This window comes from Acinetobacter venetianus RAG-1 = CIP 110063, from assembly GCF_000368585.1.
GTDB lineage: Bacteria > Pseudomonadota > Gammaproteobacteria > Pseudomonadales > Moraxellaceae > Acinetobacter > Acinetobacter venetianus.
Genome location: NZ_KB849560.1, coordinates 1 through 115343 on the forward strand (window position 1 = coordinate 1; position 115343 = coordinate 115343).

The following is a 115343-nucleotide window of genomic DNA, read 5'->3' on the forward strand; positions in this document are numbered from 1 at the left end:
GGTCTGTATTGTAACTAGTTTCTTCACTAAATCAAGTTATGTATTGAATTTATCTTGAATACAACAACTGTTTGGGTGTTGTATAGTCAAGCCTCACGAGCAATTAGTATTGGTCAGCTTCATACGTCACCGTACTTCCACACCCAACCTATCAACGTCCTAGTCTCGAACGGCTCTTTAGAGGAATAAATTCCTAGGGAAATCTTATCTTGAGGTAGGCTTCCCGCTTAGATGCTTTCAGCGGTTATCCCTTCCGAACATAGCTACCCGGCGATGCGACTGGCGTCACAACCGGTACACCAGAGGTTCGTCCACTCTGGTCCTCTCGTACTAGGAGCAGATCCTCTCAAATTTCCAGCGCCCACGGTAGATAGGGACCGAACTGTCTCACGACGTTCTAAACCCAGCTCGCGTACCTCTTTAAATGGCGAACAGCCATACCCTTGGGACCTGCTTCAGCCCCAGGATGAGATGAGCCGACATCGAGGTGCCAAACACCGCCGTCGATATGAACTCTTGGGCGGTATCAGCCTGTTATCCCCAGAGTACCTTTTATCCGTTGAGCGATGGCCCTTCCATACAGAACCACCGGATCACTAAGACCTACTTTCGTACCTGCTCGACTTGTGGGTCTCGCAGTTAAGCGCGCTTTTGCCTTTATACTCTACGCGTGATTTCCGACCACGCTGAGCGCACCTTCGTACTCCTCCGTTACTCTTTAGGAGGAGACCGCCCCAGTCAAACTACCCACCAGACATGGTCCTCGCCCCGGATTACGGGGCAGAGTTAGAACCTCAACATTACCAGGGTGGTATTTCAAGGACGGCTCCATTGGAACTAGCGTTCCAACTTCAAAGCCTCCCACCTATCCTACACAAGTAAGGTCAAAGTTCAATGTCAAGCTGCAGTAAAGGTTCACGGGGTCTTTCCGTCTAGCCGCGGGTACACTGCATCTTCACAGCGATTTCGATTTCACTGAGCCTCTGCTGGAGACAGCGCCGCCATCATTATGCCATTCGTGCAGGTCGGAACTTACCCGACAAGGAATTTCGCTACCTTAGGACCGTTATAGTTACGGCCGCCGTTTACTGGGGCTTCGATCAAGAGCTTCGCTTACGCTAACCCCATCAATTAACCTTCCAGCACCGGGCAGGCATCACACCCTATACGTCCACTTTCGTGTTTGCAGAGTGCTATGTTTTTAATAAACAGTTGCAGCGGCCTGGTTTCTGCGGCTGCCAACCGCTCAGGGAGCAAGTCCCATCACCGTCAGCAGCGTACCTTCTCCCGAAGTTACGGTACCATTTTGCCTAGTTCCTTCAGCAGAGTTCTCTCAAGCGCTTTGGTCTACTCGACCTGACCACCTGTGTCGGTTTCGGGTACGATTCCTGTGTAACTGAAGCTTAGAGACTTTTCCTGGAAGCATGGTATCAGCCACTTCACTGTACAAGTACAGCTTGCTATCGACTCTCAGCATAGAGCACCCCGGATTTGCCTAAGATGCATGCCTACTGTCTTCCACCTGGACAACCAACGCCAGGCTGACTTAACCTTCTCCGTCCTCTCATCGCATTACACAGAAGTATTGGAATATTAACCAATTTCCCATCGACTACGCCTCTCGGCCTCGCCTTAGGGGTCGACTCCCCCAGCCCCGATTAACGTTGGACTGGAACCCTTGGTCTTTCAGCGAACGGGTTTTTCACCCGTTTTGTCGTTACTCACGTCAGCATTCGCACTTCTGATACCTCCAGCATACTTCTCAATACACCTTCATCGGCTTACAGAACGCTCCCCTACCACGTATACTAAGTATACATCCGCAGCTTCGGCACATAGTTTTAGCCCCGTTACATCTTCCGCGCAGGCCGACTCGACTAGTGAGCTATTACGCTTTCTTTAAAGGGTGGCTGCTTCTAAGCCAACCTCCTAGCTGTCTATGCCTTCCCACATCGTTTCCCACTTAACTATGATTTTGGGGCCTTAGCTGGCGGTCTGGATTGTTTTCCTCTTGACTACGGACGTTAGCACCCGCAGTCTGTCTCCCGGATAGTACTCATTGGTATTCGGAGTTTGCATCGGTTTGGTAAGTCGGGATGACCCCCTAGCCGAAACAGTGCTCTACCCCCAATGGTATTCGTCCGAGGCGCTACCTAAATAGCTTTCGGGGAGAACCAGCTATCACCAGGCTTGATTAGCCTTTCACCCCTATCCACAAGTCATCCCCTGGCTTTTCAACGACAGTGGGTTCGGTCCTCCAGTTAGTGTTACCCAACCTTCAACCTGCTCATGGATAGATCGCCTGGTTTCGGGTCTACACCCAGCAACTAAACGCCCTATTAAGACTCGATTTCTCTACGGCTCCCCTATTCGGTTAACCTTGCTACTGAATGTAAGTCGCTGACCCATTATACAAAAGGTACGCAGTCACACCACGAAGGTGCTCCCACTGCTTGTATGCATGCGGTTTCAGGATCTATTTCACTCCCCTCACAGGGGTTCTTTTCGCCTTTCCCTCACGGTACTGGTTCACTATCGGTCAGTCAGGAGTATTTAGCCTTGGAGGATGGTCCCCCCATATTCAGACAAGGTTTCACGTGCCTCGCCCTACTCGTCATCATTGTGTGTGCCCTTTCGTGTACGGGAATATCACCCTCTACGTTCGCACTTCCCAGAGCGTTCCACTAGAACACACACAACTTAATGGGCTGCTCCCCGTTCGCTCGCCGCTACTAAGGGAATCTCAATTGATTTCTTTTCCTAAGGGTACTGAGATGTTTCACTTCCCCTCGTTCGCTTCAATAACCTATGTATTCAGTTATTGATACCCGCCTTATAGCGGGTGGGTTCCCCCATTCAGAAATCTCCGGATCAAAGGATATTTGCCGCCTCCCCGGAGCTTTTCGCAGGCTATCACGTCTTTCATCGCCTCTGACTGCCAAGGCATCCACCACATGCACTTAATTACTTGACTATACAACCCCAAACAGTCGTTAACACATACAAGTGAGTGTTACCGTTGCAAACTTAATTGCTACTATTCGTTGTCTGTGAACTTAATCACCATACAGCTTCAATCTAAATTCATATACCAAAACGCTTGATTCAGTGTTTTTGCTAGTTCTCAATTTCATTCTTTCGAATGAATTGAGTGAACAATTTATTTCAGACTCAATTCTACTAATCTGTTAATGATTAACTACCACCTCGTCGGTGCGTAGTAAACTGTGATAAATCACAGAAGTTAATAAGCTTTCAACTTACTAAGTTCTGTAATCTTTAGCCCGTACTCCGTAAAGTACGTGGTGGAGACTAGGAGAGTCGAACTCCTGACCTCCTGCGTGCAAAGCAGGCGCTCTACCAACTAAGCTAAGTCCCCAGCTTACAATCATAATGAACGACATATCTTCTCATCTAGCAGCTTGTGATTATTTATCACTTCGTCAGTAGTGGTGGGTCTGACAAGACTTGAACTTGTGACCCCACGCTTATCAAGCGTGTGCTCTAACCAACTGAGCTACAGACCCTCAGATACATCTTCGAAGAACAACTTGTTGTGGATTCTTACCAGTCACCAATCTTTCGTTAAGGAGGTGATCCAGCCGCAGGTTCCCCTACGGCTACCTTGTTACGACTTCACCCCAGTCATCGGCCACACCGTGGTAAGCGTCCTCCTTGCGGTTAGACTACCTACTTCTGGTGCAACAAACTCCCATGGTGTGACGGGCGGTGTGTACAAGGCCCGGGAACGTATTCACCGCGGCATTCTGATCCGCGATTACTAGCGATTCCGACTTCATGGAGTCGAGTTGCAGACTCCAATCCGGACTACGATCGGCTTTTTGAGATTAGCATCCTATCGCTAGGTAGCAACCCTTTGTACCGACCATTGTAGCACGTGTGTAGCCCTGGCCGTAAGGGCCATGATGACTTGACGTCGTCCCCGCCTTCCTCCAGTTTGTCACTGGCAGTATCCTTAAAGTTCCCATCCGAAATGCTGGCAAGTAAGGAAAAGGGTTGCGCTCGTTGCGGGACTTAACCCAACATCTCACGACACGATCTGACGACAGCCATGCAGCACCTGTATCTAGATTCCCGAAGGCACCAATCCATCTCTGGAAAGTTTCTAGTATGTCAAGGCCAGGTAAGGTTCTTCGCGTTGCATCGAATTAAACCACATGCTCCACCGCTTGTGCGGGCCCCCGTCAATTCATTTGAGTTTTAGTCTTGCGACCGTACTCCCCAGGCGGTCTACTTATCGCGTTAGCTGCGCCACTAAAGCCTCAAAGGCCCCAACGGCTAGTAGACATCGTTTACGGCATGGACTACCAGGGTATCTAATCCTGTTTGCTCCCCATGCTTTCGTACCTCAGCGTCAGTATTAGGCCAGATGGCTGCCTTCGCCATCGGTATTCCTCCAGATCTCTACGCATTTCACCGCTACACCTGGAATTCTACCATCCTCTCCCATACTCTAGCCATCCAGTATCGAATGCAATTCCCAAGTTAAGCTCGGGGATTTCACATTTGACTTAAATGGCCGCCTACGCACGCTTTACGCCCAGTAAATCCGATTAACGCTCGCACCCTCTGTATTACCGCGGCTGCTGGCACAGAGTTAGCCGGTGCTTATTCTGCGAGTAACGTCCACTATCCAGTAGTATTAATACTAGTAGCCTCCTCCTCGCTTAAAGTGCTTTACAACCATAAGGCCTTCTTCACACACGCGGCATGGCTGGATCAGGGTTCCCCCCATTGTCCAATATTCCCCACTGCTGCCTCCCGTAGGAGTCTGGGCCGTGTCTCAGTCCCAGTGTGGCGGATCATCCTCTCAGACCCGCTACAGATCGTCGCCTTGGTAGGCCTTTACCCCACCAACTAGCTAATCCGACTTAGGCTCATCTATTAGCGCAAGGCCCGAAGGTCCCCTGCTTTCTCCCGTAGGACGTATGCGGTATTAGCATTCCTTTCGGAATGTTGTCCCCCACTAATAGGCAGATTCCTAAGCATTACTCACCCGTCCGCCGCTAGGTCCAGTAGCAAGCTACCTTTCCCCGCTCGACTTGCATGTGTTAAGCCTGCCGCCAGCGTTCAATCTGAGCCATGATCAAACTCTTCAGTTAAAATCATTTTGCACCTTAGTTAAGACAAGGTGCTAATTCTGGCTCATCAATTACTGACAAAAAATTTGCTCAAATAAACTTCGAGAAATTTCTACCAATTATCAATGATAATATATATCGATTGATCAACTAGTAAAAATCCACACAAGTTGTTCTTCTATTCTCTTAATGATCTTCTCAATGGTTCGCCACCATCAAGCTAGGTCGGCTATATTACTCTAAATTTCTTCAAAGTCAACAGGTAATTTAGATATTTTATAAACTTATCAACCAACCCAAGAATCTAACCAATCTAGCCAAATCCTTGTTTATCAACAAGTTTTTATCTGCATCACCGCCGATGGATGTGCATTCTACAGTATTTGACTGCCGTTGCAAGCACTTTTGAAATTTAAATTATTTGGTTGTTTTATTTTTAAACTCAAGTAACTCTAATCCACTGATTTATATGGTTTAAAATTTATCAACCATCTTAAAAGCAGCATAAAATCATATAAGCAATTGTAATTATTCAATTTTATTTAAAATATGTTTTTATTATAAGCAATAAAACTGCTTTATCTTTATTTCTAGTTCTTATTTTAAACAAACCATTGGGCTAAAAAATATTTCAGGCATTCTCCACATGTTAAAAAGCTAATCTCCTAAATAAAAACAACGGTTTTGAGAAACCCAAAACCGTTGTTTTCAATATTTCAATTAGAGTCTTCTGTTAAGAAGCCGTGCCTCTTACAATATTTAAGAAGTAAAGATGACGTTCATACTGATCAATAATGTCTTGAATCAAATCTTCTTGTGTCCAATCCATCACATCATAGTTTTGTCCACCTTCTCTTAAGAAAACTTCTGCTTGATAATATTGAGCCTCATCCGCATCGCCTTGTCCTAACATAAAACTTGGTGGCACTGTTTCATGTGCATATACCGTATAGATAAAGTTAATCTCATGGTGATGGTCAACACGTAACTGCAAACCTTGTTCAGTATTTTGAATATCCACTTCAAGATGACGGCGCTTGAACTCCCGTTGGATACTTTCAAAAGCCTTTCTGACTTGAGTATCAATATAAACCTTCACTTCCTCTTCAGTGTGAGGATAGTGCATGATCAATCCTAAACGTTGTTGCCAACTTCTTGGATTATTGATCGCTCTAGGCGTAGTGCGGGCCTCATTCAACATTCTGGCTTTAGTTGCATCCAGATTTAAGGCTTTTAATAGTCCCCACCCCATCAACATCATAATTAAGGCAAAAGGCAGAGCACTAACCAACATAGACGCTTGTAAAGTTGCCAAACCACCGACTAATAATAAGCACACTGTCAATGCAGCAATTAAAACTACCCAAAATACACGTTGCCATGCAGGCGTATCTTCAGTGTTAGCAGTTAAATAATTAACAACCAAAGCACCAGAGTCAGCAGAAGTCACAAAGAATAAAAGCACTAGAATGGCAGCCACCATACTCATGAGACCTGAGAATGGTAAATGATTTAAAAACTCAAAAAGTGCTACTGACGAATCCTTCTGCACCATTTCCATTAAAGCAATATTATTTTCTTGCATAATGCTAAATAGTGCAGCATTTCCCCAGAATCCCATCCATACAATCGTGAAGCCTGTTGGAATCAAAATGACACCGAGAATGAATTCTCGAACTGTTCGACCACGAGAAACTCTAGCAATGAACATCCCAACAAATGGAGACCATGCAATCCACCACGACCAGTAGAATACTGTCCAACCACCAATCCAACCTGTTGAATCGTAGGCTTGCAAATTGAACGTCATCACAAAAAGATTAGATAAATATTGCCCTGTATTCTCTACTGTTGTGCGTAATAGATGAATCGTTGGACCTGCCAAGAAAACAAAAACGACTAAAAGTACAGCAAGAATTAGATTCAGTTCTGATAAACGTTTTACGCCCTTATCAAGACCTGCGAAAACAGAGAGTCCAGCCAAAATACTGACAAAAATAATCAATCCAATTTGAGTGGGAACACTTTGTTCAATACCGAATAAGTAATTTAATCCAGCATTGACTTGCAGAACACCGAAGCCGAGTGAGGTCGCAACACCAAATATGGTACCTACGGTCGCAAAGGTATCAATTGCATCACCCCATCGACCATAAATACGTTTACCAATAATTGGATATAACGCAGAACGCGTTTTCAAAGGTAAGTTATGACGATAGGCAAAATAAGCAAGTGATAAACCAACCAACGCATATACAGCCCAAGCATGTACGCCCCAGTGGAAGAGCGTAATACGTAAAGCTTCTTTGGCTGCGGCTACGGTTTCAGGGTCACTATTCGGTGGGGTTACATAATGCATGACAGGCTCTGCCACACCAAAGAACATCAGACCGACGCCCATACCCGCTGTAAATAACATCGCGAACCACGAACCATTCCCGTACTCAGGCTGACTATGATCAGGGCCTAACTTAATATTTCCGCTGGAAGAACAGGCGATGTAGACGAGAAGCACAAGGAAAATAGCAACACAGAGAATATAGAACCAACTAAAAGAATCCGTAATCCACTGTTTAGCTTGAGAGGTTAATGTTTCAAATAGATGAGGTGCGACAATTGCAAAGACCAAGAACATTGCAATAATCAGTACTGTACTAAAGAATACGTTCCTGTTGACATTCGACAACGAGGATATTGTTTTGGAAGGCATGATTCCCCCATGTTTTTGTAATGATAATCGACAGACTTTAACGTCAAATAAGGCATTCACAATGTGAATAAAAGCGAGTTCAGAACACGCAAAACTCGTTCAATAGTATAAAAAATGTGAAAAATAAAGCAGTTGTAATGCTGTAACAAAAGCTAATTTTTCTCTTTTGTCGACCTATTCAAAACATGCGGAATGTATTGCAAGGCAATTAATCTTGAAACAATAACTGCGAAATACATTACCCCACCAAACATTTGCAGCATGGTAATTCCGCGAGCCGCAGGACTAATTGGCATGACATCAGAAAGTCCTGTCGCTGACTGCAAACTAAAGCTGAGAAATAATAAATCTAACCATCGCTGTAGTTCTTGTGGCTGATTTGGATTTTGGAAACTATTAGGAATGACAATCTGACAAATACTATAAAGAAAGGCAAATGCCCATGCGATCAAAGTAAAGACCGCACCAGCAGCAAACAACTCATCCTTTGTCAGATAACGATCTGCAAACATATAACGAATCAACCCATAAGCCGCATAGAAATAAGCGAGTGCTTCAAAACTATGTGCTGTAATTTGAACAATTTGACTATCAAAACCAATAAAAATAAGAATCGAAAATACAAATGCCCCACTCACAAAAAACAGTCCCCAAAAAGTAAAAACTGGCGACTGGCGAATAACTTTTGCAATAATTAACAAGGCTAAAACACCCAGTGACCATGTCAACGCTTTATATTGATTATCGTCATACGTCACGGTGCTAAAAATGAGTAAGGCTAATTGGACCATGAGCAGCCAAGCAGATGGTAGCAAACGAAAAGCATTCCAAAATTGTCGTAAAGTTTGCATGTTATTGTCCTTTATTTATCACGGCGCATCACATCTGTTTCTGATCTACTCAATTATGTTGCATCTAAAAATGTCACAATCATCGTGGAAAGTTCTTGTTGTAATCGTTGCTCTTCGATCAAAAAAGTATTTTTACTGGCATAACGCATCATGGTAAATAAAGTACTATTAATGATCACAAAAGATTTATGTTTTAGTGTTTCAAAGTCCCATTGCGGATAATAACGACCAAATAAATACATGCCTATTTCTAAAAAATGTCTTTCTAAAACTTGGGCCGCCTCAGAATCACTATAAGCATGCCAATTCTTCAAGATTTCGATAAAGAAACCATGATCTGACTTTAACGATTCAAAGCCAAATGCAATACTCAATGTGATAATGTCTTGAATAGTTGCATGTTGTTGTAGCATGACCAACTGTTTAAGTGCCTGCCCCAAATCTTCACTTTTTCTTAGTAATAGTTCAGCAACAATTTGCTCTTTATTTTCGAAATATTGGTAAATAGAACCCACACTAACACCTGATTTTTCAGATATTTTTGGTGTAGTCAGTTGTAATACCCCATTTTCAGAAATACATTTTTGTGTTCCCTCTAAAATACTTTCTACAATCATTTTTGCACGCTGTTGTTGCGGTCTTTTTCTCATTTCCAACCTCAAAATAAATGCGAATTGAATGCGAATAATTATTCATATTAAGCTTTGATTAAATAACAAGCAAAGGTGTTATGCAATGCAAAGCATCAACAAACCGACACGTTTAGCTTCATTTGAAGAAATGATTCAATCCAATCTCAAAACCAAGATCTTGCGCTATATGATTGATCAAGATGTGCAGCCCAGCTATGACGAATATTTAGCATTGAATAATGCTTTACAAAGTGGTGATAAACCCATGGATCAAGTCATGCAATGGGTCATGCAGAATCCTCGAGAGCATCGTAAATATTTTGAAATAGCTCTTTATGAAGGTATTGATCAACTTCCACATGAGATCCCAGAACTTGCTCGGTTTTTCAGGATGATTGAAGCAAAACCACACTGGTATGAGCAAAGCAAAATCGATGAGGCCATTAAATTTACTTATCGCTTAGGCGCAAATAATGGTTTTATCCTTCGAGACTTATCACTCATGACGGGCTACATGTATCCAGGTTTTAATCAACCTTTGGTATTGACAGGCGCCTTAAAAAAGCAAGCTGGAACACGTCTCGCCGAAACAACCAAATGGTGGGTTGATATTACTGAACCAGATGGCTTCGAACGTTTTAGTAAAGGTTTTACCTCAACTATTTTTGTTCGCTTTATTCATTCTCTAGTCCGCCATCAGCTTAAAAAATCTGAGAAATGGGATGCTGAGACTTGGGGTTTGCCGATCAATCAATATGATCAAGCCATGACCAATATTGCATTTAGTGGAGTCGTGTTACTTGGCATTCGTGCACTAGGTATTTTTCCGACACAACAAGAAGTCGAAAGTTTCCTACACTTTTGGAAATATGCAGGTTGGCTGATGGGCGTTGAAGAAAAATGGCTCGTCGATAAAGAGTCTGAAGGCTGGAAGCTGATTTATTGGATGCAGTTTGCCCATCCTAAATCGGATGAAAGCAGTATTTCATTGGGTTCTAGCTTATCGAAAGAGCCTTTTGAACGTAAATATCGTTATTTAAGAGGCTTTCAGCAGCAATTGGCTTATCGACAGCATTTAGAAATTACCCAGTTTTTTATAGGTCGTAAGAAAATGAAAAACTTAGGCTTGGCACCACAATCAGCGTCATGGTTTGCCTATTATCTGATTTGTCGGAATTTAACTTTATATAGCGGTGCAAAATATCTTCCGAAATTAAATCATTTCCTTGAAGAGAAAGGTCGAAATTTACAGAAAATGGGATTGTCTTTGTATCGCAATCAAGGTCAAAAACTTGCCAGTATGCATCAATAAAACATAAAAAAGCCCTCAGTTCATGAGGGCTTTTTTGAATCGTTGAGCTTAGTGGTCAGATGCACCAGAAGCGCCGATACCTGTCATTGAACGCACGAACTGAGCGTCAAATGCTTTACGTTCTTTTTCTGCACGTGCTGATTTATCAGTTACAGAGAAGAACCAACAGCAGAAGAATGATAATGGCATTGCAAATAATGCTGGGCCATTGAATGGGTTAGGTGCAGATTCAGAAATCGCTAATGTATCTACCCAAACTGCTTTAGAAAGGATAATTAAGATCACTGCACCAAGTAAACCAACCACACCACCAATCACTGCACCGCGAGTCGTCAAACCTTTCCAGAACATTGATAACACAAGAACTGGGAAGTTTGCACAACAAGCCACTGAGAATGCTAAACCAACCATGAACGCAACGTTTTGCTTTTCAAACAGGATCCCGAGGATCATTGCAAAAATCGCCAAACCTAAAGTTGCAATTTTAGACATACGTAATTCAGATTCAGGTGTCGTTTTCCCTTTCTTGAATACGTTTGCATAAAGGTCATGTGAAATCGCAGAAGCGCCTGAAAGTGTTAAACCAGCAACAACGGCAAGGATCGTCGCGAAAGCAACTGCTGAAATGAAGCCCATGAACAGGTCGCCACCAACAGCATCACTTAAGTGAACCGCAGCCATGTTGTTACCACCAACTAACTCTAACTTACCTGTCATAGCCGCTTTCGCTACATCAAGGAATTGAGGGTTGTTTGCAACAAATAAGATCGCACCAAAACCGATAATGAACGTTAAAAGATAGAAGTAACCAATGAAACCTGTTGCTACAACAACGGATTTACGTGCTTCTTTTGCATCTTTAACAGTAAAGAAACGCATTAAGATATGTGGTAAACCTGCTGTACCGAACATCAATGCAAGACCAAGCGATAATGCATCAATTGGATTGGCTGCCAATTTACCCGGCCCCATGATATGAGCCGCCTCTTCCCAGCTTAAGCTATGCGCTTGACCATAAGCACCAATGGCTTGGTTGAACATATTGGTAAAGCTAAAGCCAACTGCTTTCATCACCATGAATGCCATGAAAGTTGCACCACTGAGTAATAGCACAGCTTTAATAATTTGCACCCAAGTTGTCGCTAACATACCACCGAACATCACGTAAGCCATCATGAGTAAACCCACGATTACGACAGCGATGTTATAGTTCAAACCAAACAATAGTTTGATTAGCTGACCTGCACCTACCATTTGAGCGATCAAATAGAATGCAACAACCACTAATGAACTTAATGCAGCAAGTGTACGAACAGGTTTTTCCTCTAAGCGGAAAGACACAACATCTGAAAGGTTGTATTTCCCTAGGTTACGTAAACGTTCTGCAACTAAGAATAGAACGATCGGCCAACCCACCATGAAACCAAGTGAATAGAGCAAGCCATCAAAGCCTGAGCTAAACACCAAAGCAGAAATACCGAGGAAGGATGCTGCTGACATATAGTCACCCGCAATCGCCAAACCATTTTGGAAACCACTGATACCACCACCAGCAGTATAGAAATCTTGAGTCGATTGCGTTTGTTTCGCTGCCCATTTAGTAATGAACAATGTGAAACCGACAAAGATCGTAAACATGATAATCGCATGCCAGTTGGTTGCTTGCTGTTCTGCTGCACCTAAATCTGGGCCAGCAAAAGCAAGACTGGAACTGAGTAGGCCTACGAGCGCGAGTAATGTCGCTTTAAATGATGTCCCTTTCATCTCAGTGCATCCCTTTTTCATGTGTGATCGCCTCAACTTCCTTGAGGGCATCTTCATTTAACTGATCGAGTTTATTGTTAGCGATATATGAATACACACCACACAACACGAAAGACAACACGATAATACCTAAACCAAGAGGCATACCCCATGTCGTCACACCACCGCTAAATGAGCTTGCTAAAAACTCTTTGTTATAGCCAACCAAAAGCATGAAGCCGACGTAGATAACCAACATAATTGCTGTTAATGTCCAACTTAATGTACGCTTCTTGCTAACCATCTCTTGAAACTTTGGATTATGTAGAATTCGATCTACCTGTGAATCATCCATAACCAACTCCTTATTTTTGTGTCCAACCATGGACCCCTTTTTCAAATGGGATTTTTCATTATCCAAATTAACAAGAATTAGCTTGACTCGTAACTTAGACTTTGGTCTCTAAATGCAAATCTCTACTCATCTCAGTACCTGTGTATCGGGTATGATAAAAAATGGAATTTGATCACGTGGGCAATATGAATAGCTGGCTTATTATTGGGGTTCTTGCCATATATATCGTGGTGCTATTCGGCTGTGCATTTTTTGGAGAAAAACATGCAAGTCGATTGAGTATGCGCGGTCGAATGCTGCTGTTCAGTTTAACTTTAGGCGTATATTGCTCATCATGGACTTTTTACGGCGCAACAGGCGCAGCAGTTCGTGAAGGCGTGATTTTTCTGCCAATTTATCTCGGCCCATTACTTTTTATTTGGTTTGGTTACGATATTTGGAAACGTCTCGGGCGTATTCGGCAATATCATGCAATTTCCTCAATTGCAGATTTTGTCGCTGCCCGTTACGGCAAAAGTGGTAGCCTCGCCGCACTGGTCACAATTTTGGCCGTCATCGCCATTATTCCTTATCTTGCTTTGCAGTTGCGTGCGATTGCGCTCAGTGCATCCGTCATTCTCGAACAAAATGCGCATGTGACGACAACCACAAATAGCGTATTACTGCTCACTGCTCTGCTCGCGATTTTGGCAATGATATTCGGAACACGTCATATTGCCCACACCGAACAACATGGCGGCTTAATGCTTGCTGTGGCATTTGAATCCTTTGTTAAGTTATTTGCTTTGCTCTGTGTTGCTGGTTTTTTCTTATTACAATCACCTGAAAATATTAAACAAGTCAGCACCGATGTCAGTCAGCATTTTCATGATTTACAGGAGCTTGGCGTACCTGAAACTTTCTGGATTCAAACGCTTTTAGCCGCATTAGCCATGATTTGTTTACCACGCCAGTTCCATGTAGCTGTGGTGGAATTAAGAGATGAAAAACATATTCGTGGTGCACGTCGCTGGTTTGCGGTTTATTTGATTTTAACCATTATTGCCATTATCCCAATCGCAAGTTGGGCACTGCATTCTTTACCTGAATCCCTTGGTACACCAGACATTGCAGTACTTGCTCTACCGCTGAGCTATGAACAAGAATGGTTAGCTTTATTGGCATTTTTAGGTGGTTTTTCAGCATCTACAGGAATGCTATTGGTGGCCTCGGTTGCCTTATCAATCATGCTCAGTAATGACTTGATCATGCCTGCACTTTGGCGCTTTAAAATCATTTCACGCCAAGATCAACATTTACCAAGAGTACTAAAGCTAACTCGACGCATCAGCATTGTCAGCGTGATGCTGTTAGGATTCTTATTTTTCCATTTCTTCAATGATATCAACCAACTTTCTGTATTTGGTTTATTGGCCTTTAGTGCTGTTGCACAATTTTCACCTGCGTTAATCGGTGGTTTATATTGGCGTGGGGCAAGTCGTCAGGGAGTTTATGCGGGTTTAATCATTGGCTTTTTGATGTGGAGCTATACACTCTTATTCCCAACTGTATTGCGCAGCCTACCTGATCATTACCAAGACTTTGCTCAGCATATTTTGTTATTTGGCCCATTTGATATTAATAGTCTACGCCCTGAAGCCATACTTGGCTTTGAGTCTTTTGCACCACTAACTCATGGAGTTTTATGGTCACTTGGATTAAATATCGCATCCTATATTTGGGTTTCTCGCCTTTATCGCCCAAGTGTGGCAGAGCAGATACAGGCTGAAAGCTTTTTCTATTATGAAAGCAAACCCCTTCCTTCTGCCAAAACCTCTACAGATTTGACCGATTTACACCACAACGCAGCGCGTCTCAAAGTAGGTGATCTATTGGCATTGGCGAAGCGAATCACAGGTGACCGACCAACCACCCAAGCATTCCAGCAATTTTGTGAACAAAATCATGTCGTACTCAATGAAAATCATGTGGCGAATGGGATGTGGTGGCGTTTTACCGAACAATATCTCGCGGGGATTATCGGTGCAGCTTCAGCACGTACCTTACTGACCACAGCCTTGATCAATAATGGACTTGCTTTAGGACAAGTCGCCAACATTCTAGACCAAGCATCTCAATGGCAGCGCTTTAATCAAAATTTATTGATGACCATGATTGACCACATGACCCAAGGGGTGAGTGTGGTCGATAAAAATATGTGTTTGGTCGCGTGGAATAATCAATACCTTAAACTTTTTGATTATCCAAAGGATTTGGTTTATGTCGGCTGTCCAATTGCTGATTTGATTCGCTATAACGCGGAACGTGGAGAATGTGGCCCCGGCCCTGTTGAAGAACATGTGCGTAAACGTATCCATTGGATGAAAGTAGGAAGTGCCCATGAATTCGAACGTATTCGTAAAGATGGCCTAGTGATTCAAATGCGCGGAAATCCCATTGAAGGCGGTGGCTTTGTCACTACATTTGCTGATATTACGGCTTTCCGTGAAAATGAAGCCATTCTCGAAGAAAGAGTGAGTGATCGTACACGCCAGTTAGCCGATGCATTGACTGAACAGCAGCTTGCCTTGGAACAAGCAGACAAAGCCAATCAATCAAAAAGTCGCTTTTTGGCCGCAGCCAGCCACGATCTACTTCAACCTATGCATGCTGCTCGCTTGTTTAGTACGGCATTGGAACAAAGTGTTGAAAGTCCCGAAGATCAACAAACTTTACAGCAATTAGATCGTGCCTTATATGGTGCAGAAAGCATGCTCTCTGCCCTGCTCGATATTGCACGCTTAGAAGGTGGTACGATTCAACCGAAGCGTCAGCCTTATTCACTACATGATCTACTCAGTGATCTGGAACTTCAATTCAAATCTATTGCAGCTCAACGCGATATACAACTTAAAGTCCATGACACTCAATTTTGGGTAGATACCGATCCTCAATGGATGCGACGGATTATCCAGAACTTTGTTAGCAATGCATTGCGTTATACCGCTCAGGGACGTGTCGTCGTTGGGGTGCTTCGCTCAGCACAACGTCCAAATCATATTCGAATCGGTGTCTGGGATACAGGGCCAGGAATCAATGAACAACAACGCGTCAAACTCTTCCAAGAATTTGAACGTTGTGGACATACATCACCTTGGGGCGAGCAAGGGCTTGGTTTGGGTCTTGCCATCGTGCAGCGTATGACCAGTCTGCTTGATTTTCCTGTGCATGTTTATTCTGAACTTGGCAAAGGCTCATGCTTCATGATTGAAGTGCCTCTCACAGCAGCACCTCAAATTGAAACTATTACGCCAACCATGACCGCACTGCAACATACAGCATATAAAGTGTTGTGTTTGGATAATGACGAAACGATTTTGGAAGGTATGCGGACGCTACTGAGTAAATGGGGCTACCAAATTTTCACGGCAACAGAGCCAGATGAAGCCCTCAAATTGATTCAAGAAAATGATATTCAAGTCTGGCTCATTGACCAGCACTTGAATAATGAACAACGTGGGCTCGATTTTATTGAACAATATCGAACTGCCAATATTCCTGTGGCTTTAATTACAGCTGATTCTGATCCTGAGTTGCCGCAACGTTTGAAGCAACAGAATATCGTTTTACTGAAAAAACCACTGAAACCCGCTGGCTTGCGTGCATGGTTGTCAGGCTTAAAAATCATGCCAATGTCTTAAGTAGCAAATTATTTTGTTAAATAGGCAAAACTGTTCAGAAAAAGGCACTTTATTTGATATAAAATTGACCAAAGTGCTCAAATGACCTTTGCCTATGGCAAAAATTATCACTTACATTAGTGAACGTTTGTACACTTACTTACAATTATACAAGATATTGTTTTTAAACTATTTATTATTATAAAAACGGCTATCTACAACTTTAGTCGTATTCTACTTGCATTCGGAATCCCTCATAAATTGATCAAACTGATAGAAACCTAGGCTTTTCCTTTTCGGGTTTCTAACAAGACCGTCATAAAGGACAATGATCATGAATAGCAATTCAGCCATTTCAGAACAGAATGCTCTACAATTTTATCGTCAATACAGTGCTAACGCATTATTACCTGAGTTAGACTGGCAAAAAGTTTTTGGACAAAGTGAACTTAATGATGTTCACCTTCGCGCACTCAACACACTGTATCAAGCAGCTGTTCCATTGGCGTTAAAAGTTTTCCACGAATTAAATTTTGATGTTTTTGCACCTGCGGCTTACCATCCTCAAGGACTGGGCTTATTTGATAAGTTAGCGCAGCAAGAAGAACAGTTTCTTCAAGTCTTAGAAAATGAATCAGCACATCTCGACCATGGAACACGTCATCAAATGTGGAGTATGTTGTTACGTGGCGGTGCTGTATTGGTCTTTAAAGCATGGCTAGGGCATGTCAAATCAGGTAACAGCGAATTAGATAAAACTCAATTTGATGAACTTTCTGATCTGTTATTTATTAAAACGCGTCCAGAACAATTGGCCCAACGTTTGAAAGTAAATTCTCAAGCTGCACTGACACATATATTCTTGATGCATGAAAATGATGTATTTCTCGATCATTTTAATAGTTTAGAAACCGCTGCAATGTTCGTAGATTTAGGTGTTTATGATGCTGCGTTCTTGAGCTTAAGAGATGACCGTGTTGCTGAATATCTCAAAGCAAAAGGTTATGTGACTCAAGAACAAATCGATGATTTGCAATGTGCTCTTAATCCCTTGTATTGCGATAGTTTGATGCCAAAACAAGATTGCTTGGCTTAAAAGCACAAATAAAACAAGGTGGAATCATCCACCTTGTTTTTTCATCACTTAGAACTTCATGCTCATACGCATCCAGTAATTACGTCCAATATTATTGAACTGCTCAGTAGCTGCGTAACCAAACATCGACGCACCTGCTTTATTTAAATGCTCGGTGTAAGCTTTGTCCAAAACGTTATCAATCCCTACCGAAACATCTACAGCATCAGTCAGTTTATAAGTTCCATTCACTGCCAATGTATTGAATGCTTTGCTTTCATTCATATCATAGCCAACGACATTACCTTCATTCAAACTCACACGACTTTGCTTAGCAACCGCACGCCATAATAGACCTAAACTATATTTTTCATCGACATAACGAAGATTGAGTCGCCCTTCCAAAGGTGCAATTTGTGGTAAAGCTCGATCATCGGATGTATTTTCACCCCAAGCATACATGGTTGAAACATCGGCTTGGAGACGATCCGTAAATTGATAGCCAACACCGGCTTCTGCGCCTGCAATTGTGGCATCAACATTACGAGCCAATGGCTGTCTCTTACTTGGCGTATATTCCATTAAGATGAAGTCTTTAATCAAACCAGCATAAGCTGATGCCCATGCATTCCAAGCACCATGTTCAGCTTGGAAGCCAAGGTCAAGTTGTGCCGTACGTTCAGTCTTGAGATTGTCTAAATTATCCAGCATACGATAAGTTGTCACACCCATCATATCTGTTGTGCCAACACCTCGATCTGTTGACGTGCTATACAATTCCCAAAAATCTGGTGTACGTTCCACATAGCCCAAACCTGCGTAAGTTTTTAATCCATGCTCAGGTAGATTCTTCTCAATACGGATAAAACCGCTTGGCAAAGTATCTTTACGGTCTTTACCATTTTCCAGATTATCAATCTTGACCTGATCAACACGTGCGCCAGCAACTAATTTTTGATCTGGATCAAAGGCATATGTCCATTCACTAAAAGCCCCATAAGATTGGAATTTTAAGTCTTCAGCATACGGCGAGTTCATGGATGGCATGGCATACATAATCATGTCACCACCATGTTTATTCTGCTGTGTATCCACACCAGAAACGACGCTAAATTTATCCCAATCAGTTGTTACTGCGAGACGTGTATTTAAAGTACGGCGATCAACGCGCATCGACATCTTATTCGGTACAGTCATCTCCATACCGTGCATCTTCATCGTCGTCATCGGCGGCGTGCGTAAACTATAATTATCCATCACATGATCGTTATAACTGTAGTCCACTTGGGCTTCAATTTTCTTAATCACCTCTGTGATATTTTTCTGTTCAGCGTGTAATCCTAAACTTTCACGCTTAAACTGCGAGCCATCCATAGTGCGTCCTGCATAAGCAGCTTCACCATCACCCTTGCCTGCACGTAGTTCCAACCACGAATCCTCAGTTGGTTTCCAACCCAAGGCAAGATCAGCATTCCAACGCTCCCAATTTGAGTGAATGCTTTGATCATCCCCATCTTTATAGTCATCTGCGACAGAACGATTCACATTTAAACGTGCATATTTAGTTTCATCGCCAATTGCAGCTTCTACATTATGATCTAATCGACCATACGTACCGATTAAAACACTGGCTTGCCCACGATAAGGCTGATCTTTACTCAGGTTTTCAGGCTGACGCTCAAATATTACCGTTGCAGCAGAGCCAGGCGTTGCATATTGCACCGTTTGTGGCCCTTTAATCACAGTAATTTTATCGAAACTTTCTGGCTGAATATAAGAAGTCGGCGCGTCCATACGATTCGGACATGCACCCAAATTTTCACTACCATCAACAAGCATCTTAATCCGTGAACCAAACATGCCACGGAAAGTCACATCACCATTGGTTCCACCATTCTTAATGGCATTAAAACCCATGATACTTTGTAAATAATCCGCCCCATCCGTTGCAGGAACGGGTTGAATCGGTTGTTTAGGATCAGCATGGATAATCAATCCATTTGCATCATTCGGCTGTACCGCTGTAACAACAATTGGCGCTAAAACAACAGGGGCTGGTTGTTCTGACTGTACATCGGTATTTGCCCATAAAACTGTTGTATTTGAGGCAGCAAGAATCGCAACCGTCAGTGGTTGTAATAAAAATTTAGGTTGAGCCATGATCGGTCTCTCTTAAAACATAAGTAAAACTAGGCTAGGGTTTTGAAAACCCTAATGAAATTGACGTTTTAATTTATGCAAAGAGTGGCGGCGCTCGCCCTTGGGGAAGTAAAAACAGGCGTTGCAGTAAGAAGAAAACGTGGCGAAACGCTTGCTGATACGCAACTAAACGAACTTGGATCCGAACCAGAACTTCTTTTACACCCAACTCAGGCGGCAATATCAGATTGGCATAGACCGTACAATACTGGCACTGATGGCTTGGATCATGATGATCATGCGCCGATGTAGATGCGGATGTTTGTTCAAGTTGATGTGAATGATGATGAGCATGGTGCTGTGATTGACTCTGCTCAGCTTGTACTTTGGGTAACAATAAAGCTTTGGTAATCGTTTCACAGACTGGTGCAATTTGATACTGCTTCGGAAGTAGCGGCTGCAAAAATACCGCAATCTGTAAACAGACCGCGGCAAATGCAAGCAACAAACCACAACGAAACAAAGAAAACATCTCAATTAAAGACAGTACAACTTAACGTTTAACTGTAACTTTCTCTTTTTCACGTTGGCGAACTACTTTTTCGACTTTTTCACGTGCACGTTGACGTTTTAACGGCGATAAATAATCAACAAAAAGTTTGCCATTTAAGTGATCCATTTCATGTTGGATACAAACAGCGAGAAGTTCGTCAGCTTCTAACTCAAATGCTTGACCTTCAAGGTTAATTGCCTCGATTTTTACGCGTGACGGACGCTCAACTTTGTCGTATATTTGAGGCACAGAGAGACAGCCTTCTTCATAAGGCTGCGTTTCTTGAGTCAGTGGAGTGACTTTGGGGTTGATGAACACCATCGGTTGATTTTTCTCTTCAGAAAGGTCCATGACAATAAGCTGAATATGATGATCAACCTGAGTTGCCGCTAAACCTATACCCGGTGCCTCGTACATGGTTTCTAACATATCTGCTGCAAGCTGACGAATATCATCAGTGACTTCTTCGACTGGCTTAGCAATGGTACGAAGACGGGAATCAGGAAAACTTAAAATAGGTAATAAGGCCATACTGTTCCTCATTTATGCCATTGATCAGAAAACCAACTGAAGGGAATGCTTGATCAAAAAATTGTGTGTAAAGTCGTTATTATAGCGCAACTACACACATAATTTTTAGGAATTATGATAATGAAAAAGGTTTTAAACGGCATACAATCATTTCATGCCTTGGGGTTAAAAAAACAACTGATTGCGGTTGCGATTTGTGCGGGATTAGGTATGAGCGTAAATCTGGCTCATGCAGCAAGTCCAAATGTCAGCCCTCCTTCTGTTAAAGCGGGTGCACCAAACGTTTATGTGGTGAAAAAAGGCGATACGCTTTGGGATATTTCTGGAAAATTCTTAAGCAAGCCATGGCGTTGGCCTGAAATCTGGGCAAGCAACAAACATGTGAAAAATCCTCACTGGATTTATCCAGGTGACAAACTGCTTCTTTGTAGCCTGAACGGTAAACCTTTAATTGGTAAAGATGAAGGCGATGGCTGTGATGGTATCATCCGTCGTTATTCTGGGAATACATCTAACTTACGCCCACAGGTACGTATTGAAGCGTTAAATAATAGTGTTCCTGTTATTCCACTGGCGCATATTCAACAATGGTTAGAACGGACATCGGTACTTCCTGCTGAGGCAATTGCAAATACGCCTTATATTCTGGGTACAGCAGATAACCGTGTCTTGGCTGGTAAAGGTCAAAGCGTCTATGTTCGTGGTCAAGGTCTCGAAAATGGTCAGCGTTATGGCGTATTCCGTGAAGGTCAACCTTATATCGTGTTAGACCAAAATGGTAAAAAGCAAAACTTAGGTGTTGAACTCACACAAGTGGCATCTGGCGTTGCAATTACCAGTGAAAATGACATTACTACAGTTGAACTCACAGATAGTTATAACGGCGAAGTTCGTCGTGGTGACCGCGTGATGCTTGAACAAGACGCGATGTTACCCACCTTATTCTACCCGACTGATGCAAACCAAGTCCGTGACGGCGGTAAAGTCATCCGTGTGATGGGATCAATCGGTACTGCCGCGAAAAATGGCGTTGTTACGGTAGACCGTGGTACAGCTGATGGTGTTGAAATCGGTCAAGTGTTCAGCACATACCAAGAGGGTGAAACGGTACGTGATCCAAAAACCAAAGAGAAAGTAAAATTACCGGGTCAATATGTGGGTAGTGTTATGATCTTTAAGAGTTTTGATCGTATTAGCTATGCCTACGTATTGGAAAGTGAACTCCCAATCAAAGTGGGTTCAGACATCAAACCACCTCGTCTTGATGACTAAGTTCTAAACGATGTTGAATCAACTATCACCCCATCACTACCAAACTGTGTTGGTGTGGTATTTGGTTCAACATTCTCTCTCAAGTTTCCAAAAAATTATTCAACATTTTGGAAGCTGTGAACAGGCAACACAATCACATCGTTTCCCAGAATGGAAACAGCTTGGTTTACATGCCAATCATTTAAAACGTTTGGACGAGTTTCTCAGCCCTGAGGGCCAACAGAAATTCGAACAGATTGTACAGCTGATTCTGAAACACACAGACTTCATTCTCACGCCAAAAGATATTGACTACCCGACCCAACTCCTACCCTATTCAGATCATCCACCGATTCTCTTCGGTCAGGGACAAGCACAAGCTTTATTACAACCGCAAATTGCGATGGTTGGGAGTCGGAAACCGAGTCCACATGGTCGTCAAGTTGCGTATGATTTTGCTTATTATTTAAGTGAAAAAGGTTTTTATATTAGCAGTGGTTTAGCTCATGGAATTGATGAAGCAGCACATCGTGGTGGCTTAAGCCATCATCGAACCATTGCCGTTGTGGGAACAGGCTTAGATACGGTTTATCCTTCTCAAAATAAGACGCTTGCACAACAGATTGTTCAATCAGGTGCTATCGTGACTGAGTTTCTTCCAACCACAATGCCTTTACAGCAACATTTTCCGCGAAGAAATCGGATTGTGAGTGGTCTGAGTCTCGGTGTTGTTGTGATTGAAGCCGCTCTACAAAGTGGGTCACTTATTACTGCGAATAAAGCGGCTGAACAAGGCAAGCTAGTGTTTGCGATACCTGGGCATATCTACAGTGAATTCCACCAAGGCTGCCATCAACTGATTCGTGAGGGTGCTATTCTCATCGATCATCCTGAACAAATTATTGAAGATTTGGCACTTCCAACCCAGTGGCAAACACAGCAACAACCAAGCAAAGAAAAAGAAATAGTCGAAGCGCCTGCACACATTCCAACGAATTTACTCCCTCTGTATCAGCAGCTTGATTGGGTAGGACAAGATCTCGATCAACTCGCACAAAGCTCCCCGACTTCTGCCGCAGAACTCACTGCCCAGTTAATGGAACTTGAGTTATTGGGATTATGTATGCAACAAGGTGGTCGCTATTTACGTTGTCGACCAATGCTTTAAACTAGTAAGTCCCTATCTTTTACTTATCCTCATCCTATGATCACATCCTCAACATCTGAAGCAGCACAACTTTTAAAACAGGGTCAGGTGCTCGCCTATCCAACTGAAGCAGTTTGGGGCTTGGGTTGTGATCCATTCAACGAACAAGCGTTTCAAAATATTCTCGAACTGAAGCATCGCCCAATAGAGAAAGGCGTTATTCTATTAGCGGGTCATTTAAATCAAGTAGAGCACTTACTACATCGTCTAAGCGCTGAAATCCGTCAGCAAGTCATTGCAAGTTGGTCAAATCGTCAACCAACCGAGCGTGCAACCACATGGTTATTACCAGCGGATGAACAGATTCCAACATGGATTAAAGGACAACATCCTTTAGTGGCTGTACGTGTAACGACTCATCCTTTATGCGTTGAACTATGCAATCATTTTGGTGGTTTTATTGTCTCGACGAGTGCCAATCCTGCGGGTCTTAATCCAGCCCAAAGTCTGCACGAAACAGAAAATTATTTTGGTAATTCGCTCAATTATTTAGAGGGTGAATTAGGGCTTAGCCAACAACCAAGCCGCATCCTCAATGCACTTACTGGTGAAGTCATTCGGGCATAATCAGTGAATTTCACAAAAAAAAAGCTCAGTTATATAGGGATAACTGAGCATAAAAAGGATGTGTAAATCACATCCAGAGGGTTCATCAATTTGGTTAGCAACGTCTTCATTCTAAAAACGAATCAGCTCGCTATGGAAAGTATTATGGATCAATCGTTCAACTTATACAAATATATTATTTATCTAACAAAAAATGTGAAAAGCGCACCATTTTTGTCAGTTTTAAAATTTCAATAAAATTATATTTATATTTTTATTCAGCTTTTTTTTGATCGTAAATTTCGACATTATTGAAAATATATTTGTAAATCATATAGAAAGAATGAACGCCTAATAAATAATTTAGTGCGTTTGTTGCTATTTTAAACAAATACACCTCATCATTTCATATTTAAGAAGCCGTTTCAACTAACTGTGAAGGTACTTTCATGGTTTTCTTCTGTGCCATTATGATGCCGACTAGGATCATCATCCCACCAATCGTATGGTAGATTGTCCAATGCTCAGATAACCAAAGACTGGCAATAATTGCGGTAAATACTGGCATAAGATTCATAAAAATACTGGTACGGTTAGGGCCAATTGCTTGAACAGCCACCATCCACAATAAAGGCGCAATCAATGATGGAAAAACACCTGCATATAGCACGCTTGCAGCATTGTCAGCATTAATCCCATCTAAGCCAAACCAAAGTAAAAATGGTACGTGATACAATAACGCAAAGCCAATTTGTACATAAAGGCTGGTCAATAGCGGCAGCTTTAATTGCCATTTTTTGAGGAATACACCATAGAATGCGTAGAAACCAACCGCAACCACCATAACAGCATCGCCCCAGTGTCCACCCTGCTCAAATAAGCTGGAGATATGCCCCTGACTCATCACATAGATCAGACCTGCAAATGACAGTAAGCTGCCAAAGATTGCAAAGCGATTTGGCACATCTTTTAAGATCAGATAGGAAATAAAAATGGTAAAGACTGGAACAAAGGCATTCACAATTCCCATGTTGGTCGCCGTCGTATAGTGGGCAGCGGTATAAGACAGCCCTTGATATAACACCATCCCAAACGCACTCAACACGGCCAGTTTACCTAAATCTTTTCCAATCACCGCGCGTTGCTTCCACACTTTTGGTAGCATGAAAGGCGTTAAAATCAGAAAAGCGACAAACCAACGATAGAAACTGATACTCACAGGTGAAATATAATCAGCAACATAACGCGTTACAGCGATATTAAGCGACCAAATTAACACTGCAATCAGTGGCAAAACAAATGCCCACTTTTGATATTTACTCAACTGAACCATCATCAATCTCAGCACATTTACCTGATGTGTGTATTGTGAAAGATGTCTAATTTAATTGAAATATCGTATTTCAGACATTTATATCGCAGTTACGACATACGAATTTTAGAACAGATCCCATGTTCGCATCGCGTGCTCAACCACTTTATGCAGTTGCTCTACATTTGCGCCATCTCTTGCTTGTATGGTGAGTCCCTGTAAAACAGTGGCATAGAAATCCGCTATTTCTTGTAATGGTGCGGTTTCTACAACATCCCCCTCTGCGACGGCTTGTTGTAAACGCTCAAGTAATTTTTGTTTGGTCTTGAGCCTTTTTTCTAAAATATTGTGTTGCACCTCTTGAGCATGATCAGAACAGTTCATCGTCGCCACAACTAACATACAGCCCGAAGGTTTATCTGGCTGTGCCAAACGTTGCACGTTATCGTAAAGAAACAACTCAAAAGCAACTTTGGCAGTTTTAGCTTCTAAAAAAATGGCTTCAATTGGACAGGCTTCGTGTGCAAGATAATAATCGATACATTTATAAAACAGCGTCGTCTTATCTCCAAAACTACTATATAAACTCGGCGCAGTCAGTGCCAAAGCTTGTGTGAGATCACTAATCGACGTTGCTTCATAGCCATGCTCCCAAAATAACAACATCGCTTTTTCTAAGGCCTGTTGCTCATCAAAGCACTTTGGACGTCCACGCTTCTTTTTTGCTGGATGATCACAAGGTTCTTGTTCAGATACATTGTTATTTGTCATAAGGGTTACACATTATTTTATAACGATCATTATTAAATTAATTGACGCATCAATTTTTATCAACTATTTTATTTTATAACAATTGTTATAAAAATATCCCTATCGCCTAATTTTATTATCAAAATACTGATAATAAAGGAAAATTTTATGGAACACACTCCCTCTCCCGAAGCTCACCCCACAACGGTAACTCAAACTCAAGGTAGTTGGTTCGCGATCTTGGCTGTCGCAATCGCAGCTTTTGCTCTTGTAACCAGTGAGTTTCTGCCCGTTGGTGTGTTAAACAGCGTTGCAACTGATCTCAATATTTCAGTCGGTACGGCAGGTTTGATTATTACCTTACCTGGGGTTATGGCAGCGCTTGCAGCACCATTACTCCCGATCGCCGTCAAACAACTTGATCGTCGTTATGTACTCATTTTACTCACGGCGATCATGGTCATTGCCAACACCATTACTGCATTTGCAGATAGCTTCCACGTCTTACTCTTGAGTCGACTGGTTCTTGGTATTTCAATTGGTGGCTTTTGGGCAACAGCGATTGCTTTAAGTGGAAAACTAGCTCCTGCACATTTACCGATTGCCAAAGCAACAGCGATCGTGATGGCTGGTGTAACCTTCGCTACGGTACTTGGCGTACCGATTGGGACATGGTTAAGTGAATTTTATGGTTGGCGAAGTGCATTTGGTATCACGGCGGCGATTGGCTTAGTGGTCCTAGTGTTACAACTGATTTTCTTACCAAAACTTAAACCAGATTCAGCCATTCATCTCCGTGATTTACCTGCATTGCTCCGCGAACCTAAAGCACGTAGCGGGATGCTGATCGTGCTGCTAATTGGTTTAGCGCATTTCTGCGCTTATAGTTACCTTGCACCCTTCTTTAAAAATATTGCAGGATTTGATGGTACAACGATCAGTTCCCTGTTATTGCTGTACGGGATTGCAGGTATTTTTGGTAATGCTTTTGCAGGTTATAGTGGTAATTTAAATGTGCGCTATACCCTCGCCTTTGTCGGCATTTGTTTTACCATCGTATTCTTTGGTTTCCCAGTTTTTGCAATACATGAGTTTGGTGCTATTGTTTTAACAGCATTATGGGGCTTTGCATTCGGTGCATTCCCAACTTCAGCGAATATTTGGATGTTTGTACATGCACCAAATGCCGTAGAAAAAGGTATGCCTTTATTTGTGGGATTGTTCCAAGTCATGATCGCAATAGGTTCACTTCTAGGTGGTTATGTCGTTGATCATTTCAATGAAAATATCTTAATTTATGGTGTGATTAGCTTTGTCGCATTAGCATTACTCAGTATTTTCACCTTAGCCAAAGGTTTAAATAACCCGAAAATTACCTGTGAAAATTAAACGTTGAGACCTCAAATGAAGCGTGCTGAGACTGAACAATTTCCCTTTCTAAATGGTATAGAAGTGCATGAATTTCTCTACCAAAAGGATGATGTTGTCAGTCCACATTCTTCACTTTGGGGTGACTTCAATTTTAGTTTAAATGGCACTTTAGAATTTGATATCGAAGGACAATACTACCTATCCCCACCGAGCTATGGACTTTGGTTACCACCTCGTACAGAGCATCAGTCACTGCCTGTAGAACATGAAATTCACTATATCTGTATTCGGCTACATCCTAGATATGGTCAAGCGTTGGGGTTGAGTTGCCGCTGTTTTAGCATTGAGCCTTTTTTTCGCGCTTTAGTGGTACAAATTTTGGAACAACAAAAACAACAGGCTCAACCTGAATATCTCGAACATCTATTACAAGTTTTATTTGATCAGTTGAAACAAGCGCCAGCCTATTCACATTATTTACCGCAAAGTACACATCCCATTCTCGCGCCAATTTTAGAAAAATTATCTGCACCAGACTCCTTTCATCAAAGTCTCCAACAAGTGTTGCAGCAATTTTCAGTCAGTGAACGGCATATCCTTCGTCTGAGTCAGCAAGAATTACAACTTTCTCTCTCGGAGTGGCGTAATCGAGCGAAAATCATCTTTGCGATCAATCAAATCCGTGAAGGTATGACTATTAAACAACTCGCATTTGCTTTGGGTTATCACCATAGTTCTAGTTTTATCGAGTTCTTTAAACGCTATACAGGGCAAACGCCAATTCAACTAAAAAATGCATCCATTTAAATCACCTTCAATTTGAAATCAAAAACACAGTATTCATTATTTGTATACATTCCGAATATGGGCATTGCACTTAGCTTGAATAGCAGTTAAAACAATGATGTTTTGCTACAACAACAAATTAGGACATATCTCATGAGCCAATCGGTTTATCACATTCCAGTTAAGGACATCAAAGGTCAAGATGTTGATCTAGATCAATACCAAGGCAAAGTTCTATTGATCGTGAACGTTGCATCAAAGTGTGGTTTAACGCCTCAATACGAAGGTTTAGAGAAGCTATATCAAGCGAAGAAAGATCAAGGTTTAGAGATTCTCGGTTTTCCAGCAAATAACTTCTTAGAACAAGAACCTGGTACGAATGATGAAATTCAGCAATTCTGCTCGCTGAACTATGATGTGCATTTCCCGCTTTTCGCAAAAATATCAGTTGCTGGCGATGACAAGCACCCTCTTTACCAAACCTTAACGCAAGCAATTCCTGAGCGTACTGGTGAAGGCCCTTGGTGGAAAGATCTTGTTGATTATGGCTTAACACCAAACAATCCACCTGAAGTATTGTGGAACTTTGAAAAATTCCTCGTGAATAAAAATGGTGAGATTATTGCGCGTTTTGCACCAGATATTACTGCGGAGGACGAACGTATTGTGAGTGCAATCGAGGCTGAATTAGCAAAATAAATCAAATATTTATCAATATATATTTAAAAAAGCATGTTTAACATGCTTTTTTATATCCATCATTTATGCATAGTTTTATCATTTTCAAACATCACATCCACATTATTTTAGCAACTTTAGGTTTAAATCATTTCATCGGCACTTCCTTCACATATAGGTGAACCATGAAAAATATTGCTAAAATTCTAATCTTATCGTTATCTACAGCAATCGCGGTTCCTGCTTTTGCGGCACCACATGACCATTCACCACAAAAAGTCGTTAAACACTCTCAAGCACCTCAACATTCAAATGTGCAAAAGAATAAAATTCATCCGTCTAAAGATTGGAAAGTAGGACAGAAAGTTCCGAGTGCATACCGCGGACAAGGTTACAAAATTAACTACGCCCAATACAAACACCTGCATAAACCTGCCAAAAACCAGCAATGGATCAAGGTGAATGGTGACTATATTTTAATTAATGTCTTAAACCATTCGATTATCAAAATTTTAAATGGTTAATGGTCTAAGGTAGTAAATAAGGGACAGTTCATCGTGACTGTCCCTTATTTAAAAATTGTTTGCTCTTTGCAACAACCCATTCCCTCTCCACACTTTTTGATTATAGTGAGCGTCCTTTTTTATGATCTGGTGTGTGTTTAGCCATGATGGATAAATTCTCTATCAAAGCCTTTCTTTCAAGCATGACACTGCTTTCAGCATTCGCCTTGACTGGTTGTGATCAAGCACCGCAAGAAGATCGTACGAATATCCAATCAGAACAGGCTATTGAACAAAATATGAGTGATGAAATTATTCAATCGAGTTCTGTTCAAGACACGCAAAATCTAAGCAAAGGCAATATGTTGAATATTGCTCGTGATATTGCAAAATTACAGCTCGAAACTGATGACTATATTGCTTTGCTAAAACAATCTCAAAATAGCTTAGAACAAGCAATTCAAAATAAAAATGTGCAACAACTGAAAGCAACGTCAGGCGATCTAAATCAAGAATTGCATGGTCTACACGATACGTTGCTTTCACTTAATTTAAAAAGTAATGAAATTGATCAAATTCGCCAAAATCTTCTCGTTGCCAATCAACAGTTACTCAACATGCCGTTGCTTCATGGTCAATTTGATCTTGCTAAAATCAACTTTGAGCAGATTGAGAAACAATTGAATACTATCCAAATGGATATGGTGAAGTTAGCAAGCCTCGTTTTGAAGAGTACCAATAACACTCAAAACTCAGCAGCATAAACTTTCATTTTCAAACTAATAAGAATACTAAGATTGCGATGGAACTTTAAATCGCCTATCCATCGCGGTCATTTGTTGATGTGATCTTCTATGAGCATCCGATTGCTCTAAAGACGAGAGTGTCAGACCATACTGAGTCATTTTTTTATATTTTTCCAACTCAAGATTAAGTTCTTGAACACGTTGTTTTAGTTCGATCGATATAAATTGACTGGATTGTGCCAAAGCCACCCAACCCGCTTGAATCTTATATTTTGGATTGTCGTGTGCCAGTTGTTTTTCAATCCATTGATACAATTTTTCAGCACGCTGATGTGCTTCAAATTTATAAGCAAATAACGTCGTAGAAAGTACAAGTTCAGGGATTTTACCCATTAACTTCATTTCAACTTGTCTTAGTTGATAAGCATATAAATCAACACGGTATTTCAATAAATTGTGATTGAACCACTCTGCAAAATCGACGAGCAAGTACATCAAATGATCACGTTGCATTAGCAACTGCTGCTTTTCTTGTAAGGGCTTACGCTGCTCTATTTTTTGAATCCGCCATGTTCGATAAACTGCAAAACTACCTACCACAAAAGCGCCAATCGAACCTGAAACAATACCACCTATTGCAGCGCCAATCGCCAAACTATTTTTTACCAAAGATTGATTCGGCTTATACTGCCAATCAGGGCGGATCGATAGTTGATGTCGAGTTGTATGAAAATTACGATAAACTGCAAAGCCAGTGTTCATCAAAGGAACAGGCAGATAGTCATCTACATGTCCTGAACCTTGCAGACTATTTTGTGCCGCGCGTTGTACAGACTCATAACTCAGCGCTAAATCAGCAAAGACGGATGGATAATGTTCCTGTAAATCGGCCAACTCAATATTCACAATGATCGCAATATGTGGATGACTTTTTGCAAAGTCCTCAATGCTCTCCCGCTCCAAACTACATTTCACCTGCATTGGCGTTCCATCAACAATCAGATCAAAACCAGCTAAATGAGCATGTTCTACAAACTCAATGCTATGCCCTTGTTGCGTTAAGTTATACGCCACTTGCTGTTTTGCGAGATAGGATGAAAGCTGTAACAGAGCAGCTTGATGATCGAAATTTGGCGCTGGAATTTGTTTTAAATTATAAAATGCTTCTGGCTCACCATTTGATGCTGTCACTAGAGCATCTAAAACTAATGGGTTAATCTGTAAATAATTCCAAATAAACCCAAGACTATGACTCGAAGCATTGACACCACTCACTAATTTCAAATCACGATCTGAAAATATAGTCTGCAACGCATGATTTGCAACTTTGTGGCGATCTAAATGCATCACAATCTCTTGATTGTTAAGCAACTTAGGTGCTGTTTCTACAATGTTTTTATAATAAGGAATGCGATATTCATCTGCTGATAGCCAATGATTGAGTGAATAACCAATCTCTTTTAGCTTTTGTTGAATATCAGAAAAAGGATTTTCCCTATTAATTGCTTCTGCTTGCAAAGTTTCAGGCAATATCAATGACACTGCCCAATGAGTAAGCTGCTGATAGCGTGCTTGTTGTCGAATTTGATCTAAGTTTCCTAGATGTTCTAAAGCCTCAACCACATCACTGTGCCCTTGCTCATTCACATAATGATTTCGACTTAAAAGACAATGAATAAAGTTGTAATAAACCTGTTCAGGCTGCGCAGGTTGCTGTTGTAACAATTCATGATAGTTTTCTATTGCCGTTGGCCAATCTGCCAAACGATAGGACAACTCAGCCAAAGCAAGCGTCAGTTGAATATCATCATATTCATCCTTGAGCTGTTTTAAGATACTCAACTTTAATGCGCTATCTTTACATTGATCTAAATGTGCAATGATCTCAGCTCTCTCACTGGGGCTCAATGCTTGCTTGGCATATTGCAATCTAAACATTAATCCTTGCTCAAACCATTCATAACGATACGCATGTTTTGAATAATGACGAATGAAGACTTGATCAATAAGATGGATGAGTCTTAACGAACATTGAATATCTTCGGCTGTATGATGTTGAAAAAACCAATGCTTCGGTAATATCTGATGAAAAATTTGAGTGTAAAAACTTGCTGTTAATTCAGGTTGAGCCAATGTCACGAGCTTCAATTGATCTTTTACCGATAAATGATGCCCTTGTTGTTCAATGCGATCTAAACGCAACTTTAAGACATTGCTTGCTAACATACACTTCCTAATCGAATTTTTATAAGCGCTATTTATTAAATAAAAACTGAGATCGACAACTTAATAATTTCTCTAAAGCACCATCTTATTATGTTTTTGGCGAATAAAAAAGCCACCTTACGGTGGCTTTCTCAATCTTAAATCGACACTGATTAAAGTGCACGATTCTTGATTTTACGAATCGTTTCGAGCTGAGCTGCAGTTTCTGCAAGCGAAGCAAGTGCAGCAGCAGAATCCAAATCACTCTTTTGATTTGCAAGCAATTGTTCAGCTTGTTTACGAGCTTCTAAAATTGCTGCTTCATCTAAGTTGTCAGCACGGATTGCAGTATCTGCAAGCACCGTAACAACATGAGGTTGAACTTCTAACACACCGCCTGATACATAAACGATTTCTTCTGTACCATTTTCCAACTGAACACGAATCGGGCCCGGTTGGAGTAAAGTTACGAGTGGCGCATGCCCAGGTAAAATACCTAATTCACCGCCCGCACCTTTTGCGATTAACATCGTAACTTGTCCAGAGTAAATCGACTCTTTAACACTTACGACATCACATTGCATAGTCGCCATGAGATGATCTCCTTAAATTAGAGTTTCTCAGCTTTAGCAATCACTTCGTCAATACCACCAACCATATAGAACGCTTGTTCTGGGATGTGATCGTATTCACCAGCTAATAGACCTTTAAAGCCACGAATCGTTTCTTTAAGCGGTACTAATTTACCAGGAGCACCAGTAAATACTTCAGCTACGTGGAATGGTTGAGAGAAGAAACGTTGGATTTTACGCGCACGGTAAACAACCAATTTATCTTCTTCAGCTAACTCATCCATACCCAAGATTGCGATGATGTCTTTAAGCTCTTTATAACGTTGCAATACGTTCTGTACAGAACGTGCAATTTCATAGTGCTCTTGACCAACAACTAATGGGTCTAACTGACGTGAAGTAGAGTCTAGTGGATCGATCGCTGGGTAAATACCAGAAGATGCGATGTCACGGCTCAATACTACTGTTGCATCTAAGTGAGCAAACGTTGTTGCAGGTGATGGGTCAGTTAAGTCATCGGCAGGTACGTATACTGCTTGGATCGATGTGATCGAACCAGATTTAGTAGACGTAATACGCTCTTGAAGAACACCCATTTCTTCTGCAAGTGTCGGTTGGTAACCTACCGCAGATGGCATACGACCTAACAATGCTGATACTTCAGTACCTGCAAGTGTATAACGGTAGATGTTGTCGACAAATAATAATACGTCACGACCTTTACCATTTTCGTCTTTTTCATCACGGAAGTATTCAGCCATAGTCAAACCAGTTAACGCTACGCGTAAACGGTTACCTGGTGGCTCGTTCATCTGACCGTAGACCATTGCTACTTTGTCAAGAACGTTAGAATCTTTCATTTCGTGATAGAAGTCGTTACCTTCACGAGTACGCTCACCAACACCAGCGAATACAGATAAACCTGAGTGCGCTTTAGCGATGTTGTTGATCAACTCCATCATGTTAACGGTTTTACCAACACCCGCACCACCGAATAAACCAACTTTACCACCTTTCGCGAACGGGCAAAGTAAGTCGATGACTTTAATACCAGTTTCTAAAAGATCAGTAGAAGCTGCTTGTTCAGCATAAGAAGGTGCTTGACGGTGAATCGGTAAACGCGCTTCAGTCGCTACAGGACCTGCTTCATCGATTGGGCGACCTAATACGTCCATGATACGACCAAGCGTAGCAGGACCTACAGGAACAGAAATCGGTGCATTTGTGCTAGTTACATTAAGGCCACGTTTAAGACCTTCTGTAGAACCCATTGCGATGGTACGAACAACACCATCGCCAAGCTGTTGCTGAACTTCTAAAGTAGTTTCAGTACCGTCAACTTGGAGAGCGTCATAGATCTTAGGAACGCTATTGCGCTCAAACTCGACGTCGATAACCGCGCCGATGATCTGAATGATACGACCGCTACTCATTGCTGTCTCCTCAATTCAAACTTAATAATGTTAAACGGCAGCGGCACCGCCAACGATCTCGGAAATTTCCTGAGTAATCGCGGCTTGACGCAGCTTGTTGTAAATGAGTTGTAGGTCTTTAATCAATTGTCCTGCGTTGTCTGTCGCTGCTTTCATCGCGACCATACGAGCTGACTGCTCACATGCAACGTTTTCAATCACACCTTGATAAACCATAGACTCGATATAGCGAACCAACAAACCATTTAACAATTCTTCTGCTTCTGGTTCGTAGATATAGTCCCAACCATAAGTACGGTTGAGATCATCGCCTTCTTCTGCTGGTGCTAAAGGAACAAGTTGTTCTACTTTAGGCTGCTGAGTCATTGCATTAACGAAGCCATTTGATACGAGGTAGATACGATCTAATTCGCCCTTATCAAATGCATCAAGCATGACTTGTACTGAGCCAGTTAACTGTTCCAAGCTTGGCGCATCGCCAAGTTGGGTAGTTGCACCAAGCACTTTACCGCCGTAGCTTTTAAAAAACGAAACCGCTTTTTGACCAATCAAAGTAAATTCAACTTCAATTGACTGCTCTTGTTGTGCTTTGACATGCTGCACAACTTTCTTGAACAAGTTAATGTTCAAGCCACCTGCCAAACCACGATCTGAAGACACAACGATATAGCCAACACGCTTAACAGGGCGGTCAACCATATAACGGTGTTTATATTCAGGGTTTGCTTGTACCAAGTGAGCAATTACACGGCGCATATTATCGGCATACGGACGGCCCTGAGCCATGCGCTCTTGCGCACGACGCATTTTCGAAGCAGCTACCATTTGCATCGCGCGAGTAATCTTTTGCGTGCTCTTGATACTAGCTACTTTGGCGCGAATTTCTTTTAAATTTGCCATACGCTTAACCTAGTATTCGAAAGCTCTTTCGAGCCTTCGAAGGTTGATCCGTGAACCAAACTTAACTAAAGATAAACTTAGTAAGTTTGAGTCGCTTTGAAGCTCTCAATACCTGATTTGATCGCTGCTTCGATGTCTTTGTTGTAATCACCAGTTTCATCGATCTGTTGCATTAACGCAGCATGTTCAGAACGGAAGTAAGAGATTAACGCAGTATCAAAGTCTACGATTTTCTTCACTTCAACGTCAGCCATGTAGCCTTCGTTAGATGCATATACAGAAACAGCTTGGTCAGCGATAGAGTAAGGAGCATATTGTTTTTGCTTCATTAACTCAGTTACGCGTTGACCATGTTCAAGTTGCTTACGAGTTGCTTCGTCAAGATCAGAAGCAAACTGAGCAAACGCAGCCAATTCACGGTATTGCGCTAAAGCGGTACGGATACCACCAGACAATTTTTTGATGATCTTAGTTTGAGCAGAACCACCAACACGAGATACAGAGATACCCGCGTTCACAGCAGGACGGATACCTGCGTTGAATAATGATGTTTCTAAGAAGATCTGACCGTCAGTAATCGAAATTACGTTTGTAGGTACGAATGCAGATACGTCACCAGCTTGAGTTTCAATAATCGGTAATGCAGTTAAAGAACCAGTTTGACCTTTAACTTCGCCGTTAGTGAATTTCTCAACATAGTCAGCAGAAACGCGAGAAGCACGTTCAAGAAGACGAGAGTGAAGATAGAATACGTCACCTGGATACGCTTCACGACCTGGTGGACGACGTAACAATAATGAAATTTGACGGTAAGCAACAGCTTGCTTAGACAAATCATCATAAATGATTAACGCATCTTCACCACGATCACGGAAGTATTCACCCATTGTACAACCAGAGTACGGAGCTAAATACTGCATTGCTGCAGGATCAGCTGCCGCAGCTGCGACAACAGTTGTATACGCCATAGCGCCAGTTTCTTCTAGCTTACGTACAACGTTTGCAATTGTTGATTGTTTTTGACCAATCGCAACGTATACACATTTAATGCCAGAGTTTTTCTGAGCGATGATCGCATCGATCGCCATTGCTGTTTTACCAGTTTGACGGTCACCAATAATCAACTCACGCTGACCACGACCTACAGGGATCATGGTATCAACTGATTTATAACCAGTTTGAACAGGTTCGTCGACAGACTGACGCCAAATTACACCTGGTGCTACTTTTTCAACAGCATCAGTAAGTTTTGCATCAATAGGGCCTTTACCATCAATTGGATTACCCAAAGCGTCTACGACACGGCCAAGAAGTTCAGGACCAACTGGAACTTCTAATACACGACCTGTACAACGAGCTTTTTGACCTTCTTGCAGGCTTAGGTAGTTACCTAAAACAACGGCACCCACTGAATCCTGTTCTAGGTTCAGTGCCATACCAAATAAGCCGCCGTCGAATTCGATCATTTCACCGTACATTGCATCCGCAAGACCGTGAATACGCACGATACCGTCAGATACCATGACGATGGTACCTTCATTCTTAGCGGTCGCGCTGGTGTCCAGATCGCCGATACGCTGTTTAATGAGCGCACTGATCTCGGATGGATTCAGTTGTTGCATTGCGCTATTCCTCAATCTTTTTTAAGTTCAGTCTTTTTGCAATTACGCAAGAAGACGAGTCCGCATTTTTTCAAGCTTGTTAAGCGCAGAGTCATCTATCACTTGGTCGCCTGCACGAATCACAACACCTGCGATTAACGCTGGATTAACGCTAACAGTAACATGAACTGTTCTGTTGAAACGTTTTTCAAGCGCATGAGCTAAAATGTGCTCTTGTGTCGCATCAATTGGGAAAGCAGATTCAACTTCTACTTCCAATGTGTTGTTGTTCTGCGATTTAAGTAATTCGTATTCTGCTTCGATTTCAGGCAATAAAGTTAAACGATCATTGTCTGCAAGAAGTGTCAAAAAGTTCGACACTGATTGAGATTGATCTTCACCTAAAACCTTAGCAAAAAGACCTACTTGTTCCGCAGGAGTCAGCTCAGGGCGATTTAAATAAGCGGAAAATGCTTCATCTTGCACCGCAGCACTGAGCAGTTGTAACGCATTTGACCAAGCGTCAGTTGCATTCTGCTCAGATGCATAAGCAAATGCTGCTTTGGCGTAAGGGCGTGCTAACGTCAAGAGTTCAGCCATATTCGCCTCGCTTAAAGTTTAGCAGCCAGCTGAGTCAGCATGGCATTATGAGCTTCTGCGTCAACTTGTTGGTTCAGAATTTTTTCTGCGCCAGCAACTGCCAAAGCAGCAACTTGTTGACGTAATTCTTCGCGAGCAGCATTGATATCTTGATCAACAGTTTCTTTCGCCTGTTGACGAATACGCTCACCTTCAGCTGATGCTTGGGTACGAGCTTCTTCTACCAATTGTGCTGCACGACGGTTCGCTTGTTCGATCAATTGAGCCGCTTGTGCTTTTGCTGCGTCTAATTCTGCCTTAACTTGTGCTTGCGCATCAGCAAGGTCAGCTTTTGCTTTTTCAGCAGCATTTAAGCCATCAGCAATTTTACGCTGACGCTCACTAATCGCATTGATTAGTGGTGGCCAAACAAACTTCATGCAGAATGCGACGAACATCGCAAATGCAATTGCTTGACCAATCAATGTGAGGTTGATATTCATTTCGCTATTCCTCAATATGTGGATTTAGGAATTAAGCTATTAACCTACAAATGGATTAGCGAAGATGAAGAACAAGCCAATACCAACACCGATCATAGGCACAGCATCAAGAAGACCCGCGATTAAGAACATACGAGTTTGAAGTTGTGGAGCCAATTCTGGTTGACGAGCAACAGCTTCTAAGAAGCGACCACCTAAAAGACCGAAACCAATCGCAGTACCTAAAGCACCGAAAGCGATCAAGATAGCAGATGCAATTGCAACTAGACCTAAAGTGAGTTCCATGAAAAATTCCTCAGAGGTTAGGTTATTACCAAATTAAACTAAAATTTAAGCCCAACCATCAGGTGATAGTTAGGCAATACCATTAATGCTTTTCGCTTGCCATGCTCAAGTAAACGATGGTCAGCATCATAAAAATAAATGCTTGCAGCGTGATTACAAGAATGTGGAAGATAGCCCAAGGCACAGATAACGCCCACTGGATCCAGAACGGCAATAATGCGATCAAGATGAAGATCAACTCACCCGCATACATGTTACCGAACAGTCGTAGAGCCAACGAAACTGGACGAGCAAGGAAAGTTACTAATTCCAAAATTAAGTTCACTGGAATCAATAACGCTTTTGCAACTGGGTTACTTGGGTTAAATGGGTTAAGTGCCAATTCACCGACGAAACCGCCGATCCCTTTTTCACGAATACTATAGAACAAAATTAACGCAAATACTGACAACGACATACCTAAAGTAATGTTAGGGTCAGTAGATGGAACAACCTTGAAGTAAACGTGGTGAGGGTCCATACCAAATACGCTTGCACCAATTTGTTGAGCTAGATAAGGAATCCAGTCAACAGGAATCAAGTCCATTGCGTTCATGAGGAAAATCCACACGAAAATGGTCAATGATAAAGGAGCAATTAAGCGTGATTTGCCGTGGAAAGTATCACGTACACTTGAGTCTACAAACTCGATAATCATTTCAATTGCAGACTGGAATTTAGTTGGAACGCCCGCATTTGCAGCTTTCGCAACTGTCCAGAATAACAAACAGAAAATCACACCAAGTCCGATAGACCAACCCATTGAATCCAAGTGAATTGCAGTGAACCCCATCGATTGAGCTTCTTCAGCAGTCTCAGCTAACTTCCATGTACCATCAGGCATTTTGCCATAGGTCATATTGGTCAAGTGATGCTTGATATACTCGGTCGAAGTCAGGGCATGTTCTTCAGCAGCCATAAATCACACCTGGTCAATGTCAATCATTAAAAAGGAGAGAAACGAATCTTGCGGACTGCAATGACCCCGCTTCTACTCCCAAAAATCTCAAATGTGTTTTACCCTCGTTTTTGTAGTCGCGACACCCAAAATGGCGCGACCCACGACATCGCTTGTACGAGAATAAATCCACTAAACAATGCAACCGGTGACAGCGGTTTAACATTGCTCAAAATTAATATAAAACCCACGATCACAATCGCAAACTTACCAAGCATCCCTCGATACATGTTCAGCATGACTTGTTTTGATGCTCTAGCGCCTGCCGTTCTAAACGACTGCCAAGCAAAATAACAATGTGCCAACCAACATACCAAAGCTCCAAGCGCAGCACTTAACGCGGCAGTTGTATCTTTAATCGCCCATGCAAGTAATGCTGCAACAGGAATCATACATGCTTGTAAGAAGACCAAAGCTTTTGCTAATCGTCGGTCAATCATGCGACTAGTTCGGCTCATTTTTTACCCACTTACAGCGTAACTGCTTGACAAGTTTTGTTGATGATCGTTTCGAATCGCAGGCATTATAGAGTTACACCCCTGAACATGCAATCTTTTCTCGACTTAAGTCTGCTTTTTTCGTTACCATATTTTCTGACGATAGAGTCAACTCATTTTTATTTTTTTCATCATTTTTGCGCACTTAATACGCACTTATCGGTTTTTGAAGCCAATTTTTTCCAAGCAGTCACGAAATTGTCATCTCCACGCATACTTTCATCGACTGACTCGAAAACTAATGGGTTCAGTTTCTGATATTGACTTGGCGTTGCTGAAATTTCAGCCAACAAACACATTTGTGTCTTCGGACGGTTATCTTTTAAGTATTTTATTTGAGCAGCTGTTGGCGCAATATGAGGGTCATCCGTAAGCGCACCTGAAAATTTTAGATTTAAGGCTCTTTCAAGATATTGATAGGCATCGTGATAAGACCAATATGGCTTGGCTTTATTCGAACTATCGAATTGTTGTGATGCTTGTAACATCTGCTGAGCAAAGTCTTTAGCATTGGCAAGATATTTTGCCTTATTTTCTGGATACTGTTGCCCACGTAAAGTCGCGATGAAGAACGCAATACGAACGGCATTATTTGGCTCTAGCCACACATGACTATCAATCGTATTCGGTAAAGCATTACCACGCAAACTACGTAGCGGTAAAATTGTTAAAATGCCTGAGTCTAAAAGTGCAATCGCCTTTTTGTTCTGCCCGAGTAGTTTTTCTAAGGGTGCTTCATGAACTTTGCCCAACCAAATCACCAAAGAAGCATCTTGAATTGCCTTACGATGTGCTGGTGTAAGTTGTACATCATGACCACTTTGATCACCCAATAGCAACACAGGCTCTTCTACATCTTTGGTCACTTCTTTCGCAATCAAGTAAATTGGATGTGTTGACACAACTAAACTTTGCGTCCACCCCCATGTACTGAACATCGAAACGAAAACAAAAATGAGAAGGCGGAACATCACAGTATTACTCAAAAAGCGAAGCATGTTATAATATAACAAAAGTGGATGATTGCCTACGTCTATTTTTGCTATACCCTGCTACCTATCGTGATGTCTACTATATATAGATAGTTATAAATGATTTGCATGGTATGATAGCTGCAAAACAATGAGGACAACTTATGAGTTCTTGTTCACATGAACATGATAATGCTTTACACGGTGTTCACGGCCATCATGATATCAAAGCTCGACTTGCTGAAGCAGAGATTCTTTGTACTGCGGTTGGCGCACGCCTCACACCTTTACGTAAAGAAGTGCTTGAACTCATTTTAAATGCCTCTGCACCAATGGGTGCTTATGACTTATTGGCAAAAATAAAAGGTCAAGCAGATCGCCCTGCTGCCCCACCTACAGTTTATCGAACATTGGATTTCTTATTAGAAAAAGGCTTAATTCATCGCCTGACTTCTATTAATGCCTATATTCCATGTTGTCATCCGCGCGAAGGACATCAGGCGGCATTTTTAATTTGTACTGAATGTCATTCTGTAAAAGAAGCTTCAGCTCAAGGCTTAATTCAACAACTTGATCAACTTGCTGCCTCAGACCAATTTTCTGCTCAACACAGCATTATTGAGATTTCAGGAAAATGTCATCAGTGCAGCACACACCAGTAACACCACCCGTTATTCGATTAGAGAATATTTCTGTTCGTCGAGATGAACGGGATATTTTGCGTAATGTCGATTTCGCTTTGCAGGCAAAAGAGATTGTGACGCTCATCGGCCCGAATGGTGCTGGCAAATCAACATTAATTAAAATCTTGCTTGGCATTATGTCGCCAAATAAAGGAAAGGTTCATTTTTCTAAAAAATTAAAAATGGCTTATGTACCGCAGAAGTTCAACCCTTCTGCTAGCCTTCCTTTACGTGTGCAAGATCTACTGGATTTAGAAATTTGCGAAAGTAATCTTCGTCAAGAAATTGTTCGCGATACAGGTATTCAAAAACTACAGCAATCCAAGGTACAGCAACTTTCAGGTGGTGAACGTCAACGCGTTCTTTTAGCCCGTGCTTTACTCCGCCAACCTGACATTTTAGTACTTGATGAACCAATGCAAGGTTTAGACATTCAGTCCGAAGCTGAACTTTATGAATATGTTCGTAGCCTACCTGAACGTTATGGTTGCGCTGTGCTGATGGTTTCCCATGATCTACAATGGGTGATGCAAGGTACTCATCGTGTTGTATGTCTAAACAAACATATTTGTTGTAGCGGTTTACCTGAGAGCATCCAGCAGCATCCAGAGTATCAAGCGATTTTTGGTACACAACGAATGTTCTATCAGCATCACCATAATCATTGTGGACATAGTGACCATGCTGAACCTTGTTCACATGACCCTCGCCCACATATTCACCCAGAACCAAAGGTCTAAGCCATGATGGAATGGTTACAACTGCTCTTACCTGCTTGGATCATGGGGAGTTTGTTAGTTTTTCTCACCGCCCCTCTCGGCTGTCTGATGCTATGGCGAAGAATGTCTTTCTTTGCCGACACGATGGCACACGGTACTTTACTCGGTGTGGCAATCGCAGGAATTCTACATTTACCCTTTTGGCTAGGGGTTGGCTGTTTAGCTGCACTGTTAGTGGCAATTTTATGGATTTTGCATGATTCACGCTTACCCAATGATGCACTGCTTGCTCTCTGTTCAGCCACACTCCTGTGTTCAGGTTTACTACTAATTCAGCAAGTACCGAGCTTACGTCCTGAATTACTCAGCTATTTATTTGGTGATCTATTAAGTATCGAATGGGCTGATTTACCCATGTTTGCAATCGTGATCAGTGCTGCACTTGTCGTACTCTACCGCGCTTGGTCTGCACAAATTCAAATTGCGATTGATCCAGATATTGCCATGAGTGAAGGGGTCAATGCTAACTGGCAACGCCTGATCTTTATGTTGCTACTCGCATTATTTACCGTCCTCGCTTTACGTGCCGTTGGCTCATTGCTTATGGGCGCACTACTGGTTATTCCTGCATTAAGTGCCCGTTTACTCGCGCATTCCCCCAAACAAATGGTGATTTGGGCTTTTGTTTTAGCACAATTTGGCGTAACTGTCGGTTTATGGTCGAGTGCTGCCTTAAATATCGCAACAGGTTTAAGCATTGTGTTATGTATGGCACTTACTTTCGCAGCAATTTTTGCAGCGCAAAAATTTAAATCAATCGCACCTTCGTCAGTAAGTGATTAACTCGCTTGCTGAATGGCACTCAGCAATGCCGCCGCACAGCTAAACATTACAGCAAAACTACGATTTAAATATTTTTGTTGTTTCGGTGAGCGAAGTAACCTCAATATTTTTGATGCGAGTCCTGTATAAGCTGCCATCACGATTAAATCAATCATCACCATCGTGATTGCCATGATCAGATATTGCAGCCATTGTGGTCGACTTAAATCTAAAAACTGCGGCAGTACCGCCAATAAAAAGACGATCGCTTTAGGATTGCTCATGTTGACGATAAAGCCTTTGAAGACCAACAACGAAGCTGATGTATTTTTCTGTTCAGTTTGTATATCAATCGTTTGAACAGGTGCAGTCCACTGCGCATAAGCCAAATACAACAAATAAATCACACCAAACCATTTCACGACTTGGAATGCCCAAGGCGTTGTGGCAAAAAGTACCCCCACCCCTGCCGCGACAATCAAAATTTGAATGATTAAAGCCAGTTGAAGACCAATCGCATTCCAATAACCATGCCTAAAGCCATAGTTCAAACCACTCGACATCGATGCGATAGCACCTGCTCCCGGAGAGAGACTAATCACCCAACACGCCAACATGAAGGCAAACCACACTTGAAAGGCCATAATTAAACAGACAAATAAAAGTGGAATTATACCGTTTTATTACCGCAATTTGCTGCTATTTCATACAGTAAAAAAGAATAAATAAACTATTAAGCAGCAACAACATCAGGCACAATATTTCTTTTTGTCGTCTTTCTAAAAATAACTGAGGAGATATTAATGACTGCTCAATCTGTCATTCTTCCATTACCTTCTGATCATGCACGTTTTATTGTTTTACGTTTAAAAGATTTAACTGTTTCTGAATTAAAACAACAAATTGAAGCATTACTATCGACTCGTGACCGTTTAATTACCCAGCATCCAAATGATCAGATCAAAACAGCCATCGCTTTTGGTCCTGAGCTTTGGGCAAAACTTTATTCAGAAACGCCTGAGGGCTTTAAGCAACTTGATCCTCAGCAAGGTGCTTTTAATATGCCTGTCGTTCCTGCGGATGTATTTATTCATATTGCCAGTGCAAGAGCAGATATTTGTTTTGCAATTAGCCAAGCTTTCTTTCACGGCATTCAGGATAAAGTTGAAGTTCTAGATGAGCGTGCCTGCTTCCGCTTCTTTGATGGTCGTGATATGACAGGCTTTATTGATGGTACTGAAAACCCTCAGTTCCCAGATGATCGTGCTGAAACGGCGCTGCTTCCTGAACAAGCCAATACTTTTGCAGATGGCAGCTTTATCTTTGCTCAACGCTATATTCATGATTTAGCGAAATGGCAAAAACTCAAAGTCGATGCACAAGAGCATGTTTTTGGTCGCACCAAACTTGAATCAATCGAGTTAGATGATGACGTAAAACCTGAAAATGCACATGTTGCTCGAACCGTGGTTGAAGATGAACAAGGTGAAGAAATGGAAATCTTACGCCACAGCCTGCCTTATGGCGATGGTAATGGTGAGCAAGGTTTATTTTTCGTGGCTTATACCAATGACTTAACCATTATCGATGCCATGTTACAGCGCATGTTTGGCACATCCGGTGACGGTATCCATGATCGCCTATTGCATTTCACTACGGCAATCGATGGCGCGTATTATTTTGCACCTAGTGATGAGCTACTTGAAGAAATTTTAGAGGCGTAAAAGAGGCATAAAAAAGGAGCATAAGCTCCTTTTTTCGTTCTATTAGAATGGAATTCGCTTATAGCGACGATATTCTGGATGCCAGAAAGACTCTTCGATTTTTTGTTTCAGCAACTCATCATTGATCATTACAGCAACGCCATCCTGAATCGCAGCTTTTGCAACATCAAACGCAATCACTTTTGAAACACTTTGAATCTCACCTAATGATGGTAATAAATCAGCCTGCGGATCTTGAAGCAATGGTGAGCAATCTGCCAATGCACGACTCGATGCCATCAACATATTCTCAGTGATTCGAGTCGCACCACTCGCTACAACACCCAAACCGATACCCGGGAAAATATAAGAGTTATTGCATTGTGCAATGTGATACAACTTACCTTGATAGTTCACTGGAGCAAATGGACTACCTGTTGCAATTAAGGCTCGCCCTTCCGTCCATTGCACGAGATCTGCTGGAACAGCTTCAACACGAGAGGTTGGGTTAGACAAAGGCATCACGATAGGACGTTCACAGTGCTGTGCCATTGTCTTAATAATTTGTTCAGTGAAGAGTCCCGGTTGCCCAGAAACACCAATTAATACCGTCGGCTTGGCATTCTGTACAACATCCATCAATGAAATCACTTCATCGATATTTGCCCATTGCTCTACAACTTCGGCCTTTTGCGCTAACTTACGTTGAAAATCGAGTAAGTTTGGCTGATTTTCAGTAATCAATCCAAAACGATCCACCATAAACACACGCGCACGCGCTTCAGCGTCTGTCAGACCTTCTGCCACCATTTGTAGGATAATTTGCTCTGCGATACCACAGCCTGCTGAGCCAGCACCTAAGAACGTTACAACCTGATCTTTTAACTGCTTGCCAGCAGCTTTACTCGCTGCCAATAAACTACCGACTGAAACCGCAGCCGTGCCTTGAATATCATCATTAAAGCAGCAGATTTTGTCACGATACTTTTCTAAAAGCGGCATCGCATTTTTTTGCGCAAAATCTTCAAACTGAATTAGGGCTTTAGGCCAGCGACGCTTAATTGCAGTAATGACTTTATCGACAAAATCATAATATTCATCACCGCTAATACGTGGCTGTCGCCATCCCATATAAATCGGGTCATTTAGCAGCTGTTGATTATTGGTTCCAACATCAATGGTAATCGGTAGCGTATAAGCTGGGCTAATCCCACCACAAGCGGTATAAAGTGACAACTTACCGATTGGGATACCCATACCACCAATCCCTTGGTCACCCAAACCTAAGATCCGCTCACCATCCGTAATCACAATGACTTTTACATTGTTTTTATTCACATTTTGCAAAATATCTTCAATAAAATCGCGATCTGGATATGAAATGAAAATACCACGATGGCGGCGATAGATATCCGAGAAACGCTGACATGCTTCACCCACCGTCGGCGTATAAATCACTGGCATCATTTCTTCTAAATGATTTTCGATCAGATGATAGAACAACGTTTCGTTAGTATCTTGAATATTGCGCAAATAGATGTGTTTATTTATATCGTCATTAAATGCACAGAACTGTTGATACGAGCGCTGGCTTTGTTCTTCTATGGTCTCAATAATATGAGGCAGTAAACCGTGTAAATTAAAATTGCTACGTTCTTCTTGGGTAAAAGCAGAACCCTTGTTGAGTAGTGGTAACTCTAAAAGTGTATAACCTGCATAAGGGATGTAAAGAGAGTGTTTATTTGGGTTTCCTGATGTCATTGCCTATCTCATTTGCCTGCTTAGCATCTGAAAAGTATGTCTTTCATACTTTGCAAAATGCTTTGTACCTATAAGCTTAAGGCCATTTCTCATAAAAATGGTATTTTAAAAAGTGATACTCATTTTGCTGAGTATTCAATAAAAACATACTATAAAAACAATCCAAGCAAATACTTTTATTTCAAACATTTACAGAAATACGCTATAAGCACCTTATCCTTCCATCACTTTTCTTTAATCTTTAATTTGTATTTAAATCATTTTATTTAAAAATACCAAAATCTATTTTCAAAATATTCATTTTATATTTCACGTATTTCCAATTCTTTCCTTTCCTCATCCTTTATCAATTGAGAATGAGCAGAATCTAATCATCAAATCTTCGATTATCACCATACAAAAACTTTCAAAGCACACTCCACTCTATAGGGTATGAATTACCAAATTTATGCATTTACAGCGGAAATGTCTCCCCTAAATGGGGCGAAATTTGCTATATTTAGCGTTTTTCCGCGACATTTATTTCGGTAACTATGAATACGGCAATACAAGCAGCTCTTGATCATGCGGTGCAATCCCTTCAACAACAAGGGGTACTTCCTTCAGATTGGACAAACACGAGCCATTTAACCCGTACCAAAGACCGAAGTCACGGTGACTTTGCTTCAAATATTGCAATGATCGGCTCAAAAGCAGCAGGTATGAAACCTCGCGATCTTGCTGAAAAAATCTTAGCGGCATTACCTGAAGTGGCTGATATCACCAAAGCTGAAATTGCTGGTCCTGGTTTTATCAACTTCTTTTTAAATGCAGACCAACGTTTTGCTGTACTTGATCAAATTCAAGCACAAAAAGATCAATATGGTCGCAGTCAAGCTAATGCAGCCAAGAAAATCCAAGTTGAATTTGTCTCTGCAAATCCGACCTCTAGCCTACACGTGGGTCATGGTCGTGGCGCAGCATACGGTATGACCGTTGCAAACTTATTAGAAGCAACTGGCGCTAAAGTTGATCGCGAATACTATGTCAATGATGCTGGTCGCCAAATGGATATTTTGGCAACATCGACCTATTTACGTTATTTAGAGCTTACAGGTCAAACACTGGTCTTCCCTAAAAATGCATACCAAGGCGACTATGTAAAAGAGATCGCTCAAAGCATTATTGATGAAGATGGCGATGCGCATGTACGCCCTGTTGCCGATATCTATAAAGATGTTCCTGAAGATGTTCAATACGCCGAAGAACTTGATGCGGAAGGCAATAAAGTTGTCCTTTCAGGCGACAAAGAGAAACATATCGATGGTTTAATCGCAAACTCGCAACAACAGTTAGGCGTAGGCTATCGTGTTTTCCATCAAGCAGCTTTACACGCGATCTTAGATGACATCAAAGATGATCTTGCTGACTTTGGTGTGACCTTTGATAAATGGTTTAGCGAAGCATCATTGACAGAAAAGATTGATGAAGCATTAGCAACACTTGATCAGCGTGGTTTCCTCTACGAAAAAGATGGCAACATCTGGTTCAAATCGACAGAATTTGGCGATGAGAAAGACCGTGTTGTTAAACGTCGTAATGGTCAAACTACTTATTTTGCATCTGATATTGCTTACCACCTAAATAAACTACAACGTGGCTATACAGACCTCATTGATATTTGGGGCTCTGACCACCACGGTTATATTTCACGTGTGAAAGCTGCAATCGACGCAATGGGTTATGACTCAAAGAAACTAACTGTACTTTTAGTTCAATTCGTCAGTTTATGGCGTGGCGGTGAGATGGTACAAATGTCATCTCGTTCAGGTCAGTTCGTGACTTTACGTGATTTGCGTAAAGAAGTCGGCAACGATGCGGCGCGTTTCTACTACGTGATGCGTAAATCTGAACAACACATCGACTTTGATTTAGACCTTGCAGTTTCACAAAGTAAAGACAATGCTGTGTATTACATCCAATACGCACATGCGCGTGTCAACAGTATCCTTAACCGTGCTAAAGAAAAAGAAATTGCATTTGATGTCGCATCTGCACGCCAAGTTGCTGATCTTTTAACTTTAGACACAGAAACAGAAATTCTAGCGAAATTAGCAGCTTATCCTGAGATTGTTATTCGTGCAGCAAACGTGTGTGAACCACACCAAATCGGCAATTATTTGAAAGATTTAGCAGCACTATTTCATGGTTGGTATGCTCAAGATGGCGTAAAATTTGTTGATGAAACAAATATTCCGTTGTCTCAAGCACGTTTACTACTTTCAGTTAACGTACAGCAAGTATTACGCAACGGTTTAGAGCTTTTAGGGGTGTCTGCACCTGAAGCCATGTAATAAAGTGAAGCGAGAGCTTTACACATGGCTGCAAGACAAGAGCTATGCTCGCGTAGTGATGTAATCAGCAAAGTAATGCTTTGTACATCGTCGCAAGACAATGGCTATGCCCGCGTAGCGATGTAATTAGCAAAAGCTATGCTCAAAACAATGTTGCTCGCCAGCATTTTGATATCGTCATTCGTTTGCTATTGCTTTCTCAACCGCTTCACTAGACGATATATTGATAAAAATACGACAAACAAAGCATTATTTTTTACAGATAGTGCTTTGTTTCTCAGAAGATTCAAGTTACAAATAACATAATAGGATCAAGAGGAATTTCAGGTGTTTGGAAAAACGCAACGTGGTGTATCTGAACGACCAAATAAGCCCAAGAAACCACTTATTCCCAAGTGGCTAGGAATGCTTGTGGCAATTCTAGCGATCCTATGTGTTGCCGTTATGCTGATGCTTTGGCAACCTTGGCAACCCGTCCCGACAAAAACACAAGTGACCTCTGAACATTATCAAGAAGAAGATACCAACAAGGATTATCGCTTCTATGATTTACTACCGCAGCAACAAGTTACGCCTATTCCTGAACAAGCTGTTCCTGAAACCAAGCAAGAAGGCAACGTGGTCATTATTGAATCACCTAAGCCTGAAACTACGACAACCGAAGATTCAGCAACACTAACACCAACTGAGCCGACTACACCCGTCGCAGCAACTTATATTTTACAAGTTCGTAGTTATCCTGATCCTGATAGTGCTGATGCACGACGCGCGGAGATTATTTTGAATGGCTTGTCTGCGGATGTGGTAAAAACTGTCGAAAATGGTCAAACATGGTATCGTGTTTTTTCAGGGCCTTATGATAGCCAAGATGCTGCTTTAGCCGCACAACAAACACTACAACATAGCGGAATTGATTCAATCGTGATTAAACGTTAATCAAAAGATAGAACATAAAAAAGGAACGATAAATCGTTCCTTTTTTGTTTTGATCACCACATTATGAGCATTCGGAATCAAGGCTTTTTTGTTCAGCTTTTTGAAAGGCTGAACGCTGTTGAATACGCTGTACAAATGCTTGAATATTAGGATATTTTCCATGTAAACGCTTTTGTAATGCAATCAATGGAAATGCCATCTGAATATCGGCAAATGAAAATTCACCTGCAAAGTAATCATGCTTTGATAAATATTGCTCAAGATACAAAATATGTTCTTTGACACGAGGACGGACAAATCCAGCCTTTACCCCATCAGTAATCTTTTCTGCAACTGGTCGAACTATCCAAGGCACATGCTTGCTGACATTATTCATCACCAAGGTCATAACCAATAAAGGCATGAGAGAGCCTTCTGCATAATGCATCCAATAATAATATTGGCGCTGATCTTTCACATCTTGCGGTCTAAATTGTTGTTGCTGATCATAGCGTTGCTGCAAATAATCCAAGATCACAGCAGATTCAACAATCACATCACCATCATCAACTAAAATTGGCGCTTTCCCAAGCGGATGAATTTGCTTGAGATCTTCTGGAGCTGCGTAACTTGAGGTCCTTTGATAAAGCTCAACTTGATAATCATCGATACCAAGTTCCTCTAACGCCCACAATATTCGGAATGAACGAGAACATTGTAGATAATGTAAGGTAATCATTTTTGTGCCTGCTTTGTGCTACGCAACTGCCGTTTTTAGTCCCTCTAACAGTTGCGTTTAGAATTATGTTTTGCCAAAGCACAATAGCACTATCAACTTAAAGAATCATGGTCTGAATGTCTAAACTACGTAACAAAGTTTTAGTAACAGGGGTTTTGCTACAGACATTGAGAAGTTTTTCTTTTAAGTCTTGTGAAATAGGTTGTTCAAATATTACTCGACGCTCAATATGCTCTTGCTGCTCACGATTGGTATAGAAATCGACCTCCACTGCAAACTCCCCCAACTCGATTTCCTTATGTTGTGCATACATCCGCATAGTGATCATGGTACATGATGCTAAACTTGCTGTTAGAAAATCATAAGGTGCTGGCCCAGTATCATGACCACCAAAAGATTCGGGTTTATCTGTCAAATAATGATGTTTGCCACTTGTGACTTCACCTTTCCAAGGTTCAGCAAATGTTTGGACTTTTGAACTTGCGATAATACTCATTTTGAAGCCCTCATTTGCTCAGGCAATACAGGTGCTTCTAAACGCTTACCTTGATAATCAGCAATCTCGCCAAAACGTGCATCATGTTTAATCCAATCTTCACGAGCTTGTTGCAAATCCTCCATGGTGCGCCCAACGAAGTTCCACCACAGTAAGATCGGTGATTCAAATGGCTCACCACCAATCAATAGCACACGATGTCCTTGCGTCAGTTCAACTTCTATTTCCGTTAAACCTGTTTCCAACACCACCATATTATCAGCATCCAATTCATGCCCATTTACGCGTGCTGTCCCCTCTAATGCCATGAAGGCATATTCAAATTTTGGATTGAGTGGAATACGAGTTTTGGTGTTAGCTTGTGCCGTGAGATCTACACCAACCAATGGGCTATGAACTTGCACTGGTGAAACTGTCTCTAAGAAATCACCAACCAACACAGTAAATTCAACTTGATCTTTACTTACCACAGGCAATTCTGGATAGTGTTCAAACTTCGGATTCATATTGCGTTTATCATCAGGCAAAGCAATCCAAAGCTGCGCTGCATGCATCTTGGTTTCTGTATCTGGTGCAACTTCAGTATGTGAAATCCCATGCCCCGCAGTCATGAGATTGACCTGTTTTGGACGAATCAGTTGTTTAGAACCAAGGCTATCGGTATGCATCATGGTGCCTTCAATCATCCATGTAAATGTTTGCAAACCAATATGGGGGTGTGGCCCGACATCCAAACCATCTCCTGCAGGGAAACTCACAGGCCCAGCATGATCAAGGAAACACCATGCCCCAACTAAACGCTTATTGCGGCTAGGTAAAGCCCGCTTAATCACTGTCCCCTTGCCAATTTCTGCGGAACGAATTTTAAAGTCTTGAATAAATTGATTGATGTAGGTTTCGCAGTCTTTTGAATCTGAAATATCGTAATCATTATTATTGCTCATGATCTCGCTCTCTTTTACCTATGCTATTGCAATGAGTTGTTTTATTGATCTTAACAACACAATCTAGCTTCTATATAGTCTTTTGGTAATACGCTGAGTGCCATCCATGAGACAATCCAAATTTCACTAATTCATTTCATTCCTAATACATTTAACCTTAAATACATTGATCTATATGACACTAGCTTATTGCGGTGTCATATCCACAATTAGGCTGGTTAAACGTCTTACTAATGGCAAGAAAATCAAGACCACGGGATAAGCAATCAACCATGAGAATAGCCAAGTTGAAAGCCATTTTATCGTAAAACCATCGATCAACCCGATATTCATCAATAAGTTAATGCATGATAATGTTGCACTCATCAGCCCTGACAATATCAATGGAATAATCCAAGCGGCGTATTTTGCAGGTAATTTAGAAAACAATGGCTTCTTTGTTTGTTGCACGCTATTTGCATCCATATTGATTAAGCCTATTTCTTTACATGTTGTTTTAGATTTTTCATGAATTGACCAAACTGCGGTAAGAACTCCTCGAATAATGGATGATCTTTATGTTCCAACATGACTTCACTAAAAAGCTTTAAGCCCACAGCAAAAGATTTAGTGGTTTGATCATCAAAAAATTTAGCACTTTTTAAGCGTTCAACAATTTGGAAAATATCATCATGATTGCCTGTGTAAAACTCTAAGCGCTCGGTGTACGTTGAAGCCTGCCCTTTGGCATCTTTTAAATGTTGCACGGTGACATGGTATTGATGTTGTTTCATGAGTTTTCTCTAAATTGATATTGGATAAAGTATTTATAAACGGCCAATTGCTATTGCTGCTTGGTCGATCTTTTCAGCAATTTGGTAAATCTGTTCTTGCTGTAAATCAGCAATATTGAGTTTTAGACGCAGTGCTGTTTTAAGGTTTTCCATTGCTCGATGAATCTCAATGAGCTGATCGTTATTATGAATTTCATGTCTAAGTCTTAGTTTTTCTAGCAATGCTAGAAGCTTATCTTGTTGCTCTTGTAAATAAGCCTCACCAAGCTGAGTGACTTGGTATTGCTTACGCTCTGCATCTAGCAATGAGATAAAATTCATTTCTTCCAAATTGGTTAATGTTGGATAAATCGTTCCCGCACTGGGCGTATATCCATCACCCACTAGATCACTAATTTCTTTAATAATTTCATAACCATGTTTTGGGCTTTGCTGAATGAGATGCAGCACTAACAGTTTCATGCGACCTGATTCAAACAAGCGTCCACGACGACCTGTTCGGTTATGCTCTCGATAATGTGAATCATGTTCGCCTTCATGATGATCTGATTGATGTTTCATCTTTATTTTTCTCATATTGCACAATTTATGAATATTAAGATATATCTTAAATAATCTTATGGCAAGTTAAGATATATCTTTTAAATTTTAAGATTTTGATATTTAATGAGTTATTTATTTTTAAGTAAGAGATTTAAAAGAATTAAGTAATAAAAATGAGCGACTAGGCGCTCTTTTTACTGGCAATAAGTATCAAAATTTTTTGTAAAGTAAATAAGTTATTCCAAACACAACCTTTCTACATTTTATAAAGTTCAAATTAATTTTATAAAGATTTGAAAAATTTAATTTATTTTAATATAACGCCCATTATGTGAAATGGATATGATAAGAGAGATTTACTAGTATTAGATAAGTTAAGTTTTTCGTAGCTTTAGAAATGAAATCAGTACGTATTTTTTGTTTATTATATTTCATTACCTTGAATATAACTTATGCAAAAACAGAGCAGGAATATATGAACCCAAATATTGAACAAATTACGGATTTTGCAACTCAAGGGGATGATGATTCTCAAGTAAAATTAGGACTTTTATATCTTCATGGAGTTGGCGTTGAGCATAATTATGAGCTAGCAAAAAAATGGTTTGACGAGGCTGCCAAAAAATCTAATAGAGATGCTGAATATAATTTAGGTGTGATGTATGAATATGGCGATGGCGTATCTCAAGATTATAAATTAGCAGCAGAATGGTATCAAAAATCCGCGGCTCAAGGGCGTGCTAATGCTCAATATAATCTAGGAAATTTTTACGCTAATGGGACGGGTGTTCCTCAAGATTATAATTTAGCTAGAAGTCTATTTGAACAGGCAGCAGCTCAGGGGCATGCTGATAGTGAATATAATTTAGGTGTGATGTATGAATATGGCGATGGTGTATCTCAAGATTATAAATTAGCAGCAGAATGGTATCAAAAATCTGCAGCACAAGGACATGCTAGTGCTCAATTTAATTTAGGCATTTTATATGTAAAAGGTCTAGGTATTCCTCAAGATTATAACTTAGCTAAAAGTTTCTTTGAACAGGCAGCAGCCCAAGGACATGAAAATGCCGAAATCATCATATCTCAATTAGCACCTTAGGATCATTTACAAAATTTTAAGATTTCTTAGATTTATATAGTACACCTTATACGAAATTAAGTTAGATTATTTAATAAATATCAAACACTTAATTCATTATAGAAAGCAAAAAGCCGACTTTTGTAAGTCGGCTTTTTTTAATCTATTTTAGAAAGCCCAAATTTACTCCCATTCAATCGTTGCTGGTGGTTTAGATGACACGTCATATACAACACGTGAAACATCTTTAATTTCGTTCATGATACGGGTTGAGATTTTATCAACCAATTCGTATGGCAAGTGAGCAAAACGCGCTGTCATAAAGTCAACGGTTTCAACCGCACGTAGTGCAATCACCCAGGCATAACGACGACCATCACCTACAACACCTACAGATTTCACAGGTTGGAATACTGCAAACGCTTGAGCAGTTTTGTCATACCAACCACTTGCACGAAGCTCTTGCATAAAGATGTCATCAGCAAGACGCAGAATATCTGCATATTCTTTTTTCACTTCACCCAAGATACGCACACCCAAACCTGGACCTGGGAATGGATGACGATAAATCATGCTATGAGGTAAACCTAAAGTTGTACCTAATTTACGAACTTCATCTTTAAACAAGTCACGTAATGGCTCAACAAGGTCAAACGCTAAATCTTCTGGTAAACCACCCACGTTGTGGTGTGATTTAATCACGTGTGCTTTACCTTGTTTGCTTGCAGCAGATTCGATCACGTCAGGGTAAATCGTACCCTGCGCCAAGAATTTCACGCCATCAAGTTTACGTGCTTCTTCAGCAAATACTTCGATGAATTCACGACCAATGATCTTACGTTTTTTCTCAGGATCAACTTCACCTGCCAACGCAGTTAGGAAACGCTCTTCGGCATCAGCACGAATCACACGGATACCCATGTTATCAGCGAACATTTGCATAACCTGATCACCTTCGTTTAAACGAAGTAATCCATTGTCTACAAATACACATGTAAGCTGATCGCCAATTGCCTTATGCAACAACGCAGCAACAACAGATGAATCTACACCACCAGACAAACCTAGAAGAACTTTTTCATCACCGATTTGTGCACGTAATTGTTCTACACGAAGGTCGATAATGTGTTCAGGTGTCCAAAGACCGCGACAACCACAAATCTTATGCACAAAGTTAGAAAGTAATTCAGCACCTTTCGCTGTGTGGGTTACTTCAGGGTGGAATTGCACACCATAGAAACGACGAGTTTCATCGCTTACCGCAGCAAATGGGCAGCTTGGTGTACTTGCAGTCACTTGGAAACCTTCAGGAATCGCGCTGACTTTGTCGCCATGGCTCATCCAAACATGCAATTGGTTTTCACGATCTTGTAAGTTACCAATCAATTGATCACGAACAACGATGTCAACTTCTGCATAACCAAACTCATGTACTGTACCCGGCTCTACTTTACCGCCAAGCTGTTCAGACATGGTTTGTAAACCATAGCAAATACCCAAAACTGGTACACCAAGTTCAAATACAACTTGAGGTGCGCGTGGGCTACCCTCTTCATGTACACTCTCAGGACCACCTGACAAAATAATCCCGTTCGGATTAAATGCACGAATGTCTTCTTCAGACATATCAAATGCAAACATTTCAGAGTAGACACCTGCTTCACGTACACGACGTGCAATGAGCTGGCTATATTGAGAGCCGAAATCCAAAATAAGGATACGATCTTCAGTAATTTGAGTATTGGTCGTCATGGCGAATCATAAAAGACAAATGAATTAAGCGCCATATTCTAACATTTTTCATGCATTGGCGCACCGCAATTCATCATCTATCTTACTTTTTAGATTTTGTTGTCAATTAGCACTGATATTTAAACTAAAATTTCACAGTAAAGAGTCTATTTAAGCGAGTTAAATCAACATTTCTTGTCAATTATGCTCAACACAAAACAAAAATTGGTGCTAAGATGATGAATCGAAAAATATGCATTACCATGGAAAGGTATTCAATCGAACTCATCGTTTCCTTTCATGTGATTGCGATGTCCTTGATACAAGGAAAACTAAAAATTCTAAAGATATTGGTGAACTGGCCAATGTCCTAAAATATTTCACTATCCTCTATCGCTTGCCCGACCACGAGCAACAATTAGGACTTGAAGGACCAATACAATAATGTTTCAAGAAATGATTGCGGATTTTCATCAGAATTTCTGGTTATATATTTCGATCCCATTTATTAGTGGCTTTATTGGTTATATAACCAAAGTGATTGCGATCCAAATGATGTTCGCACCACTTGAATTTAAAGGGTTTAGATTATTTGGTCTTCCAATTGGATGGCAGGGAATCGTTCCTCGTAAAGCAGAAAAAATGGCAACCACTGCGGTTGAACTGATGACCTCCAAGCTCATCAAACCTGAAGAAATTTTTGCACGATTAGATCCAAAGCGTATCGCACAAGAAATCGAAAAACCTCTCATGGCAGCTGCCGAAGATATTACCCGTGAAGTTGCGCAACAATATCAACCCGGTTTATGGGAAGGCATGCCAGAGTTTGCACGTCAAAAACTGATCAAACGTGTGCAAGCCAAAGCGCCTGAAATCGTTGAACATATCATGGGTGAAGTACAAAAAGATGTTGCTAAATACTTCGATATCAAACACATGGTCGTCAACAATCTGCTCAAAGATAAACGCCTCCTCAACGAAATCTTTAAAAAAGTCGGCAAACAAGAATTCAAATTTTTTAGTAATGTCGGCTTTGTTTTTGGTTTCGCAATTGGTGTTGTTCAAATGCTATGCTGGATCGTGACGCAAGGTAAATACCCATGGATGTTGCCAATGTTTGGTGGCTTTGTCGGTTTCTTCAGTGACTGGATGGCGCTACAAATGATGTTCCGCCCGTTATATCCAAAGAAAGTGCTGGGCTACACATGGCAAGGTTTATTCATTAAACGTCAAAACGAGGTTGCCGCAGATTATGCTGCTTTGATCTCAAAACAATTACTAACATCACGCAACATGATGGAAGAACTTTTCTCTGGGACGCACTCAGACAAAGTGATTGAATTAGTCAGCCGTCACGTCAAACAAGAAATTGATTTACAAGCAGGTATTGTGCGTCCATTGGTGGTTTATGCGATTGGTGGTGAGAAATACCAAAACCTTAAATCAGAAGTTGCTGAGCGTATTTTAAAACAGCTTCCAGATACTATGCGCTATGTTGAATCTTATGCTGAAGATGCAATGAATGTTCGTAATACACTGGTTGAACGGATGCAGAAACTTAGTCCTGAAGAGTTTGAAGGTATGCTCCGCCCTGCATTTAAAGAAGATGAATGGTCTTTGATTATTGTGGGTGCTGTGTTGGGTTTCCTTGTTGGGGAAATGCAAATTCACTTCATGTTATAAAAATTGCGATCATAAAAAAGGAAGCTGCTGCTTCCTTTTTTCTTGCTTAATGTGCAAGCTTTTCAACAGTGATCGCTTCAACATCTGTCGGTTTATAGCGATGTGTATCCACTTCGCCAACCACACGGACATGGTCTCCAACTTTTAAGCCAGCACGCTGCCAAATATCATCATCAATCTCGACACCAATCGTGCCACTTTTATCTTTTAATTCGTAATGATCACTCTTCACATGCTTGGTGATTTGCCCTGTCAGCGTCACACCTGTTTCATCAGCTAATTTAGCTATTTGACTCACGGTCACAACATTATTTAAAGCTTCTTTTAAAATAACATGATCATCTTTACCTGCCCATGATGGCGCAGATAAACCGAATAAAACTACAAAACCTAATCCTAGCAAGCTTCTTTTCATAACACTCTCTATTCTTTTAACACACTATTATCTAAACAGATTTATACTCGAATGTCGGCTTCGGTTTGTAATCAACCGTAATGTATAGATATGATAAACCCCACTGATGGAGTGGGGTCTCATACAACAATCAAGTGAATCTGTTATTTTTCAATCGCATGATCAAGACTAAAACGACCTGCGCCATGTAGCATCAAATAGAACAAACCACCTGACATTGCTAAGTTTTTCATAAAGTTGATTTGTTGCATTTGATCATCACCGCTATGGAAGATGAACGCAGTAATAATGCTAAACACGGCTAAGCCAAATGCTGCCAAGCGCGCTTGGAAACCAAAAAGTAACGCGAGACCACCACCAAACTCAACGAGAATCGTTAGAGGTAATAGCGCTCCCGGCACCCCCATTGATTCCATATAACCTGCTGTAGCACCATAAGCTGTTAATTTGCCCCAGCCAGCGATAATAAAGATATAAGCCATAAGAATACGGGCAACCAGCGTAACCACATTATCTACGCCTGATTGATTAACAATATTTTTTACAACAACATTCGGATTAAACATAATAAATTCCACACTGTTTGTTTTTTAACATGAGAACAGTTTATGTATCTTATAATTTGCAATAAACACCATATTTGTTAATGCATCATTCTATATTTAGAACAATATAGCTCAATTTATCAGCAAAATTCTTTATTTGTATCATCAACTAAAGTTACCAATTAATTTGCTTTTTATACTGACATTCTATAGATGCACTGCTAGGATTTAGTTCAAATTTATACTGCTCACACCTTCATGGAACTCATTGATTTTATTCTGCACGTTGACGAACATCTTTTAGAATTTATTACCAATTATGGCATCTGGATTTATGCCATTCTTTTTTTGATTATCTTTGTCGAAACTGGTTTAGTGGTTATGCCATTCTTACCGGGTGACAGCTTACTGTTTGCCGCTGGTGCGCTTGCTGCCTCTACAGGTGCAATGGATCCATGGTTACTTGGTGTTTTATTATTTATCGCTGCGGTATTGGGTGACACACTCAACTACCATATCGGTAAATATGTTGGCCCGCGCGTGTTTGAAACGAACTCTCGCTTAATCAATAAGCAACATTTGTTAAAAACACAAGAATTCTTTCAACGTCATGGCGGTAAAACCATTATTTTTGCTCGTTTTGTGCCGTTTGCACGAACCTTTGCGCCATTTGTTGCGGGCGCAGGCAGCATGAATTATAAGTTTTTCCTGACTTATAACGTGATCGGTGCATTCTGCTGGATTGCTTCTTTTATTACGCTTGGTTATTTATTCGGTAATATGCCAATCGTGAAAGATAATTTCACTCATTTAATTTTCGGTATCATCATTATCAGCGTATTACCGGGTGTGATTGGTTTTATCCGCCAAAAACTCAATAGCCGTAAAAGCCACAAAGCTTAATTTAGAAAAAACGAAACACCATTGGTAGCATACAAACGATTAATAACATTGCCGATCCTTTATATAAATGGTCGGCTTTGATTCCAATCAAACTTCCTGTCAATAATGCCCGTCCGAACATCATCCAAAATAAAGAAACTGGAATTAATACAAGGGTAAAGACACCTAATACCCATGCTGTATTTTCAACAGAGTTCCATGTTTCATCTGGAAATATCCCTGCTGCCAATAACAATGTCTTTGGGTTCTTGAGGGTTGATAAGAATAGTTGATACGTTTTGATTTGCTGATGATTTTGATAATGCTTCTGTAGATGTGAACTTTTCCATAAATGGAAAGCAAGCCACAATACATAGATCACACTACATACATGCAAAATGAGGTGTAAAGCAGGCCAAATCGGATCAAATAAATGAATGAAGAGTGCCCATAAACCAATACCATAAGTATAACCTAACCATTCCACTGGAATGAAAGACATGGTTTTAACAAAGCCGTGTTGATGTGTTGAACTGGCCAATAACGCATTCGTAGGTCCGGGAATGAGTAATACCGCTATCATCGCCAAAACAAAAAACCAACTCTCAATCATACAGATACCAAATGACCACACATGGTCGCAACCTTATACGAATTTGGTTCAAACAAACAAGTTTTAGCGGAAAAATGAACGATAAAAAGCAGAAAAATTAGAGGTTAAAAATCAATAAATTATTGTTATTATTACATTTAACTTGAAACATTTTGCTAAAATTTTGTTATTTATCACTCGTAAGATCACGAGTGATAAACCTGTTTTTGTTATGATTTTGGATGCGGCTTGACGATAATTGGACAACCTTTGAACTGCGCAGCCTGCACAATGGCATCTTGTTGACCTAAAACTTTCGAGAGTTCAGTGTTTTTGGTATTCATTGATTGACCCATATTCACCGAAATAGATGGCCCAAAGCCCCAACCACTACGACTACCCCAGCCACCGCCAAGTCCGACTCCCACACCGACACCTGTGCGTTTTGGTGTTTGTACACCATTGTCGATGTAAAGCTGAATACGGTTGTACTCAGCTTGTAACTGTTGGCAATTCAGCGCTTGATACTGTGTTGGAGAGACATAAGTCGGTTTAACCGTTGATGCACATGCACCTAATAACATCGTAGCTGCCAACACAGGCATCCAATATAAGCGTTTCATAAGATTCTCTTATTTCTTTGATTCAATCTCATTGAACAAAGTGACATAAGCAAGGGTCAACTTATGTTCAGATGCTAAGTGAATCAAGGGTAAATTCTTTTGATGTGATTCTTTCATTAATACAGACGGCGGTAACATTCCCTCTAATACAGGTAAGCCATCATCTTTCAACTGTTGAACCACTTCACGAGGTAATTTTGCTTGAGACTGGTACTGATTAACGACAATACCCTCAATCTCTAAGCGATCATTATGATCATCTTGGGTTTCGATAACATTTTCAATCAAAGTTTGTAACGCACGTTTCGAGAACACGTCACAATCAAATGGAATCAAGACACGGTCGGCCGCAATCAAGGCCGATAAAGTGAAGAAATTAAAGGCTGGCGGTGTATCGATATAGATACGATCATAGCGAGCACTGAGCGATTGAATCGAATCACGTAATTTATAAATCTTATGCTTACTTTCTAAAGCGTGCTCGAGCGCGCCTAAGCTTGGGCTTGCTGGAATCACATCCAAGTTTTCAAAAGAGGTGCGGTGCACATAGCTATCTAAGCCTTTACCGCGCGGTGCTTTTAAAATCGAGCCAATCGCATTGCCAATCAAGCCCTTTTGTTGCGTTGCACCTAGCACATCTTCAAAGAAATTTTCAATATTTGGCTCTAATGCCGCTTTATCCGCAGAGTATGTCGCATCTTCACCCAAAAGGTATTGGCTAGAGTTTGCTTGTGGATCAAGATCGATCACTAAGGTTCTAAAACCTTGTTTAGCACTAATAGCTGCTAAATTAATCGTAATACTTGATTTCCCTACACCACCTTTTTGGTTAAATACCACACGCGTTAACATGACTTCCCTCTACAAGATTTTTTTGTAAACTGCACGCAGTTTAACCTAGTGCCAAAACAATTACTAAAACAATGTCAAACAATTACGCAAAAACAGGTTTAATCATCACCAAGCCAAGGATACCTATCAAAGCCACTGTGCTGATCAATAATCCAGCACGGCGTTGTACCAACAAAACATTGCTATCTTGCTTGTAGGTTTTGCTCATGGATGACCATAGGACAAAAAATAAAATGACTTTGGCGTAGAACCATGGTTCAACTACAAAGTTCTTCATAAACAGTAAAACCGCGCCCGTAACAATGATCAGAGTCAGAGACAAATGTTGTAAACCGACTAAGCTTTTACGCGAGTTAATATTGGGTTGTTGACCCTGTACGCCAATAAACAATGTCGCTGCTCGAGCAACAAACACGAGAATCAATAAACTCACCGCAGACATATGCACAATCTTGGTAATTAAATGAGCATCCATAATCAATCCTTATGCCTTAGGTGCGTGTGCGCATTCAGGACTTGCAGGTGCTTGACCTTGCCACTCGCTTGGAACATAAGCGTGAATCGCTAATGCATGGATACGACCTGGACTCATGAGTTCGGCAGCAACCGCATAAATTTTTTGATGGCGTTGTACTAAGCGCAGACCTTGAAACTCTTCACTTACTACAATCACTTTAAAATGTGATTCTTTCCCCGGGAAATATCCACCATGCCCAGCAGACTCATTGATTACTTCAAGATGGCTAGGTGCTAATGTTTGTAAGCGTTCAATTAACTGTTGTTCTAAGTTCATCAGTCACTCTGTAAGGTCAGATTGAGATAGGCAATCATTATACATGACAGAAACAGCTCGGTCTGTTGGCATTTCACATGGCTTCAGCAGTGGCTAAATGACCATGAGCATTCAATTTTTTTCGGAAAATTCTCGACTTTTTCAGCTTTATTATGAAGAAGTGCTTTTATTTTATGCAATTAAACATTTTCTTTGCATAAAGTTGTTGACCCTTGTTTTGCTTAATGTATTATAGCTGGCACGCGGGAATAGCTCAGTTGGTAGAGCATAACCTTGCCAAGGTTGGGGTCGCGAGTTCGAGTCTCGTTTCCCGCTCCAGATTGGTTTTTTAAGTGTAAGTTTTAGTAAAAACTGCTCAATATGCGGGAATAGCTCAGTTGGTAGAGCATAACCTTGCCAAGGTTGGGGTCGCGAGTTCGAGTCTCGTTTCCCGCTCCAGATTGGTTTTTTAAGTGTAAGTTTTAGTAAAAACTGCTCAATATGCGGGAATAGCTCAGTTGGTAGAGCATAACCTTGCCAAGGTTGGGGTCGCGAGTTCGAGTCTCGTTTCCCGCTCCAAATTCAAAGGCCCTAATCGACATATTAGGGCCTTTTTCTATATGATACATTCACTTAGGAATGTTCAGTCATCTTTGCATCCATATCCAATCTTTTTTCGGAAGAATGAGCATGTTGGCTAGAATAATGCTTATCCCTCGGCATAAAACTTGTCGCAATAATCGCAACAATAGCCATTGATCCGATATACAGCATAATGAGATAAGGATTTCCTCCACCTATGCTCAATAATTTTGTAGCGATCAATGGTGCAATCCCACCGCCAAGAACTCCCGCCAACTGTACCGAAATCGAGATTCCGCTATAGCGGATTTCCGCAGGGAACTGACGTGCGAATAACTGTGCTTGGGGTGCATACATAATCGGAAAAACCACACCGATTGCCAAGACAATTGCCGTCCAAACCAAGACAGGGTCTTTGGTATTGAGCATACTAAAGAATGGATAGCTATAGAGCGCCAACACACATAGCCCAAACATGAACATATTGCGTTGACCGACTTTATCTGACAAATGTCCGCATAACGGCGTCATAAATAAAATCACCACAGCACCGCACATCGTTGCGAATAAAATGTCTTGTCGTGGAACACCAAGCTGAGTCGTGGTGTACGCCAAGGTAAAGGTTGAAGCAAGATAAAACCAAGCATTTTCAGCAGCACGCGCTAGAATAATAGAAATCAATTGCTTCGGATGTTGTTTAAATACTTGTAAAGCAGGAATTTTAACCTCTTCCGCCTGCTGTTTTACTTTTTCAAAATCAGGTGACTCTGGCACTTTAACACGGATATACCAACCCACTGCCAGCAAGACAATACTTGCAAGGAAAGGAATACGCCAACCCCAACTGAATAATGCTTGTTCGGGTAATAATGAGACTAATCCAAGTGCAACTGATGCGAGTAATAAGCCGCCACCTGTACTGGCTTGAGGTAAACTGCCCCAGAAACCTTTACCACCTTCGGGTGCATGTTCAACGGCCATGAGTACCGCACCGCCCCATTCACCACCCATCGCCATACCTTGAATAAATCGTAAGACGACTAAGCAAATTGCAGCCCAATATCCAATAGACTCATAAGTCGGTAACAGTCCAATCAGTACCGTCGGAATCCCCATCAACATTAATGTTAATAACAACATGGATTTACGACCGATTTTGTCACCAAAATGACCAAATACCAAACCACCAAGAGGCCGTCCAATAAAACCCACAGCATAGGTGCCAAATGCGGCAAGAACGCCTGTCAGAGGATCAAGATTTGGGAAGAATAATTTATTAAAAATCAGCGCTGCTGCCGCACCATAGATAAAAAAGTCATACCACTCAATCGTAGTTCCGACCATACTGGAGATACCCGCCAATCGATGGGATGACTTTTTAGAATTTGAACCGTTTCCATGTAATGTTTGCATCTTCATTTTCCTTTCTTGGAAATTTTTATTCTGAATTTTTATCCTTATGGTCCTATTGAACCATAAGCGAATTGCATGTCTGTTACTCTCCTTTAAGATCAATTCAATGGGTGAGTGATTAGCTCAATTTTTCTAAAATTTGCTCAAGTTCAAGATTCTGTTTTTTCCATTGTGGTTGTTTGTCCTTATCAACAATCAACGCACGTACACCCTCAATGAAATCGCCATGTTCGAACCAAATATCCTGCAAATCACGCTCAAGTTGCATGCATTGCTGCAATGACAATCCGCGTCCGAGATGTTGTAGCTTTAAACTGGTCTGTTTAGCGATAAATGAGCGTTGTTGTAGGAGATTAAGCATTTTGCTTGCCCACAGCTGCAATTTCTCATCTTGTTCATTCGCCAGACTTTGCTCAATTTCATCCAAATGCTGGAAACCAAAATGTTGACGAATGGCATCCGACAACTGTTTTAGCTCACTCTCCGCAGGGCGTGTAATAAAGCAACTGACAATGTGTTCGATATTTTGTTGATTAAGACTGCCTTCAGCGATCAGTGCATCTTGTAAGGCTTGAAGTTTTTCACTAGGTACATGGTAATCGATCAGGTCTAAATAGAGCGCATCGCTACTACTGATTTGCTCGCCTGTGATCGCCATATAAACGCCAATATCATCTAATCGAGATAGAAAATGGGTCGCTCCCACATCGGGGAAAAAACCAATTGCTGTTTCAGGCATCGCAAAACGGGACTTTTCGCTACTCACAATAATGTGGCAGGCTTGTGCTAAACCAAATCCGCCACCCAAGACATAACCATCCAGCAAAACCACCACTGGCTTTTCATATTCGCGGATTGTGGTCAGCATTTGATATTCGGCACTAAAATAAACTTGGTGATCTGCCGTGCCTTTTTGATAGCTATCATAGAGATAACGAATATCTCCACCTGCACAGAAAGCTTTTGGACTATTCGACTTGATCAAAACTGCTTGAATAGCTGCATCATTTCGCCAAAGTTCGAGTTGTGTACGAATCCCTTCGATCATTTCTAAAGATAACGCATTCAAATGTGTTACCCGATCTAAGCTGATGATGCCAAGAGCACCTTGCTGCTCAATGATGAGATGTTCTGTATTCATTTTTATCGTTCTCTTTATTGATTTTTAAAGTTTGCCTGCCGCTTTTCAACAAACGCTTGCATGCCTTCTTTTTGATCCGCAGTCGCAAAAATCGAATGGAACATACGTCGTTCAAAGCGTAAGCCCTCAGTCAGATTGACTTCAAATGCACGATTAATGGTTTCTTTCAACATCATGTTGGCAGTGAGTGAGCGTGTCGCAATTTGTTCAGCAGCTTTTAGCGTTTGTTCGAGTAAATCTTCTTTATTGAATACTCGCGCAACCAGACCACTTAACTCTGCTTCCACAGCACCCATTTGACGTGCTGTCAAACACATTTCCATGGCTTTGGCTTTACCAATCGCATGAGTTAAACGTTGCGTACCACCGATCCCAGGAATCACACCCAAAGTGACTTCAGGCAACCCAAATTTGGCATTCTCAGCACAATAGATAAAGTCACACATCAATGCCAATTCGCAGCCACCGCCCAAAGCATAACCACTTACTGCGGCAATCAGAGGTTTACGACGTTGAGCAATTCGATCTGCAAGATGAAAAAAATCATCAAAATAAATATCAGGAAAATTCAGCTGTGCCATTTCCTTAATATCCGCCCCCGCTGCGAATGCTTTTTCAGAACCAGCCAACACCATACAACCAATCTCACGATCCTTTTCCAGTTGGTCGAGGGCTTGATTCACTTCACTGATCAATTCACTGTTTAGCGCATTTAAGGCTTTAGGACGATTGAGGGTAATTAACCCAACACCATTACGCTTTTCCAAGAAAATAGTTTGCCACTGCATCATTCAATCCTTGTTTGAGTTTTATAGACTACGTGCGATCACTAAACGTTGAATATCGCTAGTACCTTCATAAATCTGACAAATTCGTGCATCACGATAAATTCGCTCGATTGGAAAATCTTTCAGATAGCCATAACCACCAAAAACCTGTAAGGCACTTGAACAGACACGCTCTGACATTTCAGAAGCAAATAATTTGGCCATTGATGCTTCATTCAAACAAGGCTGACCCGCTTCTTTGAGACGTGCAGCATAATGAACCAGTTGTCTTGCAGCTTCGATCTCTGTTGCCATACTGGCAAGACGGAAGGCAATCGCTTGATGCTCGAAAATTGGTTTACCAAATGTCAGACGTTCTTTGGCATAGTGTGTTGCTTCTTCTAAAGCTGCACGCGCCAAACCCACTGCTTGTGCTGCAATTCCGATACGACCGCCTTCTAAATTGGCAAGTGCAATTTTCAGACCCTCGCCTTCTTTACCCAACATCAAACTTTTATGCACACGTACATCGGTCAAAGCAATCTGACAGGTATCCGAAGCATGTAAACCTAATTTCTCTTCGACACGAATGACCTCATACCCGGGTGTATCACGTGGCACGAGAAAGGCGCTAATACCCTTTTTACCTGCGCTCGGATCAGTCACGGCAAAGACGATAATCACCCCTGCATTATGACCCGAGGTAATAAACTGCTTTGCGCCATTCAGAATATAATCATCACCATCTTTAACTGCGCGAGTTTTGATGGCTGCAGCATCCGAACCTGTGTGTGGTTCGGTTAAAGCAAATGCTCCGATCATTTCTCCTTGGGCTAAGGGCTTTAAAAAGCGTTCTTTTTGCTCGTCATTACCAAACTTTAAAATCGGTACACAGCCCACCGAATTATGTACGCTCATAATGGTCGACGTTGCACCATCAGCCGCAGCCACTTCTTCCAGTGCCAACACATAGGCCAAATTGCCCGTATCTGACCCACCCCATTGCTCTGTAACAAGCATCCCCATAAAACCAAGCTGCCCCATTTGCGCTAGTGCTGCTTTGGGAAAAGTGCCATCACGATCCCAATCGCTGGCATTTGGTTTAATTTGTTCTTGAGCGAAGCTTTTCGCCATATCACGAATTAACAATTGTTCTTCAGTAAATTGCATCGTTACTTCCTTTATCCTGCTTTTGCTTGTTGCTTAGCAATTTCCTGATTACGCAATAAAAAACGTTGAATCTTGCCACTTGGTGTTTTGGGTAATTCCGTTACGAACTCAACCAGACGCGGATATGCATGTGCAGAAAGACGTTTTTTCACAAACTGACTGAGTTCCTCAGCAAGTGTAGCGGTAGACTGCACCCCTGTAGCCAAAATCACAAAGGCTTTCACCAACTCGGTACGATCTGGATCAGGCACGCCGATTACAGCAGCCTCGATAACGGCATCGTGTTCCAACAACGCACTCTCAACATCGAATGGGCCAATTCGATAACCTGATGTAGTAATCACATCATCACTACGCCCAACGAAACTCATGCTGCCATCACTGTGCAGTTCAGCGGTATCACCTGTTAAGTAATAATGACCAACAAAAGGTGATTTGCGACTTTCTTTATAGCCACCAAACCACATCATCGGCGATTGGCTAATATCCACTGCTAGAATCCCAGCAGTATCAGGCGGGAGTTCCTCACCCTGTTCATTGACAACTGCAATTCGATAGCCCGGACTAGGGAATCCTGCCGCACCCTCACGGATTTCATGATCTAAACCATGATGGTTACACACCACCATGCCCACCTCAGTTTGTCCGTAATGGTCATAAATCGGTGCATCAAGTACCTGTCTAAACCAACGGATCACTTCAGGATTGAGCGGTTCTCCTGCACTACTGACGACACGAAATTGTCCTTTTAACGCTGCCATTTGTGCGGGATCGGCAGCCATCATCATGCGATAAGCCGTTGGTGCTCCTGCCAAATTAGTAATCTGATAGTCCTTCACGATTTGACACAGACTATCGGTGCTAAAGCCACCTTCGTAGAACAAAGTTGCATGCCCTAAGAATAACGGCCCAGTAATAGCGTAATACAAACCATAAGCCCAACCCGGATCAGCAATATTCCAAAACGCATCATCTTCAGTTAAGCCAATCGCATCTTGCATATATCGACCAAAAGCAAGTAAGGCTTTCAAAGGCACTTCAAGTGGTTTGGCTGGCCCAGTTGTCCCAGAGGTAAACATCAATAAAAAGGGATCTTGAATATTACGCATGACCAATTCACATTGATTAGACTGCTGATTTAAAACTTGCCAAAAGTTAAAATCACTTGGATTAAGCACTGAACCTTCAGCATCAGCAACCGTCACAATCGCTGGGCAATGTTCAACCTCATCAAGCTTGCTGCGATTGACCACATCCGTCACCACCAACTTACTTTGTGCAAGCTGAATACGATGTTCGATCGCTTTCGGGCCAAATGCCGTAAACAGCGGTTGATATACGGCACCAATTCGCCACGCAGCAAAGATCGTGACCAATAATTCAGGGGTTCTTGGCAATAATCCCGAAATACGATCGCCTGCCTGCACGCCTTGAGATTTTAAAAAGTTAGCAAATTGGCTCGACCATTGTTGCAATTGACGAAAGGTATACTGCACCTTACGCCCATCTTTGCCTTGCCAATACAACGCCACTTTTTCACCATCTACATGTCGGTCGCAACACTCAAAACACGCATTGAGTGCATCTAACGAACCTGACAGCATTTTTTGAGCCGTACTTTCAAAATCAAAAGTTTGTGCCACATCTTTATAATTGAGCATCTCTATTCCCTCAGTCTGGATTTGTTGTTATTTACGACAGAGTTTCATTTATTGATTGAAAAGCCATCCTATGGCTTTGTATTGTTTAAGCTTCTTCAGGCAAATATTGGTGAATAATGCTCGAAAAATCTAAATGTGCATTTCCACGCATACACATTTGTTGATAGAGCTGCTGCACCATACCGCCTAATAGAATGGGCTGTTTGACCTGACCTGCGGCTTCAACAGCAAGACCTAAATCTTTCAACATCAGTTGTGTCGCGAAACCGTCTTGATAGCCACGAGAAGCTGGAGCATTTTCGCTAATATGCGGCCACGGATTACACACATCCGAACTCCAACAGCGCCCACTTGATGTATTGATTACGCCAGCCAACGCTTTTGGATCAATGCCAAGCTTCACACCGAGTGCCATGCCCTCAGCCACAGCAGTCATGGAAATACCGAGAATGAGGTTATTGCAGATTTTGGCAATTTGCCCAGCACCAACATCGCCACAGTGGATGACATTTTTCCCCATATGACCAAGCACTGCTTTAGCCGCTTGATAGGTGGACTCATCTGCGCCCACCATGAACGTTAACGTACCTGCCTGAGCACCAATGGTTCCGCCAGAAACAGGAGCATCACAAATCTTGATATTTTTACTGTGTGCAATCTCAGCAATATCTTGAATGGTTTTAGGGTCGATCGTGCTGCTGTCAATACATAAAGCACCTGCTTTCAATGTTTCCAGCACACCATGTTCTCCGAGATAAACCTCTTTGACATGCTTTGCAGCAGGTAACATGGTAATCACTACATCCGCTTGTTTGGCAGCTGCTTGTGGACTGTCGCACACCACACCACCTGCTTCGGCAAAGTGCTGATTGGCTACTTCACTCAGGTCATAACCATAAACTGTAAGCCCTGCTTTGAGCAGGTTGTGGGCCATTCTGCCGCCCATATTTCCTAAACCGATAAAGGCAATATTCATCCCTGATTCCCCTTAACGTAAACTAATGGTGGTATTTACACCGCCCACTTCGTGGCTGTCTTCAAACCAACGACTGGTAATGGTTTTGGTTTGCGTATAGAACTGCACTGCTTGCTTGCCATACGGACCTAAATCACCCAGTTTTGAGCCTCTTGAACCCGTAAAACTAAAGAATGGAACAGGCACAGGAATTGGAATATTGATGCCCACTTGACCAATATCGATTAAGTTTTGGAAAGTACGTGCCGTCGCGCCACTTTGGGTAAATAAACCCACACCATTACCAAATGGATTGGCATTGATTAAAGCAATCGCCTCGTCCAAACTATCGACCGAAATAATCGCTAGCACAGGCCCAAAGATTTCTTCTTTATAAATGCGCATGTCAGTTGTCACGCCATTAAAAATCGTTGCGCCAACAAAATTACCCGACTCATAACCAAGCACTTGAACATCACGACCATCTAACAAAAGTTCAGCACCTTGCTCAACACCACTGTTGATCAGATCCATTACACGGGCTTTGGCACGTTTAGAAATCACAGGGCCAATATCTGTATTTGGCTCATGCCCTGCATTTACTTTTAAGGTTTTGGCCTTTTCAACCAACTCTTGTACCCATTGCTGACTTTCGCCCACCATGACGGCAACTGAAAGCGCCATACAACGTTGCCCTGCTGCACCAAATGCAGCACCGACTAAGGCATTTAGCGTTTGTTCTTTGTTGGCATCAGGCATGACCACCACATGGTTTTTTGCACCCATCATCGACTGCACACGTTTGCCATGCTGCCCTGCGAGGTTATACACATGGGTTCCAACTGCGGTTGAGCCAACAAAAGAAATTGCTTTAATCAGCGGATTGATACATAAGCGATCTACGACCTCCTTACCACCATGTACTACATTGAGTACACCTGCTGGAACGCCTGCTTGAATCGCCAGTTCGACCAACATCATGGTCGAAAGTGGATCTTGCTCAGATGGTTTGAGGACAAAGGTATTGCCACAAACGATTGCCATTGGGAACATCCACAATGGAATCATGGCAGGAAAATTAAATGGGGTAATCCCAGCACAAACACCCAAAGGTTGCTGCAAGGTATAGGTATCGACACCACGAGCAACACCTTCGGTATATTCGCCCATCTGTAATGTACCGACTGAGCAAGCATGCTCAACCACTTCTAGGCCACGTTGAATATCGCCTTCTGCATCCGCCAAAGTTTTACCTTGTTCAGCGGTCAGCACGCGTGCAATTTCTTTCATGTTGGTGCGGATCAAGTCTTGTAACTTCAACATGATACGCATACGTGCCTGAATCGGCGTTTGACGCCAAGACGCAAATGCATCTTGTGCAGCTTGAATGGCAGCATCAACTTCCTGAACCGTAGCAAATGGCACACGACCAATCACTTCTTGAGTTGCAGGATTGACAATATCTTGCCATTGCTGTGTTTCAGACTCGATAAATTGTCCATTAATGAGTAGCTTTGCTGTTTCCAGCTCGATTTTCTGGATTGTATTCATAACCTCTCCATAGGCCTATTTTTATTGTGTTCACATTGTCGAAAATAGCGATTCGTCGTATTTTCTTTTTTTAACGTTTGTTCGAGACTAGCAAAGAATGCTTTGACCACCAACGCAAATTCATGCACGATTGATGTGCAAATATGCACAGGGAATACAATAAAAATGAAAGTGGATTGGGATCATCTACAATTTTTTTTGGTCTTGGCGAGAACCAAGACTTTGACCAATGCAGCACGGGTAATCGGTGTTGAACACAGCACTGTAGCGCGACGGATTCAGGCTTTGGAGCTGACTTTAGGCACGACGTTGTTTAAGCGAGAAGCTTCTGGCTATGAACTAACGATGGAAGGATTAGCCCTTGTTCCACGAGTTGAGCAGATGGAACAGGCCTTTCTACAAATCGAAAAACCACATCAACCTTTGCAAGGCCGTGTGCGAATTGGCACACCTGAAGGTTTTGGTACGGCATTTCTTGCACGTCTACTTGCCGAGTTTTCGATTCATTATCCTTTGCTCACTATCGATCTTATCCCTGTACCCAAGATGATTAAGCTGTCGCATCGTGAAGCCGATATTGTAGTGTCAATTGACCGTCCTACATCTGGGCCATATATCATTACGCGGTTGTCAGACTATTCTCTAAAGATATATGGCAGTAAAAATTATTTAGCACAAAATCCACCGATTCGACGTTTAGAAGATTTAACTCAACATCGCTTCGTCAACTATATTGATGATCTGGTCTATAGTCCTGAACTGTATTGCTTAGAGCGCCTTCCTCTCAAACTGACAGCAAATTTCCGAAGCAGCAGTATTTTGGCTCAACAAATTGCGGTCAGCGCAGGTGCTGGATTGGCCATTTTGCCCAAGTTTTTAGCGCACGATAAAACCGAACTAAATGATGTACTCGCTGAACAAGTCCGTTTTAATCATACCTTTTGGATGCTAACTTTCGTGGATTTACAGCATGAGCCACGGATCAAACTGGTTTGGGATTACTTACGTAAACAAGCTGATAAATATCAACATTTACTAGTCGATTAAGATACTAAATGGCAAATAGAAAAAGAGCTGATCTTTCGTAGTCAGCTCTTTTTATGGGAGATATGCAATAGCTAGTTAAGCTAGTTCACCACGGAGTTTGCGCATACGTGGCTTATATAACAATTGATAGGTCACCGCTAAAATGACCACCCACAATGGACTGACATACAATGCTTTTAAGGTGTCAGGCTCAAGTGCCAAAATCACCAAAGCAAATAGCAAGAATGCAATCACCACATAAGACATAAACACGCCGCCTGGCATCTTGAAATTTGATTGTGCATGTAATTCTGGGCGTAACTTACGATAGCGGATATAGCAGACCATAATTAGACTCCACACACTGATAAATAGAATCACGCATAAAGAACTAGCTAAGGTAAATGCTTCCATCGTATTTGGGACAAAGTACTGAAGTACTGCGCCACCCATGATGAATACACACGAGAAAATCAAACCGTTGGCAGGAACCGCACTTTTGGACAAACGACCAAACGCATTTGGTGCCTGTCCATCTTTAGATAAACCAAATAACATACGACTGGTAGAGAATACACCACTGTTCATCGATGACATTACTGATGAAAGCACCACCAAGTTCATGATGATTGCTGATGTCACAATACCTGCATTCATGAACAACTCTACAAATGGGCTTTTATCTGGGCTAATACTATTCCACGGTGTAACCGCCATCACCACAAGCAATGCCAGCACATAGAATAAAATGATACGAATCGGAATAGCATTGATCGCTTTTGGAAGGTTCTTGTGCGGGTCTTTGGTTTCCGCCGCTGTTGTTCCAATTAACTCGACCCCGACAAAGGCAAATACGGCGATCTGAAAACCTGCCAAGAAGCCTTCAGCACCTTTCGGGAACATCCCGCCATGCGACCAAATATTGCTGAGTGATGCCACTGTGCCATGAGGTGCGGTAAAGTGACTGAAAATCATGTAACCACCAATCGCAATCAAACCAATAATCGCGAGGATTTTAATCAGTGCAAACCAAAATTCGACTTCACCAAACAATTTGACTGTAAGTAAATTGAGGGCCAATACAAACAATACGCAGCCCGCGCTAATCGCCGCCTGCCCTATCGGGGTAAAGGTTGTGCCGTCAGGTAACCAAAAACCAAGATAGTTAATCACTGCGGCCAAGTCAGCAATACCAACCAGCACCCAACCGAGCCAATACGTCCAACCTAAATAATAGCCAGCCCAAGGCCCGATTAAATCATGCGCCATATCTACGAAAGATTTGTACTGTAAATTTGCCAGTAACAATTCACCGAGAGCACGCATTAAAAAGAAAAACATGCCGCCAATAATCATGTAAATAAACAAGATGGATGGCCCTGCGAGGGAGATGGTTTTGCCAGATCCCATAAAGAGACCTGTACCAATCGCGCCACCGATCGCAATCAATTGCAAATGGCGATTGGATAATTTCCGTTGTAAGTCTTGAGGTGCTTGTTCACCTTCTGACTGATTATGAATAACCGTCATAACAAAAGTTCCTTTTACTACTTCCTAAATGGATTGGCTGCTTATTTATGCGCTATTCCCAGCTGTCTTTTAAAATAACCAATCCATTCTGTTTGCAAGAAAATACGTATCTGACTTAGTTTTAGCTATAGCAAATACGTTACTTTTCTTCTTTTTTAATATTCTTTAAGCAAAAATAAGGCTGATTGCCTTATTTTTGTGCTGCAACAACTGCAATTTCGATTAACCATTTCGGATTGACTAAATCCGCTTGAATGGTCGCGCGCGAGGGAGCGACACAACCTTTTAACCAATCAACCCATATCGTATTCACCGTTTGGAAATCCGATAAATCTTTGATAAAGAGTTGTGCTGACAATAAACGAGATTTATCTGTATTTGCCGATGCCAATAACGTATCAATGGTCGCAAGCACTTCGCGCGTTTGAGCTTCGATATCAAGATCTGCATTTTTGGGTACTTGCCCAGATAAATACACCACCTTATTAAATACCGTTACGGCACTCATCACTTCATTGGTATTTATCTTTTGGATATCTGAATGAGACACTGTTCTTTCCTTATTGCTGATTTATAAATGAAACACGCGCAGTGACTCCACACATCAGTTCATAACCGACTGTGCCTGAAGCCGCTGCTACATCATCAATGGATAAAATTGTTCCTGTGTGGGATTTACCCCAAAGCACCACTTCACTGCCGACTTCAGCATCCTCAACTGGCGTCAAATCGACTGCCAACATATCCATGCTGACACGACCAATGGTTCGCGTCCGAATCCCATTGACCAACACAGGTGTTCCAGTCGGTGAAATACGCTGATAACCATCGGCATAACCACATGCCACAATGCCAATCTTCATTGCTCGTTCAGCGACGAAGCTTGAGCCATAACCCACACTTTCTTTCGGATTGAGATGCTGCACCGCAATTAACTCACTGCGTAAGCTCATGGTCGGCACAAGCCCCCAATCTTGAATGCTATGTTTGGGAAAGTCAGGAGAGCTGCCGTACAGCATGATGCCTGCACGTACATAATCGGACTGAAGTTGATCTTGGTATCGTAGGATCGCAGCACTATTACTGACGGATCTTTCACCCGGAAGATATTGAATTGCAGCTTCAAATTCTTTGATTTGATAATCTATGCCGACATGCCCAAACCGCTCACCGTCTGCATCAGAGAAATGCATCATATGGGTGATTTTGCCCACATTTGGGAGGCTATTTAGGTGTTGCCAGACTTTACGATACTGCTGTGGTTTAAAGCCTAAACGGTTCATTCCACTGTTCATTTTGAGAAAAATATCAAACTGGGCAGGATAAATGTGCTGCTGCAACCATTCGATTTGTTGCTCATTGTGAATGGTAAAACTAAGCTGATATTGAGCACAATCAAACAAGTCTTGAGGAGAAAAAATACCCTCAAGCAGTAAAATTGGGCCTGTCCATCCTAAAGCGCGTAACCGTATGCCCTCTTCAATATCGAGTAAAGCAAAACCATCGGCGCTTTTAAATGACGAATAAACACGCTCAATTCCATGCCCATAGGCATTGGCTTTGACCACAGCAAAAACCTTGCTATTCGGCACAGACTGCCGAACAACAGCTAGATTCTGAGTTAACGCTTGCTGATGAATAACTGCGGTAATTGGACGAGGCATAATGAACTTCCTTGTAATTCGTTACTATGCCGCGTGTGAATAACGCTGAATCGATAAACCATCTGTACTGATGTCGGTACGATGATTTAACACAAGGTCACTGATCAGTTTTCCAGATCCGCATGCCATCGTCCAACCCAAAGTTCCATGTCCTGTGTTGAGGAATAGATTCTTATACTGTGTTGCTCCGATGATTGGTGTGCTGTCAGGGGTCATTGGACGAAGACCTGTCCAGAAAGATGCTTGTTTCAAGTCACCGCCTGGGAATAAATCTTGCGTCACCATTTCCAATGTTGCACGGCGATCTTGATTGAGACCTAAATTAAAACCACTTAATTCAGCCATACCACCCACACGAATCCGCTGATCAAAACGAGTAATCGCAACCTTATAAGTTTCATCGAGTACCGTAGATTGTGGTGCAAATTTCGGCTCAACAATTGGAATCGTGAGTGAATAACCTTTGACTGGATAAACTGGCAGATTTAACTCTAACGGTTTTAAGAAATCACGCGAGTAACTACCAAATGCCAAGACAAAACGATCAGCTGTTAAAACTGCTCCATCGACCATAACGCCTTTGATCTCATCACCTTCAACGATCAGTTTTTCAACGTTTTGATCAAACTTGAACTCAACACCTAGGTCTTGCGCTAGTTTTGCCAACGCATTGGTAAACAGAAAGCAGTCGCCTGTTTCGTCATTAGGTAAGTGTAAGCCACCCACCAAATGATCGTTATGTGCCAATGCAGGCTCGACTGACCCGAGTTGTTGTGCATTTAATAAATCAAAATCAACGCCACACTCTTTGAGTACCTGAATGTCTCGCTGTACAGCTTCAAGTTGGGCTTCATTACGGAAAATCTGTAGCGTTCCTTTAGCACGATTTTCGTAGTTAATACCTGTTTGTTCTCTTAAATCACGTAAACAATCACGACTGTATTCCGCCACACGCATCATGCGCTCTTTATTCACCGCATAACTTTGTGGGTTACAGTTTTTCAGCATCTGTGCCATCCACTGAAGCTGCCACATACTGCCATCAATATTAATTGCCAACGGTGCGTGATGTTGGAACATCCATTTAACAGCTTTAAATGGAATGCCGGGAGCAGCCCACGGCGTTGAATATCCTGGGGAGATTTGTCCTGCATTACCAAAGCTAGTTTCTTTGGCAGGGCCAGATTGACGGTCAAGTACAGTCACTTGAGCACCTTGTTGCGCTAGGTAGTAAGCACTTGCTACACCAATGACACCACTTCCTAAAACGATTACGCGCATAACAGATCCCTCACGCACACACTAGTTTATTTAACTAGTATATTTTTGGATCAATAGTTTATTTGACTGTTTTTATGCTTATAATCTAGGTAATTCATATTTTTTGTCATGCAAAAATTAAAATAAAAGGGAATAATCTATGCGTAAATTAGACCGTATTGATCGCCTAATTTTAGATATTCTGCAACGCGAAGGACGGATCGCGATTAGTGAACTGGCTTCTCGTGTCAACTTATCGACCACACCTTGTTCAGAACGTGTTAAACGCTTAGAACGGGAAGGGATCATCATCGGCTATTATGCTCGTCTGAACCCAGAACTGGTCGATCGTAATCTACTAGTGTTTCTTGAGATCAAACTTTCCGCAAAATCTGGTGATGTATTTGACCAAGTGGCTCGAGATTTGGTCGATATTCCAGAAGTATTGGAATGCCATTTGATTTCTGGTGAGTTTGACTATCTTGTTAAAGCAAGACTCAAAGAAATGAGCGCCTATCGCCGACTATTAGGTGATTTATTAAAGAAACTACCTGCTTCGGCCTCATCACATAGTTATGTGGTGATGGAAGAAGTGAAAGAAAGCTTATATCTCGATATGGGTGTATAAGTGATTTAAAGTGCTTGAGGGCGAATGATCCTGTTATTGAAATAAAAGCTTAGAGGAGATTCTTAAATTAAGAATCTCCAAATGATGACGAGCGAACTGATATTTTTAATCATTCAGGCTGCTGCTATTCATCTTCTTCATCATAGATATAGCTCATACAACCCCAGCCATCGTATTCACCGCCAAACTCTTGAGCGATACGGGTCATCCATTCTTCTAGATCTTCAATATCTTCATATTCTAGGATCATGTTGACATGGATATTCAGCACCCATAAATCAGAACCATCTGAATGAAGCTCCTCTTGATACAAGGAGATTTTTTGCTCTTGGTGTAATAGGTGCAATGCACACTTTTCCGCTTGTTCTTGTTTTGCAAAGACAACCGAAAACTCAACTTCATGCGGTTCGCTCAGGTCATTGCCATCTTCAACCATTTGCCAGAGTACATTGCCATTATCGTTATCAGGGAATTGATCATAGTCGCGTGTCATATGAGTATCCTTTGTTATGTTTTGGATTTGATTGTTTGGCTATAGATTAACCTATTTTTATGTCAGTTTTTAGACCTGTCGATATCATTATTGTAGTTAAAAAATAATCAAAATTGCCTTATAGAATCACTTAGCTTGACTGAGTTGGATCATCAGTACTACTTGATCTAAACAACGAATACCATGTTCATAGATTGCCTCTGGGTAATCTTTAAAAACATCGACCTCAATGTGCGACATTCGGAAACCACATTTTTGATAGAGTGCCAACTGATCTAAGCTAGAATTGCCTGTTTTAACGATAATCGATGCTGTTGATCGTTGCTTGGCATATACAATCGCATGTCGAATGAGCGCCTTAGCAATTCCTTGTCCCTGAAAAGCACCCGCTACTGTTAAGTTTTTAATCTCAGCTTGATCATGATTTTCGAGCAAACATAGCTGCGCAATACATTCATTTTCGGCATTACACACGACAAAAATCTTCGCATCAAAAAGATATGTTGAGATGTGCTCCCAACTGGGATCAGCTTCTAATAAAAGTGCTTTCAATTGAGCTTGTTGTTCAGCAGTTAAATTTGTCCAATGCGTTTGCTGAATTGCCTGCATAGTATTTTCCATTTCTTCTCAATACTAAAATGGCACATCAGAGCGGATTTCTATCGCCTGCATGTTCAAGGGATGTTGAAATGCGAGATAAGCCGCATGTAATGCCATCCGTTTTAAATGAAATTTGGTAGGTTCGGGATGATAAAGTTTATCGCCCATAATCGAATGACCAATATGCATCATATGCACGCGGAGCTGATGCGAGCGACCAGTCACAGGCTCTAAACGCACCCGACTTTGATCCGTTACAGCATCATAATCCATCAACTGAAATAAGGTTTTGGCAGATTTCCCTAACTCAAAATGCACCATCTGACGTGGACGATTTTCCCAATCCGTGATCAATGGGACTTCTACACTCCCTTCTGCCTGAATTTGTCCTTGAACCAGTGCAACATAGTATTTTTTGACTGTCCGCGCTTGGAACATTTTACTGACCGCGACTTCGGCTTCTCGATGCTTGGCGAACATCAACAAACCAGAGGTCGCCATATCTAAACGGTGCGTCACTTTGGCAGTTGGATATTTTTCCAAAACGCGTAAATAAGCACTGTCCTGATGCTCTGGCAATCGCCCCATCACCGACAATAAACCTGCAGGCTTATTAACCACCACTAAATCATCATCTTCATACAAGATCTCTAAAGGTTCTTGCGGTGGCATATAGATAAAATTGTCATTTAACGGCATGGGACATAAAACAGATTCAAAAAAGCCAAATGATTATAGCGGCTTATCTTGGGAATTTAACCATCCCGCTCGATAGAACAACCAAACCATTCGGCTACAATGATTTTTTATTTTTAGCAGGTGTGATGAATAAAGAATCTTTGATCTCATTTATTCATCTGGTTTCATGATTTGTTATTGATTCATTAAGAAGCCGACTTCATTGGCTTGCTTAAATTTTCACGATATAGCGTTTCTAGTTCCGCTATTTCACCATGCATAAATGCAAGTAGATATTCTTTGGCACGACTTTGCGTTAAATGTTTAAATGAAATACTGTCTTTTGTTTTTCGTGTCAGCAGCCCAAAAACATCCTTTTTTGCAATTAAAACAGGAATATTACTTTCCAGTTTAAATTCTAAATGCTGCGTTTTAGCAAAAGCATCCAAGATAATTCGAATGGTTTGCCCTGAACGTTCATCTGTAACGATAAAACTGGTACTCGCACCATCTAATTGCAACTGACGGACTAACTGCTGTCGCCAAGCAATTGCATCAAACCTTTTCAGAATTGTTTCACTGTCAAATGCACCTAAATGATCAGCATCATTACGACCTGTTTGGTGCGGATAACGTATTTTTAGATCGAATTCATTCATTATTTTTCTGACCTATTCCAGTATGATCATCTTTTGATTTTAACTTTAGGCAAATTATATCATTTTGTTTTTTAATATAAAAACAGCGACTTATATTCAAAATTAGAAGATTTAACGATTTATTTCACATTCGATTTTAGTTTTCTTGATCTAGTTTTTATTATTTATATCTGATTGGTCATATTCTGTTGAGATTAAATTTTTTAGGGTATCAAGGGAAAACAGAGGTTGTTTACTTCAACACCTATGACTTTGTAAGCCATAACCTTTGCCTATAAACTTTTGATCTATAGCGTCCTAAGCCGAATCGAGACCTTTTGGGTAAGTACACACTTGCTTTGTAAGCGTCGGTGCATGCTACTCTTTTCGATCCCTTTCACACCCTTGCGATATAGTTTAGGGGGAAGCTGATGGGATTGTTTTCCTAAAAAATGGTATTTTTAGCCAATAATAAAATAATTTTGCATATCTATATTTATAATCCGAATTTTTTCCCATACTTCACAAATTAATCATATAAAAATTCTAACCAAAGCATATTTAATCGAAATTTTAATCATGAATCAGCTGAGGAAAAGCCACATTTTCGAGATAAACTGAAAAATCATGCTCAAATTCGTATTGCCCTGAATACGCTAAAGCAATCTTTCCTGTCCAATCAATATTTTCAACTCTTGTTTCCGCATCACTCGACTATGCCCAAATCACCATAACCGCAGCCACAATCACCAACCACAAACCCAAATGATCTGTTTTCGCCAATTTTTCTTTAAAGAAAAAGGCTGAAATTAACAGGCTAAATAAAATTTCGACCTGACCAAGCGTTTTCACAATCGCAACTGTCTGCATACTCATCGCACTGAACCATCCCACCGACGCGAGAAAGCTACATACGCTGACTTTAAAGACCAAGCCGAGGCGTTGCCACATTCGATAAAGCGTTTCACGGCTGAAAATTCCCAAATACAGCAACATGATGATGCATTGAAAACTGATCAAACAGCATAATACCCACGCTGCACGATGCAGAAATGGCAACATGGTCAGCTCTAAGCTGGCTTCACGTACCAATAATGAAGTGATCGCAAAACATAGACCACTACCCAAACCGATGATTAAGGTTTTCATTGAAAGTTCAGTATGCTGACGACCTTTACTCAATAGAAAGACTGCAACCGCACCGATCAGAACCCCTACCCAGCCCCATGTCGTGAGATGTTCCTGTAAAAAAATTACTCCAACAATTGCTGCTAAAATTGCTTCACTTTTGGCAAGTCCAACACCAATAGCATAGTTTTTTTGTTGAAATAGCATCACCATCAAAGCAGTCGCAAAGATCTGACTCACACCAGCAATGACAATGTAAAACCAAAACTTATCTGAGAAATGAACCGCTGCCGTGACAGGTTTTTGCACATATAGAAAGGCTAGATAACTAAAAGCAAAAAGCGGTGAAAATAGAAAGCGCGCCAGCGTTGTGCCGTAAGCATCCACTGAAGTGCTGAGTTGTTTTTGAAATGCGTTACGCCAAGCCTGCATAAATGCAGCCATGATAGTGAATAGAATCCAAGTAAAAGCCATAAACGCTAACGCACGATCAAAATGTGAATGTAATTTACTCGCTTGAAGATGATTTTTCGAGCTTTGATTGAGAAAAATACTGTCTTTGCAACTCAGAAGCGATGGTTAAGATCACCATGCCCTCGCTGTTTGTTGAATGAGAAGCTAGCTTTGGTTTACTTCAACTGTTTTTGCCAAGGAAACTTTTTCAGGCGATGTCTCACACGATACATCAGTCCGCCATGAAGATTGCCGACATGCCATGCTAATTTTGAAGTCAGCGTCATGTCAGGAATCCAATAACTAGATGCTAAAGGCTCGACAGGTTTAGGTTCAGCCAATTCAATTTCTGCGGCGATATAGCCCTCACCATCGGCTAAACTCATACGTGCCAATACATTTCCAGCAGCATCACAAATTTGCGTTTCACCTACCATTTCAGTTAACCATTTGACATAAGGTAACATCGGCATATCACTCAAGATTTCGCCGACATGAGCGGCATGCACTACGGGAATACCTGTTAAGCGAGCCATTTGCGCTGGTAGCGCTTCACTTTGTTGTTTGTAAATTTCATGTTCACGACGCATCCAAGTACCCAACACTCCATACCAATTGATCGGCATCGAATACCAACACATTCCGCCTAAAATCAACTGTGCATGTTGTTCTCGAACACGTTTGGCTGTACGGAACCTTGCCCACTCCCAACCTGAGAGCAATGCAACCTTACAGTTCAAGCTACTTGAATCCACAATTCCATCATCCGAACCACCGCGATAAAAATTTTGCTCCCATGCGGTTGGAATATCTTTGTCATGCAGATGATAATCGCCATTCCGCTCCACCATGACATAAGTACCATAGGTATGCCCGTCACGAATTGCTACGAAGCCACCTGTGATCACCACATTCAATTGCTTGGCTAAGCGAATTAAAAGCTGTAAGGGCTGACCCTGTAATGGTTGTGGTGTCAGCAAAGCTTGTGGTGAATAGACATTTGGAGAAGTCATCGACTCAGGAAGTACGATCACATCAGGCGTATGCTCTTGATATGCCGCTAAAATCAATTGTTCGAGTTTTTTTAAATTTGCTTCAACCTGTCCTAACTGCAATGCAGGTTGAATGGCGACAATTTTCATATCTGTAGTTCTTCTGAGTGCTCATGAAAATCTTAGCATCGAATCTTAGAAATACTTTGACCTTACTTCTTCAATGTTTTGTTTATTTTTCTGTAGCGTCATCGCTGATAAAAATCGTATTGGCTTTCAACATCGACGGTGCAAAATCCACCATACGGCGTAATGTTCGGGTGAAATGAGCTTGATCTGAAAAGCCTGATTCAACTGCTATCTCAATCAAAGTTTTGCCCTGCATCCACAGCTTGATGGCATAGCGGATACGCAACCACAAGATATATTGCCGCATGGAAAGTCCGAGTTGCTGACTAAACAGATGCATCAAACGTGACTCTGATAGCCCAACCTGTAACGCAACATCTGCGATGGTTGGAATTTGATGGGGCACACAGCATTTAATGTATTCACAAGCGAGTTGAATTCGTTGATCCCACGGTAAAGCCTCCAATGGCTGAGGATTGAGTGCCAATAACACACCCATCAGCAATTGCTTTACTTGTTCTAAGCAGAGTTGAGCAGTCATCAATTGCTGAAACTGTTTTTGAAAAGATTGAAGTCGATCAACAGCTAAGGAACAAAATGCTTGTCCATGCAATAAAGGATGTAGATAAGTATAAAGCACATGATCAGGATCAATCAAAATCGCAATATAAGGCTGATTTTCTGAATCGGTACTGTGCGGCAGATTAGATGCCATCACCACAACCTCATGGTAACTGCGGGGCTGCTCATCCACTGTGATCGCAAATGGTGTACCACAGCTGATTTGTAGCAATGCTGGAAAATGTGCGTGTGCTTTATTCAAATGTTCTTGAGTCACATAAATAATCACACCATCCCAAGCATAGACCAAATTTTTGCTCTGCTTCGCTGAATCAGATTCCTTTTGTTGAGATAGCATATTCGTTCAAGACCATTTTGGGTGGAGTGTTCAAAATGAAGACGACTTTAAACGAAAGGAATAGTCGTATGTCTCACAATACTCAAGAACTGATGAAAAACAATACTGTACAGATGGAAGCCAGTGATGTTCGTTATAAAACCCTTGCTGAATTTTATCCTTTTTATCTTTCGCAACATGAAAATGCGACTTGTCGTCGTCTGCATTTCGTGGGAACAAGCTGCGTAATTGGTATTGCTGCTGCATCTATCGCAACTGGAAATGCCAAATTACTTTGGGCTTTACCTGTGGTCGGATATGGCTTTGCGTGGGTCGGTCATTTCTTTTATGAGCATAATAAACCTGCGACCTTTAAGCAGCCGTTTTTTAGCCTTGCTTGCGATTTTATTATGTATAAAGACATTTTATTAAAACGTGTGAAGTGGTGATTCTATCCAAACAAGAAGCATAGTTTAATCACTGTGCTTCAAGCATACAAATCAAAGGTCTCATTATAACAAATTGATTATAAAGGATAAAACAAAATACACTAAACCTTTTATATTGGTTTATTCAAGATGTATCGTTGAATCACTTGATCTTGAGTAATTTCAGAATGAAGCTGTCCATTATTTGCTTGAATCACCTTTGCAGAAGCTAAATTCGATTTATAGCAATGTATATGAAGCTCCTCTAATCCTAGTTTCCACGCCTCTTGGATCGTTAATTCTAACAACTTAGAACCATAGTTTTGTCTACGCTTTGAAGGGCGAACGCCTAAACCAATATGCCCACCACAATATAAAATTTGTGCGTTTAAATGGGGTCTTAAATTTGATACACCAATTATTTCATCACCTTCAACTAACCAATAGGTAATACATGCAACGTGACCTAATGCTAAGGCGCTCCCATTTTCATACAAACTGAGTTTCGATAAGAAGTGATCAAAATCTGCATGCTCAAAGTCCATCGTTAATGGATAACGCTCTTCATCAGCTAACTCACAAATATAGTTGTTGTAGCTTTCTTTAAATCTTGCATGTGGTTTTATTAAATGAAGTGACACGGATTTACCTCCAAATGAATGGAATTATTCTCTGAGAATTCACAAAATATATGCACTTAACACGCCAACGAATTTATGTCTTGCTCAATAGTTACTAAAGCGAATGGCCCATTTGTTCCTGCTTTTTAGCACGTACCCAACGTACCACCACAATCACAAGAATAATCACCAAAACCGTAATCACCACAGGCATCACAAATGCCAAGATTGATAAGACAATTGACCCAATCAACTCACCTGTTGCCACCACAAAATTGCCCAATCCACCAGTGGTTGCAGTTGAAACACCTCGTGCAGCGACCGTACTCATTTGCACCACGCCTGCTGTTCCACCACCCACGATCAATGCAGCTGCCCAAGTGGCAAACTGTGACATTTCCCCGCTACTCACTGCCATTGTAGTCAATGTTCCCGCGATGACTGCGGCAGGTGTTGCAATGGTATCTAACAGGTTATCCACCCACGGCACATAGTAAGCGGCAATTTCACAGATCGTCGCAAAACCTAAAGCCATACATACTGAAGGCAATGCTAACCATTCAAAACCTTGTGCGGGTTCGTACCATCCCATCAGTGTTGCAATACTCATCGCCAATAATGGAACAAACACACGAAAACCACAGGCTGCACTTAATCCTACGCCGATACAGAGTCCTAATATTGTTTCCATATGGTTTTCCTTATTTAAAGGTTTACGGTCTTTATTGTTATTTCATATTTTAAAGTAACAAAAAAGCCCTATCGAGTGACAGGGCTTTCATCAAAACAGTGGGTAACTGTTTGGTGTTTGCGGCTTAGGCATTCTTACTGTTGAATTGATTGCCAAGGCATTTGGTACACGGAGGTAGACGATCAGTACCAATTTCTAAATAGGTGCGGTGTCCGCATTGAACACAAAAATAGAAGCCAGTTCCAGGTTTTTCGCCAGCAGTTACCATCTTTGTTCTCCATAGATTTTAGAAATGGTATATATACTATAGCGTGATAGTTTTGATTATTTATTGACCTTCCTGACAAATGGTGGTGGCGGAAAGGTTAAAATAATTATTACCTAAATTATTTCAGGTACATCAATCGAGTTAACAGTAAATAAATTTAAAATATCTTCTCTATCCATAAAAATGATTTGGCTTCTCTTATGAGCATCTAATTTGCCTCCCAGCCAATTTCTAGCGGCTTTTGTTATCTCACCACCAGCAATAATATAAGCATGATCAACTAAAACTCTTTTATTTGTTTCAGGATCAAAAATTTCATGACCTAACATCATAGTCGTCTGATTGTAGATTTCAGCAATATTATGATTGCCTGTTTTTGTCACTCCTGAAGAATCAAGCTTTCCTTTCTTAACTTGTATACCAAAATAAATTATGTGCTGTGTTGGCAATATAAATTTCATCCAAATATCTTTTCCATATTCGAGTGCTTTATCTTTGTGCCCAGCCACAGTAATTCGCTGAAAGCCCAAAATTCGAAATAATGGCAATAATACATTTTCTATAAGTTGATCCTCAGAGCACATGTCCAAATAACTTATTAATCGCTCTCTTTTTTTAATCTCAATTTCAGAAAATATTCTATGTGGATTTTCAACAGGTTTTATAGTCTGATTATTATGTAAATTTTTAATATATAAATTATTGTCTGTACCGTAAAAAGCCTCATACCCTTCTCTACTTAAAGGCTTATTTAATTCAATTAAGGCATTTATACGTTCAGGATCATCTTCTGTCGCATCAGATTTATGCATTAAAGCTCTTAATACATGTACAAACGTTGGTGGCAATGCATTTGGAGGACAAGACTCTTCCAACAGTTCTGCCAATCTGTCTGATGTCCAAGCCCAACGTGTTGAACCATCATGCGTAAAGGGTAAGCCACAATCTTCAAAAAACTCTGAAATATATCGACTACTTTTATAATCAAAGTAATTTTTATCACCAATAATACATTCAGCAATTTCTCTTAAATTTTTACTTTTGAATTTCATAATTTTTTATTTTTTCGTAAAGGTTATTTGCATTTAACTTAATATAAGAGTTTAAACCATCGCCATGTCTAGCTAATCTTTTCATCTCTTCGACATGATTAACTCCAGCACTTTGATAACTATAAGTATAAATTTTAAATGTTCTATCAAACTTTACCCTTATATAAGTTTCACCAATTTCATATGCAAAGATTCCAGAATCACCATCTAAATCTAAATATCTTTCCATTATTATTCTCTATAAAAAAACCCCATCATCAAGATAGGGTCTTTTTTAAACAATATCAATTACTTTTAGCTAAAGTATTAAGCCACTTGACCTTCTAAAAAGTCTTGTGCAAAACGCTGTAATACCCCACCCGCTTCATATACAGACACTTCTTCTTCTGTATCTAGACGGCAAGTAACAGGCACTTCCAGAATCTCTTCCTTACCATCCGCTGTGGCACGCTCAATCACTAAAGTCAAAGTCGAACGAGGTGCAATATTACCAATCACGCTATACAGCTCAGTACCATCCAAACCTAATGTTTTACGATTCACACCAGCTTTAAACTCAAGTGGTAATACACCCATACCTACAAGGTTAGTACGGTGAATACGCTCAAAACCTTCAGCCACAATTGCTTCAACACCAGCAAGACGAACACCTTTCGCAGCCCAATCACGGCTTGAACCTTGACCATAATCCGCACCCGCAACAATGATCAACGGCTGCTTACGGTTCATGTAAGTTTCAATCGCTTCCCACATACGCATCACTTCGCCTTCAGGCTCTACACGCGCTTTTGAACCTTGCTTAATCGTGCCGTCTGAACGAACCACCATTTCATTAAACAATTTCGGGTTGGCAAATGTTGCACGTTGTGCAGTCAAATGGTCACCACGATGTGTCGCGTATGAATTGAAGTCTTCTTCAGGTACGCCCATTTTATGTAGGTATTCACCTGCCGCCGAATCCATCAAGATTGCATTCGATGGAGACAAGTGATCTGTGGTGATGTTGTCACCCAAAATCGCTAGCGGACGCATATTTGACAAAGTACGTGGTGCAGCCAACGCCCCTTCCCAATACGGCGGACGACGGATATAGGTACTTTGCGGACGCCAGTCGTATAACGGACTTTCAGCTTGTTCAAATTCGCCCAAGTCAAACATTGGAATGTAGACTTTACGGAATTGTTCAGGCTTCACAGCTTCTTTTACAAGCGCATCAATTTCAGCATCAGATGGCCAGATGTCTTTCAGGTAAATTGGATTACCATCTTTGTCATTTCCAAGAGAATCAGTTTCGATGTCAAAACGAATCGTACCTGCAATCGCATACGCTACGACAAGTGGAGGCGATGCCAAGAACGCTTGTTTTGCATATGGATGGATACGACCATCGAAGTTACGGTTGCCCGAAAGTACCGCTGTCGCATACAAATCACGGTCAATGATTTCTTGTTGAATCACTGGATCAAGTGCACCTGACATACCGTTACAGGTTGTACATGCATACGCCACGATACCAAAACCAAGTTTTTCTAGGTCTTTCAGTACGCCAGCTTCTTCAAGATATAGTGCAGCCGCTTTAGAACCTGGTGCAAATGAAGATTTCACCCAAGGTTTACGCACTAAACCAAGTTCATTGGCTTTACGTGCCAATAGACCCGCTGCCACTGTGTTACGTGGGTTTGAGGTATTGGTACAAGACGTGATCGCCGCAATGATGATGGCACCATCTGGCATTAAACCATCTGTACGGTTTTCAACTACACCAGCAATACCTTTTTCTTTCAAGTCAGCCGTAGAGACACGTGCATGCGGATTTGATGGGCCGGCAATGTTACGGGTCACTGTTGAAAGGTCAAAACGAAGTACACGTGGGTACTGCGCTTTGGTCATATCCGATGCCCAAAGACCGATTTCTTTCGCATACTGTTCAACCAATGCCACTTGTGCATCTTCACGACCGGTCAGGCGTAAATAATCAATGGTGTTTTGATCGATGTAGAACATTGCCGCAGTTGCGCCATATTCAGGGGTCATGTTCGAAATCGTGGCACGGTCGCCCACAGACATGCTGTCAGCACCTTCACCAAAGAACTCGAGATAGCCACCCACCACACGCTCTTTACGCAAGAACTCAGTCAATGCAAGAACAATATCGGTTGCGGTAATGCCAGCTTGACGCTGACCTACAAACTCAACCCCGATAATGTCAGGAAGACGCATCCATGATGCACGACCCAACATCACATTTTCAGCTTCCAAACCACCGACACCGACTGAAATCACACCAAGTGCATCAGTATGTGGTGTATGTGAGTCTGTACCTACGCATGTGTCTGGGAATGCTAAGCCATCACGGTTTTGAATCACTGGAGACATTTTCTCCAAGTTGATCTGATGCATGATGCCGTTACCCGCTGGGATCACATCGACATTTTTAAATGCAGTTTTCGTCCACTCAATAAAGTGGAAACGGTCTTCATTACGACGATCTTCGACTGCACGGTTTTTCTCAAATGCATCAGGATCAAAGCCGCCATATTCCACTGCCAATGAGTGATCGACGATCAATTGCGTTGGAACAACAGGGTTTACTTTAGACGGATCACCACCTTTATCAGCAATCGCATCACGCAGACCTGCAAGGTCAACGAGTGCTGTTTGACCTAAGATGTCATGGCACACAACACGCGCAGGATACCAAGGAAAATCCATATCCTGACGACGTTCAATCAATTGTTTTAAATAATCAGTTAAGTTTTCTGCATCAGCTTTACGCACCAGCTGTTCTGCCAACACTTTAGAGGTGTATGGCAAGGTCTCATATGCGCCTGGCTGAATATCTTCAACGGCCTGACGCACGTCATAGTATTCGAGCTGGGTACCTGCCAGCGGTTTACGATATTGATTTGACATTAACCACGCTCCGCCAAGGGTTTGAATTCTAAGTTTTCAGGGCCAGTATAGTTCGCGCTTGGACGAATGATCTTGCCGTCTTGACGTTGTTCAATCACGTGTGCAGACCAACCTGCTGTACGAGCAATTACGAATAATGGTGTGAACATAGCTGTTGGAACACCCATCAAGTGATAGCTCACCGCGCTGAACCAGTCGAGGTTCGGGAACATGTTCTTCACTTCTTTCATCACTGCTTCTAAACGCTCAGCGATTAAATACATCTTGGTATTTTCTTGTGCTTCAGCAAGTTCACGCGCCACTTTCTTGATCACTTCGTTACGTGGATCAGAAACGGTATAAACAGGGTGACCAAAACCAATCACAACTTCTTTTTTCTCTACACGGCTACGGATATCTGCTTCTGCTTCATCAGCATTGTCATAACGTTGTTGAATCACAAATGCAACTTCGTTCGCACCACCGTGTTTTGGTCCACGTAGCGCACCAATACCGCCTGTGATTGCTGAGTACATATCAGAACCTGTACCAGCAACAACACGTGAGGTAAATGTAGATGCGTTGAACTCATGCTCTGCATACAGAATCAAAGAGGTATGCATCGCTTGAATCCATTCTTCAGATGGCGCTTCGCCATGAAGTAAATGCAAGAAATGCGCAGCGATTGAGTCATCATTGGTTTCAACTTCAATACGGCGACCATTGTTGCTGAAATGATACCAATACAACAACATTGAGCCCAAGCTTGCCATCAATTTGTCAGCGATGTCTTTCGCACCCGCTTCATTGTGGTCTTCATGTTCAGGTGTTAAACAACCGAGCACAGATACACCTGTACGCATTACGTCCATTGGATGTGCAGATGGTGGCAACTGCTCAAGTGCAGTTTTCAATGCTGCTGGTAAGCCACGAAGTGCTTTAAGTTTTGCTTTATACGCTTTCAACTCAGCTTTGTTTGGCAGTTTGCCATGTACCAGTAAGTGTGCAACTTCTTCAAATTGGCTTCCAACTGCAAGGTCAAGAATGTCATAACCACGGTAGTGCAAGTCATTACCACTACGACCTACGGTACAAAGTGCTGTGTTACCTGCAACTTGACCACTTAACGCAACTGATTTTTTTGGCTTGAAGCCTGTTGGAGTTTCATTACTGCTCATAAGATTGTCCTTTTCTGTTCTTTCTATGTGAATTATGAGTTCTAAAATCCCACTTGCGGAGCTACAACCGCTCCTCACCTTCCTTTTGAAAGGGAGGAAAGTCCCCCTTTGAAAAAAAGGGGACTTAGGGGGATTCCTTATTTTGCTTTTTCAAATGATGCATCAAGATACTGTTCAAACGCGTGATAGTTAATGCGTTCATACAATTCTTGACGGGTTTGCATAGTGTCGACTACGTTCTTCTGTGTGCCTTCTTTACGCAACGTCTCATAGACATTTTCTGCGGCTTTGTTCATCGCACGGAATGCAGAAAGTGGATATAACGCAATGCTGACATCGGCAGAAGCCAATTCTTCAGTCGTAAACAATGGTGTAGAACCAAATTCTGTGATATTCGCTAATACTGGAACTTTGGTCAGATCAGCAAACTGCTTGTACATCGCTAATTCAGTGATTGCTTCAGGGAACAACATATCCGCACCTGCTTCAATATATGCCCCTGCACGATCAATTGCTGCTTGTAAGCCTTCAACTGCAAGCGCATCGGTACGCGCCATGATCACAAAGTTTTCATCAGTACGTGCATCGACTGCCGCTTTGATACGATCCACCATTTCTTGTTGCGTGACGATGGCTTTATTCGGGCGATGACCACAACGTTTTGCACCGACTTGGTCTTCGATGTGCATTGCTGCTGCACCGAACTTAATCATTGATTTAGTGGTACGTGCGATATTGAATGCTGAAGCACCAAAACCTGTATCCACATCAACCAATAATGGTAGATCACATACATCCGTAATACGGCGTACATCCGTCAATACATCATCAAGGTTGCTAATACCCAAATCAGGTAAGCCCAACGAACCAGCAGCCACACCACCACCAGACAAATAAATTGCTTTATAGCCTGCACGTTTTGCTAACAATGCATGATTGGCGTTAATCGCACCGACCACTTGTAATGGTTTTTCATTTGCGACCGCGTCGCGGAATAGCTGACCAGCAGATTTAGCCATGTTGATGTTCTCCTTGAGTTTGCAGCAATGTTTGCTCAACAATTTTGTAGGATGCATTGATGTGACGGTGCATCAGCATTTCAGCCAATTCACCATCACCCTCAGCAATCGCATCTAATATGCGGATATGTTCGTCCCAAGCTTTACTTGGTCGATCTGGGGTATTTGAAAATTGAATTCGATACATACGGATGAGGTGATAAAGCTCATCACATAACATTTTTTCTAAGGTTTTATTGCCACTGCTTTTGATAATGCAGTAATGGAAATCGTCTTGACCTTCTTGCAAGTAATAACCCTTACCTGCTTTAAAGTTTTCATCTTCGGCATGCATACGCAATACATCACGTAAGGCTAGAATTTGTTTTTTATCAATATGCTGTGCAGCGAGTTTACAAGCTAGACCTTCCAAGGATGCACGCACTTGGTACAGTTCTTTAAATTGTTGTAGTGACAATGAGACAACACGTGCACCGATATGGGCGGTACGCTCAACCAATTTCTGTCCCTCGAGACGATGAATCGCCTCACGTAAAGGACCACGGCTAATGCCATAAATACGTGCTAACTCAGGCTCAGAAATCTTACTACCCGCAGGAATTTGTCCTAATACAATCGCCGATTGAATTTGCTTAAATACATGTTCCGTCAGGGTCATTCCCTGACTTGTGCTGATGGCTTGAGGAACAAGGGTATCTTGCATATTGTCGACAATCTCTACAGTTTTGATGATTTTATAACGAGATACAATAAAAAATGCAATAGGATTGTCGACAATAAAATAGACTTGCTCAGTCAACCCTATAATCTAGATACAACGTTTACAACACACGACAAACAGAGGAAATTATGAATAATTTCATTACATAACAATAGGTTAATAGAATTTATTTTTTATTCTTTGATTTAGATTATTCCGTTTTTTGACTCTGACTAGGCTTTATCCTAAGACCATGGTATGACAGCTTGATTGTAGACAATCTCTATAATTGATCCATTTACTATGAAATTTGTAAGTAAATACTGCACTAGAATGTAAATAACAGCGTGCTTCATCATCGCTTTATTGGTACATTATTGGGCATCTGGAGCAGTGCTCCTCAAGACACATCCATGCACCTTGTTGAATAAAAGGACATTGTTAATGTTTCAACATATCCCACCTTATGCAGGCGATCCAATCCTCTCTTTAATGGAACAGTTTAATGCTGATTCTCGCGCTGAAAAGGTTAACCTGAGTATTGGTTTGTACTATAACGAAGACAGTATCGTTCCTCAGCTTGATACCATTATCGAAGCTCAAAAACGTATTGCACCTAAGAATGATAAAACCAAACTTTATCTCCCAATGGAAGGCTTCAAACCTTACCGTGATGCGATTCAAGCATTATTGTTTGGTACAAACAGCCCAGCAATTCAACAAGGTCGTGTTGCTACCATTCAAACTTTGGGTGGTTCAGGTGCATTAAAAGTCGGTGCAGATTTCTTAAAAACTTATTTCCCAAATTCAGAAGTTTGGGTGAGCCAACCAACGTGGGATAACCATGTTGCGATCTTCAACGGTGCAGGCATCAAGAGCAACTTCTATCCATATTTTGATGCTGAAACACGTGGTGTTGATTTTGATGGCATGTTATCGACATTAAATACGCTACCTGAACAAAGCATCGTGTTATTACACCCATGCTGCCACAACCCAACAGGTGCGGATTTAAATCCAGCACAATGGGATCAAGTGATAGCAGTGTTAAAAGAGCGTAATCTGATTCCATTCCTCGACATTGCTTATCAAGGCTTTGGCGATGGTATGGAACAAGATGCTTATGCAATCCGTGCTCTAGACCAAGCGGGCTTGAACTTTATTGTCAGCAACTCTTTCTCTAAAATCTTCTCACTGTATGGTGAGCGCGTTGGCGGTTTAACTTTCGTTTGTGATGATGCTGAAGCCGCACAATGTACATTCGGCCAGTTAAAAGCAACGGTACGTCGTATCTACTCTAGCCCACCAACAACAGGTGCATGGTTGGTAGATCAAGTGTTAAATGACGCTGATCTCAACCAACAATGGCAAGGTGAAGTGAAAGAGATGCGTGAACGTATTATCAAAATGCGTAGCATCTTAAGAGATGAGTTGACTAAAGCCTTACCTGATCGTGACTTTAGCTACCTTGTGAATCAAAAAGGGATGTTTAGCTATACAGGTTTAACGGCTGAACAAGTCGATACATTGCGTGAAGAATATGCGATCTACTTAGTTCGCAGTGGTCGTATCTGTGTTGCAGGTTTAAACATGAATAATGTTTATAAAGTTGCCAAAGCAATGGCTGAAGTTCTAGCAAAATCAGCTTAAAATCCCTCTAAATCTCCCTTTTAAAAGGGAGACTTTATGGATCAAAAAAGGTTGTTTCACGTGAAACAACCTTTTTTATTTTCACTGACTTATTAAACCCAAGCTCTGATCCTTAATTTAAATCCAGACCTTGCTTGCTACCGTGGTAGTCGGTATGAATGCCGACTGGTTGGACTGCCTTGCGCTGCTCTCAAAGCAGTGCTTTAAAATTGTTCAGGATCTGCCGTCAGTCTATGAGGCTGTGCCTGTTTATTCTTAAACAAGTGAACATGAACATATCTATCAAATTTGATCTTCATTAGACGTATATATGTGAGTGTTCAATTCCCCCATCTCTTTGTATACTGCAAAGCATTCACAGACAACAGCACTTTTGACTATGACTCAACTGACTTGCTTCAAAGCTTATGACATTCGCGGTAAATTGGGCACAGAACTCAATGAAGACATCGCCTATAACATTGGTCGTGCCTATGGGCAAATCTACCAACCTAAAAAAATCGTCATTGGCTGCGACATTCGTTTAAGCAGCGAAGGATTAAAACAAGCGACCATTCGCGGTTTAAATGATGCGGGTGTGAATGTCCTTGATTTAGGTATGACAGGTACTGAAGAAGTTTATTTCGGCGCTTTCCATCTTGATGTACAAGGTGGCATTGAAGTGACGGCTAGCCATAATCCAATGGACTACAATGGCATGAAATTGGTTCGTGAAAATGCACGCCCAATCAGTGCAGAAACAGGTTTAAAAGACATCCAAGCCCTTGCAGAATCAGGCAGTTTTACAGCCGTTGAGCATAAAGGTTCGACTGAAAACTATAATATCTTGCCTGAATTCGTTGATCATTTACTGACTTATATTGATCCACAAAAGATTAAACCACTCAAGCTGGTGGTGAATGCGGGCAATGGGGCAGCAGGGCATGTGATTGATGCAATTGAACAGAAGTTCCAACAGCTCAATATTCCTGTTGAATTTATCAAAATTCATCATGAAGCAGATGGAACTTTCCCAAATGGGATTCCGAATCCAATTTTGATTGAAAATCGTGATAGTACCCATGATGCTGTGCTTGCATATCAAGCAGATATTGGCATTGCATGGGATGGCGATTTTGATCGCTGCTTCTTATTTGATGAGAAAGGTCAATTCATCGAAGGCTATTACATTGTTGGCTTACTGGCACAAGCATTCTTGATCAAACAATCTGGCGAAAAAATTGTGCATGACCCTCGCTTAGTCTGGAATACCTTTGATATTATAGAGCAATATCAAGGCATTGCTGTTCAATCCAAATCAGGACATGCTTTTATTAAAGATGTGATGCGCGAACACAATGCAGTATACGGTGGAGAAATGAGTGCACATCACTATTTCCGTGATTTTGCTTATTGTGATAGTGGCATGATTCCTTGGTTACTCACCATTGCCCTTCTCTCAGAAACAGGACAATCGCTTTCATCATTAGTCGAAAATATGATTGCGAAGTTCCCATGTAGTGGTGAAATCAACTTTAAAGTTGTCGATACACAAGCAACAGTACAAAAGATTTTTGATCATTATGCAGACCAAAATCCACAAGTAGACCGTACAGATGGTGTCAGTCTCGATTTTGGCGCATGGCGTCTAAATGTACGTGCCTCTAATACTGAACCATTGCTTCGACTGAATATCGAAAGTCGCGCGGACAAAAATCCAAAACCAATGCAACATTATGTCGATGAATTAACAACATTGATTCAAGGCTAATGCCCATCAATAAAAAAGGAGCAGTTTGCTCCTTTTTTTGAAATGATTCAGTTATAACCATTTGGATTCTGTTTTTGCCAATTCCAACTATCAGTCAACATATCTTCCAGTGAATATTGCGGTTTCCAACCTAGTTCTAATTGTGCACGAGTGTTGTCAGCAAATGAAGTTGCAACATCGCCTGCACGGCGCGACACAAATTCAAAAGCAATCGAGACGCCATTCACCTGTTCAAAAGTATTTTTTACCTGTAGCACTGATGAACCATTTCCAGTACCAATATTCCAAACTCGGCAACCTTGTGCTGACAAGCGATTGCTTAATGCACATAAATGGGCATTAGCCAAGTCTACGACATGGATATAATCACGAACGCCTGTTCCATCAACAGTGTCATAGTCATTGCCATAAATGGATAACTTTTCTCTTCGTCCAACAGCGACTTGGGTTACATAAGGCATTAAATTATTTGGAATCCCTTGAGGATCTTCTCCAATTTGACCACTCTTATGTGCACCAACAGGATTAAAATAACGCAATAATGCGATTGACCAACGTCGGTCAGCGTGTGCAAGTTTTTGTAATAATTGTTCCACAATTAGCTTTGTATAACCATAATTATTATTTGGTATGCCTGTTGACATATCCTCATTTAGTGGCGAAGTATTCACTTCATCATAAACCGTTGCAGATGAACTAAAAACTAATTTAAACACACCTGCTTTTTCCATTGACTTAGTTAACTGAATACTACCCGCAATATTGTTATCAAAATAAGTTAATGGAATCTGCTGACTTTCTCCAACCGCTTTTAAACCCGCAAAATGAATGACAGCATCAATTTGATGATCTTGAAAGACCAAATCTAACTCAGATTGATTTCGGATATCTCCCTGTATAAAAACCAAACTCTTATTGGTGAGTTTCTGCACTCTACGCAAGGCTTCTTCCGAGCTATTTGAAAGGTTATCAAATACAATCACCTCATGCCCTGCATTTAATAGCTCTATGCACGTATGCGAGCCAATATAGCCCGCACCACCCGTGACCAAAATTTTAGCCATTATTTTTCCCTAATAAGATTTTAAGTAAGCCTTGAGTCGATGCATCAAATGTAGATAAATCATCTTGCTCACGATTGAGAATAGGTAATAATTGATTGGCAATTTCTTTACCCTTTTCAACGCCCCATTGATCAAAAGGATTTATATTCCATAACACCGACTGTACAAATACTTTATGTTCATAAGTCGCAATGAGCATTCCCAAACTATATGGATTGAGCTCTTTTAATAAAATCGTTGAACTTGGCTGATTGCCTTCATATTGTTTGTAAGTAGGTAAATCTTCAATTTCATCAGCCGTTAATGCTTGATTACCGAACGCCAATAAACGTGACTGTGCTAGGCAATTTGATAATGCCAAATGATGTTGCTCAATCAAAGCTTCTGCATTTTCAGCATAAGTAAAATGATTAGCATTGTATCGCTTAACTGGTGCGATAAAATCACAACTGACTTTATGAGTGCCTTGATGAAGGAGTTGATAAAAAGCATGTTGTGCATTCGGCCCGACCTCTCCCCAAACAATTGGACAAGTCGCAGAGTCAACTTTTTCACCACTTCTTTGCGTTGACTTACCATTCGACTCCATTTCCAGCTGCTGCAAATAAGCAGCAAAATATTTGAGCCGCCCATCATAAGGTAATACTGCATGTGTTTGAATATCTAGAAAATTATTATTCCAAACACCTAACAACCCAATTAAAACAGGAATATTTTGAGCAAACGGTGCCGTTTGAAAATGCTGATCAATGGCATATGCACCTGACAACAATTGTTTGAAACCATCGACACCCACAGTTAATGCGATCGGTAAACCAATGCATGACCAAAGTGAATATCGACCGCCGACCCAATCCCAAAGTAGTAACTGATTTTCTGGTGCAATACCCCACTCAGACATCTTATCCGGTTTGGTTGATACACCAATAAAGTGATGCTTCAGCACATGACTATTTTTACCTAAAGCTTTTTCTAACCATTGACGTACAGTTTGTGCATTCGACAGCGTATCAATCGTACCAAAGGACTTAGACGAAATAATAAATAACGTTGTTTCTGGTCGAAGTTGATGCAGCAAATCAGAAAGCTGACTGCCATCCATCGTCGATACAAAATGAACATCCAAAGGCTTTGCTGTTACGACTTTAAAATCCGAAAGCGCATGTGTGACCATTAATGGGCCGAGATCAGAGCCACCGACCCCAATATTCACCACATCCTGAATCACTTCACCTGTTGCACCACGATATTGGCCTGCATGAATTTTCTCAACTAAGCTATACATCCGCTCTAATTGAGTATGAACTTGTGCCGTAATTTCAGGAAGTACTTGCTGATTTTGCTCAGGCACACGTAAAGCCCAATGCATTGCAGCACGTTGTTCAGTATAGTTAATCTCTTCAAGAGAAAATAATCTTTGAATCCATTGTGTTAGGTCTTGAGCATGAGCTAAATCGACAAGTCCATTTAAAACATTTTGATCAATACGATGCTTACTGAAATCTAAGACCAGCTGTTCTTGTTCGACTGAAAAGCGCTCGAAGCGCCCTGAATCATCTGAGAAAAATTGATTCAAGTGCGTGTCTTGGGTTTGCATTTTAAGGTTGCGCAACGCTGAAAGTGCTTGTTGCTGGCTTTTAACTATCAAAGGCTGCTTATAATTCATTATCAACGCCCCACCCCCATATAAGCAAACTGTTGTGCTTTGACATATTGGGGATCATAAATATTACGGCCATCTAAAACCAAAGGATGAGCCATACGTTGCATCATTTGTTTAAAATCAGGACTCCAATATTGTTTCCATGCAGTAAGCACACACAACCCATGTGCATTTTCAAGCGCTTCATACTGCTGCTGACAAAGTATCAAGTCATCACGCTGACCATAGATCATCTGAATCTCTTCTAGCGCTTGAGGATCATGTAATTGCACTTTAACGCCCTGCGCCCATAAAGCTTTTAACATCAAATGAATCGGTGAATGTTGTATGCTTGAGGTATTTTCCTTAAACGAAGCGCCCCAAATTGCAATCGTCTTACCATGCAAGTCGCCATGATAATAATTCCATAATTTGCGGAATAAAATTTCTTTTTGTTGCTCATTGATTTCCCAAACTTGAGCAAGCAACTGGCTCTTTACTCCAGTATTGGCCACGGTATTCGCAAGCGTCAAAACATCATGGGAAAAGTTTTCTCCACCAAAACCCGCACCAGGTGATAGATATGCAGTACCAATACGGTTGTCTGCTGCCATCCCTTGGCGAACCGAAGTAATATCAATACCCAACTTTTCAGCGACTACAGCCAAGTCATTAATATAACTAATGCGTGTCGCCAACATGCCTGAAATACTAAGCTTGGTAAACTCAGCATCTAATACAGGCATAAATAAAAATTGTTGCTCAAAAGGAAAAAATGGGCGTAACAACTCTTTGACTTTCTGCTGTGCCGATGGCTCTGTAAACCCAACAATGAGTTGTTTTGCTTGAGTGAAACTCTGTAAAGCATTTCCTTCTTGGATAATATCTGGCAGATAAACCCATTCATCTTCAGGTAAAATTTGCTTAAATTTTTCTGTACTGTGCAAACCAAATGTTGATGCATTCACCATCAGCTTAGGATGAATAATCGGACGTTGCTGCAATTCAGTTAATAACGCTAAAACTTGCTGCTCTTGTGTCTGATTAAAACTGAATAAATAGACATCAATATCAAGTGGAATATGCTTGAAATTTGCATAATATAAAAAACCACTGTTGAGCTGCTTATCAAGCAAACGGCTTACATTTTCATCATGAAATGAATATTGCACAGTGTTTTCTTTATCATCGGTGTTTGAACACCAATAAACACTGTGCCCAGACTCTGATAGTAATGCAGACATGACCCCTGCATATAGGGTATTGCCAAAAACTGCAATTTTCATAACCGTTAACCCTAAACTATAGGGCTAACTCACGAATTAAGCCCTTAAACTCTTCACCCAATTTTGGATGTTCAATACCATAGTGTAGTACAGCTTTAAGATACCCAATCTTGCTACCACAATCAAAAGTTTGCCCTTTCATACGATAGGCTTCAACAGTTTCTGATTGTTGCAATGCTGCGATCGCATCCGTCAATTGAATTTCATTTCCTGCACCACGCGGTGTATTCTCTAACAGTGCCATGATTTGCGCAGGTAAAATATAACGGCCAACGACTGACAAATTGGATGGCGCAGTTCCAACACTTGGTTTCTCTACAATGCCTTGCATTACAATACTTTCACCTTCATTTGGCGAATTTTCGACATCAACAATGCCATATTGATCAACAAGATGATCAGGAACAGCTTCAACCATGATTTGTGCAGCATTCGACTGCTCAAAACGGCGAATCATTCGCGATAAATCATTGTCTGCCTCAGCATCTTTGACCAGTACATCGGGTAGCAACACTGCAAAAGCTTCATTCCCGATTACATCTTTGGCGCATAAAACCGCATGTCCCAAACCTAATGGTTGCGGTTGGCGTACACTAATCACGCTAACATGCTTCGGTAAAATATCTGTGATTTCTTTCAGTAGGTCGAACTTCTTCTTTTGTTCTAATATCGTTTCAAGTTCAAAATTACGATCAAAATAGTTCTCAATCGATGCTTTTGATGAGTGAGTCACCAAAATGATCTGCTCAATGCCTGCTTCAACTGCTTCACGCACCACATATTCAATTGCTGGGCGATCAACCACAGTCACCATTTCTTTTGGAATTGATTTGCTCGCTGGTAAAAAACGAGTTCCAAGACCAGCGACAGGCAAAATTGCTTTCTTAATCATTTAATTTCTCAGTTTAGTTCACTCTAACTTCATCACTACGCTTGTAGCCATCAACATAATATTCAAGCTGGGTTAATGCCCAATCAACGTCATGTTCGACCGCAGTCATTTGATTAATTCTATCAAAAATCAATTGAATTTCAGCTAATGGATAATGTTTCTCAAAAGACCGTAAAATACGAGTATGTTCTGTGTATTCTGTATTTTCTTGATCAATCAATAATTCCTCATACAGCTTTTCGCCTGGACGCAATCCGCTATATGCAATTTCAATATCACCGTCTAATGATCCAGCTTCACGTACAGTTAAGCCGCTTAACTTGATCATTTGTCGAGCCAAATCTTGAATACGTACAGGCTCACCCATATCAAGCAGAAATACATCTCCTCCTGTCCCGAGTGCGCCTGCCTGAATCACCAACTGTGATGCTTCAGGAATCGTCATAAAATAACGTGTAACGTCTGGATGGGTTACGGTAATCGGCCCACCACGTGCAATTTGCTGCTTAAATAATGGTACAACAGAACCCGAAGACCCAAGCACATTACCAAAACGAACAATACTAATTTGGGTATTGGGTTGTGTATCAGCAACCGCTTGGCAGTAAAGTTCAGCCATTCGTTTTGAAGCCCCCATCACATTGGTTGGACGTACAGCTTTGTCAGTAGAAATTAAAACAAAAGTCTCAACACCATTTTTAATAGCGGCATTCAGGCTATTTGCTGTACCAATCGAGTTGTTTTTCAATCCCGCGATTGGATTACACTCAACAAGTGGTACATGTTTATAAGCAGCTGCATGATAAACCGTCTGAATGTGGTACTGTTCAATAATGCGTTCTAGTTTTTGTTGGTCTTGTACTGTTCCTAAAATTGGAATAATTTCGCAATTCGCTGTCTGTCTCAACTCTTTTTCAATGTCATACAAAGCGAATTCTGTTAATTCATATAACACCAACATTTTAGGATTATTTTTGATGATCTGACGACATAATTCAGAACCAATAGAACCACCCGCACCTGTCACCATCACAATCTTATTTTGAATATTTTTTGCGAGTAGATGTGAAATAGGAGGAACTGGATCACGTCCCAACAAGTCAATAATATCAACTTCTTGGATGTCTGAAATTTGTATTTCCCCATCAACCAGTTGCGTCAGTCCAGGTAATTCAGTAATTTTTAAATGCGCATTTTCAAACTGTTGAATAATTTCTGTCTTTCTGACGCGACCAACCGAAGGAAGTGCCAGTAAAATTTCCTCGATCCGATCTTTCTCAAACCGCTGTAATGCTTTTTCAACAGAATATACTTTTAAACCACCAACGATTTGGCCTTGTAATGATGCATAATCATCTATAAAGAAAACTGGTAAATGATCATCTGAACGATGCAAGGCAGCGGCCATTTGTTGTCCAGCATCACCTGCACCATATATCGCAATACGTTTCCGTCCAATTTCTGAATAAAATGAAGCCTTAATAATAAAACGGATAGAAGCTCGGCTAATCCAAACCCAAGCAAACATCATAAATCCAAACATAAATGGGATGGACATTGGGATATAAGCTTGTGTACATGTACTTAGGGTGTAGAGCGCGATCATGCTTAAGCTAACAGCGATCGCTAACTTAACAATAAATACTTCATTAAAGGTTCGAACAATAAAGCGATAAACACCCGTGATTGCCAAACTCAAAATTGCAATTAAGGTGACAAGCAAAATGCCATGATCAATGCCTGGGATAATTTTGGCACCCAAATCAAATAGGCGGATGACATAGCACAACCATAAGATCACTGGAAAAGCTAAAGCATCCAAGATAACAAGGAATATTTGCTTAAATAATCTTGGCGCAGAGGCAAATTGATGAATAATCTTTTTCACAATGATCTTCTAAACAACTCTTTAACAGTTTTATCTTTATAGACACCTCACTTTAAAAAGTCGAAATGCCTCTTACATTTTTAATTTCATAATCAGGGATTAATTATAAACTCTGATTCTGGATATTACTCAACAATTTAATCATCAATTGCTTGGATCACGTTCTGAATAGCCACTACTGTTTTTGTAATGCTATCTTCACTTAATGTCGGATGTACCAAAAACATTAAACTTGTCTCACCAAGTTGTTGCGCATTTTCCAACCGCTGTTCAGGGCGCCACGGCGTATTATCAAAAGCGTGTTCCAAATACACCTCAGAACAAGAACCACTAAAGCAAGGCACATTTTGCGAATTAATCTCTTGCATGATTCTGTCCCGTGACCAACCTTCAGGTAATGCAGCCAAATTGACTTGTACATAGCATTTATAATGCGCATGCACATAATCATTCGAAGGTAAGTGAACTGTAAAATATGGAGAATCGGCAAAAGCTTTTAGAATTTTTTCTGCATTCTCAGTTCGTTTTTGTGTCCACTCTGCCATACGTGTCAGTTGAATACGACCAATCACTGCCTGCATTTCCATCATACGCCAATTGGTTCCAAATGAGTCATGTAACCAACGAAAACCGGGGGGATGTTGTTTATTATAAATACTATCAAAATTCTTACCATGATCTTTATAAGACCACATTTTCTTCCAAAGGCTTTCATCATTGGTCGTGACCATGCCACCTTCGCCACCTGTGGTCATAATTTTATCTTGGCAAAAAGACCAAGCTGAAATATGCCCAATTGAACCCGCTGGTTTACCTTTATACTGTGCACCATGCGCTTGCGCGCAATCTTCAATAACATACAGCCCCTTTTCTTCAGCCAGCTGCATGATCGGATTCATATCACACATCCAGCCCGCCAAGTGCACACAAATAATCGCTTTGGTTCTCGGAGTCAGTACCGCTTCAATGGTAGCTCGTGAAATATTTTGAGAGTCCAGCTCAACATCAGCAAAGATAGGATTAGCACCAGCGGTAACAATTGAACTGGCTGAGGCAAGGAAAGTTCGTGAAGTAACAATTACATCATCACCAGCTCCAATTCCCAGAGCTTTTAAAGCCACATCTAGAGCAACTGTACCATTGGTTAAAGCCACCGCATATTGAGTGCCAGCAAATGTTGCGAACTCCTTTTCAAACTCTCGGCATTCTTGCCCTGTCCAGTAATTTACTTTATTTGAAAGTAATACATCTTTAACTGCGTCTGCTTCTTCTTGCGTAAAACTTGGCCATGGTTCGAATGCCGTGTTCAACATTGTAATTTCCTGATCTATAAAATAATATGGCTTACTTTTTTTCTAAAATTCTTGCTGGGTTACCAATCACAGTTACGCCTGCTGGCACACTCTTAGTTACCACTGCACCCATCCCAACTACAGCACCTTTACCAATCACCAAGGGCTTGTCTGGTGTTCCTTGTTTGATCACTGCACCTGTACCAATATAGGCATGGTCCTCAATATGAATATTTCCATTACATTTTACTCCTGGTGCAAAGGTAACGTAATCACCAATCACACAATCATGAGCGACGTAACTATAGATATTAGCGTGGAAAAACTTGCCAATTTTAATATTTGAGGTCAAACAAGTGAATGGGCAAAGCAGACTCCCTTCACCGATCTCTACCTCATCCAAAACCATTGTATTGTCTGCTTGTATCGCTAAATGTTGAACTCCATCCTCATTTAGACGCACGACTAGTTTTTCACGAACAATACTGTTCGCGATCGCAATCGTTACAGCCTTATGTGTAGCTGTGTTATTAATAAAATCTGTGTAGGTTAAAACCGAATAACCATTCAGTCTACCACCTGCTTGGCCATCATCAATAAAAACAAATTGTTCTTTTTGCAAAGTTGGGAATTTTTGGCGGACTAATGGCATCACTTCTTTACCAAAACCACTCGCACCATATACACCAATAAATTCTGTCATTTATCTGACTCCTTATTATTTGTTCCTGTAAATTTACTCATTGTTGCTTCTCCAGCTTCACTGATATCATCTTTAGCGATGACCTTCTTCACTGTCTGCAACATAATTTTAAAGTCTAGCCAAAGTGATCTGTTTTCCACATACCATGTGTCTAGTTTAAATTTTTGTTCCCAACTAATTGCATTACGCCCATTGACCTGTGCATGTCCTGTCATTCCTGGACGTACATCATGACGTTTGGCCTGTTCTTTATTATATAAAGGTAAATATTCCATCAATAATGGACGTGGTCCCACGATACTCATATCGCCTTTAATCACATTCCAAAGCTCAGGCATTTCATCCAAGCTTGTTGAACGTAACATCTTGCCAAAAGGGGTTAAACGCTCATTATCTGGTAATGGATTACCTTGTTCATCAAGTGCATCCTTCATGGTGCGGAACTTAATCATTTCAAAGGGTTTGCCATGTAAACCAGGACGAACCTGACGAAACAAAACTGGTGAACCTAGGTTCTTTTTTACCTTATGTGCTACATAAAAATATAAAGGTGAAAGCAACACCAGCGCAGTGGAAGCAATAACAATATCCAGTAAACGCTTAATCATATTACGCTCCTGTGACCCAATCAGAAAATTTCTGCGAAAGAATAGAACGGTTAAATTGCTCTCTGGCAACCTGCTGACCATTTCTGCCCATTTCAATCAATTTTTCGCGCTGATTCGCTGCCTGTTCCAAAGCATCAGCAAATGCTTGAGGATTCTCTGGGGGTACAGCAAAACCACATTGCTGTTTAGTAATTAACTCCGCTAACCATCCCGGATAATTATTTAAAACGGGCAGGCCAGCTGAAATATAATCAAAAAATTTATTCGGCGAGGTTCCATAATAAAAGGCTGGAACATTGGCTAAAATTTGTAACCCAATATCTGCACTGGCCATAAGACCTGCTAACTTTGCTTTATTAACAGGATCATGAAAAATCACATTATCCAATTGAAGCTCGGCCGCTCGTTCAAGCAATGCTTTTTTCTGCATGCCATCCCCAACCAAAACCAATTTAATGTCCGTTCTTTGACGTTTTTTCAATTCAACTGCTGCGTCTAACACGGCATTAAGACCATTGGCCAAGCCATGTGTCCCAGTAAAAATTGCCATAAGGTCTGTTGGTTGAACACCCTCTGGTCGCCATGCTTGATGTTCAGATGCAAAAATATCTAAATCACAACCATTTGGAATAGAAGCTACTTTTTCAGGGGCAATCCCTCGTTTAATAATGCCGTCCACAATACCTGGAGACAATCCCACTAAACGATCAGCTGAATGATAAGAGGTCCACTCAAGCACAGACATCATCCATAAAACAATTGGGTTTTTGATCACCCCCATCGCTTTAGGCAGCTCTGGCCATAGATCCCGGACTTCGAAAACAAATGGTTTACGTCGAAACCACTTGGCAAAAATACCCGGAATACCCGCCGTTAATGGTGTTGTTGTCGCAAATACAACATCGTATTGTTCAGTCAAAGCAACTTTGATCGATTTAAAGGCAAAACTTAAAAAAATTAAAATACGCTTGAGAAAAGAAAGCGCATTTGAATAAGGCAGTTCAAATTCTATGATATCAATGCCATCGACCATACCACGGCGCATTCCTTTATTAAAAGGCTGGGTTAAACCCGTTTGACCTGCACCAAAAGAACCACAAACCATCGTCACCTGATGGCCATTACGAATGAGCGATTGAGCCATAGCATAGGAACGGATTCCTGCTGACCCTTTAGGTGTCGAGAAATGCTGATGGAAATATAAAATTTTCATGTTAAATCTTTAATTACAGTAAAAATTGTAGTCGCTTGTGTAGCAATCACTTCTAGAACAGGCACTTTGCTCTTTTGATAGTAGTACCTAGACTCCTCTCCCTCACTCCAACGAAGAGTGATCGGATGCTCAGCCTCTAAAATAATCTCCACTTTACCATTGCTTAGAACATTGTTCTCAAGAGTCCAATGATCTGGCTGTAAACGCCAACGTAAGACCGCTTGTTGCTGAAAACCAGAGATATTATCTGCTATTTTAATTGCATTATCTGTTAATGAAATTTTACGGTGGTGTGTACAACCCCAATGATCTTGATAACCACAACCAAATTCATTAGCGCTATACGTTAATTCTTTTGGTGTCAGCCATGCACCAAATAAAAAGCGACTTAAACGCGGCATTTGTTGATGTTGATCAAACTCAACGGTATTGTGACTAGCAACGCCAGAAAAGTAGTTTAAATCTTCTACGGTGGAATTATAACTATAAGTTCCACCATCGCGTAAAAGGTTTCGTCCTTTAAACCAAACATCCAGATGCAAAGCATCACATTGACTTGGACGAAATTTGAATTTCGGCAATTTGAATGCAATAAAGAAATTATTATTTTGAGAACTCATCAAACCGCTTTCATTAAAAAATTGATTTCGCGAAGGCAGCTCAAAGTTATCTTGCTTCAATTTTTGTATTTGAAAGAACGTTAGACTTTCATCATATGAATCTGGTTCTGGATAATAACTATGTTGATGGAATAAGGTACTTGCCAACTGAACTGTTGGTCTAAAATCACGATAATCCGTTTGGCTTACAGGAATCAGTCGCGCACCATCATTGGCACCTAAATTAGGGACATCCCCATCAGCTTGGGTTAATACATATAACCAGTCTGTCGCTTTCTGCAATTGACGGTATAGTTGTCCTGAAAAAGGCTTCAATTCAAATTTTTGGCGGACGATTTCAGCTAAGCAATAAGAGTCCAGCATCACTCGATGGTAATTAATCGAATATTGACTAAAACCACCATCTTGCATAATGAGCTTAGTTGCTCGGTTCAGCAACCATTTCTCACCCAATGCCTGCCATTTCTGATATTGAGACTTAGGTTTCCAAAGATTTAGAACAGCTCCACCGATATACAATGCAGCTGCCTCAGATGTCCCATGATTATTATCCTGAGCAATGGCATAATCAATTGTAGGTTCAATACGCTTTAAATGTGCCTCGATAAATGCACAGACATTGTCATGCGGATGCTGCTCTTGCTCTAAACCGATGAGTGCAGTAATGATATGCATGACACGGATGGATGCTTCCTGCCCACATTTCCAATTCGGCCCAAAATAAGCAGGGTTCTTCTCACACCAATCATTCAACCATAAATCAAGCTGAACCAATGCTTGCCCATCTCTCACTTGACGCTCGTGTAAAACAAGGTCTATTAGCCAATCAAAACGAGAAGCCTCCCATATTCCTTTAATATCACCAACATTTCCATCAAAATCTGGAATTTGATACCAAGCTTTTTCTGTATTTTGAAAAATATGTTGGGTTAAAGGACTATAGAACCAATTCGGCAGCTGTCCAGCCACTGGATACTTGAGGTATCCAAAGGCTGTTAAAGTTGAGTTTACGGGCACATTCATAGTGCCAGTGGGTGCACTCTGACTAAAGAAGCAACCCATTGGCAATTGAGCAGACAACTTTTGTACAGGGTTTAGACCTGTTTTTACGCCTACACGATATTTAAACACTCTGAACAAATTAAACAGCCCTAATGCAAGCGCTGTTTGACCTTTCATGACTAAACTCATGTTTGTGCTCTTAAAATTTCGGCAACCTGAATGGTCACTCTAGCAACTTCAAAAATTTCATCGGCAGGAATTGGTGCTTCTTTTCCATCTCGAATACTGTCTACAAAGACCGCAGCACAAGTATCTTGACCTTTATCTTGACGCCATAGATTCATCTTGTTAAATCCAGGCCAACCAAATGCTTTTAGCTTTCTGAAATTATCTAATTGTAGTACTCGACCTGCTGTAAAGACTTCTACACGCTCTTTAGGGAAGCTTGAAGCGCCATTTGCTAAGTAGAAAATTGTGCCAAATGACCCATCTTCAAAGCCAAGCGTAATTGAAGCCTTATCTTCTAGAACCTGTACGGCATCAGTTTCGCCCATACGTCGAGCCTGAACAGATACAATTTTTGAACCAGCTAGGAAGCGCATCAAGTCGATAAAGTGACATGCTTCACCGATAATACGCCCTCCACCAACAGCATTATCTTGTGTCCAATGATCCGCGGGTATCGCACCTGCATTCATGGTCATGATAAAACTCTTCGGCTCTTTCACTGTATCCAGCAAAGTTTTCATTTTTTGCACTTGTGGGGAGAAACGACGATTGAAGCCCACCATGACTCGTGCATATTGATTATTCTGGATATTTTGATTGTAAACAGTTTCAATTTTTTCAATTTCTTCGACAGTCAGAGCCAATGGCTTTTCAACAAAAACATTCTTACCTGCCGATAAAACTCTTTCTACAAAGTATGCATGGCTATTATGGCGGGTCGCAATCGCAACGGTATTGATATCTTTATTATTTAATAAACCATCCAGATCTGTCGAAGCTTCGGCAAATCCTGTTTTTTCTCCATGAATAACCCCATTAATGCCGCCAGAAGTTACGATGGTATGTAATTGAGAAGATGCTTTTTTGAAAGCCGGTATCAACACACGTGAAGCATAGTTGCCTGCCCCAATAAAACCAACCACAGCATTTTTGGCTTCAATAGAAATTGGACGTAATACCACTCGCTTTTCTAAACGGGTTTCGACTGGAGAGTTATATTTAAGCAATAAACCCAAACCAGATTTGTCTTCCGTCAATGCATCATATGCTTTCGGTGCATCTTCAAATTCAAATCGCTGCGTAATTAATGGTTCTACATTTAAGGTTCCCGCAGACATCATATCCAAAACGGCAACAAAGTTACGTTGCTCAGTCCAGCGAACAAAGCCAAGTGGATAGTCATTACCCTTGTCTTCATATCCAGTATCATAACGACCTGGACCATATGAACAAGAAACTTGGAAACTGAGTTCCTTTTCATAAAAATCTGCGCGGTTTAACTCTAAGCCTGTTACACCAACTAGAATAATACGACCACGTTTTCGGCTCATTCGTGCTGCTTGAATAACAGGATCACTTACCTTGGTAGAAGCAGTAATAATGACACCATCTACACCCACACCGCGACTAAATGCCAGACCCACAGCAACTGGATCTTCACCTTTACCAGGATTACAGATCTCTGCACCGAATTGTTTTGCCAAATCTAATTTACTTTGATCAAAGTCAATGGCGAGAACACGACAGCCATTTGCTCTTAGCATCTGGATGGTGAGCAGACCAATAAGACCCGCACCTGTGACGACAAAGCTTTCACCCAAAGTCGGTTGAGCAAGACGGATACCTTGCAAGCCAATACTTGCGACGACAGCAAAAGAAGCAGCTTCATCACTGACATTATCTGGAATTTTTGCACAAAGGTTTTTAGGTACTTTCACCATATCAGCATGTGGACCATTTGACACAACACGATCACCAACTTGGAAATCATCTACATTAGCGCCTACTTCATGCACAATACCCACATTGCAATAACCTAATGCAAGTGGTTGAGCTAGCTTTGACTTTACAGCATCGTAAGTTGTTAACAGGCCATCTGTTTGTACTTTTTCCAGTACCATTTTCACTTTTTCAGGTTGCTGGCGTGCTTTATCAATTAGAGATGCTTTACCAAACCCAACCAGCATTCGTTCTGTTCCAGCAGAAATAAGCGAAGTCGTTGTGGAAATCAGTAAATGACCTTTTGAACATTGTGGTACTGGAGCTTCGGTCACAGTCGTACCACCATTTGCCATATCTTGAAGAATTTGTTTCATTAATAACTTCCTAAATATTCATCAACTTTTTGACTAAGATCATCTTTTTCTAAATTAAACAACATAACCCCATGTGGTCTAGGTACTACATCTGATGCTAAAACTGGTGCACCAAAATATAATGCCTCTCTCAAACTAACAGAATCACCATCAGTAGTTGTTGCTCGGATAAATAATTTCGTCACCGTTAAAAGTGGCCAGATTTTCTTATCATTCTCTAGAAATATAAGATTGTCATATTTATCAGTAAGTAATCGTACCTTTTCTTTTATTTCTTGACTAAAACTAGTTTCTGGATAATTTGCAATAGCTACAAGGAAGTAATCATCTTTATACTTTAAGGCTAATTCGCAAAAGATATCTATTAAACAACTTAAAGTATAAATATCAGCCCCTTTACTATCTAAATTTGGCTGAAATGCACTAGTTAATATGATTTTTCTTTGTTGATTTTTTAAGGCAGTTTCATACAAATCTAACAACCTCTGATCATAAGTAGATAAGATATCTGCTAATTCAGCTTTTGCAGGAGGCAAAAAAGCTGAAATAGTTATAAACTTATTATTAATTTCGTCAAACTCATCAAATACTCTATAATTTTCCTTAAGATGTTCATTTACTAACATAATATTTTTACACTTAAGGAAAAACTTTAAATAAACTTTCTTTTTCCATCCTACTAACGAAAGAAAGTGCCTACTAGAATTATGATCATAAAATATTACAGTTCCATACTGTGCAAAAAAACATGCTAATAAAATCAATATAAAATTAGACGCACTTAAATGTTTAATTTCTTTAGATCTTAAAGCCACAACTATTTTTAAAATGTTTTTCTTACATGGTTCAAGTAAAACAATTTTAGCATTATTACTTAGCTGCTCTAGTTTGCGTTGGTTAAAAACCGTAACACCACCTATGGGCGATGGAAGTTTACCAATAAAAAATATTTTATCCACTTAATCCCCCCCTGACCTAGACTTCCCAACTCGACAAAAAATTAAAATACACATTGAAACAACAACACTAAGAATAAAAAAAGTCCTAAGATTACTAATCATATCGTTTCTGAGAGTAAAGGAAAAACAGAATATGTATATTGCTCCTAACAAAACCCCAAAATGAGACTTATTATAAAACTTAGAAAAGAACACGATTAAAAAAGCAAAAACGATAGGACCAAAAATATTAAAATTCATCATAGACTCAAGAATGGCATTAAAAGCCAGGCCACCGCCCGAATTATAAATATCTGGATAAAACTCTTTCACGAAGTTAACTGATGGTGAAATAGGCCTACTAGGAAAAATAAATGTAGGAATGATCTGTGCAAATGTTTCCAGATAAGTAGGCTGCATTTGGACTGAAGAGTATCTAGAGAAATAGTCATTCCAAACAATACTAAAAGCACCAAATTCAGATTTATCAGGACTAAAGGCTGTTCCATAATCGAGTTCACTTAAAATAGCACCCCACTCAGAAAAGCTCGTATTCCTCAAATACCCATAAACCCACATTAATAAGCCGAATACAAACCCATATCCAATATAAATTGGATTAATACGCTTATGCACATTAACGGCAAATGCACAAATAACGAATAAAATTATTGCTAATTTCCTGTCACCTAGGATTAAAATGTCCGTAGCAGAAAACAGAATTAATGGTAATAACCAAAAAACTAAAGCCCTCCCACTTTTCTGCTCAACGCTAACAACAAACCAAATATAAAAGACAGAAAAAGAATAAACAAAAAGTTTATAAACATCAAAAAGAGTGGATTTAGATTTATAAATATCTGCACGAGACACAGCACCAATATCCAGTGAAAAAAGCATTGCAACCATGCTTATATATATAAAAACAATAATACTATAAAATAAAAAGACTGTATTTAAACTCAGTTTTTTTCTAAAATTTAAATTTGGTATTTTCACCCTACTAAAATATGAATCAAAAAAAATAAAAGATCCAAAAAAGATAAATGTATAAAAAATTAAGCTTGCATTTGTTCTTTCAAGGAAATAGCTATAATCTCTATAAATATATGAGTTAAAGATTGCGGTCAAAAAGTATGGTAATGCAGTAACAAAAACAATTGTACTAGGTGAAAGAATTCCACTTTTCTTAATCTGAAATAGAGATAATAAAACAATAGAAACAATAGAAACATTTATAAAAAGATCTAAACTCTCTAAACTTATGAGTAGCCATAGTAGACATATCATAACAAGTGAAATGACCCCCCCAATAAATGCTAATCTATTCATTTCAACCTCTTTACATACATCAGAATGCTATAAAAATTTACAACATAAATGAGCAGCATAATTATCAAAAATAAAATCACAAAACTTGAAAAAGATAACTTTGCAAAAAAAACTACTAAAGGCAAAACTATAGCAACAGAAGCAAATCTAACTAATTCAAAACCTAGAGCTTTATTAACCTTGCCCCATAATGGATATAATGTAGTTAAAGGTTGAAGCAAAGCATCAAAAAAGTAGTATATAAACAACAGGGACAGCAACCATGAGAATTCCAACCATTCACGGCCAAAAAATATCATTATTATATAACTTGAGCAAAACACTAAAAAAACTAAAAAGCATGCAAAAGACATTAAGACAATAATAAAATTTCTTGTCGTCAATATACTTTCAAAAAGCTCTTTAATTTTTTTCGCATCACTGTATTCACCATTAAAAAGTATCAATACATTTCTTCTTATCAATGAAAATGGAACAGCCATTGTTTGAGAAAATAAAAAATATGCACCAATTTGACTCTTGTCAAAAACATATCCACCAAACAAAACTGGTATCACAGGAGTTGAATATTGTATAAAAGTGAGAAAGGAGTTCTTAAAACCTTCCCTATAGTTTTTATAAAAAAAAGGGATGAAATTATTCAACTTAAATAACAAGGATTTCCGAATAAACAAAAAGAATAGAATAGAAATTATTAACTGAGGCAAAATATTGGCTAACAACAGCCCATTTTCATGAAAAACATAATAAAAACCTACAATCATTACAATTTGAAGAAGCAATTGATTTGTTTTATAAAAAATAAATTTATTATAATCCTTTATTAATATAAGATATTGACTCAATAAATTAAAAAAACTTAGGCTCAGGCAGAATAACAACAAATAAATAATATTATATTTAAAATGAAAGACATTGTTAGCAATGACAACGCCTATACACAATAAAAAGAAAGTTATAATACTTACAACTATAGCATTAGAGAAAAATTCATTTTTTTCTTCTGCACAAACTCTATCGCTGAGCACAATATAATCAAAGCGCATCGCAGCTACAATTGCAAATACTGATGCAAAACTTAGATACCAACCTAACTCACCAAATACTTCTGGTTTATAAAGTCGTGATGAAATCATAACAGATACTGCAACCAGTATCTGTACAATTACCCCACCGGCTATAAGCTTGGATAGAATCTTCATAAACTTTATCTATTTTTTATAAACTTTAGTGGATTACCTGCATGTATTTCCATAGAAGATATTTCTATACTTTTAACAATAGATTCAGCACCAATAATTGAACCCTTACGAATCGTAGTATTTAAAAAAATACTGCTCCCTCGTCCTATCCAAACATCTTCTTCTATCAGAATTTCACCTTTCTTCATTCCTTGTTTGTTTATTGGTTCATTCTTATCAAATAGATGTTGGGCGTCTCTAATAGATACCCACTCTGCAATTAAAGTATTACTTTGTATCTCAACTTTATTAATTACAGAAACAACAACGCCTTGTGTCATTTTCACACAATCACCAACTATTAGTTGGCCAAATGGCGGTATATCAAAATGACTAAATGCCCCAATATCACATTTTTTACCAAACTTAATACCTTTATGCGGTGGGTATTTGAAAATGACATTTTTCCCAACTTTAGGAATTCCTTTACAGATCCCACCACATAAATTAATTAACAAAAATAATTTTAGACCACGATAGTAATCACCTAGTCTAAAAAAAAATTTGAATAGGCTATACATTTATAAAATGCCTTTTGTATCGACTACATAAGAAAAAGAGAAGTTCATATTTTTAAATTGTCTATGATCAACCAAAATCAAATGGATATCTGCTTGTTGATGTTCCTTAAGAGCAATCAATTTAATATTTGAAGGCAGTTTGGCAGGAAGTTCATGAATATTCGGTTCTATTGCAAGAATATTAAAACCTTGTTCAGCTAACTTTTTCGTGATTTCAAGTGCTGGGCTCTCACGTAGATCATCAATATCAGGTTTAAAAGCCAAACCATAGCAAGCGATCGTGACATCTTGAATCGTTTTTGTTGGATTAGCTTGTAAGAAATCCGCAATTTTAATTTTAACCTGATCAATGACCCATTCAGGTTTGGCATCATTCACTTCACGTGCAGTACGAATCAAACGAGCTTGTTCTGGTGTCTTTGCCACAATAAACCAAGGATCAACCGCAATACAGTGACCACCGACCCCAGGTCCTGGCTGTAAAATATTGACGCGCGGGTGACGATTCGCCAGTGAAATCAACTCCCAAACATTGATATCTAACTTGTCACAAATAACTGAAAGCTCATTTGCGAAAGCAATATTGACGTCACGGAATGAGTTCTCTGTCAATTTACACATTTCCGCGGTACGGGCATTGGTTTCAATACATGCACCTTTTACAAAGATTTTGTATAAATCACATGCCGCTTTTGAACAACGTGGTGTCATTCCACCAATAATACGGTCATTACTAATCAACTCTTGTAAAACTTTACCTGGCAACACACGTTCTGGGCAGTGCGCGACTAAAATATCGGCCTCTTCGCCCTTTTGCTGCGGAAAGCTTAAATCTGGACGTGCTTCACTTAACCAAGCCGACATTTGTTCAGTGGCTTCTACAGGTGAGGTCGACTCTAAAATAACTAAATTACCTGATTTTAAAAAAGGCGCTAAAGCTTTCGAGGCAGCTTCGATATATTTTAGATCTGGCTGATAATCATCTTTAAAAGGTGTTGGAACTGCAACAATATAAGCATCTGCTTCAGTCGGTGCCAATTGAGCAGACAATTTACCCTGAGCAACGACATCACGGACCAAAGCATCTAAATCAGGTTCAACAATATGCACTTTACCTTGATTGATCATATCTACCGCATGTTGGTTTACATCAACACCAGTAACTTTTACTCCATGAGCGGCAAATGTTGCCGCAGTTGGCAAACCAATA

The 115343-nt window shown here is 40.8% G+C and carries 105 protein-coding genes, 5 tRNA genes and 2 rRNA genes (1 of these 112 running past the window's edge); 28 read left to right on the forward strand and 84 right to left on the reverse strand.

Translation table 11 applies throughout. The features are described 5' to 3' along the window. Positions 1-82: 82 nt before the first annotated feature. The 7 genes from F959_RS15355 to F959_RS15385 all read right to left on the reverse strand — a co-directional run bounded on the left by F959_RS15355 (position 83) and on the right by F959_RS15385 (position 9313). Positions 83-2974, reverse strand: a 23S ribosomal RNA gene (locus tag F959_RS15355). Positions 2975-3303: 329 nt separating this feature from the next. Further along, positions 3304-3379 (reverse strand) — tRNA-Ala (locus F959_RS15360). Positions 3380-3450: 71 nt separating this feature from the next. Beyond that, positions 3451-3527, reverse strand: a tRNA-Ile gene (locus F959_RS15365). A gap of 59 nt (positions 3528-3586) precedes the next feature. Then, positions 3587-5123 (reverse strand): 16S ribosomal RNA (locus F959_RS15370). Together the 16S and 23S rRNA genes with 2 tRNA genes alongside form the textbook arrangement of a ribosomal RNA operon. Before the next feature lie 712 nt (positions 5124-5835). Then, the gene (locus tag F959_RS15375) at positions 5836-7812 is read right to left on the reverse strand and encodes a BCCT family transporter (protein WP_029424896.1); all 1977 of its coding nucleotides are present in this window, start codon (positions 7810-7812) and stop codon (positions 5836-5838) included. A gap of 152 nt (positions 7813-7964) precedes the next feature. Further along, complete coding sequence (locus F959_RS15380) at positions 7965-8663, reverse strand: ion channel (RefSeq protein ID WP_004881945.1); 699 nt, start codon at positions 8661-8663, stop codon at positions 7965-7967. A gap of 53 nt (positions 8664-8716) precedes the next feature. After that, positions 8717-9313 (reverse strand): TetR/AcrR family transcriptional regulator, encoded by a 597-nt coding sequence (locus F959_RS15385; protein ID WP_004881948.1) that lies wholly within the window; start codon positions 9311-9313, stop codon positions 8717-8719. Between the two features lie 85 nt (positions 9314-9398). Between F959_RS15385 and F959_RS15390 the strand changes: the two genes are divergently transcribed. Beyond that, positions 9399-10607: an oxygenase MpaB family protein gene (locus F959_RS15390; RefSeq protein WP_004881951.1), complete on the forward strand. Its 1209-nt coding sequence runs from the start codon at positions 9399-9401 to the stop codon at positions 10605-10607. Between the two features lie 48 nt (positions 10608-10655). On the opposite strand, the gene F959_RS15395 is transcribed toward F959_RS15390, so the two are convergent. Both F959_RS15395 and F959_RS15400 read right to left on the reverse strand, forming a co-directional pair. Further along, positions 10656-12371, reverse strand: coding sequence for a cation acetate symporter (locus tag F959_RS15395; protein WP_007478632.1), 1716 nt, complete (start codon positions 12369-12371; stop codon positions 10656-10658). Between the two features lies 1 nt (position 12372). Beyond that, positions 12373-12705 carry a DUF485 domain-containing protein gene (locus F959_RS15400; RefSeq protein WP_004881955.1) on the reverse strand — a complete coding sequence of 111 codons (333 nt, stop codon included), beginning with the start codon at positions 12703-12705 and terminating at the stop codon, positions 12373-12375. Between the two features lie 185 nt (positions 12706-12890). On the opposite strand from F959_RS15400, the gene F959_RS15405 reads away from it, so the two are divergent. Together F959_RS15405 and F959_RS15410 are read left to right on the forward strand one after the other, a co-directional pair. After that, the gene (locus tag F959_RS15405) at positions 12891-16385 is read left to right on the forward strand and encodes a PAS domain-containing hybrid sensor histidine kinase/response regulator (protein ID WP_162098234.1); all 3495 of its coding nucleotides are present in this window, start codon (positions 12891-12893) and stop codon (positions 16383-16385) included. Between the two features lie 313 nt (positions 16386-16698). Further along, positions 16699-17460 carry a hypothetical protein gene (locus F959_RS15410; protein ID WP_004881959.1) on the forward strand — a complete coding sequence of 254 codons (762 nt, stop codon included), beginning with the start codon at positions 16699-16701 and terminating at the stop codon, positions 17458-17460. Positions 17461-17508: 48 nt separating this feature from the next. Here the strand turns inward: F959_RS15410 and F959_RS15415 are convergent, their stop codons facing one another. The 3 genes from F959_RS15415 to def all read right to left on the reverse strand — a co-directional run bounded on the left by F959_RS15415 (position 17509) and on the right by def (position 20662). Next, complete coding sequence (locus F959_RS15415) at positions 17509-19599, reverse strand: TonB-dependent copper receptor (RefSeq protein ID WP_004881961.1); 2091 nt, start codon at positions 19597-19599, stop codon at positions 17509-17511. Between the two features lie 73 nt (positions 19600-19672). Further along, positions 19673-20110: a DUF2946 family protein gene (locus tag F959_RS15420; protein ID WP_004881962.1), complete on the reverse strand. Its 438-nt coding sequence runs from the start codon at positions 20108-20110 to the stop codon at positions 19673-19675. 21 nt (positions 20111-20131) lie between these two features. After that, positions 20132-20662: a peptide deformylase gene (gene def, locus F959_RS15425; RefSeq protein WP_004881964.1), complete on the reverse strand. Its 531-nt coding sequence runs from the start codon at positions 20660-20662 to the stop codon at positions 20132-20134. Positions 20663-20782: 120 nt separating this feature from the next. Between def and F959_RS15430 the strand changes: the two genes are divergently transcribed. The 3 genes from F959_RS15430 to F959_RS15440 are packed head-to-tail and all read left to right on the forward strand — an operon-like array spanning position 20783 to position 23687. Further along, positions 20783-21934: a LysM peptidoglycan-binding domain-containing protein gene (locus F959_RS15430; protein ID WP_004881966.1), complete on the forward strand. Its 1152-nt coding sequence runs from the start codon at positions 20783-20785 to the stop codon at positions 21932-21934. A gap of 10 nt (positions 21935-21944) precedes the next feature. Further along, positions 21945-23081, forward strand: a complete 1137-nt coding sequence (gene dprA / locus F959_RS15435) for a DNA-processing protein DprA (RefSeq protein WP_004881968.1) — start codon at positions 21945-21947, stop codon at positions 23079-23081. A 36-nt stretch (positions 23082-23117) separates the two neighbouring features. Further along, entirely contained in the window at positions 23118-23687 is a 570-nt protein-coding gene (locus tag F959_RS15440) for an L-threonylcarbamoyladenylate synthase type 1 TsaC (protein WP_004881969.1), read from the forward strand. Between the two features lie 391 nt (positions 23688-24078). On the opposite strand, the gene F959_RS15445 is transcribed toward F959_RS15440, so the two are convergent. Then, on the reverse strand, positions 24079-24999 hold the full coding sequence (locus F959_RS15445; RefSeq protein WP_004881972.1) for a DMT family transporter: 921 nt from the start codon (positions 24997-24999) through the stop codon (positions 24079-24081). 105 nt (positions 25000-25104) lie between these two features. Beyond that, a complete protein-coding gene (locus tag F959_RS15450; RefSeq protein WP_004881974.1) occupies positions 25105-25749 on the reverse strand; it encodes a TetR/AcrR family transcriptional regulator in 645 nt (214 codons plus the stop codon). A 147-nt stretch (positions 25750-25896) separates the two neighbouring features. Between F959_RS15450 and F959_RS15455 the strand changes: the two genes are divergently transcribed. The 5 genes from F959_RS15455 (at position 25897) to F959_RS15475 (ending at position 29830) form a co-directional block, all read left to right on the forward strand. Next, positions 25897-27117 (forward strand): MFS transporter, encoded by a 1221-nt coding sequence (locus tag F959_RS15455; protein ID WP_004881976.1) that lies wholly within the window; start codon positions 25897-25899, stop codon positions 27115-27117. 15 nt (positions 27118-27132) lie between these two features. After that, positions 27133-27906, forward strand: a complete 774-nt coding sequence (locus F959_RS15460) for an AraC family transcriptional regulator (protein ID WP_004881978.1) — start codon at positions 27133-27135, stop codon at positions 27904-27906. 132 nt (positions 27907-28038) lie between these two features. Then, entirely contained in the window at positions 28039-28584 is a 546-nt protein-coding gene (locus F959_RS15465) for a glutathione peroxidase (RefSeq protein WP_004881980.1), read from the forward strand. A gap of 164 nt (positions 28585-28748) precedes the next feature. Continuing rightward, positions 28749-29087, forward strand: a complete 339-nt coding sequence (locus F959_RS15470) for an RcnB family protein (protein WP_004881983.1) — start codon at positions 28749-28751, stop codon at positions 29085-29087. 143 nt (positions 29088-29230) lie between these two features. Then, positions 29231-29830 (forward strand): hypothetical protein, encoded by a 600-nt coding sequence (locus F959_RS15475; RefSeq protein WP_004881984.1) that lies wholly within the window; start codon positions 29231-29233, stop codon positions 29828-29830. A 27-nt stretch (positions 29831-29857) separates the two neighbouring features. Here the strand turns inward: F959_RS15475 and F959_RS15480 are convergent, their stop codons facing one another. From F959_RS15480 to F959_RS15530, 11 genes are all read right to left on the reverse strand, one after another. Further along, the gene (locus F959_RS15480) at positions 29858-32038 is read right to left on the reverse strand and encodes a hypothetical protein (RefSeq protein ID WP_004881987.1); all 2181 of its coding nucleotides are present in this window, start codon (positions 32036-32038) and stop codon (positions 29858-29860) included. Between the two features lie 152 nt (positions 32039-32190). Then, the gene (locus F959_RS15485) at positions 32191-32610 is read right to left on the reverse strand and encodes a F0F1 ATP synthase subunit epsilon (protein WP_004881989.1); all 420 of its coding nucleotides are present in this window, start codon (positions 32608-32610) and stop codon (positions 32191-32193) included. Between the two features lie 17 nt (positions 32611-32627). After that, positions 32628-34022 carry a F0F1 ATP synthase subunit beta gene (atpD, locus tag F959_RS15490; RefSeq protein WP_004680053.1) on the reverse strand — a complete coding sequence of 465 codons (1395 nt, stop codon included), beginning with the start codon at positions 34020-34022 and terminating at the stop codon, positions 32628-32630. A 30-nt stretch (positions 34023-34052) separates the two neighbouring features. Next, positions 34053-34922, reverse strand: a complete 870-nt coding sequence (gene atpG / locus F959_RS15495; RefSeq protein WP_004881992.1) for a F0F1 ATP synthase subunit gamma — start codon at positions 34920-34922, stop codon at positions 34053-34055. A 77-nt stretch (positions 34923-34999) separates the two neighbouring features. Further along, positions 35000-36544, reverse strand: a complete 1545-nt coding sequence (gene atpA / locus F959_RS15500) for a F0F1 ATP synthase subunit alpha (protein ID WP_004881993.1) — start codon at positions 36542-36544, stop codon at positions 35000-35002. A 42-nt stretch (positions 36545-36586) separates the two neighbouring features. Further along, positions 36587-37123: a F0F1 ATP synthase subunit delta gene (locus F959_RS15505; protein ID WP_004881995.1), complete on the reverse strand. Its 537-nt coding sequence runs from the start codon at positions 37121-37123 to the stop codon at positions 36587-36589. Positions 37124-37134: 11 nt separating this feature from the next. Then, positions 37135-37605 carry a F0F1 ATP synthase subunit B gene (locus F959_RS15510; protein WP_004881997.1) on the reverse strand — a complete coding sequence of 157 codons (471 nt, stop codon included), beginning with the start codon at positions 37603-37605 and terminating at the stop codon, positions 37135-37137. A 39-nt stretch (positions 37606-37644) separates the two neighbouring features. Beyond that, positions 37645-37890 (reverse strand): F0F1 ATP synthase subunit C, encoded by a 246-nt coding sequence (gene atpE, locus F959_RS15515; protein ID WP_000424060.1) that lies wholly within the window; start codon positions 37888-37890, stop codon positions 37645-37647. An 82-nt stretch (positions 37891-37972) separates the two neighbouring features. After that, a complete protein-coding gene (atpB, locus tag F959_RS15520; protein WP_004674085.1) occupies positions 37973-38848 on the reverse strand; it encodes a F0F1 ATP synthase subunit A in 876 nt (291 codons plus the stop codon). Between the two features lie 98 nt (positions 38849-38946). After that, a complete protein-coding gene (locus F959_RS15525) occupies positions 38947-39345 on the reverse strand; it encodes an ATP synthase subunit I (RefSeq protein ID WP_007478356.1) in 399 nt (132 codons plus the stop codon). Between the two features lie 170 nt (positions 39346-39515). Next, positions 39516-40355 (reverse strand): metal ABC transporter substrate-binding protein, encoded by an 840-nt coding sequence (locus F959_RS15530; RefSeq protein WP_004882001.1) that lies wholly within the window; start codon positions 40353-40355, stop codon positions 39516-39518. Positions 40356-40519: 164 nt separating this feature from the next. On the opposite strand from F959_RS15530, the gene F959_RS15535 reads away from it, so the two are divergent. The 3 genes from F959_RS15535 to znuB are packed head-to-tail and all read left to right on the forward strand — an operon-like array spanning position 40520 to position 42600. Continuing rightward, positions 40520-41017 carry a transcriptional repressor gene (locus F959_RS15535; RefSeq protein ID WP_004882003.1) on the forward strand — a complete coding sequence of 166 codons (498 nt, stop codon included), beginning with the start codon at positions 40520-40522 and terminating at the stop codon, positions 41015-41017. After that, positions 40990-41778 (forward strand): zinc ABC transporter ATP-binding protein ZnuC, encoded by a 789-nt coding sequence (gene znuC / locus F959_RS15540; RefSeq protein ID WP_004882005.1) that lies wholly within the window; start codon positions 40990-40992, stop codon positions 41776-41778. Before F959_RS15535 ends, znuC begins: the two co-directional genes overlap by 28 nt. Positions 41779-41781: 3 nt before the next feature. Beyond that, on the forward strand, positions 41782-42600 hold the full coding sequence (znuB, locus tag F959_RS15545; protein ID WP_004882008.1) for a zinc ABC transporter permease subunit ZnuB: 819 nt from the start codon (positions 41782-41784) through the stop codon (positions 42598-42600). Here the strand turns inward: znuB and F959_RS15550 are convergent. After that, a complete protein-coding gene (locus tag F959_RS15550) occupies positions 42597-43223 on the reverse strand; it encodes a LysE family transporter (protein WP_004882011.1) in 627 nt (208 codons plus the stop codon). The genes znuB and F959_RS15550 overlap by 4 nt on opposite strands. 159 nt (positions 43224-43382) lie before the next feature. On the opposite strand from F959_RS15550, the gene F959_RS15555 reads away from it, so the two are divergent. Further along, entirely contained in the window at positions 43383-44303 is a 921-nt protein-coding gene (locus tag F959_RS15555) for a Dyp-type peroxidase (RefSeq protein WP_004882012.1), read from the forward strand. Positions 44304-44345: 42 nt separating this feature from the next. On the opposite strand, the gene F959_RS15560 is transcribed toward F959_RS15555, so the two are convergent. Next, positions 44346-46043 (reverse strand): NAD-dependent malic enzyme, encoded by a 1698-nt coding sequence (locus F959_RS15560; RefSeq protein WP_004882015.1) that lies wholly within the window; start codon positions 46041-46043, stop codon positions 44346-44348. A 533-nt stretch (positions 46044-46576) separates the two neighbouring features. On the opposite strand from F959_RS15560, the gene argS reads away from it, so the two are divergent. Continuing rightward, entirely contained in the window at positions 46577-48376 is a 1800-nt protein-coding gene (gene argS, locus F959_RS15565) for an arginine--tRNA ligase (protein ID WP_004882017.1), read from the forward strand. Between the two features lie 327 nt (positions 48377-48703). Next, entirely contained in the window at positions 48704-49312 is a 609-nt protein-coding gene (locus tag F959_RS15570; RefSeq protein ID WP_004882018.1) for an SPOR domain-containing protein, read from the forward strand. Positions 49313-49373: 61 nt separating this feature from the next. On the opposite strand, the gene F959_RS15575 is transcribed toward F959_RS15570, so the two are convergent. From F959_RS15575 to F959_RS15600, 6 genes are all read right to left on the reverse strand, one after another. Then, positions 49374-50030, reverse strand: coding sequence for a glutathione S-transferase (locus F959_RS15575; RefSeq protein ID WP_004882021.1), 657 nt, complete (start codon positions 50028-50030; stop codon positions 49374-49376). 97 nt (positions 50031-50127) lie between these two features. Further along, a complete protein-coding gene (locus F959_RS15580; protein WP_004882022.1) occupies positions 50128-50526 on the reverse strand; it encodes an OsmC family protein in 399 nt (132 codons plus the stop codon). Then, positions 50523-51470 (reverse strand): pirin family protein, encoded by a 948-nt coding sequence (locus F959_RS15585; protein WP_004882023.1) that lies wholly within the window; start codon positions 51468-51470, stop codon positions 50523-50525. Before F959_RS15585 ends, F959_RS15580 begins: the two co-directional genes overlap by 4 nt. Positions 51471-51656: 186 nt before the next feature. Further along, positions 51657-51935, reverse strand: a complete 279-nt coding sequence (locus tag F959_RS15590; protein ID WP_004882025.1) for a DUF2798 domain-containing protein — start codon at positions 51933-51935, stop codon at positions 51657-51659. 11 nt (positions 51936-51946) lie between these two features. Then, complete coding sequence (locus tag F959_RS15595; protein WP_004882027.1) at positions 51947-52243, reverse strand: DUF3861 domain-containing protein; 297 nt, start codon at positions 52241-52243, stop codon at positions 51947-51949. Positions 52244-52276: 33 nt separating this feature from the next. Then, the gene (locus F959_RS15600) at positions 52277-52804 is read right to left on the reverse strand and encodes a PadR family transcriptional regulator (RefSeq protein ID WP_004882029.1); all 528 of its coding nucleotides are present in this window, start codon (positions 52802-52804) and stop codon (positions 52277-52279) included. A 379-nt stretch (positions 52805-53183) separates the two neighbouring features. Here F959_RS15600 and F959_RS15605 point away from each other — a divergent pair, with 379 nt between their 5' ends. Next, complete coding sequence (locus F959_RS15605) at positions 53184-53888, forward strand: tetratricopeptide repeat protein (protein ID WP_004882031.1); 705 nt, start codon at positions 53184-53186, stop codon at positions 53886-53888. Positions 53889-54050: 162 nt separating this feature from the next. Here the strand turns inward: F959_RS15605 and guaA are convergent, their stop codons facing one another. Further along, positions 54051-55619, reverse strand: a complete 1569-nt coding sequence (gene guaA / locus F959_RS15610; protein WP_004882034.1) for a glutamine-hydrolyzing GMP synthase — start codon at positions 55617-55619, stop codon at positions 54051-54053. Positions 55620-56054: 435 nt separating this feature from the next. Here guaA and F959_RS15620 point away from each other — a divergent pair, with 435 nt between their 5' ends. After that, positions 56055-57281 carry a DUF445 family protein gene (locus F959_RS15620; protein WP_171054747.1) on the forward strand — a complete coding sequence of 409 codons (1227 nt, stop codon included), beginning with the start codon at positions 56055-56057 and terminating at the stop codon, positions 57279-57281. A 46-nt stretch (positions 57282-57327) separates the two neighbouring features. On the opposite strand, the gene F959_RS15625 is transcribed toward F959_RS15620, so the two are convergent. Both F959_RS15625 and F959_RS15630 read right to left on the reverse strand, forming a co-directional pair. Beyond that, positions 57328-57696, reverse strand: a complete 369-nt coding sequence (locus F959_RS15625) for a NirD/YgiW/YdeI family stress tolerance protein (protein ID WP_004882037.1) — start codon at positions 57694-57696, stop codon at positions 57328-57330. A 143-nt stretch (positions 57697-57839) separates the two neighbouring features. Then, the gene (locus tag F959_RS15630; RefSeq protein WP_004882039.1) at positions 57840-58262 is read right to left on the reverse strand and encodes a DoxX family protein; all 423 of its coding nucleotides are present in this window, start codon (positions 58260-58262) and stop codon (positions 57840-57842) included. A gap of 237 nt (positions 58263-58499) precedes the next feature. Between F959_RS15630 and F959_RS15635 the strand changes: the two genes are divergently transcribed. Then, entirely contained in the window at positions 58500-59144 is a 645-nt protein-coding gene (locus F959_RS15635) for a DedA family protein (RefSeq protein ID WP_004882040.1), read from the forward strand. A 1-nt stretch (position 59145) separates the two neighbouring features. Here F959_RS15635 and F959_RS15640 read toward each other — a convergent pair whose 3' ends face one another. From F959_RS15640 to F959_RS15660, 5 genes are all read right to left on the reverse strand, one after another. Continuing rightward, positions 59146-59736 carry a LysE family translocator gene (locus F959_RS15640; RefSeq protein WP_017196902.1) on the reverse strand — a complete coding sequence of 197 codons (591 nt, stop codon included), beginning with the start codon at positions 59734-59736 and terminating at the stop codon, positions 59146-59148. A gap of 209 nt (positions 59737-59945) precedes the next feature. After that, a complete protein-coding gene (locus F959_RS15645; RefSeq protein ID WP_004882044.1) occupies positions 59946-60338 on the reverse strand; it encodes a hypothetical protein in 393 nt (130 codons plus the stop codon). A gap of 9 nt (positions 60339-60347) precedes the next feature. Continuing rightward, positions 60348-61190, reverse strand: a complete 843-nt coding sequence (locus tag F959_RS15650) for a ParA family protein (RefSeq protein ID WP_004882046.1) — start codon at positions 61188-61190, stop codon at positions 60348-60350. 82 nt (positions 61191-61272) lie between these two features. Continuing rightward, entirely contained in the window at positions 61273-61665 is a 393-nt protein-coding gene (locus F959_RS15655; RefSeq protein ID WP_004882049.1) for a SirB2 family protein, read from the reverse strand. Between the two features lie 9 nt (positions 61666-61674). After that, the gene (locus tag F959_RS15660) at positions 61675-61983 is read right to left on the reverse strand and encodes a BolA family protein (RefSeq protein ID WP_004882051.1); all 309 of its coding nucleotides are present in this window, start codon (positions 61981-61983) and stop codon (positions 61675-61677) included. Between the two features lie 242 nt (positions 61984-62225). Between F959_RS15660 and F959_RS15665 the strand changes: the two genes are divergently transcribed. The 3 genes from F959_RS15665 to F959_RS15675 all read left to right on the forward strand — a co-directional run bounded on the left by F959_RS15665 (position 62226) and on the right by F959_RS15675 (position 62541). After that, a tRNA-Gly gene (locus F959_RS15665) sits at positions 62226-62301 on the forward strand. 44 nt (positions 62302-62345) lie between these two features. Beyond that, positions 62346-62421: transfer RNA gene (locus F959_RS15670), tRNA-Gly, on the forward strand. 44 nt (positions 62422-62465) lie between these two features. After that, positions 62466-62541 (forward strand) — tRNA-Gly (locus tag F959_RS15675). 54 nt (positions 62542-62595) lie between these two features. On the opposite strand, the gene F959_RS15680 is transcribed toward F959_RS15675, so the two are convergent. The 7 genes from F959_RS15680 to F959_RS15710 form a co-directional block, all read right to left on the reverse strand. Next, positions 62596-63957 carry an MFS transporter gene (locus tag F959_RS15680; RefSeq protein WP_004882052.1) on the reverse strand — a complete coding sequence of 454 codons (1362 nt, stop codon included), beginning with the start codon at positions 63955-63957 and terminating at the stop codon, positions 62596-62598. A 118-nt stretch (positions 63958-64075) separates the two neighbouring features. Next, entirely contained in the window at positions 64076-65098 is a 1023-nt protein-coding gene (locus F959_RS15685) for an enoyl-CoA hydratase/isomerase family protein (RefSeq protein ID WP_004882055.1), read from the reverse strand. 14 nt (positions 65099-65112) lie between these two features. Further along, positions 65113-65886, reverse strand: coding sequence for an enoyl-CoA hydratase (locus tag F959_RS15690; protein WP_004882056.1), 774 nt, complete (start codon positions 65884-65886; stop codon positions 65113-65115). Between the two features lie 21 nt (positions 65887-65907). After that, a complete protein-coding gene (locus F959_RS15695) occupies positions 65908-67035 on the reverse strand; it encodes an acyl-CoA dehydrogenase family protein (protein ID WP_004882058.1) in 1128 nt (375 codons plus the stop codon). Positions 67036-67046: 11 nt separating this feature from the next. Further along, positions 67047-68696 carry an AMP-binding protein gene (locus F959_RS15700; protein WP_004882061.1) on the reverse strand — a complete coding sequence of 550 codons (1650 nt, stop codon included), beginning with the start codon at positions 68694-68696 and terminating at the stop codon, positions 67047-67049. 85 nt (positions 68697-68781) lie between these two features. Then, positions 68782-69672, reverse strand: a complete 891-nt coding sequence (gene mmsB / locus F959_RS15705; RefSeq protein WP_004882062.1) for a 3-hydroxyisobutyrate dehydrogenase — start codon at positions 69670-69672, stop codon at positions 68782-68784. A gap of 12 nt (positions 69673-69684) precedes the next feature. After that, complete coding sequence (locus tag F959_RS15710) at positions 69685-71202, reverse strand: CoA-acylating methylmalonate-semialdehyde dehydrogenase (RefSeq protein ID WP_004882063.1); 1518 nt, start codon at positions 71200-71202, stop codon at positions 69685-69687. A gap of 165 nt (positions 71203-71367) precedes the next feature. Between F959_RS15710 and F959_RS15715 the strand changes: the two genes are divergently transcribed. Then, on the forward strand, positions 71368-72249 hold the full coding sequence (locus F959_RS15715; protein WP_004882065.1) for a LysR family transcriptional regulator: 882 nt from the start codon (positions 71368-71370) through the stop codon (positions 72247-72249). A 75-nt stretch (positions 72250-72324) separates the two neighbouring features. On the opposite strand, the gene F959_RS15720 is transcribed toward F959_RS15715, so the two are convergent. The 4 genes from F959_RS15720 to F959_RS15735 form a co-directional block, all read right to left on the reverse strand. Next, entirely contained in the window at positions 72325-73758 is a 1434-nt protein-coding gene (locus tag F959_RS15720) for an amino acid permease (RefSeq protein ID WP_004882066.1), read from the reverse strand. Between the two features lie 190 nt (positions 73759-73948). Next, positions 73949-74308, reverse strand: a complete 360-nt coding sequence (locus F959_RS15725; protein WP_004882068.1) for a RidA family protein — start codon at positions 74306-74308, stop codon at positions 73949-73951. A gap of 10 nt (positions 74309-74318) precedes the next feature. Then, a complete protein-coding gene (alr, locus tag F959_RS15730; RefSeq protein ID WP_004882070.1) occupies positions 74319-75422 on the reverse strand; it encodes an alanine racemase in 1104 nt (367 codons plus the stop codon). Between the two features lie 24 nt (positions 75423-75446). Beyond that, the gene (locus tag F959_RS15735) at positions 75447-76703 is read right to left on the reverse strand and encodes a D-amino acid dehydrogenase (RefSeq protein WP_004882071.1); all 1257 of its coding nucleotides are present in this window, start codon (positions 76701-76703) and stop codon (positions 75447-75449) included. A gap of 139 nt (positions 76704-76842) precedes the next feature. Between F959_RS15735 and F959_RS15740 the strand changes: the two genes are divergently transcribed. Next, on the forward strand, positions 76843-77310 hold the full coding sequence (locus F959_RS15740; RefSeq protein WP_004882075.1) for an Lrp/AsnC ligand binding domain-containing protein: 468 nt from the start codon (positions 76843-76845) through the stop codon (positions 77308-77310). 124 nt (positions 77311-77434) lie between these two features. On the opposite strand, the gene F959_RS15745 is transcribed toward F959_RS15740, so the two are convergent. From F959_RS15745 to F959_RS15775, 7 genes are all read right to left on the reverse strand, one after another. Beyond that, complete coding sequence (locus tag F959_RS15745) at positions 77435-77803, reverse strand: ribonuclease E inhibitor RraB (RefSeq protein ID WP_004882076.1); 369 nt, start codon at positions 77801-77803, stop codon at positions 77435-77437. A 126-nt stretch (positions 77804-77929) separates the two neighbouring features. Beyond that, a complete protein-coding gene (locus F959_RS15750; protein ID WP_017196903.1) occupies positions 77930-78412 on the reverse strand; it encodes a GNAT family N-acetyltransferase in 483 nt (160 codons plus the stop codon). Positions 78413-78436: 24 nt separating this feature from the next. Beyond that, the gene (locus F959_RS15755) at positions 78437-79102 is read right to left on the reverse strand and encodes a pseudouridine synthase (RefSeq protein WP_004882079.1); all 666 of its coding nucleotides are present in this window, start codon (positions 79100-79102) and stop codon (positions 78437-78439) included. A gap of 185 nt (positions 79103-79287) precedes the next feature. Next, entirely contained in the window at positions 79288-79740 is a 453-nt protein-coding gene (locus tag F959_RS15760) for a hypothetical protein (RefSeq protein ID WP_004882080.1), read from the reverse strand. A gap of 693 nt (positions 79741-80433) precedes the next feature. Beyond that, positions 80434-81321 carry a DMT family transporter gene (locus tag F959_RS15765; protein ID WP_004882081.1) on the reverse strand — a complete coding sequence of 296 codons (888 nt, stop codon included), beginning with the start codon at positions 81319-81321 and terminating at the stop codon, positions 80434-80436. Between the two features lie 155 nt (positions 81322-81476). After that, entirely contained in the window at positions 81477-82442 is a 966-nt protein-coding gene (locus F959_RS15770; protein ID WP_004882082.1) for a carbon-nitrogen hydrolase family protein, read from the reverse strand. 82 nt (positions 82443-82524) lie between these two features. After that, positions 82525-83340 (reverse strand): helix-turn-helix transcriptional regulator, encoded by an 816-nt coding sequence (locus F959_RS15775; protein ID WP_004882083.1) that lies wholly within the window; start codon positions 83338-83340, stop codon positions 82525-82527. Positions 83341-83408: 68 nt separating this feature from the next. On the opposite strand from F959_RS15775, the gene F959_RS15780 reads away from it, so the two are divergent. Next, complete coding sequence (locus F959_RS15780; RefSeq protein ID WP_017196904.1) at positions 83409-83768, forward strand: Mpo1-like protein; 360 nt, start codon at positions 83409-83411, stop codon at positions 83766-83768. Between the two features lie 110 nt (positions 83769-83878). On the opposite strand, the gene F959_RS15785 is transcribed toward F959_RS15780, so the two are convergent. The 9 genes from F959_RS15785 to F959_RS15820 form a co-directional block, all read right to left on the reverse strand. Then, on the reverse strand, positions 83879-84388 hold the full coding sequence (locus F959_RS15785; RefSeq protein WP_004882085.1) for a GNAT family N-acetyltransferase: 510 nt from the start codon (positions 84386-84388) through the stop codon (positions 83879-83881). A 94-nt stretch (positions 84389-84482) separates the two neighbouring features. Further along, positions 84483-85058 carry a DUF4126 domain-containing protein gene (locus tag F959_RS15790; RefSeq protein ID WP_004882086.1) on the reverse strand — a complete coding sequence of 192 codons (576 nt, stop codon included), beginning with the start codon at positions 85056-85058 and terminating at the stop codon, positions 84483-84485. Between the two features lie 124 nt (positions 85059-85182). Further along, complete coding sequence (locus tag F959_RS16610) at positions 85183-85326, reverse strand: zinc ribbon-containing protein (RefSeq protein WP_004637424.1); 144 nt, start codon at positions 85324-85326, stop codon at positions 85183-85185. Positions 85327-85439: 113 nt separating this feature from the next. Further along, a complete protein-coding gene (locus F959_RS15795; protein WP_004665294.1) occupies positions 85440-86378 on the reverse strand; it encodes a hypothetical protein in 939 nt (312 codons plus the stop codon). Further along, positions 86362-86607: a hypothetical protein gene (locus F959_RS15800; protein WP_004882087.1), complete on the reverse strand. Its 246-nt coding sequence runs from the start codon at positions 86605-86607 to the stop codon at positions 86362-86364. Before F959_RS15800 ends, F959_RS15795 begins: the two co-directional genes overlap by 17 nt. 77 nt (positions 86608-86684) lie before the next feature. Beyond that, positions 86685-89291, reverse strand: a complete 2607-nt coding sequence (gene acnD / locus F959_RS15805; RefSeq protein ID WP_004882088.1) for a Fe/S-dependent 2-methylisocitrate dehydratase AcnD — start codon at positions 89289-89291, stop codon at positions 86685-86687. Continuing rightward, complete coding sequence (prpC, locus tag F959_RS15810; RefSeq protein WP_004882089.1) at positions 89291-90448, reverse strand: bifunctional 2-methylcitrate synthase/citrate synthase; 1158 nt, start codon at positions 90446-90448, stop codon at positions 89291-89293. Before prpC ends, acnD begins: the two co-directional genes overlap by 1 nt. Positions 90449-90585: 137 nt before the next feature. Further along, complete coding sequence (gene prpB, locus F959_RS15815) at positions 90586-91467, reverse strand: methylisocitrate lyase (RefSeq protein ID WP_004882090.1); 882 nt, start codon at positions 91465-91467, stop codon at positions 90586-90588. After that, complete coding sequence (locus F959_RS15820) at positions 91460-92170, reverse strand: GntR family transcriptional regulator (protein WP_029424894.1); 711 nt, start codon at positions 92168-92170, stop codon at positions 91460-91462. Before F959_RS15820 ends, prpB begins: the two co-directional genes overlap by 8 nt. Before the next feature lie 441 nt (positions 92171-92611). On the opposite strand from F959_RS15820, the gene F959_RS15825 reads away from it, so the two are divergent. Both F959_RS15825 and F959_RS15830 read left to right on the forward strand, forming a co-directional pair. After that, positions 92612-93817, forward strand: a complete 1206-nt coding sequence (locus tag F959_RS15825) for an amino acid aminotransferase (protein WP_004882092.1) — start codon at positions 92612-92614, stop codon at positions 93815-93817. 379 nt (positions 93818-94196) lie between these two features. After that, positions 94197-95567, forward strand: coding sequence for a phosphohexomutase domain-containing protein (locus F959_RS15830; protein WP_004882093.1), 1371 nt, complete (start codon positions 94197-94199; stop codon positions 95565-95567). A gap of 47 nt (positions 95568-95614) precedes the next feature. Here F959_RS15830 and galE read toward each other — a convergent pair whose 3' ends face one another. The 16 genes from galE to wecC all read right to left on the reverse strand — a co-directional run. After that, positions 95615-96631 (reverse strand): UDP-glucose 4-epimerase GalE, encoded by a 1017-nt coding sequence (gene galE, locus F959_RS15835; RefSeq protein WP_004882096.1) that lies wholly within the window; start codon positions 96629-96631, stop codon positions 95615-95617. Next, entirely contained in the window at positions 96624-98297 is a 1674-nt protein-coding gene (pgi, locus tag F959_RS15840; RefSeq protein ID WP_004882099.1) for a glucose-6-phosphate isomerase, read from the reverse strand. Before pgi ends, galE begins: the two co-directional genes overlap by 8 nt. 2 nt (positions 98298-98299) lie before the next feature. Continuing rightward, positions 98300-99559 carry a nucleotide sugar dehydrogenase gene (locus F959_RS15845; RefSeq protein ID WP_004882101.1) on the reverse strand — a complete coding sequence of 420 codons (1260 nt, stop codon included), beginning with the start codon at positions 99557-99559 and terminating at the stop codon, positions 98300-98302. A 16-nt stretch (positions 99560-99575) separates the two neighbouring features. Further along, entirely contained in the window at positions 99576-100451 is an 876-nt protein-coding gene (galU, locus tag F959_RS15850) for a UTP--glucose-1-phosphate uridylyltransferase GalU (RefSeq protein ID WP_004882103.1), read from the reverse strand. Positions 100452-100464: 13 nt separating this feature from the next. Beyond that, positions 100465-102339: a polysaccharide biosynthesis protein gene (locus F959_RS15855; RefSeq protein WP_004882105.1), complete on the reverse strand. Its 1875-nt coding sequence runs from the start codon at positions 102337-102339 to the stop codon at positions 100465-100467. Positions 102340-102476: 137 nt separating this feature from the next. Then, a complete protein-coding gene (locus tag F959_RS15860) occupies positions 102477-103652 on the reverse strand; it encodes a DegT/DnrJ/EryC1/StrS family aminotransferase (protein WP_004882107.1) in 1176 nt (391 codons plus the stop codon). Positions 103653-103683: 31 nt separating this feature from the next. Then, positions 103684-104334, reverse strand: a complete 651-nt coding sequence (locus F959_RS15865) for a NeuD/PglB/VioB family sugar acetyltransferase (protein ID WP_004882109.1) — start codon at positions 104332-104334, stop codon at positions 103684-103686. Beyond that, positions 104331-104942: a sugar transferase gene (locus F959_RS15870; RefSeq protein WP_004882111.1), complete on the reverse strand. Its 612-nt coding sequence runs from the start codon at positions 104940-104942 to the stop codon at positions 104331-104333. The genes F959_RS15865 and F959_RS15870 overlap by 4 nt, the downstream gene beginning before the upstream one ends. A gap of 1 nt (position 104943) precedes the next feature. Then, the gene (locus F959_RS15875; RefSeq protein WP_004882113.1) at positions 104944-106155 is read right to left on the reverse strand and encodes a glycosyltransferase family 4 protein; all 1212 of its coding nucleotides are present in this window, start codon (positions 106153-106155) and stop codon (positions 104944-104946) included. Next, a complete protein-coding gene (locus F959_RS15880) occupies positions 106152-107966 on the reverse strand; it encodes a heparinase II/III domain-containing protein (RefSeq protein ID WP_004882115.1) in 1815 nt (604 codons plus the stop codon). The genes F959_RS15875 and F959_RS15880 overlap by 4 nt, the downstream gene beginning before the upstream one ends. After that, a complete protein-coding gene (locus F959_RS15885) occupies positions 107963-110101 on the reverse strand; it encodes a bi-domain-containing oxidoreductase (RefSeq protein WP_004882119.1) in 2139 nt (712 codons plus the stop codon). The genes F959_RS15880 and F959_RS15885 overlap by 4 nt, the downstream gene beginning before the upstream one ends. Then, complete coding sequence (locus F959_RS15890) at positions 110101-111060, reverse strand: glycosyltransferase family protein (protein WP_004882121.1); 960 nt, start codon at positions 111058-111060, stop codon at positions 110101-110103. The genes F959_RS15885 and F959_RS15890 overlap by 1 nt, the downstream gene beginning before the upstream one ends. Continuing rightward, on the reverse strand, positions 111061-112371 hold the full coding sequence (locus F959_RS15895; RefSeq protein WP_004882124.1) for an O-antigen polymerase: 1311 nt from the start codon (positions 112369-112371) through the stop codon (positions 111061-111063). After that, positions 112368-113573 carry a polysaccharide biosynthesis protein gene (locus F959_RS15900; protein WP_004882126.1) on the reverse strand — a complete coding sequence of 402 codons (1206 nt, stop codon included), beginning with the start codon at positions 113571-113573 and terminating at the stop codon, positions 112368-112370. The genes F959_RS15895 and F959_RS15900 overlap by 4 nt, the downstream gene beginning before the upstream one ends. Positions 113574-113578: 5 nt before the next feature. Next, entirely contained in the window at positions 113579-114133 is a 555-nt protein-coding gene (locus F959_RS15905) for an acyltransferase (RefSeq protein ID WP_004882128.1), read from the reverse strand. Further along, positions 114134-115343, reverse strand: the 3' portion of a protein-coding gene (gene wecC / locus F959_RS15910) for a UDP-N-acetyl-D-mannosamine dehydrogenase (RefSeq protein WP_004882130.1). Its footprint extends 44 nt past the window's final position; only the last 1210 of its 1254 coding nucleotides appear in the window; its start codon lies off the right edge, out of view; it ends in the stop codon at positions 114134-114136.

Coding starts and splice junctions, on each gene's coding strand:
- F959_RS15375 (WP_029424896.1), bottom strand. CDS start 7,812: ATGCCTTCCAAAACAATATCCTCGTTGTCGAATGTCAACAGGAACGTA.
- F959_RS15380 (WP_004881945.1), bottom strand. CDS start 8,663: ATGCAAACTTTACGACAATTTTGGAATGCTTTTCGTTTGCTACCATCT.
- F959_RS15385 (WP_004881948.1), bottom strand. CDS start 9,313: ATGAGAAAAAGACCGCAACAACAGCGTGCAAAAATGATTGTAGAAAGT.
- F959_RS15390 (WP_004881951.1), top strand. CDS start 9,399: ATGCAAAGCATCAACAAACCGACACGTTTAGCTTCATTTGAAGAAATG.
- F959_RS15395 (WP_007478632.1), bottom strand. CDS start 12,371: ATGAAAGGGACATCATTTAAAGCGACATTACTCGCGCTCGTAGGCCTA.
- F959_RS15400 (WP_004881955.1), bottom strand. CDS start 12,705: ATGGATGATTCACAGGTAGATCGAATTCTACATAATCCAAAGTTTCAA.
- F959_RS15405 (WP_162098234.1), top strand. CDS start 12,891: ATGAATAGCTGGCTTATTATTGGGGTTCTTGCCATATATATCGTGGTG.
- F959_RS15410 (WP_004881959.1), top strand. CDS start 16,699: ATGAATAGCAATTCAGCCATTTCAGAACAGAATGCTCTACAATTTTAT.
- F959_RS15415 (WP_004881961.1), bottom strand. CDS start 19,599: ATGGCTCAACCTAAATTTTTATTACAACCACTGACGGTTGCGATTCTT.
- F959_RS15420 (WP_004881962.1), bottom strand. CDS start 20,110: ATGTTTTCTTTGTTTCGTTGTGGTTTGTTGCTTGCATTTGCCGCGGTC.
- def (WP_004881964.1), bottom strand. CDS start 20,662: ATGGCCTTATTACCTATTTTAAGTTTTCCTGATTCCCGTCTTCGTACC.
- F959_RS15430 (WP_004881966.1), top strand. CDS start 20,783: ATGAAAAAGGTTTTAAACGGCATACAATCATTTCATGCCTTGGGGTTA.
- dprA (WP_004881968.1), top strand. CDS start 21,945: ATGTTGAATCAACTATCACCCCATCACTACCAAACTGTGTTGGTGTGG.
- F959_RS15440 (WP_004881969.1), top strand. CDS start 23,118: ATGATCACATCCTCAACATCTGAAGCAGCACAACTTTTAAAACAGGGT.
- F959_RS15445 (WP_004881972.1), bottom strand. CDS start 24,999: ATGGTTCAGTTGAGTAAATATCAAAAGTGGGCATTTGTTTTGCCACTG.
- F959_RS15450 (WP_004881974.1), bottom strand. CDS start 25,749: ATGACAAATAACAATGTATCTGAACAAGAACCTTGTGATCATCCAGCA.
- F959_RS15455 (WP_004881976.1), top strand. CDS start 25,897: ATGGAACACACTCCCTCTCCCGAAGCTCACCCCACAACGGTAACTCAA.
- F959_RS15460 (WP_004881978.1), top strand. CDS start 27,133: ATGAAGCGTGCTGAGACTGAACAATTTCCCTTTCTAAATGGTATAGAA.
- F959_RS15465 (WP_004881980.1), top strand. CDS start 28,039: ATGAGCCAATCGGTTTATCACATTCCAGTTAAGGACATCAAAGGTCAA.
- F959_RS15470 (WP_004881983.1), top strand. CDS start 28,749: ATGAAAAATATTGCTAAAATTCTAATCTTATCGTTATCTACAGCAATC.
- F959_RS15475 (WP_004881984.1), top strand. CDS start 29,231: ATGATGGATAAATTCTCTATCAAAGCCTTTCTTTCAAGCATGACACTG.
- F959_RS15480 (WP_004881987.1), bottom strand. CDS start 32,038: ATGTTAGCAAGCAATGTCTTAAAGTTGCGTTTAGATCGCATTGAACAA.
- F959_RS15485 (WP_004881989.1), bottom strand. CDS start 32,610: ATGGCGACTATGCAATGTGATGTCGTAAGTGTTAAAGAGTCGATTTAC.
- atpD (WP_004680053.1), bottom strand. CDS start 34,022: ATGAGTAGCGGTCGTATCATTCAGATCATCGGCGCGGTTATCGACGTC.
- atpG (WP_004881992.1), bottom strand. CDS start 34,922: ATGGCAAATTTAAAAGAAATTCGCGCCAAAGTAGCTAGTATCAAGAGC.
- atpA (WP_004881993.1), bottom strand. CDS start 36,544: ATGCAACAACTGAATCCATCCGAGATCAGTGCGCTCATTAAACAGCGT.
- F959_RS15505 (WP_004881995.1), bottom strand. CDS start 37,123: ATGGCTGAACTCTTGACGTTAGCACGCCCTTACGCCAAAGCAGCATTT.
- F959_RS15510 (WP_004881997.1), bottom strand. CDS start 37,605: ATGAATATCAACCTCACATTGATTGGTCAAGCAATTGCATTTGCGATG.
- atpE (WP_000424060.1), bottom strand. CDS start 37,890: ATGGAACTCACTTTAGGTCTAGTTGCAATTGCATCTGCTATCTTGATC.
- atpB (WP_004674085.1), bottom strand. CDS start 38,848: ATGGCTGCTGAAGAACATGCCCTGACTTCGACCGAGTATATCAAGCAT.
- F959_RS15525 (WP_007478356.1), bottom strand. CDS start 39,345: ATGAGCCGAACTAGTCGCATGATTGACCGACGATTAGCAAAAGCTTTG.
- F959_RS15530 (WP_004882001.1), bottom strand. CDS start 40,355: ATGTTCCGCCTTCTCATTTTTGTTTTCGTTTCGATGTTCAGTACATGG.
- F959_RS15535 (WP_004882003.1), top strand. CDS start 40,520: ATGAGTTCTTGTTCACATGAACATGATAATGCTTTACACGGTGTTCAC.
- znuC (WP_004882005.1), top strand. CDS start 40,990: ATGTCATCAGTGCAGCACACACCAGTAACACCACCCGTTATTCGATTA.
- znuB (WP_004882008.1), top strand. CDS start 41,782: ATGATGGAATGGTTACAACTGCTCTTACCTGCTTGGATCATGGGGAGT.
- F959_RS15550 (WP_004882011.1), bottom strand. CDS start 43,223: ATGGCCTTTCAAGTGTGGTTTGCCTTCATGTTGGCGTGTTGGGTGATT.
- F959_RS15555 (WP_004882012.1), top strand. CDS start 43,383: ATGACTGCTCAATCTGTCATTCTTCCATTACCTTCTGATCATGCACGT.
- F959_RS15560 (WP_004882015.1), bottom strand. CDS start 46,043: ATGACATCAGGAAACCCAAATAAACACTCTCTTTACATCCCTTATGCA.
- argS (WP_004882017.1), top strand. CDS start 46,577: ATGAATACGGCAATACAAGCAGCTCTTGATCATGCGGTGCAATCCCTT.
- F959_RS15575 (WP_004882021.1), bottom strand. CDS start 50,030: ATGATTACCTTACATTATCTACAATGTTCTCGTTCATTCCGAATATTG.
- F959_RS15580 (WP_004882022.1), bottom strand. CDS start 50,526: ATGAGTATTATCGCAAGTTCAAAAGTCCAAACATTTGCTGAACCTTGG.
- F959_RS15585 (WP_004882023.1), bottom strand. CDS start 51,470: ATGAGCAATAATAATGATTACGATATTTCAGATTCAAAAGACTGCGAA.
- F959_RS15590 (WP_004882025.1), bottom strand. CDS start 51,935: ATGGATGCAAATAGCGTGCAACAAACAAAGAAGCCATTGTTTTCTAAA.
- F959_RS15595 (WP_004882027.1), bottom strand. CDS start 52,243: ATGAAACAACATCAATACCATGTCACCGTGCAACATTTAAAAGATGCC.
- F959_RS15600 (WP_004882029.1), bottom strand. CDS start 52,804: ATGAAACATCAATCAGATCATCATGAAGGCGAACATGATTCACATTAT.
- F959_RS15605 (WP_004882031.1), top strand. CDS start 53,184: ATGAAATCAGTACGTATTTTTTGTTTATTATATTTCATTACCTTGAAT.
- guaA (WP_004882034.1), bottom strand. CDS start 55,619: ATGACGACCAATACTCAAATTACTGAAGATCGTATCCTTATTTTGGAT.
- F959_RS15620 (WP_171054747.1), top strand. CDS start 56,055: ATGATTGCGGATTTTCATCAGAATTTCTGGTTATATATTTCGATCCCA.
- F959_RS15625 (WP_004882037.1), bottom strand. CDS start 57,696: ATGAAAAGAAGCTTGCTAGGATTAGGTTTTGTAGTTTTATTCGGTTTA.
- F959_RS15630 (WP_004882039.1), bottom strand. CDS start 58,262: ATGTTTAATCCGAATGTTGTTGTAAAAAATATTGTTAATCAATCAGGC.
- F959_RS15635 (WP_004882040.1), top strand. CDS start 58,500: ATGGAACTCATTGATTTTATTCTGCACGTTGACGAACATCTTTTAGAA.
- F959_RS15640 (WP_017196902.1), bottom strand. CDS start 59,736: ATGATTGAGAGTTGGTTTTTTGTTTTGGCGATGATAGCGGTATTACTC.
- F959_RS15645 (WP_004882044.1), bottom strand. CDS start 60,338: ATGAAACGCTTATATTGGATGCCTGTGTTGGCAGCTACGATGTTATTA.
- F959_RS15650 (WP_004882046.1), bottom strand. CDS start 61,190: ATGTTAACGCGTGTGGTATTTAACCAAAAAGGTGGTGTAGGGAAATCA.
- F959_RS15655 (WP_004882049.1), bottom strand. CDS start 61,665: ATGGATGCTCATTTAATTACCAAGATTGTGCATATGTCTGCGGTGAGT.
- F959_RS15660 (WP_004882051.1), bottom strand. CDS start 61,983: ATGAACTTAGAACAACAGTTAATTGAACGCTTACAAACATTAGCACCT.
- F959_RS15680 (WP_004882052.1), bottom strand. CDS start 63,957: ATGCAAACATTACATGGAAACGGTTCAAATTCTAAAAAGTCATCCCAT.
- F959_RS15685 (WP_004882055.1), bottom strand. CDS start 65,098: ATGAATACAGAACATCTCATCATTGAGCAGCAAGGTGCTCTTGGCATC.
- F959_RS15690 (WP_004882056.1), bottom strand. CDS start 65,886: ATGCAGTGGCAAACTATTTTCTTGGAAAAGCGTAATGGTGTTGGGTTA.
- F959_RS15695 (WP_004882058.1), bottom strand. CDS start 67,035: ATGCAATTTACTGAAGAACAATTGTTAATTCGTGATATGGCGAAAAGC.
- F959_RS15700 (WP_004882061.1), bottom strand. CDS start 68,696: ATGCTCAATTATAAAGATGTGGCACAAACTTTTGATTTTGAAAGTACG.
- mmsB (WP_004882062.1), bottom strand. CDS start 69,672: ATGAATATTGCCTTTATCGGTTTAGGAAATATGGGCGGCAGAATGGCC.
- F959_RS15710 (WP_004882063.1), bottom strand. CDS start 71,202: ATGAATACAATCCAGAAAATCGAGCTGGAAACAGCAAAGCTACTCATT.
- F959_RS15715 (WP_004882065.1), top strand. CDS start 71,368: ATGAAAGTGGATTGGGATCATCTACAATTTTTTTTGGTCTTGGCGAGA.
- F959_RS15720 (WP_004882066.1), bottom strand. CDS start 73,758: ATGACGGTTATTCATAATCAGTCAGAAGGTGAACAAGCACCTCAAGAC.
- alr (WP_004882070.1), bottom strand. CDS start 75,422: ATGCCTCGTCCAATTACCGCAGTTATTCATCAGCAAGCGTTAACTCAG.
- F959_RS15735 (WP_004882071.1), bottom strand. CDS start 76,703: ATGCGCGTAATCGTTTTAGGAAGTGGTGTCATTGGTGTAGCAAGTGCT.
- F959_RS15740 (WP_004882075.1), top strand. CDS start 76,843: ATGCGTAAATTAGACCGTATTGATCGCCTAATTTTAGATATTCTGCAA.
- F959_RS15745 (WP_004882076.1), bottom strand. CDS start 77,803: ATGACACGCGACTATGATCAATTCCCTGATAACGATAATGGCAATGTA.
- F959_RS15750 (WP_017196903.1), bottom strand. CDS start 78,412: ATGCAGGCAATTCAGCAAACGCATTGGACAAATTTAACTGCTGAACAA.
- F959_RS15755 (WP_004882079.1), bottom strand. CDS start 79,102: ATGCCGTTAAATGACAATTTTATCTATATGCCACCGCAAGAACCTTTA.
- F959_RS15760 (WP_004882080.1), bottom strand. CDS start 79,740: ATGAATGAATTCGATCTAAAAATACGTTATCCGCACCAAACAGGTCGT.
- F959_RS15765 (WP_004882081.1), bottom strand. CDS start 81,321: ATGGCTTTTACTTGGATTCTATTCACTATCATGGCTGCATTTATGCAG.
- F959_RS15770 (WP_004882082.1), bottom strand. CDS start 82,442: ATGAAAATTGTCGCCATTCAACCTGCATTGCAGTTAGGACAGGTTGAA.
- F959_RS15775 (WP_004882083.1), bottom strand. CDS start 83,340: ATGCTATCTCAACAAAAGGAATCTGATTCAGCGAAGCAGAGCAAAAAT.
- F959_RS15780 (WP_017196904.1), top strand. CDS start 83,409: ATGTCTCACAATACTCAAGAACTGATGAAAAACAATACTGTACAGATG.
- F959_RS15790 (WP_004882086.1), bottom strand. CDS start 85,058: ATGGAAACAATATTAGGACTCTGTATCGGCGTAGGATTAAGTGCAGCC.
- F959_RS16610 (WP_004637424.1), bottom strand. CDS start 85,326: ATGGTAACTGCTGGCGAAAAACCTGGAACTGGCTTCTATTTTTGTGTT.
- F959_RS15795 (WP_004665294.1), bottom strand. CDS start 86,378: ATGAAATTCAAAAGTAAAAATTTAAGAGAAATTGCTGAATGTATTATT.
- F959_RS15800 (WP_004882087.1), bottom strand. CDS start 86,607: ATGGAAAGATATTTAGATTTAGATGGTGATTCTGGAATCTTTGCATAT.
- acnD (WP_004882088.1), bottom strand. CDS start 89,291: ATGTCAAATCAATATCGTAAACCGCTGGCAGGTACCCAGCTCGAATAC.
- prpC (WP_004882089.1), bottom strand. CDS start 90,448: ATGAGCAGTAATGAAACTCCAACAGGCTTCAAGCCAAAAAAATCAGTT.
- prpB (WP_004882090.1), bottom strand. CDS start 91,467: ATGGCTAAATCTGCTGGTCAGCTATTCCGCGACGCGGTCGCAAATGAA.
- F959_RS15820 (WP_029424894.1), bottom strand. CDS start 92,170: ATGCAAGATACCCTTGTTCCTCAAGCCATCAGCACAAGTCAGGGAATG.
- F959_RS15825 (WP_004882092.1), top strand. CDS start 92,612: ATGTTTCAACATATCCCACCTTATGCAGGCGATCCAATCCTCTCTTTA.
- F959_RS15830 (WP_004882093.1), top strand. CDS start 94,197: ATGACTCAACTGACTTGCTTCAAAGCTTATGACATTCGCGGTAAATTG.
- galE (WP_004882096.1), bottom strand. CDS start 96,631: ATGGCTAAAATTTTGGTCACGGGTGGTGCGGGCTATATTGGCTCGCAT.
- pgi (WP_004882099.1), bottom strand. CDS start 98,297: ATGAATTATAAGCAGCCTTTGATAGTTAAAAGCCAGCAACAAGCACTT.
- F959_RS15845 (WP_004882101.1), bottom strand. CDS start 99,559: ATGAAAATTGCAGTTTTTGGCAATACCCTATATGCAGGGGTCATGTCT.
- galU (WP_004882103.1), bottom strand. CDS start 100,451: ATGATTAAGAAAGCAATTTTGCCTGTCGCTGGTCTTGGAACTCGTTTT.
- F959_RS15860 (WP_004882107.1), bottom strand. CDS start 103,652: ATGTTGAACACGGCATTCGAACCATGGCCAAGTTTTACGCAAGAAGAA.
- F959_RS15865 (WP_004882109.1), bottom strand. CDS start 104,334: ATGACAGAATTTATTGGTGTATATGGTGCGAGTGGTTTTGGTAAAGAA.
- F959_RS15870 (WP_004882111.1), bottom strand. CDS start 104,942: ATGATTAAGCGTTTACTGGATATTGTTATTGCTTCCACTGCGCTGGTG.
- F959_RS15875 (WP_004882113.1), bottom strand. CDS start 106,155: ATGAAAATTTTATATTTCCATCAGCATTTCTCGACACCTAAAGGGTCA.
- F959_RS15880 (WP_004882115.1), bottom strand. CDS start 107,966: ATGAGTTTAGTCATGAAAGGTCAAACAGCGCTTGCATTAGGGCTGTTT.
- F959_RS15885 (WP_004882119.1), bottom strand. CDS start 110,101: ATGAAACAAATTCTTCAAGATATGGCAAATGGTGGTACGACTGTGACC.
- F959_RS15895 (WP_004882124.1), bottom strand. CDS start 112,371: ATGAATAGATTAGCATTTATTGGGGGGGTCATTTCACTTGTTATGATA.
- F959_RS15900 (WP_004882126.1), bottom strand. CDS start 113,573: ATGAAGATTCTATCCAAGCTTATAGCCGGTGGGGTAATTGTACAGATA.
- F959_RS15905 (WP_004882128.1), bottom strand. CDS start 114,133: ATGTATAGCCTATTCAAATTTTTTTTTAGACTAGGTGATTACTATCGT.